Source organism: Halorubrum sp. SD690R (genome assembly GCF_005435035.1).
GTDB lineage: Archaea > Halobacteriota > Halobacteria > Halobacteriales > Haloferacaceae > Halorubrum > Halorubrum ezzemoulense.
In genome coordinates this window covers 109,877-222,413 of sequence record NZ_SGTV01000001.1, presented here as the reverse complement: position 1 = coordinate 222,413, position 112,537 = coordinate 109,877, and the positions used below count along the sequence as shown (strand labels likewise).

Below are 112,537 nucleotides of genomic sequence, written 5' to 3'. Positions count from 1 at the left end.
ATGGAGAAGTCGTCGGTGAAATGTGCCCTCCTCGCGACGATGATAGCGAAACACAAGTGGGGTACACCGATCACGGAGGAGACGCTCCTCAATCTCTCAGCAATTGATGACGACTACCCGACCGCGCGAGATGTCGACGCCGATCTTCGCCGCGAACCCTACATCACCTACCGCGGAAACCGCGGTATCGAACCTAACAAGAGTCGCTTCGACAAACTCGCCGATGTCCTCTACCACGAATGTGGCTGGGAGGCTTGGGAGATCGACAGTCGCCTAAAGCACTACGAGGGTATCGAAGAGCACGATTGGAAGTGACTTCATATACTGAAAACGGACCGTGGTCCCGTCGCGTTCATCGCCACCCCACCCCACCGTGTCAAGTGTTCTTTTCGAGACAGGGTGGGACACTTCCCCCTGAGATCCCACTATGTCGAGTGTTCGAGCAGAACCACCTGGGACCATCCGAATAACGCTGACCGACCTCACCGCCTCACGTGATCCGCGTCGCCACGCCTGTCGGGAGCGCAATGGAATCGAAATCCCCGAACGACATCGCCGACGACAGCGACGTTGAACTCGTACTGACAACGTCGGGTTCTCCGGGCGAGCAGTACGAGGGACACACCGTACACCAAGTGAAATCGAGAGATGAAACCCCGTCAAACCGCCGTCACACACGTCGAAGTCGTGTTCGTGCTGTGGTCGCAAGCGTGACGCGAACCGTGTTGAACGCGGACTGTATGTCTGCGATGAGTGCGGGACTGTGGCGAACGCGGACGTGAACGGTGCTGAGAACATTCGGCAGAAAGTATCTCCAAGTCCCGCCACGGATGGCGGTGATAGGAGTAACGGCTGGTTGGCACAGCCATCGACGTTCCTGTTTGACAAGGAAACTGGTGCGTTTGCACCTCAAGAACGGGCTACGTCGTAAACCACAATATCCCAACCCAGCGGTGCGGTGCCGTGGGAATCCTCGCGCTTCAGCGCGGGGAGGATGTCAAGCAACCGGATTTGCGACCAGACCCAGCACGCCCAACTGCTGCTCGAAACGTTCGCGTACCTCGAAGAACGAGGCGCGACGCCGGCCCGTTCGAAGACGATCAAGACGCGGTACGAGCGCGCGGCGGACTCACACACCGTGAAACTCGGAAGCTTCCGGCATACCCCGATGCGGCGACTACGCTCGCAGATACGCGTCGAGACCTCCTGCTCGAACGCGAGCGCCACCCGTCTCGAACAGTTGACGCAGTGGGGTGTGATGAGAGACCTGTGGTTGGTCGTCTCCGAGAACACTCGACACGGTGGGGTGTAGGGGTCGACTACTGCCCAGTGAAAAAAGCACTCGACATGGTGGAGTATCAGGAACCCGTCCCGCTCTCCTCACGCACCAACTCGCTCGCCCGCTCCACGTCGTCCGGCGTGTTCACGTTCACGCGCTCGCCGAGCCGCACGGTCGAAACCTCGTACCCCGCGCGCACCAACAGGCTCACGGCCTCGCTCAACTGGTACTCACCCTCGGCTGACGGCCGGAGCAGCGCACACGCGTGAAAGATATCAACACGTAAGTAGTGTCCAACAGATTTAACACTCGACTCAAGCGTAACAGAAGGTATGTCAAATCAGTCGCAGACCGAACAAACGGAGATGGCAACGGTGCGTGATGAGTATCCATCGGGGCTACGTGTGCTCATGCAAAACGAGAGTGTCGGATACATGATTGATGCGCTGATGGATATGCCCGGCACTACGTTCAGTAAATCCCGGTTAGCGGAGAACGCTGGCGTCAGTCGACAATCTGTTCATACGCACATCACGCTGCTCGTCAATCTTGGAATCGTGAAGGAAGTGGATAACTCCGATCCAGTTGAGTACACGCTCAACGATGGCGACGAAATTATTCGACTGCTTCATCGTCTTGAAGGAGTAGTAAACAGGCGGCTCAACCCGAAAGTCGACGATTAAGATGGAGGAGTTGGATCCGACAGCTCGGATCGTCTGGAAGTTGGCCCGGAACCATACGTGGGGACAGCCTATCCCCGAAGAAGACGTGATCGCTCTCGCAACGAAAGACGAAGACGGTGACGAGATGAGAGCCGCTCTAGACGCGGCACTGGAGCTGTCGTTCCTTAGTGTCGGCCCACATGGCGTATACATTCCAAACGGCCAAACAAAACACGAGGAAGCCGCAGACTGGCTCCGAGAGAACACGGGGCTGCGGTTTGTAGACGTCTTAATGACGGCTACTGGCTGTGCCAACCAGCCTTTACTCACATTTTTCAATTGACATTCTTCTCACGTGAACGCAGAGGAGGCTGTCAATTGGGTGGAAGAGAGTCATCATATTCGTCATCAAGGATTTCGGAACAATCAACGGGAATGCTGGTCCACGCGTTCTTCACTACCTCGTACCCAGTCCATCCTTCCGTCCGAATCATCTCCACAGTTGCTTCGCAGAATTCAGGCTTTGAGATGAGATCGTTGTCAAGCAAGATATAGAGGAGATACGGTGGTCCCACAACGTCAATGTCGTACCCGTTGTCCTCGATGAGACGCCGAAGTGAACGTCTCGCCGCTGAGTCAAGAATTGAGACAATCTGATACGGAGATGCATGTTCAGAGAGTTCTTGCTTGAGCGATTGCTCGCCTGCGTCTGGCCCATGCGGGCGAGGAACGATAGTTACGCACGACCACGGCGACGAGTCTTCGTCTAGATGCGCAAGAACACGTTGGCTTCCGTGCTTCACGCAGTATTCACGGCTGCCTTCTTCAGGGTACTTGTTTGAGTTGACGTGGTTCTGAAGTTCGTGCTTACAGACATTTGTCGTTGTGAGGTGGATGGTGTCTTTCAGGAGTTCCCACTGAGTCGTGTTCGCAACCGCGATCAAGGAACTCGTATCTGCCAGTATCGGATAGCGAGCCTCACTTGCCATTGCGTCCCGTCAGAAATTCAGATGTGTCTCGTTCCATAGCTGCCTCGAACGACTTGTTTTCTTCTTCCATTCTATCGAGTTTTTCACCAAGAAGAACACGAGCCACATCCTCACCAATCTCGTCACGACTATATCGTTCGTAGACCGCGATCTTGTCCTGTTCATCTAATGACTGCCGGAGCATTTCGGCCAAGCCGACGCGAGCGAGTTCGCTCACGTTGACGCCACCGATGTGAATCTCATCAAGGAGTTCCGCGGCCTCTTTTTCGGCTCCGGCACGGAACTGGATCACCTTATCATAGCTTGATCCGCTCATACACTACCGTTCGATGTAGAGGGAGATATATGTTATGACGTGTAACTATTTGTTACTACAAAATGCGAAAAATGTAAATTCAAGTATATATTTCTCAAAGAAAGAATGTGTATCTGGAATTTTGTCGAAGTGTTATCTCACTAAATTACTCTCCGTCGAAGCCACTCCCACCCATACGCTCCACCTCAGCGACCGGTTCGCGACCAACCGGCCACCACCGACAGCCGGTCCACTCGTCGTCAATCCGCCACCAGCCGGGTCCATCGTCGCGTTCGACGAACCGAATCCGACGACGTGGCGACCTCGCAGGAACGAACGTGATTCCGATCGATCCTGTACCAGGAGTGGACTCCGGACCACCGTCTGTCTCAGTCGCAGTGCTCGGCTCGTCGTCACGAGGTGACGAGTTTGGAATTTCTCCCTGATCGCTCGCAGCATCCGACGTAGCCTCCACAGGATCGTCGCCGTCGGCAGCGGGTGAGGGCTCATAGAGGGTCAAGGCGGAAACCCACCTCTTTAGAGCTGTCTTTTACCCACAAGTTCACTGAGTCCCAAACAGACGTTTCAGACGCTGTCGAACCCAATCTATTCTCGGAAGATCGAGGTGAGGAGTGAACCGGGCGATGATATCGGCAGTGGGGGGGTTGCTGAATGTGGTAAGCGAGATGAGCAAAATCGTCTCATAGGAGTGTTAGCTCTGTAGATATCGGGGCTTCGGTCGGATTTATCGACCGCAACAACAACTCGATCTGTGGGTAAGAGACAGCCCTTTAGGGGTGGGTTAGCTTACCCCACATACTACCTCACAAAACAGACGAAACGAGGGGTGTGTCCGTCCCGTTTCGAGTATATAAATGGTGGTGCCGCGAAGAATCTCATCGATCACAGCAAGCAGTAAAATCACATTACAGCAGCTACAACAATCTTTCAGGAGGTTTAATCGATGTCAAACACGGAATTTGGCGTGTCCATCACGGATGAACTCGTTGAGGAGCTGGATGAACTGACCGAGCAGTGCGTCGATCTCCAAGCAAGCCGTTCAGAGGTTGTTGAGGCGATTCTGACTGCGTACTTCCAAGGCGACATCGACCACGAAGCACGAGTCCGTGAGCTGATCATCCGTCGTCGGAAAGGAACACTCTAACTAGCTGAATACTTGTTACAGCCGCTGCAACCATTCTTGAGTTCGTATTTTAGCATTGAGTGCGAGAGGCTACCCCTGGGTTTAAATACTCGAAACGGGACAGGGTGTGTCTTCACCAACCTTGGTACCAGAGACTCGATGAACAGACGAAATGAGGGGTGTGTCTCTACCAGTTCGATATACTGGCGGAACGTTTCGCTCAAATACCGAGGCTATCTTTGATTGCCGAGTCGATTTTCACCATGTCTGATGACGGGACAGATCCAATGTTCTTTTTTATACGTTCGTCAATGTCGATGACCCTGATTTGACTCAGATCTGCTACCGAATCGTGATCGAGGGCAGTATCCGAAGCTAGTACTTCCACCTCGAACGGGTACGTGTCTCCAGACGTGTACTGCGTTGTGAATGGAGCAATGATGGTTGTCGGTGAATATTGATTCCCAACATCGTTCTGGATGACAACACAGGGCCGGCTCTTTCCGTGCTGCTCACTCCCTTTCGTGGGATTCAGTTCAACGATGACAATGTCGCCGCGGCGTACCTGCACACGTGACTCCAGAATTCACTCGCTCCAGCCGGGTGCGTCACCGAGATGTCCGGTTGCTTCTGCGGATGCTTCTTCCATTTCTTTAGCCAACTCACGAGACCGCTCGGCTCTCTTTCGATATCCTTCAGCAAGCCGTTCTTCATCTGTCGGCGGTTTGAGTATAATCTTGTCATTCACTTCGACGAATTCAATTTCGTCACCGCCTTCGATGCCACGACGGTCCCGCAATTCTTTCGGAATTGTCACCTGACCTCGGTCTCCGACTTTCCGTTTGTGTTCTGGCATATCTATTCATACTTTTTTCATACCTATATGGGTGTCGGTGCTGTAATCAAGACTGCTCAGACGTCGGCACCGGATCTGTAAGATCAACACATAAGACACCGTGATCAGACCACCACTCCGCAACGTACTGCGTCGTAGCCGTATGGTGGTAGTTATGATGCTGGAGAAACCGTCGACACGTCACTTCACCGGTGTAGCCAGTATGATCTATCTTGTAGGCAGACGCAATATCCTCCTCTGACGGGTCCGCAGTATCGACGGCAACCGGGCGCACGAAAATCAGATCCACGGTCGGATGTGTTCCGAGCCGGACGTACTTTCTATTGGTAAAATGAGGGTGATACACGTCTGTGTTTAAGCGGAGCTCATCGTCCTGAGAGATGGCAACCGTCTCACCTGCCGAGCCGGTAGGCGTAGTGTGGTTGTTCATTGGAAGGAGCAGTACAATAGCTCGTTTATTATCAGCGCTAGCTATCCGTCTCTTGATTGTCTTTCGCTTTCGCTTCAACGTCGCTCCGATCAGCAAGCCCGTGAATCAACGGCTCCCGGAGCACGTCTTCAGCAGCAATGTTCCAGCGACCAGGGAAGTGTGGCGTCGTGTCGAGCCCGGGTAGGTCTGGGGAGACGAGCCCGCGGGGATAGCGGAACGAGACACCGAGATAGGCCGGCTCTGTGCCAAACTCCGTTGCGATCCGCTTGCGCGTGTAGTAGTCTTTTAAGTACTTTCCGTAAATATTTTTCCCCGGATGGTCGTGAGTGCTGAGCCGTCCGATCCAGTCTCTGATAAACGGCCGGCAGTCCCGTTCGAGAATCGCGTCGTCGGTTTCGTGTTCGACGAGGAACGTCTCAAACGCCTGTTGATGGCTCCGTTCGTTTCGGCTTGAGGCTTGCTCGACGTCCCACTCGGCCGTCATCTCTTGGTGGACGAGCTCTTCGGTGTCCGGATCATAACAGTAGAGTGCCTCCACGAATCGGACATAGCTCAGATCAACTGGCCGATGGCATTGACGGACTTTGGTATGTTCGATGTCTCTCTCATCGTCGTATGTCTGGACGGGCTTGCCGTACTTGTTTTCGACAACCCACTGGCCGTCGTCCTTGTAGTATCGCGGCAGATTGAACTCAAACGCCTCAAAGGGCGCTGTTGCGTCCCCGCGTGCGAGTATTTCACCGTCATGAACGAGTAGATATTCACCGTCCCAGGTCAACCACCACTGAGACTCAGAGACCCCTTCCGGCAACAGCATTGTTTTGCCGTCGACAGTAATCGTCTCCGAGCAGTTGTGAAGCTGTGTTTTCGTTGGATCACGCTGTTTCATCGGAGCCATGAGCTTGTCCAGCGCCCATGAGCCGAGTGTGTCGAGTGACTCGGTACGCCCGTCGTCGTCCGTCTGTGGTATCATTACGGTGATTGTTTTATATCCCCAGACTGCCTGCCGGATGAGATTCGTATAGAAGCTTCCCGGCTTCGACCGTGTTCGGTACTCGACTTCGACGGCGAAGATTTCGCCATCGTCACGCCGGATCCAGATATCTGGACGCGATCCTGTGTCTTGGGTGACGATTTCCACGTCGTACCCGTTGTTGTCGAAGGCGACAGCGACGCGTTTAATCCGCTCCCAGTGCTCATCAGTGCCGTCGTTGGCCGTTGTCCGGTCAGGGTCGAACTCGCCATCTTCGATCGGCTCTGTAACGCCAATTGTGACCTCATCCGGGAGCAGTTTCTCGGGGTCAACACCGACAGCATCAATATCAAGCCCCGTCGCCTGTGGGGCGTTCTGCCAGGGATCACCGCCGGGATCGACCGTGCCCAGCCCGACGTAGTGTTCAAGATCGATCTCTCGAGCAAGAAGACTCGTATACGCACAGCGATCCTCAAGGATATCAGACGCTCCGTACTGCCCCCGCCGCATCAGTGTGAACTCTCTTTCGCCGGTGATACGCGCTTGTCCCGAACTAAAATCCGGAAGCTCAGTCTCTCGGCCGGGCACCACCGATCCATCGTACAGCGAGACATTGTACCCGTCGTCAATGACGGCGAGACTCGACGAGACCCCAAGGTCCGCAAACGAATCCGCAGGATCACATTTTCGACCGTACCGAAGACAGTCGGCGTACTCACTTTCGGTGCTGATCTTATATGCTGGATTAAACAGGAAGATCCGGACCGTGACCTGATATTCGTAGCTTTCGGGGAGCCCGCTGGACCGACGGTACAGCGCGTAATAGAGGAACGGTTCGCCGGCGAGGTCCTCGAAGAGGGCGTTCGCGTCCGCCCCGGACACGCTCCCACGACGCGCAGGCTTCAGATTTTCCTCCTCCATCACGAGTCGCGTTCCAAGCGCCGGCGACGGTCCGAACAGTTCCAAAGGGAGTGTCCCGATACGGATATCAAGTGACTCCGGGAGTTCGCTGGTCAGTTTCTGATACGTTGTATGGAGCGGTTCCGGGAGCGCATCAGCGCTCTCTGGCTGGTTTGTAACTATTACTTGGGTCGTTGACTCTCGAGACGGGGTATCTGCCCGAAACGCGTACATCATCCCATCGGTGACGGGCCAGGCGAACTGTTCGGCTTGGTCGATTGTAATATTATCATCCCTTCTGTCATCAAACAGATCAGCAATCACTGTCGCCCCCCGTTCCGGTCCAGTCTCGAACGTCTCGGCCATTGAGGCGTCAACTTTCACGAATACAACACTTGTCCGGTCTTTGTCGGAGCCTTCAGTGAGTGTTGGTCGAACGCCGATGCTGTGGTGATAGTCGGACGAGTCGTGCTCTGAGTCCGACTCAGCCGACGCTGATTCGCTTTCCTCGTTTAGTGTCGATTGGGTTGTTGCCATTGGATACTGTGATCTCGTTTTGCGGTGTCTTCGCGTCCGAGAGAGCCGACCGTCGGCAGCGTTACTCGCCTACTGTCGACGGGGGGACAGCCCACGCGCGTCCACAGATCTGGCGGTGGGACCCGCCAGCCTCAAGCACGCGTTTGACTGTAATGTTCGGTTCAGCACTCAGTACGGAATCGAGCTGATTCTTATACGATGGAGGGCAGCCTTCTGCCTCAAGGTGGCGCGTAACCACGGTATAAAACTCCTCGTAGCCGATTCCCGCGCCCGGCGAGTCGACCGTGTACTGCGTGAATATCCGGTTAACGAGCGCAGCTATCTCCTGATTCGCTTCGGTGTCAGCACCGTCGCCGCGTTCGGACGGCCCCGCGACCGTCGTGACGCCGTCATCAGATCCGTCCGAGAGCGCATACACCGTACTCTCCGTGAGCGGTGCTGTCGGCTCGACGATAAGCGGCCGTTTCACTGGCGTCCACGTCGTCGTCTCCGAGGCCGCCTGGTAGTCTGTCGTCGGTGTCACGGCGGGTCGATCCGTTGGACTCCGCTCCTGGTCGACGTCGGTCCAGCTCCCATCCTTGAGGGTGAGACTCTCATTTTCGAGGACGGCGGTTGCGAGAACGTCCCCAGCAGACCGCAGCTCGTAGCGACGATCGTGGTCCGCGTCGGGGAAAGTCCCGCAGACCCACCACGCTGGCGCAGCAGTTTCGCTTGCGGTGACGACCACTGCGCCGTCGTGTTCGAGTACTGCCGTTCCAGTATAGAACTGAAGACTGTCGCCAGTCGCTTCGGCAGCGGGATCTCGGAGCCAGTGGGTGACGAGAGCACCGAGCCGCTTATTTCGGGCCACGATCACGTGACGAGCATCACGCTGGGTAGCCGCAGACGCCGCGCGAACTGCTCGTTGAGGCGTCTGTGAAGACGTGACAATCGTTACATCCGTCGGTTCGCCGTTAATCCGGCAGCGTAGTTGTACGCCCGAGCGGCCGCTCTCGCGCGCGTGCGTGACATCGTCGACGGCTGGGGTTTCCGCCAGCACATCGGCGGCCATCGTCGACATCGGTTGGTGTTTGCTCATCGTTGTCTCGGGGGTCGACCCCCTACGACCACCATCAATAGGGAATGTAAAAATCGCTGTTAGAGTCAGGGGTGGTTACTGACACTTATAAATAGCCCACGTAGGCAGCCACCAATCTCTGTAGAAAACACCGGGAAGTTGTGGATGTCTCTTTTTGTTGTAGCGGTTTGGTCGTCGAGGTGTGAGTTTGTTGTAGCGGTTTGGTCGTCGAGGTGTGAGTTTGTTGTAGCGGTTTGGTCGTCGAGGTGTGAGTTTGTTGTAGCGGTTTAATCGTTGTAGTGTCGGGGGGTCATCAGTGAGGTTTCGTTGGAGTGTCGGGGGGTCATCAGTGAGGTTTCGTTGTAGTGTCGGGGGGTCATCAGTGAGGTTTCGTTGGAGTGTCGGGAGGTCATCAGTGAGGTTTCGTTGGAGTGTCGGGGGGTCATCGGTGAGGTTTTGTTGAGGCGTCGTTGGGGGAGCGTGGTGTCTCACTTGGACTGGAGAACGCACTGCGCATGGTTTCGAAACGTGCGGGGTACCTTGCGGTGGACTACTCGTGGTGTTCGCTGGACGATCTTCTGATACGGAGTCGTGAATTCATTGACGCTGATCTGGGGCCCAAGCGCATCCGTCGCTGATCCTCAGAGTGGCTGGAACCGGATGCTGGCAGCAGCCGTTCGGATCGCTTGCGTGTGTGTCGCGTTCTTTCTCCGTGCTGGTTGGGTGTTTCAAGATGCGATAGTCGCTACGATCTGTTGAGAGAGTGCGTTGACAGTCGCCAGTTCATACGGACGCACTGGGCTGTCCGTGAGTTACCTTTGGAGCTGTCCAGACCGATCGTTCAGCTGGGCTCGCTCCTGGCTTGCTCTTGGATCGCGTCTGGCCGCAGCATGGGACTGGTCATGTCTCCGCGTGGGCTCTCGTTGTGCGCTGTTGTCTGTGAGGGTAGTGTATGAACGGTCCAGCGTTAGTCTGTGAGCGATTCAAACTGTGGTCTCTGGTAGTTGGGGAGCCTCCGGTGCGTGCTGCTAGCGTGGTGACGTGAGCTGTACTGGACTCGTCAATAGCGAACGCGTGATCTCTGTCAGGTTGCTGCTAGTGTGCCAGAAGTTTGCGTCGAGAGTACGGGTGGTTTGCGTGAAGATCGCTGGAGAATCGTTGGAGGATCGCTGGAGGATCGACGAAGAATCGTTGGAGGATCGCTGGAGGATCGTTGGAGGATCGCCGGAGGATCGTTGGAGGATCGACGGAGGATCGACAGAGGATCGACGGAGGATCGACAGAGGATCGACGGAGGATCAACAGAGGATCGACGGAGGATCGACAGAGGATCGACGGAGGATCGATGAAGAATCCGTTGAGGATCGCTGGGATATTGGGAGAGCAGTCGTGGGAATGTATTGGTTCGACGACGCCGATGAGTTCGGATCGATACTGGTTGCCAGGATGCTCTCGATACCAATACAACGCATACTGAAACAGCTGCGCCCGATTCTTGACCTGAGACCTCGTCGACAACAGCCTGTGATACGACCCAGCCCCCGGACTGAGACACCACCGATCCCAGCTGGAGGGCACGCTGGAGGGCACCGACTGAGCTGCAAGGAAGGAACCACCAAAATCGCATGACGAGAGCAACTTCAGGGCACCAAACACCGACTGATATAATACTAATATGAACCCATCACTGCGGGGTGACCAAGAGCCGACGGCAGCCATCTCAGGAGGGACCCAAGACAGCAACCAACCCAACCGCTCGCAACACACCCCAAGCCACGTCGGTGCCAACCCACCAACCAAATTCGAGTTGGGTACGCTCTGTTGTAGCAGCCCCAACAGATCCCGACTACTGAATCGCTGTCAGTAGCCGACTCCAGTCGAAACGATCCCTGTAGCAAGAATCGGTAATACGGTCGCAGTCGATCGACGACGCACCAACCGGGCCGGGATGTGTCCCGGGCCAACCAGCCCAGTCGCGACGACGCACTGTCGACCGTCAGTTGCGATGTCCCGGGCCAACGCCAACCGAGTCGCGATCGGAACCCCCACGATGACGAATCACGCCTGCCACGACAGCCAGCACTGATCCCAGACTGAGAGCACTCCCGCCGAAACGCACCCCACCACTCGACGCCGAATCAGCTCCACCGCCGAACCGATCACGCTCTCCACAAACCGACCCCAACAGCGAGTCGGAAAATTGGAATCGGATCTCCGGATCTTGTATGCCACTACATGACACGCCCAACGGAGTGCAACTGACCCACCCGACTCGTCGCCGGAGTGGTCGCGAAGAACTCTCGACCCAAGGGTTTGTGACTCCGCCTCATGGTTCAGCAGCTGACTGCGACTGATACACCGACGAGTCACAGTGGAACCCGATCCAAAATCGATCTGCGAAACTGACCAGCAATGGAAATCCCTACCCAAACGGATCGCGGTTCGAGTCGTTGCGTGACTACTCGCTGCTTGGGTGGAATCGATTCGGATCGGCCGGCCCCGATCGTGAGAGAAGATACCGTCCGATTGGCTCTCGCGTCAGCATCGCAGATCGAAGCGTCCCCGTCGCAGATCAACGCGGCCGTGAGCAAGACACCGTACCAGTACTGGACACCAATCTCTGTTGGCGGACATACCGGTGGTGGATCCACCACCCAATGCGAACCAGTAACAGGATCTGTAAGTACCCTCCCAATGTCGACGCACCAAACGGAGAGTCTGATAGATCAGTACAAGTATATCAGAATAATTATATTCCAATCGATTGAAGTGGATTTGAAAGAAAACTATTGGGAACAACAGACCGTATTCGTGGATCTTGCTGTGCTCCTTCGAACGATCCATCCCAACACTGGAATGAGCCATGAGACGCCTCCAAACGCCGATTACTCCGCGATGGCCCAGCCTGCTTCGGTCCGGCTTGACTGCTCGTTGTAAGGATGTCGACCGGTATTTTCAACTGGGGCTTTGTCATCCCATTCAACCATCTCAAGAACCGCCTGTCGATCAACATGCTCGCGGGCCGGTGGTTGATACGTGAGCCCGATGGATTCGAGTTTCCGGGGTAGATAGTCGGCCGCGTACTCGACGTCAAACTCGGTTTTGAGGATGGCTTCGACTGTGGTTGTCGAGACTGGTTGTCGCTGGGCAATCTCGTCAAGAAACGCTGTCTCTGCTGCCGGTGATAGTTTTGGTGGTCGTCCGCCGCCATAGTCCGGGAGTAAGCCGTCAACGCCGCCCTCGTTCCACTTTTGGCGCCACCGATACCCCGTTGATGTTGTGTGTCCCTCTCGAGCAATTGCGTCCGACACGGAGTCTCCCTGATACAGACTCTTAATAAATCCGAGTCGCCGAGCGCGTTCCCCGCTCTCGGCCGCCTTCAGCTCCTGATCCAGTGCTGTCTCGGAGAGGTGTCGTTGGACGGGTCCTGAGTCGCTCATTACCAGAGATATTCCCAGTTGTTTTCTAAAAGCTGTTGCGTTAGGACTGTCCTGTGCCTGACCAGTCTACTGGGTCAGCGGTGGTTTCCAAGTGGTCGTCGAAAGGTCGTGTCGCCCCGTGCGAGCGCTATTGAGCGGTGGGGCCCTAGCGGTGGTCGCCACCTGTCGGTTTGCCCAGAGTGGTCGGGAAACTACTCTGCCCCTCTTGGGTCCCTCCTGAATCAGTACTCACGTTCTCTCGGCAGGGGTGATACGTATGGTTATTAGTATTATATCAGTCGGTCTCTTATGCCCTAAAGTCGCCGCCTTCTTGCGGTTTTCAGCATCGTTGCTCTACAGTCATATCGATGCCCCACACCGTGCCTCACAGTGGTCCGACATGGAGATCGCACCGGCCTCCACCAGAGGCGGTCTGTGAGTTCCCGCCGGGGGCGGTCTGTGAGTTCCCGCCGGGGGCGGTCTGTGAGTTCCCGCCGGGGGCGGTCTGTGAGTTCCCGCCGGGGGCGGTCTGTGAGTTCTCGCGCGCTCGGTTCGTGAGTGAGACTCGAAACCGTCGCGAGATCATCAATCGAGTTACGGAGAAAGCTCCGGAAGCACGTAACACTTGGTCGTCACGAGCGTCGACGACGGCTCGGCCGGCTTCTCGACGAGTCCCGTCACGCGCCCCGCCTCGTCCGTCTCGACCACGCCGGCCGTCGTCGCGACCGCGGGCGACACCTCCTCGACCGCGAGCGCGGCATCTGCCTCTCCGATAGCCTCCACCGCCGGCGCGACGCTCCCCGCGAAGACGTTGTCGCCGTTCACGAGCAGGAACGTTCCGTCGACGTGCGGCTCGGCCTGAAGCACGGTATGCCCAAGTCCCAGCCGTTCGCGCTGGTGGACGTACGTAATCGGAACGCCCGCGAAGTCATCACCGAACCGGTCGACGATCTGGGCCGCCTCGTACCCGACGATCACGACCAGTGCGTCGGCCCCGGCGTCGACCGCCGTCTCGAAGGCGTGCGCGAGGAGGGGCCGCCCCGCTACCTCGACGAGTCCCTTCGGTCGGTCCGCCGTCAGCTCGCCGATTCGACTCCCACGGCCCGCGGCGGGTATCACGGCGTCCATACGCAAGACGCCACACGCCGATCACCTAACCGCATCGACGGAACTACCCGGTCCAGAAGCCACGTTGGCGGGCTTCGATCTCCGAAAGCACCGTCGAGAGGACGTCACGCCAGTCGGTCGGGTGTGTCGTATCGTCGCCGGATATTGGGGCCTCTGGTCCCGCATGGACGTGGTCACGGGCGTTGTGACAGTTGTTGCGGCGATAGTCTGAAGTACATAGACTTCGAACAAAAAACTATGACCGCTGATCACGATCGTGTTCGTTCGGACGGCGGGATCGACGCGCTGGATCCGCCACCGAGAGATGTGATGGATGAAGAGGCGCTCAAGCCAGAGACGCTGGCCCGAAACGCTCCGCGACTTGAGACAGTCGTTCAGCTGCTCAACAACCCAGCACTGGCCCGCGTCTACGTCTACGTGTGTTACTGGGGGCCGGTTGCCCCGCCGGAGATCACGGAGGCACTCGATATCTCGAAATCAACGACCTACGAGTATGTCGATCAACTGGTCGATCTCGGACTCGTCGACCGTGATGACTCAACACGCCCCCAGCAACTGACTGCTGATCCGATCGTCATCGTCGAGCAGTACGCCCCGATCGTCATCACACCGACCGTCCTCCACGCCCTCGCGCTCCAAGAAGTCGACGAGGATATTGAGTATTTCATCGACCGCTACGGTATCGGGAAACTTATCGCTGCGCTACGGGGGGCTGGACTCCATTTCGCGGGTAAGACGACCCAACGGATGGTCGCCACTGATATCGACGTTCGCGAAACGGAAGCAATGATGATCGTCTACGCACTCAAACCGGCACTGGCCGTTGGCCGAGACCATGATCCATTCTTTGAATATCTGTTCCCGGATGTGGCTGACGAAATGGATCTCCCCGACCCTGACGGAGTATCTGATTGATACAGGACTTGAACTGCCTCGAACCCAATATTCGAAGTCTTTTAGTTGAGTCAGTGACTGTACCTAAGTGAGATGGTGGACCCCGACCACGTCGTGACTGCTGAAGACGTTGCCGACGCGACCGGCCAGTCCATCGAAACGGTGGCCCGGGGCTGGCACGAGCTGGCCGAAGAGCAGGTCGATACCGAAAAATCCGAGTCGGAGTCCACGGACCGTCGCCGGATGTTTTCTGACGATTAACCCTTTTTCGGTAGGTCGCAATGAGTGGCACCAACGGCGGGTCCACTAATTCCATCGATCAGCTACTGGGCCACACAGAGGGACCGACAGGAACGCCGTCGGAAGAGGTGATCAAGCGTCTTCGGTACTCAAAACAGATCGTTGACATCAACTTCACCCGCCTTAGCGGGCTCTGTGATGATATTGCCACGGACGGGTTCGTGTATTATGATCCCGTAGAGCAGTCGGATACGGAGGGGCTTCGAGCGAACATCTATGCGGATATCCATAACTACCTCTCGTCGATCTATTCGTTGGTCGAAGAGATCCACCCGTTTCTGAACTCGTGTGTCGATCAAACGATCGACAAGGACACGTTCGTCAGAGGCTCGGAGCGCGCAGACCCCACCCTTCCCCCGTTTGTGAGGAAGGTAGTGTTCGCTTGGGGGGTTCGAAATCAGTTCACACATGGAAATTATCGCTGTCTCAGTATCAGAGAACGGACTGAGTCTGACTCAACATACATGAGGGTTTACTTTCACAAAACACGTTTTGATCCCCGCGGAAATGGAGAGCTTGCTGATGTCGGTGATTATCTTTGGGGTATCGATGAGAATGAAGAAACACATCCGATGTGCTACTTCGCAAATTTATATACCTGTTTTAGTGATTTCTGGAATGATCTGATTCGTTGGAGCAACAATGCGTAATCTGAATGGTCCCCTGATTTCACTGCCTGTTCCGGCTAGACTGTCGATCCACTAACTCACTTGCCCGCTCTACGTCCTCCGACGTGTTCACGTTCACGCGCTCACCGAGCCGCACGGTCGCCAACTCGTACCCCGCCCGCACCAACGACCCACGGCCTCGCTCAGCTGGTACTCGTCCTCGGCAGACGGCCTGAGCAGCGCACAGGCGTGAAAGACATCCTTGGACAGGATGTCCCATCCGATCGTGACGAGCGTTGACGACGGCTCGCTCGGCTTCTCGACGATTCGCGTCACGCGCCCCTCATCGTCCGTCTCGATCATGCTGAAGACTCTCGGTCTGCTGCCGGTTCACGAGCGCTTCCGGGATGTACGTGAGGGTCTCGGGCCGACTTCCCCTTCGATCCATGAGCGGAGCAGGTCAAGTGTCTCAGGGCGTGGCCCAGAGGAGGTTCACGCGGAGTGACCCGCGTCGGGATACGCGGTGGAGTCGAGCGAGATCGCGTCGGGTTCGAACGCCCACGAGTCGACGAGCGGATGTGTCGCTGCCCGCCGGCCGAGCGTTCGCATCGTCGTCCGGTCGAGTCGACCACCGGCGGGCACGTCATCGGGCAGTGTTTCGTCCGGCATGCCCTTCCGAGTCAGACGGACGCACCGAGGTCGCCGCCGTCACGTTGCCGATCGGCTGCCCGTGAGACGGCCTGCTGGAGCAGGTCGATATCGTGTCGGGCCACTCGCCACCGAGACAGCGACTCGAGTTGATCGTTGACCGCTGCGTGCCCACCGTCGTCGATCCGAGCAACTTCAACCGAATCGGGAGAGGGCACACCGAACGACTGCTGGCGGTCAGCGTCCTCTTCGAGGAGGTGATCCAAGCACTCCCGGAGTTCCGCATGCGTGTGTTCGTCGGCTAGCCGTTCGACGCGCTTCCACTACTGCGCGAGCATGCCGAAACACTCGGCCATCGAAATCCCGTACCCGCCGGCGACGACGTGTGGATCCCCCTCGGCATCGATCACGCGCCGCTTGATATCGCGGACAGTGACCCGCGTCCCCTCTACACACGGCTCACCGGAGCGAGTCGCCTCGTCTCGCACGATCGAGGGGATACCACAATAGACGACCGATATCCGTTCACTCCTTCGGGAGGGGTCGCATGGTGCCGGCCGCCACCGGATCCTCCCGCTGCGGTGGGTGTCTTGGATTGACGTAGACAGTTCACCGGGGCGTCCGTTCCGTGAACGTCTCGTAGGCTTCGGCGATCGTCTCGACAATTTCGGCTTTGTCTTCGTCTGCGAGGCTATCGCCCCGAAATTCGATGAGCGAATCGAGGACGACTTCAAATTTTGATGGATCAGTAGCCTTTGCCACGACTGTCCAGCCGTCCGGGTCGGTGTATGTAAGAGACGCCACGACGTTCGCCGTGAACACGAGGATGTCCCGAATACCGCCAAGCGTTCCGTCGTCTCCGACAAGACTGTCCGGAGTCGCCGGCATCACGAGTAAGTCGTCACGCTCGTGGGACACTGTGAGTGTCTCGCTAGCTAAGAGCGGCCGGTTGGGGAGTCCGCTGATCATTCTACTCTCGACCGGGTGTGATACTTTCGTCCGGTCTTAAACTGTGTCAACTCTTCGATCCGGCTCTCCAGTTCTTCGATCTCCTCGCGAAGTTCCGTGGCCTCGGGGTCGTCGCTCGTGGCGAGCCGATCTTTCAGGCGACCCTAAAGCGTGAGGGTGGTTCGCTCAGATACCGAGATCGCGGAACGTCCAGTCGTTTGGCAGGTTTGCGTCGAAGCCGGCTTCTTCGACGAGATCACGGATGCGCTGTTCGACTGTTTCGTCCAGCTCGAACGTGTAGTCGAATTCCTCGTCCCAGTCGTAGTACCGCGGCATCCCTGGCCAGTGGTTGTCCGTCTTCAGGCCGTAGGCGCAATCGAACAAGTAGCGACGATACGGCATATCGTCACAGCTGATGCGAGGGAGCGTTCCGTTGATCGACTCGTCTCTCACCAACGTTTCGAGCAGATCGACTGCCGCGTACTGGTCAGCGTAGAACGCGTGTTCGAGCGTCGGGTTGACGGAGAAAATGTCTTCTGAGGCGCGGGCGCGGAGATGGTCGGCCACCGGGTGGTCGGGATGGCCGATTCCCCACCCGTACGCATGGACTTCCTCCCGCGCAGTATCGGCCGTATCGTCGGCAGTGACTGCGATGGCATCGAGGTATTCGAGTGCCGCAACTGGAATCGCCGACACACCGTCGGTCAACCGCGTGCGGATCAGATTCCGTCCTACGGCATTCGCGATCGTGGGCGTCACAAGCGGAATCTTGTCATCCGCAGTCGGATCGTGTGCATCGATCACATCCTCGAGGAATTTCCAGCCCGCTGATCGCGCCGCCTCGTCAAGGGCGTCACTAACCCGCTCGTGGTACGGCCAGAACACGTCCCGGTATGTATCGCCACTGTTGGCTTCCTCGAGTGCAGCCGAGAGCGCCGACTCGAACTCGACGACTGCGCAGTGGAGGGCGTCTCTGTCACCATCCGAGAACCGGTCGAGTAGGGTCTCAAGTTCGGTCACGGACCTGTTTCGTTCGTCGGCTGGCGATGAACCTGTGGATTGTGACTGCTTGAGATCAACCGAGCCAACGGTTGTCTCTGGTTGGACATCGCCACAGTCGTGGAGGCGAAGACGAGTGAGTGTCTCGAACGACTCTCCGCAATCGTCGCACTCGTGAGCCATAGTCCTACTACAGGTATGTGGGCAAAATGTGTTCCTTCTTTGATTAGTGAAATACCCCACCCTCAACGAAGCCACGCCAGTGGCTGAGTAGGGTGGGGTAGTTCACCCAGCCGAGCCGTCGTCACCTCGTACCCTGCCCGCACCAACAACCCTACGGCCTCGCTCTCGAGACCATCGAGACCAAACCCCGAAGCACAGATATCTGTGCCAGCAAAATATATGTGTGCTTAGGGCGTAGCGTAGCGTATGCCTGACAAGCCACTGCCTCCTGACGGCCCCGACGAGTTTCCCACCGAAGCGGAACTACCGAACGATCCGGTAACCGTGGCTGATATTGACCCGTTCGCCGTTGCTGACGATGGCTTCGAGGATATCGATGAGTTCGCGGCCGCAGAGTGGAAACACGAAACCACCGCGAACGAGCGAATTCGCACGGTGATCGATAGAACGACGACTCCGAGATCGGCGGGCGACATCGCAGAGACAGCGCTCGTCTCAGAAACAAAAGCCAGAACCACACTCGACAAGCTTGCTGCCGAAGGGATTGTCAAACGTCAGCAGACTGACTCCGGAAAACTGTACAGTCGAGACCCGGAGTGGCACCTTCTCAAGCAGATCAGGCGACTCGCCGGGAGCGAAACGCTCGTCGATCAAATCCACCGAGTGAAACAGGAGCTCGCAGCGTACAAAGCAAAATATGACGCAGCCGATCCAGAGGAACTCCTGATTTCAGACACGGAACTCACCCAGAACGAACTCGACGACGTCTCTCACTGGCGGACAGCAGAACGAGAACTCAGCCACCTCAGAGCGGCATACCGCCTCAAAGAAGCAAAAGAACAGGCAACCACCGTAACTGAACCAAGAGACAGACAGACGGGAAGTCAGACAACGAGCCCCGCTGGCGATCAGCCCCAACTCCAGTAATGGGGATGGGGAACGGCTCTCCAATTGATTCAGAAGCAATTGATGAGAGCGTAGCGCAGATACGCCACCAACTCGGTAACGGAGTCGTCACAGTCCGATACCGGTATCAGAAAGGTCACCCGTTCAAACAGCGGGAAGGAGAAGATATCAGAGCGGCACGGGTCACTGTCACCCCTGGAATCCACGAGCGAGGTGGGTACTTCGATATCCAGTGGTGGGAGAATGGAGACTACAAATACCATTATCGGGAGGACGGACTGGAATTCAGGTTCGGGTGCGAAGGGGCGAATGAAACCACCAGTAAGCCGGTACGGCACTTTCATCCGCCAAGCGATCTCGACGCACACAGGCAATCCTGTATCGGGATCGAACGACCACCGACACTTGTCACAATTGCTGTCCTGAAGACGTGGTGGGCAGCAGTCAGGCGCGGTGATGAGAGTTTGGTGAACGCGCAAAACGGCTTGCCGTAATCGGAATCCCCTCGAAGGCGTGACCGAACCGGTCGATGATCTGACCCGCCTCGTACCCGACGATCACGACCAGCTCGTCGGCACCGGCCTCGACCGCCGTCTCGAAGACGTGCGCGAGGAGGGGCCGCCCCGCGACCTCGACGAGTCCCTTCGGTCGGTCCGCCGTCAGCTCACCGAGCCGACTCCCACGGCCCACGGCGGGTATCACGGCGTCCATACGGGAGACGCCACACGCCGGTCACCTAACCCCATCGACGGGGCTATCGCTTCCCGTGACCTCCCACGACTCTCGCTCGACGGCCGATCGAGCCGAGCCGGCGAACGACCGTGATAGTCACAAACGGTTTTGTCGCCCGGCACGTAGGAACGCGACATGGTGGAGTCGAATCACGGCGGGTCGGCAATCGACGGCGTGGACGTGGCGGCGCTCCGCCGATATCTCGCGGCGACGGATGTCCGCTTCGCGGTCCTGTTCGGCTCCCGAGTCCGAGGAGAGACACACGACTCGTCCGACGTCGATGTCGCCCTTCGATTCTCTGAGGAGCTATCCCCGAAAGAACGCTTCCGTCGACGGAACCGTATCGACACGGATCTCCAAGGGTATGCGGACGGCTTCGTCGACGTTAGCGACATTCAGGACCTTCCTCTTCCGATCGCACGCGCAGCCCTCCAGGAAGGAGTTCGGCTGGTCGGTGACGAACGAGAGATCGCCGCCTACCGTGAGCAGATAGACGCCGAATACGATCGAACTGCCGCCGATCGGGAACGGGACCGGCGCGAGTTCATCGATCGGCTTGCGAGAGGAGACATCTAGATGGTGGACGAGGAGGTCGTCGCGACGAAACTGGAGCGGGCGCACGAGTACACGAACGATCTCGCGGAGATGCGAGGGATCCCGAAAGAGGAGTACGTTTCGGACGTCGTACTACAGCGAGCAGTCGAACGAACGCTGATGAATCTAATCCAGTCCTGTATCGATCTCGCACAACACGTCCGCGCAGCGAACGGTATCTCGTCGGGTGGAACGGCGAAAGAAGAGATACGGGCACTCGGTGAGTTGGAGATCATCTCTCGTGACACACAGCAGAAAATCGAGGAAGCCGTTGGGTTTCGAAATGTCCTCGCACATCGGTACGGAGAGATCGACCACGACGTGGTGTATGAGGTGTTACACGAGGACCTCCATTGGTTCAAGCGATTCCAGCAGGAGGTCGCACAGTGGCTTCAGGATCGACGGTCGTGAAACGTGGTCTGTTCTCGCTCGACCGGATCAGATGTATTCTCGCGCGTACTCGACGTCGAGCGCGAGATCCTCCTCGGTGTAGTGTCGCTCCACCCCGCGTTCTCCGAGGAGCCGATGGAACTCCGCCTTCGAAAGGCCGGCTAGCTCTCGTGCCTTTCCGAAGGACAGGTACTCCTCCCGGTACAGCGACACCGCGAGTTCCTGCCGGACAATCGGTTCGCGATCCTCCGGTGGTGCCGCGATCGCGTCCAACACGTCCGCCGGGAGATCGATGCTGCTCATGTCGTTGGATCCAGCGTCGTGCTACTTAGTAACGCCGTTCGTTCACTCGCTTCAGTCACGACGTTTGTTGTCTTGACGCCGTCTCGAAGACGTGCGCGAGGAGGGGCCGTCCCGCGACCTCGACGAGTCCCTTCGGTCGGTCCGCCGTCAGCTCGCCGAGTCGACTGCCGCGCCCGGCGGCGGGAATGACCGCGTCCATACGGGAGACGCCACATGCCGGTCACCTAACCGCATCGACGGAACTATCGGATCCAGAAGCCACGTTGGCGGTCATCGATCTCCGAGAGTGCCATCGAGAGGACGTCACGCCAGTCGGTCGGGTGTGTCGTATCGTCACCCGGTGTCGGGGCCTCTGGCCCCGGATGGATGTGGTCACGAGTGTTGTGCCCGGACGGATGTCTGTCCCACCGGTGATTGAACGCCCCCGTCTCGTGGGTTTCGTGATAGTGGAGCGAGAAATCTCCGCTTTCGAACCAGACAATCTCTAGACGGGCACTCTGAACCCGGTCGGGGTAGAGTCGCCGATCGTACTGACACACCAGTCGTTCGGGCGCGAAGCTAGGCTGGTCATTGACTTCGGTGAACCGATCGTCTGTCGCGAAACGCTCTCGAATGACCGCTAGCCGGTCGAAATCGATCGGTCCACCAGAAATCGGACCCCCTGTTTCGTCCTCGCGGCCGGCAGTCATGCCGCGGATTCGAGATCCGTGGCGTCGCCGGACGTGGGAGTGAGTGCTCGTTCGAGGAGAGACACACGACGGCGAGCGGTTTGCCACGACGAGAGTTGCTCCCAGACCGCCTCGATAGACTGGTCGGTGTCCGCAGCGTACTGTGTGATCGAGACGCCCGTCGGGGACTCGGCGTCGAATTCAGCTGCGAGTGCGTCCACTCGCTCCGATTCCGACCGCAACAGGTCGAGTAACTCCTCGGTAGCGTATTCACGTCGGAGTGCTTGGACACGTCGCCAGTTCAAGTACTCTTGATTCCGTTCGTAGGTGGCTGGCGAATCCGTGACCTTTGTGACGATGCCCATCCGTTCGAACCAGTCCAAGTATTCACGTGCGGCGTCGACCCCGTGTCCCGCACGCTCGGCAACCTCGCTTGCTGTCGCCGGATCGTCGAGTCCGAGCACGGCATCGAAAAAGTCGTCCCGTGTTCGATCACCACGAACGACCTCCTCCGGCGGAGTCAGCGCGTCGAAGTCCGGCGCGCGTTTATCGGTGTCGGCTCGCACGTCCGAACGCGGATCTTTCATATCTCACCATGCGATTCAAAACGTAATAAAACTTTCTTGGACGGATTATCCCGATTTGAATACGGGAAACGACGACCACTCGTCGGCCCCGGCGACCGCCGTCTCGAAGGCGTGTGCGAGGAGGGGCCACCCCGCCACATCGACGAGTCCTTTCGGTCGGCCGTCGGTCAGCTCGCCGAGCCGACTCCCCCGGCCAGCGGCGGGTATCACGGTATCCATACCGACACTAGCATACACCAGCTATCTCAATCCGTTGGCGGACCCTACTCGTATACTCTCAGATATAGTAGTCCCGACTACAATAGTCTAAACTACGATAGTCTAAACTACGTTACCTGCGCGCTTTATATACCGGGGAGCCGACGGTGAGCACATGCCCACGTTCGTCAACCGAGAACGGGAACTCGACAGGCTCCACGAGCTATACGAAAGTGATTCCGCGGAGTTGAGCGTCGTCTACGGACGTCGACGGATGGGGAAGACAGCACTCGTCGTCAAATCCATCGAAGATCGCGATGACGCGGTGTACCATCAGGCTGTACACGGGACGACGGAGCAGCAGCTCGACTCCTTCATCGCTGATGCTGCAACGGTGTTTCCGGGGATCAACCGGATTCGGAAAGACTGGGAGAACGTTCTCACGCATCTTGCCGAACAGGATGCGATCGTGATTCTCGACGAGTTCCCGTATCTCGTCGACGAAAACGACGCGCTCCCCTCTCTCACTCAGCGGCTCTGGGATCACAACGTTGCCGATACGGGCACGACCTTCGTGCTGACTGGCTCGGCTATCGGGATGATACACGAGATCGCGATCGACGGGAGCTCACCACTGTATGACCGGATCTCGAAACGACCGAACGGGAAACTCGAGATCGGCCCGTTACCGTTCGGTGCCGCGATGAGCTTTTTCCTGAACTACGCGCCGGCTGAACAGGTGATCGCATACGGTGTCTTCGGAGGGACGCCGGAATACCTCCGGGCTGTAGACGACACACAGTCACTCAAAGGGAACATTACGGAAACCTTGCTGCTCCGTGATGGTGGCCTCCACGAGGAGCCCGAGGATGTCCTGTACCGGGAATTGGACGAGGTGGATCGGTACTTTGCCGTACTGAAAGCGATGGCGGAGGGGAACCACAAGCGAAACGAGATCATTCAGGCTGCCGGCATCAACGCCAACAGTGCGAGTTACTACCTCTCCCGCCTGCGAGAGCTCCAGATAATCGAGCAGGAGTACCCAGTCACCGTTGACCCCTCTCGGAGTCGGAACAGCCGATATCGGATCCGGGACCAACTGTTCGCGTTCTGGTTCCGGTTCGTCCACGGTCGTTCGTCCCGGTACGAAGTGTTCGGGGCGGATGCGTACGACGAACTCGTCGAACCACACCTCCCGGACTTCGTCAGTTCGTCGTTCGAACGTCTCTGTCAGCGGGCAGTCATCTACGAGTACGGGGATATGTACACGTTCACGGAATCTCCGGGTCACTGGTGGGACACCGACGGACGCGAGATCGATATCGTGGCCCCGACGAACGGCGACACGTTACTGGTCGGGGAAGCGAAGTTCCAGCAGCAACCGATGGGGTACGATGTTCTCGCACAGCTTGAACAGGAGGCACCCGAGATTGAGTGGGCGCCGACCGACGGCGACGTGAACTACGAGTACGCACTGTTCAGCCGAAGCGGGTTCGCGTCGTCACTGGAGGAAGCAGCCGAGGAGAGGGACGACCTCGGTTTGTTCACTGTTGATGACGTCGTTGAGGTGCTATCCGAATAGATGTCCCCAGCGATGAGAACCCCCGCGAAGGCGTCGCCGAACCGGTCGACGATCTGCGCCGCCTCGTAGCCGACGACTACGAAAAGGTCGTCGGCCCCGCCGCAACCGCCGTCTCGAAGGCGCGCGCGAGGAGGGGTCGGCCCGCGACATCGACGAGTCCCCTCGGTCGCCCCGTCGTCAGCTCGCCGAGTCGACTGCCTCGCCCGGCGGCGGGAATGATCGCGCCCGTGGCGCGTCGACTGGCCACTCGCCACCTCAATCCATCGGTCACTCCCGGTCTAGGCGTGCGCGATAGCTCTCCTTCACGGAATTTGCTCGACCGCGCTCTCGAGCTCGTCGAGCGTCGCCCACTCCACGACCCGGTCGCCCACCACCGCTTCGAGGGCGGCCAGGTGGGAGGCGGCCATCCCGTTTTCGTACTGCGCCCGCTGTGTCTCCGGGTCGTCGTACACGCGCTTCAGCAGCCACAACACGTCTCGCACGCCCGTCTGCTGGCGGTATAGGTAGCCGAGTTCCCAGACGTGTCCGCCGTTGAAATCCTCGATCACGCCGACGATCCACGTCGCCTGTGCCGACAACACCTCGAAGGCCGGCGCCCACTGGTCGAGGTCGTCGGCGTCGAACCCGAACTCCTCCAACCGGAACGCGACGGCGTCCCGCCGATCGTCCAGTTGCGCACAAACGCGCTGGCGACGCCTCCCGGACTCACCCGATCCGCTCCCGACCACGAGATACCGGCGGCTCGCACGCCGGATGTCGTCGAAGCGAGCCCCGTGGAGCCCGTCCTTGAGCCGCTGGTGTTGCTCGGGCGTGAGCGACAGCGTCGCGTCGTCGTGAAGGTTGTTGGCCGCGACATCACCGATCAGCCCGGCTTCTGTGTCCGCCGTGTCCTGACTAGCAGCCTCGTCGGCCGCACGCCCCCCGCCGTTGGCGTCGCCGCGATCGTCGTCGACGTCGTCAGCGTCACCGTCTCCCATTTCATGTCACGATCCAGTTTGCCGTTGTATAGTGGTACTGGTTGTCGAACTATCTGATCAACTGTTTGTACTCAGCGACCAAGTGTTTATGCGCCCCCGGTCCGTAATCACGAACATGAACCCCCGACTCGCGGAGACGAACCCGGCCGACGCTCGTGGGGAGTCTAACGGGTTCGAGACGTGGACGGCGCTCCAGAAGGCGACGGACCAGACCCGCGCGAACCTGATCGCAGACATCGTCGGCCACCCACAGGGGGCTCCGAGCGTCCGGGAGCTCGAGTACATGAACCCTGCGCTCGGCGAGGACGCGATCCGTCGCCACCTCGGGGTGTTACAAGATGTCGGCGTCGTTGCGGAACTGGTCGTTGCGCCGGGGAATCGGGTGCGCGGGTACCCGTACAAGTTCTACCAGCTCACCTCGCAGGCTCGAGCGCTGTTCGACCGAAACGACCTGTTCCCGGTGGACGCGTGGCAGCGGCAGTACGCTCGCGTCGAGAAGACCGGTGAGATCGCCGAACTCGAAGCGATGCCGCGGCCTGAGTGACTCCTTCTGGAATCGTCTCTCTGAGGAAACTCGGATCGCAGAGTACCGTCCGCTCACCGATGGGATTCGAACAGCGTCGCAAGTTCTGAGATCCCATACAACGACGCGTCGGAACGATCGTCGACCACGGCCTGTAACTCGTCCGTGAAGCCGCCCCGGGAAAAGAGCGCGTACCGCACCTCTCGGTCGGTTCCTTGCCACCGGACCTCCGATTCGAGCGCCGTGAGTTTGTCAAATACCCCGGGACCCACTGGTTCCGTGGTCCACTTACACTCCCCGAGAAGCAAGGTCTCTGTCTCTCGATTGACTCCAGCAATGTCGATCTCCTCGCCGCCGTACCACCAGCGGCCGACGCGTGAACAAGAGACGGGAAACCCCGGCGTCCGGACCGCCTGCTGGCACACCGTTTCGAAGGTCCGACTCGTGTGCGTTGGGAGCGTCTCGGCGATCGCCGATCGAACCGGTGCCGTCCGCCCCTGTTCGAGCGTTCCCCGATTAGGTGCCACGTACCGAAACCAGAACCGGAGAAAATCGTCCGTCAACCGATACAGTCCCCGGCCATCGGGGTCTGTGACTGGATGCTCCCGCTCGAGGATCGCCAACTGCGTGAGATTCTGGAGATACCGGGAGAGGCTGCTCGCGTCGCGGCCGATCTCGTTGGCGATCTCGGTGACGCGTGTCGCACCGGCGGCGATAGCTTCGAGGATCGCCATGTACGTCGTGGGCTCACGGAGCTCTTGGCGTAACAGAAATTCCGGCTCCTCGTACAGGAACTCACCTTTCGAGAGGACAGATTGCTCGACGTTCTCGAGGAGGTTACGATCCGGATCGAACTGTTCGAGATACGCGGGGATCCCCCCGAGCACACTATACAGTTGGATCTGTGTCTCCAGATCGTCGTCCGGGAAAAACGCGCGAACGTCCGCAAACGAGAGCGGAGCGAGCTCCCACTGTCCGGTTCGTCGCCCGTATAGTGGGCTCTCGTAGCTTAACACGCCCTCCTCCATCATCGAAATCGATGACCCCAACAACACGAGCGAGACGTCCGTTCCTGCGAGTACGTCGTCGAGAACGGTCTGAAACACCGACGGGATCGTGTCGTCCTCGTCGACGAGATACGAGAACTCGTCTAACGCTACCACGCACGGCTCGTCGACGCGCGCCGTGAGATACTGAAACGCCTCGACGAACCCGTCGACATCCGGAGTGATATCGTCGAACGCAGCAGCGCACTGTGCTGCGAACCGGCGGGCGTTGTGCGTTGCGCCCCGCTCGTCACAGAGGTAGTAAACCGACGTGTCTTCGAGTGCGTCGAGCGCCGTCGTCACCAGCGTTGTCTTCCCTACCCGCCGTCGCCCGTATACGACGAGGAGCTGTCGCTCGGCTCGTGAGAGATGCGACGTGAGCCATTCGAGTTCAGTTTCTCTGTTTATCATTATGCGTGCGATAATATTATCGTGTTCATAATAGTTGTTCGGGTCCGTTGCGGCGATCGTTCTCCGGGTTTCAGTACAAGAAGGCCGCCCACAGTTTCAGCGCCGGCGTTGTTCGAACTCCTGACGTTCACCACGTTGCTGTTGGCCGCGTCCGACTCTAACGGTGTCCGGTTCGTATTCACCACAGTGCCCACAGGCGTGATGTCACACGTCTACAGGCGGAGCAGGCCGAGTGCCTCGGGGCTTGACCCCGAGGGTGAAAGCCGTACGCTCGGCTAGATGTGCTCCGTTCGCTCGATGTACTGTTCAATCGTATCGGTCGAAACGTCACCAGCTGTCCCCACGTAGTATGATTCTTCCCAGAACCCACCACCCCACAGGTATTCTTGTAACAGGAGTTCGTGTTGCTGCGACATCTCTCGTGCTGTAATACTCTTGACTGTCCGTACAATCTTGCTCGGAGCGTGTTTGGGATGTGCCGACAAGAACAGGTGTACGTGGTCGGGTGAGATGTGTAACGACAGAATCTCGTAGTTGTACTTGTCGCACACCTCTCGAAAACTCGACTCTAGTGAGTCTTCTATCACACCCAGTATCGGGTGTCGATACTTTGGACACCACACAAAGTGGTAGTTGACGTTGTATACCGTGTGGTTTGAACGTGTCTCACCCATACAGACCAGTTCGTGGACAATTTTTAAGTATTTCAGCAAATAAGCAGTATGTGTGAGATGACTACACGACTTACTGTGGACTTGGAGGACGAGTTATACAAGGAGTTCTCGAAACAATGTATAGACGCTGAGAAAAGCAAGTCCGAAGTCGTGCGTGGACTCGTCCGAGACTGGGTGAACGATCAAGAATGACGCACACACAGGCTCTCACCAAGACACTCGTCTTCCCACTAGACGTACAGAGTGGCAACGAGAGCCTGCTTCACGATGCTCGCTTGGAGTGTCGCCGTGTCTTCAACGAAGTGCTACGGCTCAACTACGACGGGTGGGACTGGAACGAGATTGAAGATGTCGTTGAGCAGAACGCTGACCTCGTCCAAAACACGGCACAGCGTATCATTGATAAAGCCTTCGACGCACTTAATAACTACTACGACTACGACGACTGGGGCCGACCGTGGTACAAACACGAGACGTTCCCGTTGCGGATGAACTACGGCGAAGGCTACAATCTCTTTCTCGAAGCCGAAACGGTACGGTTCCGTATTTCAGCGAAACCGTACAACCATGTCAAAGGCGAGCTTCGTGGTACGCAAGACCAGTTCGACCTGCTTAGACAAGCAATCGAAGATGATGACTGGCACGTTGGCACTGCTGAGGCGCTTGTCCGAAACGGACGCGAAGAGCTACACGTCACCGTCACAAACGAAACTGCCGAAGTCGGTGCGAAAACAACGGCAAAAACAGTCATCGGTGTCGATATTAACGAAGACTGTGTTGCGCTAGCGGCACTGATCGAGAGTGGTATCGAAGATTCAATCGTTATCGAGTACCCAGAAATTAAGGAAGAACGACATCGGTACTTCACGATGCGGAAACGGATGCAGGAAGCCGGACAGACTTCGTTCAACGACGTGTTCCGTGACAAGGAACAACGGTTCGTTCATGACCAGCTACACACTGTGTCACGGCGCGTGGTTGAGTGGATTCAGCGGTTCGACAGTCCTGTGATTGTCTTCGAAGACCTCGAAGACATTCGAGACGACATTGAATACGGGACTCGAATGAACCGCCGTCTACACTCGCTACCGTTCGCCAAACTTCGAGATTTCATCAGCTACAAAGCCGCGTGGCAAGGGATTCCCTCAGACGATGTTGACCCAGAATACACCAGCCAGCAATGCCCTATTTGTGGACACACAGAACGGGCGAACCGCCATAAGAAACGGTTCAAGTGCTGTAGGTGCGAGCATCAAGACCACGCCGACCGTGGCGCTGGCGTGAATGTCGCACAGAAGTGGCTGAGAACACAAGACAATAGAGATGTGCCTGCTCTCAACACACTCCCGCAGGTGCGGAAGTGGGAGTTGCGACGGCAAGCATCGGGGCCTGTGGACGGCCCGACCGTGGCCTCTGATACCGTTCGAGGCGACCAGACCAATGGTATCCGAGGCGTGTCCGACTAATCCACGGGAAGAAGCCTCGGGGCTTGACCCCGAGGCAGTTCACCTCCTAGTAGAGAGCAAAGATGCCTACTCGCCGACGACGTTCAGGCGGGCATCAGCCTTCGAGACCGCTATTGAGGATCATGACGACGTAAACGCTGCGATGAGTTCAGTCACTGCTGTCGAGATGGCCACTGGGGGGGACATCCCAGAGCGCCGGACACGGCTTATCGATACGGTTGACCGGCAGGCGGCGTCCGACCTCATGCCGGTCGGGAGTCGTGAAGACACTCCGGACCGGTTCGTCATTCAGCTGTTCGTCGACGATATTGAAGGCGAGGAAGTGAGACACTTGATCGACGACACGGAGGCGACCGCCGATAGACACCTTGTCACCGAGCGGACCGCCGTCACCGGCAAACCGGTCGTCAACCGGAACGTGATCGAGAATGTGACCTCTGGCCGCGATCCGATGACCGTATTGAGCTTCGGGTTGGCAACAGTGTTTCTCGCATTAGCGTTGCGATCAGTCCGCGAGTCTGTGTTGCTCGTTGTTAGCGTCGCTATCAGCGCCGTGATGCTGATTTCGATAGCGATGTACCTACTAGGTATCCCGTGGAATCCCCTCACCGTCGCGACCGGCTCGATTGCGCTCGGTGCGGGGATCACATATGGGATACACGTCCATGAACGGTTCAAAGAAGAGCTATTTGAGCGCGGATCGACCCCCGTAGTAGCGATGCGTGAGGCCATGGTGCGTAAGTCGCGGCCGGTCATTGGCTCTGGCGCGACGACGCTATTTGGATTCGGTGCGCTCGGGATCTCACAGTTCCCCGTACTCGCAAACTTCGGCATCGCCGTCGCGCTTGCGATGACGTTCGCGCTGGTGACCGCCTTCGTCTTTCTACCGGCGTCTGCGTTGCTGCTGGCCAGATGGACGAACACCTACGATATCGTGGTCGACTCGACGTGATTGCCGTGTCTCCTTCAGTTTGTGCTTATCAAATGTCGCTTCTCGGATGTTTTTCTCCCGTCTTTGATGGCAATACGCATTCATACGGAGGTCGTCACCTATATTAATTCTAATTTAATTGTCATGGATTAATCACACGGGGAATTGATTCGGCAACTACGGTTTCAGGTGAGGAAAATGTCACCACGGCCACACTGCTATTACCACATCCACACCGACCTTCCAGAGCTGTCGCGCGACAATTTTGAGGTCATATGCGAACGACTGTTCACGCACGTACTGAAGATCATACCGGAGCTTTGCGCGTGGGTCGACGCTGCTGGCATCGTTGATCTGCGCGAGTCCGGTCAGGCCGGGCTTGACGAACCACCGTTTCCGCCATGTCTTGGTTTCTTCTTCAAGGAGATGTTCTTCTTCGGTCCACACAGCACGCGGTCCGACGACGCTCATGTCTCCACGGAGGATCGACCACAGTTGAGGGATCTCGTCGAGATGCGTCTGGCGGAGCACTCGACCTACCCGCGTGATACGATCATTATCGTCGTCTTCGACTGGCGTTGCCGATTCGCCTTCAGGTGTCATTGATCGGAATTTAAAAACCGGAAACGTCTCTCCGAATACGGCTGTGCGCTCCTGTTGGTACAACACCGGACCGCGGTCTTCGAGTTTGATCGCGACTGCGATGCCTACGATGATGGGTGCGAGCGCGATGAGTCCGGTCAGTGAGAAGGCGATATCAAAGCCACGTTTGAACATGTAGTCTTGGATATCCCACGGTTCGATCTTAACATCGACGAGTGACGCATTCGGGTCCGATGTATCCGTCAACACCGTGTCCGCATGTGTTGGGTGAACTTTCGCTGCCACGCCGTGTTCATAACACGCATCGAGCGCGCCGAAGAACTCTGCGCGGTCGGGGTCGGCAAATGCGAGTACGACCGTGTCGATATCCTGTTCGACGAGGATGTCCTCGAGTCGAGAGAGGCCACCAAGCCGAGAGATATTGAGCGAACGCTGACCGCCGTCCGCGGCATGTGCGACACTGGGGGCCCCGGCGTCCCGGCTTTCCTGTTCCGACTCGGTACCCCGCAGCGAGCGAATCACTGTCGGACAGAGATAGCCCAGTAGCGGGAGTTCCGCGCCTCTTGCGATCTCGGCAATCTGACCCGGGTCGTCCCCAACGATGACCGCGCGTTCGCTGCGCGCCTCGGGGCGGCGTAGCCAGATGAACCACACCGGCAGGATGACCAACAGCAGCGGCGTGATCAACACGAGCGTCAGCCGTGGCACCTTGTACGTGTAATCGAAGTAGCCGATGGTCGCCAGCGCGAACACGGCCACGAACGTGCGTTTGTGTGCGAGCGCGACGATATCGAGAATCCGCCGCGGGCGCGGCTTGTAGAGGGGGACGAACGCACCCGCAACGATTACCACGGTCAGCGCCACCTCAATGACGAACTCCGCGCCCGCAGGTGGGTCGGGGGGCAGCCGACCGAGCACAGGAACCATCGCCGCGGCCGCCTGAACAGTCGCGTTGTTGGCGAGCATCACCGCGACCCCAACGAGGGCAGCGACGCCTCCCACGCTCGCGAGCCGGTACCGCCATCCGGTGTCCATTACTGATCCGTGATAAGTGTGTCAAGTTAAACACTATGTTTCCTCCGGTGGTCGGATCGAGGGGTCTCGCTCGCCCGCGACGCCTCCGAACCCGAGGGTGGGCCTGTCCACGACCGAAACCGCTAATCGGCGCGCCCGACAGGTGACAGCCAATGCCCTCGCCTGAGGAGACGACCGCGGCCGCGCGCGAGTTCCTCGCTGACCACCCCGAAGCGGAAGACGCCTTCGCGGCCCTCGTTGAGCGCGACGCCCGCGACGAGCCGTGGACGTTTGCCGACATCGACCTCGACTCCGGTCGGTTCGGCGAGCTTGTCGCCCGCGACCTCGCCCATGAGGTCGATACTGGCTACCGGCTCGAAAATCCGAACGCGATCCGCGCCGCGATTGAGTCGGGGCCGGCCGACGCTGCCGATACGACTGACACTGCCACTGACTCGTCCGCAGCCACCGAGGGAAGCGATGACGATGGCAGTGAGACAGCCGCCGGTGATATCGTGATGTCACGAGTCTCCTCGGTAGCTGACGTCGACGTTCTCACCTTCCTCGGGCTTCTTGGAGGGCTGCTTGTGGTCGCCGGTGCGCGCCTCGTGGCCGCGCCTGCGGTGTTCCAGCGGGGCTTCGTCGTCTCCCCAAGCAACGACACGTACTTTTTCCGCTACTGGCAGGAGCAGCTGGCCGCTCGCGCGGACGGAATCTTCGATCTGGGGCTGTTCGCAGACATGGGCGGCGCCGCGGGCACGCGTCCGCTTGCCCACGCGGTCAACTGGTGGCTGACGGTCCTGCTCGGTGGCGTCGACGCTGCGCCCGTGGTCGCCGCGTGGCTTCCGGTCGTGGCGTCCGTCTGTCTGGGATACTTCGTCTACCGGACCGCACGCCTGGTCACCAGCGATGTGCGTGTCGCGCTCGCCGCCGTGCTGTTCTACGGGCTCGCGCCCGTCAACGTCGTGTACACCTCTGTGGGCTTCCTTGATCATCAGGCCCACCAGTACCTGTGGCTCGGTCTGCTCGTTGCCACACTGACCGCGCTCGGTGTCGACCTTTCCCGCCGGGACGCCCAGTCCGGACCCGAACCAGACCGGCAGGCCATTGCGCGGACCCACGCACATAACACAACGATGTGGCCCGTTGCACTCGCGCTCGCTGTCGCCGTAGCGGCGTCCGCTCACGCCTACGGCGGCTCGCCGCTCACGTTCGTCCCAGTCGCGGCTGTCGTCGGGCTCCGCGTTGCGCTCGACGTTCGGCGGGACCTCTCCCCGACCTACGCAAACGCCCCCCTGCTTGCTGGGCTCGCGCTCGGCGCTGCGGGAGCGCTCGCCGCACACCTCGCGTTAGGCTGGCACGAGTCGATCGCCGCGGTCACGCCCGTCCTCGTCGCGGGCGGTGCGTTTGTCGTTGTCGGGCTAGGAGAGTTGTGGCGCCGCGTCTCGCTTCCGCCGCTTGCCCTTGTCGCGGCAGAGGCGGTCGTCGCCGTGGGGGGGCTCGTCGCCTATGCGCGCCTGCGTCCGGGCGATATCGAACGACTCCGGACGCGCGCCGACGATCTGTTCTTTCGGGAAGGTATCTCCGAGACAGTCTCGCTATTCAGCCCGGATTTTGCGGTAGTGTTCGGACCGCTCCTCCAGCTCGGCCTCGGTTTCTACTTCGCAATCGCCGTCCTCGCAGTCGCGACGTGGGTGGTCGCGCGCCGTTACAAGCCCGGCTGGCTCGTCTTAGTCTGCTTTGCGTGGTACTACACGCTGCTCGCAACGATTCAGGTCCGCTTTGCCGGGCAGTTGGCGATCATGATTGCGCCCTTCGCGGGGATCGGTCTCGTTTACCTCCTGTCGGCAATAGACATCGCACGTCCCGTAGCCGCCCTCGGTCGCGGCAACGGCACCGACTCCTCGTCGACTCGCGGTCAATCGCGCCGTGGTCGACCGAGTCGCGCCGGAGCGAACAGCAAACCGGACGGAGGGACAGCGATCACGTCGCTCGCGCTGCCTGAAGGAACCCGATTGCGGGGGTATCTGGCCGCGACGGTCGCGCTCGTGTTGTTGTTCAACCTTCTCCTCGTCCCGTCACTCGTCGGACAGACTACTTATGATCGCGCGCAGTTTGAGGCTACGCTTACAGTTGATTCTCACGCCGAGGACGCTGACCGTGAGTACCCACAGAACTTCGTGTTGAGCCAGTGGGGTGACAACCGAATGTACAACTACTTTGTGAACGGTGAAGCCCGCAGTTACGGCTATGCACGAAGCAACTACGATCAATTCCTTACCGCTGCGCACCCAGACGAATGGTACAACCGCTTTCAAGATCGTGTCGGGTACGTCGTCGTCACTGAACGCGAAAACGCACCTCCAACGGAGTCTACTTACACAGCCCTCTATGATGGACTCGGCGCCGGCGTCAACGACACCACCGCAACCGGCCATTACCAGCTACTCACTTCCACTGGGGGGATCCGGACCTTTGCGGTCGTCCCCGGCGCGACGATCTCTGTGCCAGAGCCCAGTTCCGTCGGTGTCGAAAACGGAACGGTGACCGCAACAACAACTGTGACTGTGCCCAATTCGTCCGGTGAAGTCACAGCAACTGGCACAACGTTCGAGTATGTACGCCACGCTGCTGTCTCGAACGGAACCGCAACAATCCGGGTCGCACACCCCGGGGAGTATCAGGTTGGAACCCAGTCTGTGACCGTAACCAATGAGGCTGTTCACAATGGCAATCAAACAGTCGTTCAGCCGAGATAGTCTGTCTCAGTATCGGCTTTTTTCTGTTAGTAGTCGTCTCGGCGGACAGGCGACAGTCAACTCGCCCTGAAGTCTGGAACGGTGACGTCGAGTGGCGGATTCACCGCTCACCCGGACGGGTCTGAGACTGAGTTCATGGACAAGCCCCACCCTCAAAACGTCGAAAACGTTCAGCGTGGGGTAGTCGACTTGTGGGTAACTGAGGCACTATTCCCGTGGCGACAGATATGCGAAGCCAAGAATTACTAATACGGTTACGACGATCCCGAATCCAGGAACCTCTGACTCTGTCCCCCCATCAGTTGTATTGGATGGTCCACCGTCTTGCTCGGTCTCTTGATTGACAACATCATTCGATGTCTCGGTTTCATTACCCTCTTGATTAGAGGTGCCATTGGGCTCTGCTGAGGTAGTGCTCTCCTTACTTGATGTATCGGTGGCTGTTTGATTCCCCTTCACAACCGTTTCATTCTCATCTACAGCCGTTTCGTTTGTATCCACAGCTGTTTCGTTTGTATCCACGGCCGTTTCGTTCGTGTCCACAGCTGTTTCGTTTGTATCCACAGCCGTTTCGTTCGTGTCCACAGCTGTTTCGTTTGTATCCACAGCTGTTTCGTTCGCATCTACTACTTCGTCTTGCTCATCTTCTTCACTCCTATCATCATCGTCACTACTTGAGCTACTGGACTCATCTGTTCTACTTCTATCGTCTTTGGCATCCTCTGATTGAAGCTCCTCAACACCGTTTGCGAGCGTTTTCGTTGACTCGATAACGCTGCGAGGCGCAGGTTGATTGAGATAATTATTATTTAATACGACGTAATTACTGTTCTCACCTGCGTTTGTGCTAGCATACGGCTGTCGCTCAAGAATCGACGCCTCAGAGTCTGTCACAACTATCAATTCAGGATTTGTTTGGAGGATTACCTCATCTGAGAGCTGTGGATACCCGTCTGCCTCTGACGCAGCAACGTTAGCAGTCCCACCAATCTGCATAATTTCGTTGATGAAGGTATTGTCAGCAGCGACATACCCGCCTCCAAGTGGATACAGTGCATCAGAACGATCAAGCTCAGCGGTCTGGTTTTCTACATTTTCCACCGTTTGGTTCATCTCAGTATTTACTTCCGCTGCTGTCTCGCAGTTTCCAACAAGACGGCCTGTGCGCTCTGTTTTTGCCGCAATGTCATCGACATCGGTAGCAGCGGGGAAATGGTAAACAGTGAGATTCTGTGCACGAAGATCTGCGACTTGTCCAGCTGAGGCGTTCGGTGCCAACACAAGATCGGGATTAGTCGCAACAACCTTTTCGACGCTAACACCAAATTCTGCGGAGACATTTGTTTTGCTGGCAGTCCCGTTCAAATACCCCGCAAACTCGGTTACACCGACAACCCGGTTTTGCGCACCTAACTCCCAGAGCGTTTGGGCGGCTGATGGGTTTGTTGTCGTGATCCGATCTGGCTGTTCATCAACCGTGATTTCTGTCCCTGTTGTGTCTGTTACAGTAAGCGGGAACCCACACGTATCACTACTATTGACTGTCTCCTCTGTTTTGTTGGCTTGAAGATCTTCAACAGCAGCAGCGAGAGTTTTGGTCGATTCAATCACACTCCGGGGCGCCGGCTGGTTTAGATAATTTGTATTCATAACTACATAGTTATCTTCTGCCCCAGCAGTTGTGCTCGCGTAGGGTTCCCTATCAAGAATTGCGCCCTCTGTATCGGTCACGAGCATGATCTCAGGATCTGTTTTGAGGATGACTTCATCCGAGAGTTGTGGATACCCATCTGCCTCTGACGCGGCGACGTTGGTTGTCCCAGCAATCTTCATGATTTCGTTGATGAAGGTACTGTCAGCCGCGACGAAGCCTCCCCCAAGTGGGTACAGTGCATCGAGACGATCAAGCTCAGCAGTCTGGCTTTCTACATCCTCTACAGTCTGATTCATCTCGGTGTTTACCTCCGCTGCTGTCTCACAGTTTCCAACAAGACGGCCTGTGCGCTCTGTTTTTGCCGCAATGTCATCAATATCGGTCGCGGCCGGGAAATGGTAGACCGTGAGATTCTGTGTGCGAAGATCTGCGACTTGATCAGCTGAGGCGTTCGGTGCTAACACAAGATCGGGATCGGTTGCGACGACCTTTTCTACGCTGACACCCACTCCTGCGGAGACATTCGTTTTGCTGTCAGTTCCGTCTAGGTACCCCGCAAATTCGGTTACACCAACAACCCGGTCTTGCGCACCGATCTCCCAGAGCGTTTGGGCTGCTGACGGGTTTGTTGTCGTGATCCGATCCGGCTGTTCATCAAGCGTGATTTCTGTCCCTGTCGCATCAGTTATGTTGAGCGGAAAGCCACAGGTATTATTTCCTGCTGTCTGCATCGGTTCCTGACCGCTGTAATCGGCAGACAGACTTTCACTCTCTGAGTGTTTGAACTCTGCTACTACCGACTGTGCGCCAGCGGCGGTTCCTGAGGCTCCAACGACTGCTGTCACCACAACCACCGCCAGTAGAATCACTCGTAAGTTCTTCACAGTTGGCAGCCGGGTTTGTGAAATATAATTTTTATTATTCCAACCTTGCTTGCGTTGGAATGTGTAACGTGTCTGACTAAACTATTGATAGTCACGTCTGACGCAGAGTGAACTACCCCGACCTACTCACTCACCGCTGGGGCGGCTCGTTCCTTGAGGTCGGGGCTTCCTGTTTCCACGACGCGCTTTGTAGGGACCGAATCGGTCCCCGTAGGGAGCGCAGTCTCCGCAGGCGTTGTTTCGGAGCGTCCCGTTCCTAACTGCTTGATTCCGCGAGAAAGAATATTCCATGCCGCGTTCCAGTCCCTATCGGCGGTGAAGCCACACGAGGGACAGGAGTGTTCGCGGACCCACAACGGCTTGTCCGTCTTGACACCGCAAGCAGCGCACTCTTTGGTCGTTCCTGCCGGTTCAACCGCTACGAAGTACGTTCCTTCGCGTTCACATTTGTACTCCAGCATCCGCAGGAACGTACCCCATGCCGCCCCCGCACGGTTGCGTGAGTTACCCGAGAGTTCGACTAACCCTTTCACCTCGAGGTCTTCCACAGCCACGAGATCATACGTACTCGCGTAGTAGTTCGACAACTTGTGGAGAAAATCGCGACGTTTCCGTTTCAGATCGGCATGACACCCAGCGACGGTCTTGCGCTGTTCTTCCCAGTTGTTTGACCCGTGTTCCTTCCGGGAGAGATCACGCTGGGCGCGTTCCAGCCGTTCGCGTTCGTCTGAAACGTTGAGCGATCCGACAGCCGTGCCGTCGGTGTCGCTTGCGTAGTTGAGTATGCCGACGTCGATTCCGACCGGCTTTGTCAACTCGTCGGGTTTCTCAGGTGGGTTGTCGGGTGTTTCCAGCTGGAGCGAGGCGTACCAGTTGCCGGTCGGCTCACGTTTGACGACGACACCTTTCACCTCAGCGTCGGTTGGAAGATCGCGATGGGCAACAATAGGCACATCGCCAATCTTGTTGAGGTACAACCTATCTTGACCACTCGTTTTCTTGAGTTCGAAGCCAGATTGGTTGTACTCGAAAGAGTGGTAGTACCCTTTGCCCTTCCATTTTAGCTGCCCGACTGTGTGCCCCTTCTCTTTATTTTTCTTGAGATTAGAGCGGTCGGTGTAGAGCCGTCGGACGACCATCTGAAGGACTTTCGAGTTGACATCCTGAAGCTCGGTCCACCATTCTTTGAGGTCGGGGAGACGGTTCTGTTCAGGGGTGTACGTCGGGTTCTCCACACGGTTCATGCGGTGGAGAAAGTGATTACGGACTTGCCGACAGGTATCTAACGTCCACGCTAGCCGCTCCTGCTGGCTTGGTGTGGGTTTGAGCCGGAACCTGTAGGCGAAGTCCATGTTGCGTTACTCCTCGGGTTCGGTAGGATCAGAGGTGCGGACTACTTTTACGTCTGCCCCGAGCCACCGCTTCGGGATGGTAACATGAGCACCACCGCTTCCGAAGGGCTTCACCTCCCGGTCGAGAGCTTCTTGACCCTCAACTGTGAATGATGCCATGCCAATCTATATGCGAAACATATAGGTAAGCGTTTCGACGCGTTAGCCTGCGGACCGGCTGTATCGGAGGAATGAACAGGTGATGACGGCGCTGTATCCCCTCCCTACTCGCTCCCTTTGGCCGCTCCTTGAGGAAGGGGACTTAGCGCCTACAAACTGTTAATTAATACGTCCCGAACCACACGTACCAGTATTCAATGGCTTGTTCCACAGCCACGTACTCTGAGCTCGGTCAGGTCAACCCACAACCAACACACTTTCATACGGCTCAACAGAGAAACAACCAATGAAACTTGCAACGATCGGGGTCGGTAACGCAGGCAGCAAGCTAATTGACCAGATGATTGAGTTTGAATTTGAGACTGGTCGTAATCTGTGCCGTCACGCACTGGTCATCAATACGGCTCGGACAGACCTCGCCAAACCACAACATCTCGATGAAGATCGCCGGGTGTTAATCGGCGATACCCATCAGAAGGCGCGTGGACACGGGGTTGGAGGTGATGCTAAAATTGGTGCTGAGGTTGCGCAAACCGACATTGATGAAATCAGGCGCGTTTTCGACGATGTTGAAATTCACGAGGTTGATGCTGTCTTAGTTGCAGCCGGCCTTGGTGGAGGCACGGGCAGTGGCGCTGCTCCCGTCGTTATTGACGAACTACAGAAGATGTACGATGAGCCAGTGTACGGACTTGGAGTATTACCTGGCACGTACGAGGGCGGCCGGCCGGCACTCAACGCTGCCCGCTCGCTTCAGTCATTCGTCAACAAGGTTGACAACTTCATCGCGTTCGACAACGATGCGTGGCGTTCTCGTGGGCAAACCATTGAGCAGGGCTACGAAGAGATGAACGAAGAGCTTGCAACACGCATTGTCACTCTGCTCGCAGCCGGTGAAGTCGATGAGTCGGAGGTTGGTGAGAACGCGATGGATTCGAGTGACATTATGCGAACCCTCGATACCGGTGGTGTCTCCTCAATCGGGTACGCTTCAACTGACGTTACCCCCGCAAAAGAAGGACTGTTAGCCAATTTCAAAGAAGTTGATGACTCACAGAGTGAATCAACAGATGCTGCAAAAATCAAAGGCCTGGTGCGCCGAGCAACGAATTCTCGGCTCACTGTTCCATGTGATGTCTCGAGTGCTGACCGTGCGCTGATTGTCTTTGCCGGGCCGCCTGATGTGATCTCACGAAAAGGGGTTGAATCTGCTCGTGAATGGCTTGAACAAGAAGCTGATACCGTTGATGTCCTTGCCGGCGATGATCCTCGTCCCGACTCGTCAACCCTTGCGGCTGTGGTGTTGCTCTCAAATGTGACTGATACACCGCGGATTAACGAAATCCAAGATCAAGCTGTTGACGCACAAAACAAAATTCAAGAACAGGATGCGGTTCGCGAAGAGGAAATTCAGTCGCTAATTACCGATGACGACAATGATCTGGACCCTATTGTTTGAGCGAACACGTCGTCAAACGCTTGTCCGACAGACGCATCACCACTCTGTTGGCCGCCACCATCGCTCGCAGCCGTTGGTGTGTAAATGAAGGTAGCACTTCTCGGCGTTGGCGGGTGTGGCACCCGACTCGTTGATCAGTTTGTTCGAACTGAACACCGCACAGGCCGGTCGGTGACTAATGGAAACGTTCTCGCGTTTCACACTGAGTCACAACCACTCTCTCAGACAACCGCCCTCAGTACTGACCAGCATATCCTCCTTGGCGATACACACCCGGCAGTACTTCGACGAGACACAAACTCTCCTGCTACTGACTCCTCAAATTCGTCTCACGATCCCCAACTACAATCAGAGACATCCACAACCACAAGTCAACAAGGTACCTCCAACAACCCGCGCACGCGTGGGTATGATATCAACGAGTATGGTGTTGGTGGTGATCCAGATGTTGGTGCACAAGTCGCTAAAGCGGATCGGCCTGAAATTCGACGTGCACTCGATAAAATCGATGAAACAGAAGTCGCAGCCACGATGATTGTTGTTGGACTTGGCGGCGGCACTGGTGCTGGTGTTGGGAGTGTGTTGTTGGAAGAACTCACCGATATTTATGAAACTGAAGTGTACACACTGGGTGTTCTCCCCGCTGACACGGAGTCAGACCAACGAGCACTGACCGCTGCCCGTGGTCTTCGAACACTTGTCCCACGTGCTGCGTCAACGCTTCTTGTCGACAACGATTCATGGTCCCGGGATAGAGACGCTGTTGCTGATTGCTATCAGTCGATTAATCAGATGACCGTCGACCGACTGTTGAGCGTTTTTGGTGCCGGTGAAGCCAACACGACGTTTGAATCTGAACTTCGGATTGACCCTGCTGATATCTCACGGACACTCGCTGTTGGTGGGGTAACAACTGTTGGTCGCGCTACAGTTGAAATTGACAGTAACGCTCATGGACTTCTTGCTCGGATTCTTCGCCTGCTTGGTCGATCACAGCCCTCTGGGTCTACTCCGGTCGATGCGTCGAAAATAAAGACACTGATCAGTCGCGCAGTCCAATCGAAACTCACGCTACCCTGTGAAATCACTTCTGCAGACCGGGTTTTGCTCATCCTCAGTGGACCCCCAGATACAATCTCTCGGAAAGGATTTGAGACCGGCCGATATCTGCTTGAAGAAGAAACGCAGACCGTTGAAGTGCTTGCTGGCGATGAGCCAATTCAAAACACAACAGAACTCACGGCAACTGTCGTTCTCGCAAATGTGACGTCTGTTCCACAGATTGATGAACTTCAACGTCGCGCGGTTCCTACAGAAGACGCTGTCACGACAACCTCGGGACCCTCAACTACTACAGAACAGACGGCGACAACTGATGAGATGAACTCACAGACTGTTGAGCCATCAGCAGATGAGGACTCAACTCCCGCCGAATTTGATTTCACCAACGCTGAAACGGCCTCTGAAACAACGGACTCAACCGAGCAATGACAAGCGATCAGTCGGAACACACTTTGAGCGCCACGGAAGAGAACATTATGAAGGCAACACACACAGCGTTGCTCAAACACGGCTATGCTGATCTCTCAATTGCCCGTATTGGTGACGAGCTTGATGGATCAAAATCTTCTATCTACCACTACTACGATTCAAAAGACGATTTGCTTATTACACTGCTTGAGTTCACTGTCAACAAATTCGAATCGACTCTTGATACCGAACCAAGCCAGAATCCAGCTGAAACCCTCAAACAGCTCATTGCCAAACTTCTCGCACCGGACCCGGTTGAAGACGATTATCAGTTTCAAACAGTGCTTGTCGGCTTTCGATCACAAGCAGTCACGAACAGTCGTATCCGCGCTCAATTTACGCACGTTGATGAACGGTTAGCAGATACGATCCGGGAGATTCTTGAACGTGGTATTGCTGAAAATGTGTTTGAAGCGGTCAATGCCTCTGAAGTCACAGAATACATTCTCGCAACGATTAAGGGTGGCATATATACTCGTGTTACAACAGATCGAGTAGACGCTGTCACGGCGACACATTCTATGCTTGTTTCGTATATCGACTCAGAACTCATCCAAGATACGGTCTGATTTGCTCTTTGTCGGTTCGGATTGCTTCTCCGAGTTCCCCAATTACTGATAAGACCGGATACTGTGGCGTGTCGCTATCTGAATACAGGTACTCACAGAACTCGATCTGTTCATCAGATGTCTCCTCACTTGGGGGCTCAGCAACCGGTGGTGAGTGAAGGTCTCTCTGTCGCTGTTCAGCGACTCTATCCAGTTTTGTCTCGAGATCCTGAAGCGCACACCAAATATCAAACGCGGCCTCCCTGCGCCGCATTTGTACGGACCCGAAGTGCGCGCAGAGATTATCCTGTCGGGTCTCGATGTTAGTAAGTTTCGTTTGATAGTTTGCGAGCCGATCCATCTCCTCTGTCACTACCTCTATAAGCTCCGCACGTACATCGATTGCCTGCTGGCTCCGGTCAACGATTGCTTGTTGGACCGCTGGAGTGAGAACCCGATTTGTTGCCAACGACGTCACTATATCTTCTCCAAGCTCAGCAGCGAGATTTTCAGCAAGGCTCTCTTCATCGCCAATGCTATAGTGCGGAACTGATCGCACTGTTTCTTCATACGCAGAAAGTACATACTTGAGTGTCGCATCTCCAGGACTTGTGGGTACGTCCATTACTTCTGTCCGGTCACCTACATCTGTTAGCGCGGTATCTGGCGATTCAAACTGTACTGGCTCGACCTGCCGTATCTGCGTCTGAAACCGACGAAATGCGTCTTGTTCCGCAATAATACACTCCCGTTCATCCTGGCATGTTTCAATCGCTGTCTGGAGTTTACCTACTACAAGTAACAACATTGCTCCAAGACTAGCAATGACTCCCACCACAAGCGGCGACGTAAGCAACTCAGCACCGCCACACCACATATCTACACATGCTACAGGCTGATCAGCAATAGGTATGCGAAATCTCATAACTCCACAATCATTTTATACAGTCTATCTATTGTTGACCTTTTCGCATGGCTGATAATGTAATCTACGACATTTAAGTTTTGGCCCCACCGACATAGGGGCATGGAACAACCGCGCCGTAACGTGCTTGCCGGGCTCGGCGCTGCCGCAAGTCTTGCTGGCTGTTTGAGTGTTGATGGTGTGAGATATCCAGACGAAATAGAATCCTCAGACGAGTCAAATACTACGCTGGAGGCTGGCACCGATGAGCCACCTACAGATAACTCAACGGATGCCGACGGTCACGCCTCCGACCTGATACAACTCATTGCTGAGAGGACGCAAGCGATTGTTGCTGATGTGGTGTGGTTTGCCATCTCTTATCCACGCGCGGTTGAGTCATATAACCAGGCTATTGACAGTGTGATTGAGACTATCGACACAGTCCGTACCACAATCCATCAACCAACGATGCCAACAGCCGAGATGGTTGACCGACTCGAGACTGTAGGATACAACGCTGCGGACCGCGCGGAAACAGCGTTTGAACCCCACTTTTCTCCTGCTGACCTTCTTCAGTCACGGACTGATATGCATATCCCGTCTTTGGCTCGCGCAGCACGTCGTAACGATGCTGACCGATTTGTCGAGGAACTCGATCGGATGCGACTTTCGTTTTTCCAAATCCAGACTCCAGTGTACGTCAGCAGGCGTTTTTCACGCAACCCGATCCATAACCGGTTGCTTGACCGGGTTGTGCCACACGCTACCGGTGATGTGCTAGTCGAAGTTGCGGCCCCCACTCGTCGCAATTTTACGACGCTCGCACACGAGCCATATGTCGATGAGGACGGGAGCTATCCGCCTACGTTCACCGCAGACCCGCTCCCGGTCGCTCGCCGAAATAAACTTCGGAGACGGCTTGGACCAGTTGTCAAACCGTCAGGCCGTACTGAAGAAGTGTTTTTGACGTTTGCGACCCGTCCAGATTCTGTTACTCGCCAGCGGAACGTCTTTCGTGGGCCACCTGGCGATTTGGACGGTACTCCACTGTATATACAACAATATGGTGACCATGCGACCGCACGTGAACAATTTACAACAACTCTTGCGGCCGGCGATACAGAAGGAATGACCTCGATCAGTTCAGGCGTCACCTCAGCGACTGACTCGATCAAATGGCACCGTTATTACCATCGTGAAGCTGGGAGTGACCGAACAAATCTGGACGATTTTCCGGGTGTTCAATATGGATACCTCCTCCAAGCTGGTCCGTTCATTTTTGCCACCGGCTTTTCTGGTGATGCGTGGGAAGAACGCACCCGCTGGCAGGGCGAGCTGACCGAAAGCTGGTTGTTCCAGCGCGTTGATTGACATTTCTCCGCGCTGAATCGAGAGGAATCTCGCGATGGAAGTTTGACGCTCGCAACCCCGGTCCTGTCACTTTACTTAATAGCGTGGATGAGCGTGGAATGTCTGACCTGCCGTCCATGATGGATCGTATCAGCATTGTTGGATCCACTCCCGGCGTAACGCCGGCATTCTCTCCCTGCAGAAAGATAGTGGTTTCAGCCGCGAGAGATAGTAAATTTGGATACCCCACGTGATCAGGATTTAACTCAGGTGCGACCAAACATCATCTATGACACTTCCTCATCACCGGCGGCAGTTCCTCGCTGCTGTTACTTCTCTCTCCCTTGCTGGCTGTCTTGTTGAGAGTGATACAGGGACGGCTGATGAGTCTGGAGAACCATCTCGCTCACACACAACCGAGTCACCACGCCCTCAGACGAGTACAGGTAATCAGACTCAACCACCCGATTCTGCTCGCCCGGATGGCGAACCAATTCCGCTTGATACTGCGGGGATCGCTGTCGAAACTGTTCGTATTGACCGCATTATTGAGTCGCCATATCAATCACAGATTGTTGCTGACATTGTTATTTCGAACGTTGGACCAGCACGGTATGGAACTCTCGAGTTTCGGGCTGACGCCTACTACGAGCCACCAGCTGATGACCGAACGTATCATCCACCACGCGTCTCTGAGCGAACCGCTGTTGGACGAACATATATCGAGCGACAGTACGATTCGTTTGGTACAGGAACACGGACTCTCAGTGAGATCGTGATCCAGTATGATGCTGATGACGCAAACGGGTCCACAGACCCCGCTACGTTCGACATTGAACTTGTTGTCCGTCGAGTGAACCCGTTACCGGACCCCTCTCAAAACTGACGCCGTAGTCTTTCTCTATGTCCTCACCAAAGATATCTGTCATTGGACTGTGTTCTCCGACTGGACATGCTTGCGCTCTCGATCTGCTAATGTTGAGTTTGACTACAAACAAATTTCATATTGGTTAATTATCATGTGATCGCTGTCTCAGGACGCTATCAGATGCTAATTAAGACGACCAGATCGATCGCCGTGACAATCGATCAGATTCTTGTCCTCTCTAGCACCCACATATTCATCCTACTACTATCCCCTCGATACAGTAGATTAACTGTAGGTGTGCTACACGCCAAGCTAGACCCGCCAATCACAGAACGGCTGTCTCACGTCTTCATACGGGGCTTGATAGCGTTTGTCATGGATGTGAGTACACACAAAGTATTTATAATAACCGGTGTTTGTTCAAAATGCCCCTACCTCCGAACACGGCAGGCGCGAGTAATCCAACACACGGTAACCGTCTCACAACGAGACCAAAACTGAGACGGTGTGTCGCGGACAAAACGACTGGCGTACTCGGATGCTGACAAAAACCAAACAATGACAAACGACAATACACGCTCGAAGGCCAACGCGGTCTTCTTCAGTGCCATCATGGTAATCTCTATGGTGGCAGTTGGCTTTGCTGCAGCGCCGGCCGCTGCGGCAGTCAACGATGGGTCGGTCACGTTTGAGGACCAGACCCTCGACGATGGTACAGTAGAGGTTGACTATAGCGACTTTAGCAGTGACAGCGGTAGCAGTGCCGTTATTGCTGTCACCTATGAAAACAGTGACGGAGACGCGGTTCTCGCCGGTGTTTCCGACACTGGATCCACTGATAGCAGTGGTACCGCTACCGTCACAATTAGTGACGCAGGCGGGTTCCCGGGTCAGCACACTGCGCACCTGTTCGACTCGGATGACGTGCCTGATGTGAGTGCTGGCGACGTGGTTTCGGCTTCCGCATTCACTGACACCGCGGAGGTGACTGCACCAGAAGATCGTTCCTCTGGTAGCAACCTTGTTACAGACGGGAACACCGTCTTCCAGGGTGAAGACGACGTTGTCTTCGTCGGGAATGCTTCTCGAGGAATAATCTCGCACAGCGAACTCTCCGGCACGTCCGGCAACCGTGAGGGCACGCCGCTTCAGGATCCGATTCCGGAAGACGAGGAAACGGGTACTTATGACCTGAATGGTCCCGACGATGGTGACGGTGGCTTCAGTACCACGGTCATCTCGCCCGACATCACGACCGCAGAGGTCCAGTTGAGTGGCGGAAGCGACATCAGCCAAGTCGGTCCCGACTCTGCGGCCAGTCTCAAGGTCTTTGCTGAGTGGAACTTCGGCGACGCTGAAGGCCTTGCCCTCACCGTGGAGGACCCGAGTGGCGCTGATATTACCGATGAAGTCTTGACAGACGATGATGTCCTCCAGTACGGTGAAGGCAGCGAAACCGGTGATGCTGCCAGCGTCGGCCTGAATCTTCAAAACGAAGATGCCGGTGAGTACACCGTCATCTTCGAAGGTAACGACGAGATTGACCAGGATAGCGTAATTGAGCAGTACACGATCGAGCTCACCACCGAGGACGAGCTCTCGATTGATGTCGCAGAAGACTCTGTCACGCAGGGTTCCAACGTTGATTACACGGTAAGCGGTGGGACCGACGGTCAGGAACGGCTCGTCGCTATTGACGAAAGCGACTTCGCGGATGGTGTCAGCGACGACCAGGCTGCTGACATCTTCCGGAACGTCGACGACGTCAGCGACACTGGTTACAACTCGGGTAGCGACAACTACGCATACGCCATCGTCGAGATTGATGGCACGACGGCTGTCGGGTCGATAGAAACCCAGTTCCTCGATACTGGTGATGCTACTGTCGAGGTCTACTCTAGCCAGACGAACACGTCGGCGCTAGACAGCGACGACCTCGAAGACGATGTCGACCTCGAAGTCACCGAGGGTGAACTCACACTTGACAGTCCGACGGATGAGTACACCATCGGTTCGGAAGTTGACGTGAACGGCACCGCCGAGGCGGCTGACGAGGTGCGTCTCTACGCGCTTAACAACGACAACTGGGAGCTTGTCGAGGTCAACGATCAAGACAACATTGACGTTGACTCTGACGACACCTTCGAAGTCGAGGATGTCACTCTCTCGAACGGTAACGGTGGCGGTAATGACATCCTGGCGTTCGAGGGTCAGTACCAGATTGGCGTAATCGACGCGGACGACGCACGCAACATCGAACTGGGCTCCGATGACGACAGCGAAATTAACACCTCGTCATGGACCAGCAACGATGGTACCCGTGCCACGATCTCCGTTGAGTCGGGCGGTCTTACGGCTCAGTTCGGGACCATTGACGGCCAGTTCGCCACTGAAGACAGCACGATGACTGTCAACGGGACTGCAGAGGGGCAGTCGAATGTTGTTGTTGCCTTCGTTGGCGAGCGTGGCGACGTTGATGTCACGGAAGTGTCCGTTGACAACGACGGTACGTTCGACGAAGAAGACGTCAGCGTCGACCTTTCACAGGGCGCTGCGTCCGGGCACGTCATCTCGCTCGGTCGCGACGAGACCGTCGGTGACGGCGATCTTCCGAACGCAAATTCGAGTGATACAGTCGGCATCGATGAGCTGTCGAGCTTCATCACCGATCTTGAGGACCAGTCGCTTACCGGCAATCAGGTCCGTGACCGGATTGTCTCTCAGACCACTGAGGCAGACGCTACGGACGACCTGATGATTTCGACGACCTTCCGTGTCACCGAGGCTTCGGTCTCGCTTGACTCGGTTTACCCGGAAGGCGCTCAGGCAGACGGAATCAACCCCGTCGCTGCTGGTGAGACGATGGTCGTGGAGGGTACGACGAACCTCCAGCCTGACGACAACTCCATCGTGCTCAACGTGCTCAACCAGAACGATAACTCGGTTGAGTCTGCGTCTGTCGACGAGTGGAGCAACGATGGCCAGTTCACCCTGACCGTCGATACCTCCGACCTCGAGACGGGGACGTACACGCTCGAGGCCGACAGTGGTGATACCACTGACTCCACCGACGTTGAAATCGTCGAAGAGCGGCAGACTGACGACACCGGCGACGACACTGGTGACGACACCGGCGACGACACCGGCGACGACACCGGCGACGACACTGGTGACGACACCGGCGACGACACTGGTGACGACACCGGCGACGACACTGGTGACGACGCTGGTGACGACACCGGCGACGACACTGGTGACGACACCGGCGACGACACTGCCGATAACGGCAGCTCCGATGGTGGCAGCACTGACGGCAGCACGCCCGGCTTCGGCGCGCTTGTCGCCCTTGTTGCGCTCATCGCGGCTGCGCTGCTCGCGACCCGTCGCAACAACTAACGCCAGCTAATAACCGAACGGATCACTCCGTTCGGTCCTCGCGGTGCGTATTTTCATTTTTTGCGGATGCCTAAGGCTCGTCAGTTGCTAGCGTAGCGGATATTCCACAGACAACTGACACGATTACTACAAAACCTGATGGCCAAAAGAATCCCACACCCAAGCGTCTCTCCTCGTTGATACACGCTAGTGTAAACTACCCTATCCTACCGATCGCCTTTCGGCTTGCGCTTGAAGATTGGGCCTCTTGTTTCTACGATCAACTCCGCACCGAGACGAAGTTGACCGCAAACTTCGTTCAGAAAGCGATTCGGCGCACCATCGGGAGCACAAAAAGCGGTGTCACCCACCCCAAGAAAGGTGAAACCACCAGTCAGCCGCACTTCGATGCGTGGGACCTTGTCTGCGACAAGCACAACGCGACGTTCCACCGCGACCACGTTTCGCTCTCTATGTGTTCATGTTTTTCGCGAAGCAGACACGCTGGGATTGACAGAAAGTATTTACAACCGAGAACGGTAGGAGGAATTGATCATGAATACACGTGTCTCGCTTGGCGTAGTGATCCTCTTTCTTGGGGTTATTTGCCTTGCTATGCCGCTCAGCATCTCAACTGCGGCACAATCACAGTCATCCCCTGCAGTTGGGTTTGATACTGCAAAGACAACAGTGACGCAGGGCGATGTGGCTACGCTTGGGATCCAGATGCGTGACACTGATGAGGTGACGCTCACCATCCAGGCACCGAATCAACAGTACCAGACAACACTCCGTGCGTACGATAACAATGGAGATGGTTCGGTCACTGTCCGGGCTAATACATTCTATCCAACTGGTGTAGACAAGAGCAACCGGTTCACAGCTACTGGCGGTGACTCAGTCCGACTCATTTCTGAATCTGGACTCTCTGAAGGGGCCGTACTCGATACTGGCCGATATAACCTAATTGTCTCAACTGATGAGACAAGCGTTGCAGCAGTGCTTATGATTACTGAACCATCCCAACCGAATGGAACGAGTGTGATTGTTCCCCCTGATACATCGTACAAAAATATTGAAACGGGGTTAAAAAAGGAGTCGGAGTTGTCAGAAATAGCTGCTACGGACACCACGGATGTGGATTCCGCTAATGTTGCCCGTGGTGATGAGTTTTGGACACGGCTTCCAATTACCGGGATTGGTGGTCTCCTTACGTCACCAGCTCCAGCGTCAAACCTTGTGTTCCCTGTTGATAGCACCCCTGGTGCTGAAACTACCCACATAGCCGACATAAGTAGTAATGAGACAGTCTCTTTCACATCAGTCTCGATCAACTATCAGAGCAATCACGGCGGATCTCACGCAGCTACTCAACAGGTTACTCAGCCCGATATCGAGGTATTTGGGATTGATACAAACAAGAACGGATATATCGATCGCTCACTGAAAGGATCGATACAGAGCATCCAGACGGGTACAGACGGGCGCTTAGCAATCTCACTTGACCATCCAGTTGAGATTTCTACCCACAGTACACTTCGTGTCGCGTACGACATTGAGAATCCTGAAGTAACAGGCTCACAAGACGTCTCCGTTACTCTTCAAAACGGTGATGTATCTCATCAGCACACTGGTATCGTCACATACGGGCTTGCGGGTCAAGGTACTCTCGGTCATGGAATTAACCTCCAGTTAACCTCGGAAGAGGGCGAGTCACCTACTGATCCACTTGCGAGCGTCCACACAGTGTACAATGACAGCGTATCTGGACTTGCCGTGGGGGTTGACACAACAACATTGGAACCGGGTGAGTACACGGTTACGCTTGAAATTGATGAGTCAGCACCGAACTCTGTACCGAGGGTCTCACTTCGGCAGTCATTCACCGTGTCTGAACCCACTGCTGAACTAACAAATCACACCATCAGCAACTCTACTCGGCTATCTGTGACAGCTAGCACCAACCTTGCGCCGAACAGCTCCGCGATTATTCGTATCACTGCGGATGAGAAGGATGGCGGAATCAGTCAAGTTCTTAATTGTGTAGCCACGGTCGATAGCGACAGTGAAATTGGTTGTAATTTTGACTTTTCTTATCCCGCCGATGAGTTCAACATTGATGTCACTATTAAACGAGACGGTGTCGTGATCGCTGGACCAACCAAGATTAACTGAACCGAATTCACTCGGCACAGACGGAAATCGCAAGACGGCAAACCACCAACAATGTATTACACAAGTATGTCAACTTGACTGGATATGATTCTCACTGCCTTATACCCAGTGTCCAAGTATGTATGCTCCCCCCACGACAACGATTCCACCAAAGGCATCGCGTGTCCGAACAGGAAGTAACGTCGGCGAGTTTGGTGTCGTGTCTGGTTGGCTTTCAGTTTCACTAGACAAATTAGTTTCAACAGACGTTTGATTATCTGGCTTTGTTTCGCTTGTGTTTTGGACTGTTCTATTTGTTGTCTCGGATTGTACTGAAGTCGTATTATCAGTCGTCTCTGTGCCGTTGTTTGTTTCTTTTTGTGAATCTGGAATCTCTGGTGTAATACTTGTTGAGTACTGTCCCGACCGATAACTCACCAGTATGGCCACTATTGTACCCTTGGCAGACGCTCTAAACTCTTTATCAAAGCTAACAGTATTCGTGAATGTTTCTGTATCATACACTCGATCAAGATCAAGTCGCTCTCCAGTTGATGTATTGAATGTCTCGATCGTGACTCGACTAATCTCTGCCTGTGAGACTGTGCCAGCAAGGTGGACTGTTTTTGCCTCTAGATTGATCGTCGCGTTTGTAATGTTCACCTCTGGTTCTGGTTCATACTTGATTACAAACGTTTGATTCCGTATGTTTCCTGCCGCATCTTCTGCTGTTATTTTGAATTCATTGTCGTCGTTGTCGCCATATAATTCAACCGTCGTATCGAAACTGTATTTGAGTTTGTCTGGATTCGGCTTTGCGTTTGGGCTTAACATCAGAACCTGTGAGCCATTGTTCGATGTCCGATTTATTTCGACACGCTTGAGTTTCGTTTCATCCTGAACCGTACCGCTGATGCTCGCCGTATCCGTGTAACTATCATCCGCGACGGTGATATTGATGGTAGGATCCGACTCATCATTAACGTCAATTACAAACCGGTCAGTGTTTGTGCGGCCGAGCGTATCTGTGTACTCTGCGGTGAGATTGTTTGTTCCGTCGACAAGCAGTAACTCTTGAGAAAAAGACTCTCCGGGGTTCGAAATTCGATGAATCTTCCGGTCTACATCTGAGCTACTCTCATCAGGCCCGTAGTTGCTCGTTCGCTCAATTCGGATGCTCTTAACATCTACTACCGTGTGAAGATTGCCAGCTAGAGTAACTTGCCCACTAGTAACATTTACTGTATTGTTTGGCCCACCTTTGACCGTCGTTGAAAATGGCGAGGTGTATTCTACCCTTGGCGCGGCTGTATGCTTCGTTATTGATGATTTGAATGTTGTTACTGTGTCAGATTTTGCAATCACTTCTACCGTATTTTCATTTGGGTCAAGGTCAAGTGTAACTGATCGGTCAAATGTCATCGAATTAGGTCGATATGAACGGTATACGTCCCCATTGACTCGCAGTTCTATCAACTCAATCGGCGCATCTGCTGTGACAGTGATGTTTGCGTTTGGGTCGTTTAATACGACAACATTGTCTTCAGACTTGAGCTGCTCTCCATCAATGGTTATATTGGTTGTTGTCTCTTGTGCAGTTACAGCCCCAACCCCGGTATACATGAGCAGGCCCAAAATACACATCCCACACAGAACACTCGCCCAGCGCCTGTAAGTCGGACCTTTCACTGGATTAATAGAACTTGCTATCATGTTGTTTCGGTGAACACCGCTTGTATACCATCATCCTCCCAGCAATTCATATGACTGTGCTGGCCTAAATATCATCCGCGATACTCATCAACTTCCCTAAGATCAAGTTCGGTCGACAACGCTACTTCAGTCGGGTTCCGCTAGGCTGTATTCCACATCAGTGGCCGGACAGTTTAGTAGAAATCTGGAACGCAGCGTGTCTGAGAGCCAGTTGGTGACGTGGGCTGTACGTCCGACTGGCTCTCATCAGGGACTTGTGGTCCCATTTATACTGGTGTGAACAGACGAATAAATATCCACTGGTTCACTCACGTTAGCGGTGTTTCACATAAGTGATGCTGCTGGATGTGTTTAGGTTAGAATCGGTCGCAGCGAGCCTGTTGTAACAGATTTGCTTCAATCGTGGATCGACTTTTCTCTCGGCCGTGTTGAATCGCTGTAAGGCGTTGGAATTCACTGTTTGACGAAGCGTTTGATGTTATAGACGACACATATCAGCGCGATTTCGCGGAACTCACGGAATCATGACCGCGCTCGCACGGGGAAGCCGAGCAAGCGTTTCACAGCCGAATTCACGGTTTCGGCCATAGAGTATTGATTGTAGCGAGTATCGTCGATTCTAGCGTTGTGCGCCTGGTCGTCCGGGCCGAAGATGCGATGCTCAGTCGATCACATCGACAGCCGCGTGATCTTGTCTAATGGCGGTGAACCAGATTGGACTGATCGTGGAGTGCCTTCGAAGTGCTGGTGAGCTTAGTCTTCGGGGTGGACCGTCGCTGTCGGCGGCAGACTGCCGCCGACGCGACAGCGTCGCCATTCACAACTGCTGTCCGGACCGGTGGACAGCTACCGGAAGAACCGGTCGTCGAGTGGTTGGTTCGCTGGAACAGTCCTACGCACACAAAGCGCTGTCCAAGCGGCTCGCAACACCGTCTCACAGAACTCCGTGAACGACCACTGTCAGAGGCGGCGCCCCCCGCGGCGGGGCGCCGCCACGTACCGCCAGTGTAGATACCGCCAGCTATTCTAGAGCAGTAGGCTCACCACAAACATCACCAGCCGTAGCCCAGCGTCCTGAGAACTGGTGAATGCGAGACTCTGCTTGGCTAATCGGTAGTTCGACTCGATGCCGAAGCGCTTGCTGTAGTGCTCTCGGGCATCCCGTGGCGTGTCGATAAACGGCGCGTCAGCGGCGTAGCCGTGACGCGCCACCCCGTGTTCGTCGTATCGTCCCTGTTGGTAGACGCAGTCGATGAACACAGGGAACGTTACCTTGCCGGCGAGTTCGTGTTCGATCTCGCGGCTCCAGCCTCTGCTGAGTTCGTCTTGGATCGTTTCACAACCGGTGCGAGGCGAATGCCATGGGGCTTGACCCCATGGATGAAGCCGACAACTCGTGAACCAAGCCATTAACTCGAAATATCTCAAACAGAGTGGTGTGACGGCATACTTCGCGTCTGGCTTAGTCGGCGAAAACAATCCGGGTCAGACGCTCTGCCGTGACCACCAAGTAGGAGTGGGAGACTCCGAATCCACGCCCGCGGAGACTGCGCTCCCTGTGGATTCCCTTGCGGAATCTGTAAAGCGCGTCGTTGAAACGGGAAGCCTCGGGGCCTGACCTCGAGGCGGTTCACCCCACTTGACGATCGGCATCACGTAGGCGTAGTTGTGCGTGGACAACAGCCCAAGACAGGTGCTGTTGTAGAATCCGCGATCGAGATAGACGGCCTTGACGCCGAGGTCAAGGCCGTCGAGGAGCTCGAGAAACGCAGCAAGGACGTCGCTGGTGGTGTCGCCAGCGACCAGCTGGCGCACCGCCAGCGTGTACCGCTTGTTGCGTACCCGCGCGTACAGCGTCGCGTACGCGTGAAACGTCGTGGTTCCCCGTTTCGCCTGTGAGAAGTACAGCGCTTCCGTTTCGTCTTCATCGCCGTAGTAGGGGTCGAGGTGGAGGTCTACACAGACCTCCACCGGTCGATCTGGAAGCGTCTCAAGCGTATCTCGTTGACGTAGCGTGTCCCCAACCGCCTCAACGGAATCAAGTTCGAACTGCTCGGTGAGATGTCCTCGGACGGTGTTGGCGTGTGGCGAGTCTTCGGTCGTTTCGCAGACGTGATTGATCGAGGTCCCGCCGGCGCTGGCGCCGGCGAGGACCTCGTACAACGTCTCTGTCGTGACCTTGACGTTCTCGTCGATGTCTATCTCAAGCTCTTCATCGAGGCTGTTGACGACAAAATTAAGAAGATGCTCTTCCTCTATCTTGTTGTCTGCTTCGGTAGGTTCCACACTCTTCCCAAGCAGACACTTTCACTCAAACCCAATGTGATCGACTGAGCCTTGAATCTTCCATAACTTGCTTGAACATTATCAAGGAGCGAACGGCGTCAGCCGTGAGCGAGTAGGGTGGGGTAGTTCACCCGCTGTGATCGTCACAAGAAGTCATCGATTCATCTGCGAACAATCCCGTGATAACCGTGTCGATCAGTGCCTCCTCAACCTCATCATAGGTCTCGTTCAGGACGATCGGTGTGTTCTGTGCTTGCGTGACGAACAGCAGCGACCGTAGGAGTCCTCGTACGATATCCGGATCGTCTATCCGGACATCATCGCGCGCAACCCATGCTTCCGGCTGCGGTAACACGCGGAAATCTGCTTCGGCACCTGTGTCGGGTTTGTTGTCGCTATCGCCTTTACTAATCGTGCCCGTGTTATTGTTGTCCCCTGTACTGGTAGCATCATCATAGTTTGTTCCATTCAACTGCTCATCGATCCGCCGTATCTCACCCTCCACAAACAGCCTCCGAATAAGAGGGTTCGATCGGACTTGTTTAAGTGTTGTCCGCAGGATCATTTCAGCTTCCGCCTGTGGTGTCTCCACCTCACCGATGACTGCTTCGAGTTGTTCAAATAACTGATCGCGCTCAGAGACCAGCACAACAAGATACAGTTGCTCTTTCGAGTCAAAAAACTGGTAGAACGTACTAGTACCGATTCCCACCTCTTCGGTAATATCATTCACACGCGTTCGATCGAAACCGAACTGCGCGAAAAGTTTGTGGCCCGCCTCGATCAACTCTTCGCGGATACGCTCGCGATCTTCATCGGTAAAGCGCGCCATTATTGCTTCCTCGCGTCAGCTGCGATAGCTTCGTTTTTTTGCTCCATACCGAGATACGAGAGTCCACGAACAAAATGTTTATTGGTTCCCGGGTGAAGTAGTGAATGTGCAACGAGCTCGCCACTTCTCGCCGAATAGTCCCGCAACGGAATTCCCCCGACCCCGGAGTACAAACACCACGACTATCGAGGTGCGGTAGCGCATGCGGACTCGCCTCCTATCCGTTGTGCTTGTGAGTGTGCTTCTCCTCACTAGTGGTCTCGGCATCGGTGCTGTCGGCGCTGAGCTAACCGGCTCCGACGCCGCACCTAGCATCGGCGTTAGCGCGCCCGCACAGGCCTCGAACATCGGTGGGTCTCCTGACCTTGACGTGTTCGCGCCGAACCCGAACCTCGTCCCCGGCCGGACCAACCAGATCTCCCTCCAGATCGCCAACGACGGAGACCTCCGGTTCGGGAACGCTGCGAACAGCGATCTTGTCACTACGGCACGCAACGTCCGCGCCGAGGTTGAGGCGAGTGGTCCACTATCTGTCGAGTCGGGCGAGACATCGATCGGCAGCGTGACGACAAGCGCCCCCGGTGAACTACCGGTGAGTCTGAACGTGCCGCAGGGCGTCGAGCCCGGCACATACTCGCTAGATCTAGATCTCACCTACGGCTACATATCCTCCGGCGAGAGCCGAACCGTAACGATCTCCCGGGACGTCGAAGTCCGCGTGCGCGACGACGCCCGGTTCCAAGTCGTTGACATCGACAGCGACGCGCAGATCGGTGACAGCGGCACCGTTGAGGCGACGATCGAGAATGTCGGCGCGGAGACGGCGCATAATGCTGACGTGACTTTTGGGACGCAAAGTAATAGTGTCACAGTGAGTGATGGTCAGTCCAACACTGTTCGGATCGAGGAGATCGAACCCGGCGAGACGACATCTGTCGCATACGATGTGGGCGTCGCGTCCGATCTACCAGTCCAGCAGTACACGCTCTCCGGTTCCGTACAATTCGAGGACCCAGACGGGATCACCCGCACCGATGATGGGCTCTCACTCGGGATCCTCCCGCTTGCCGAACAGGAGTTCGCATTCACTAACGTGGAGTCACAGCTTCGCGTCGCCGAGGACGGCGAACTGGTCGGCACCGTTCGCAACGACGGTCCTGTTCCGGCCCGTAGCGTTGTTGTTCAGTACGCCGGCAATTCCCAGAGCGTGATCCCGGCAGAGCGGTCAACCGCTGTAGGGACGCTTGACTCCGGCGAATCCGCGAACTTCACACTGCCAATCTCGATTAGTGGCGAGGCCGAGTCCGGCCTGCGCTCGCTCGATATGGTAGTTCAGTACCGGAATGGTGAAGATGAGTTGCGGGCCTTCGAAGACCTCGTCGTCGACGCTGAGGTTGCCCCCGAGCGTGACCGCTTTGACGTTGCAGTCGAGAACCGCACCATTCAGTCAGGTGGGACCCGTACCGTCGATGTCACTGTAACGAACAACCTCAACGAGACTGCCAGCGACGTCGAGGCACGGTTGTTCGCCGACGATCCGCTCGATACAGGTGATACCGACACAGGATACGTCCAATCACTCGACTCCGGGGAAACCACCACGATGACTTTCGAGTTGACTACTACAGGCTCTGCAACGCCGGGTAGCACGTACCCAATCTCGCTTGACTTTCGGTACGATGACGTGGACGGAGACAGCCAACTGACAGACACCTACCGTGTCCCGATAGACGTGACTGAGAGTGAGGGCGGTGGACTACCGCTGCCGGTTATCATCGTCGCACTCCTTGTCGTCGGGACGGGGGCGCTTGTTGTCTACCGGAGGCGGCAGTAACCGATGTCTCTCGGCGAGCGGATCGAGGCGTGGACACGGCGACTTAACGACGCCATCGTCGACAGCCCGCGCCGAGTCATCATCATATTCCTTGTTTTTACGCTGGTGTTCACTGGCGGAATGGGGCTCGTTAGTACGGATACTGAGGCGACCGACTCGTTTACCGAAGGCCTTGACGAACAGGAGGCGCTCGACGCCGTCAACCAGGAGTTTGAGGATCCGTTCGAACCGGAGAGCGAGTCCACACAACTCATCCACTCGGGAGGCAACGTCCTGACAAAGGAGGCCCTGCTCAGAGACCTCCGGGTTTTAGAAGAGGTCGAGTCACGAGACGACCTGCGGGTGGCCTCGGCAAACGGCCCAGCCACAGTCGTCGCACAGACAATCGACCCCTCGGCGACCACCGCAGCCGAACAGCGGCGCGTCTTAGAGTCGACGAGCGCAACCCGCGTCCGGCAGGTCATTCGAAGTCTCTCCGAAAATCCACGGTTTACGGGGACGCTCGCGACAGATTTCAACCCGACGAGCGTGAGCGCAAGCGCGTCCATCACTGTCGTCTCACACGATGTTCCCGGAGGATTCTCCGACGCTAACCTCCAAGAGGTTCAAACGACGATCCGATCGATTGCGGCTGATCAGCCCGGAGATCTCACCGCGTTCGGCAGCGGCGTGACGAATGCTGAGACGGCGAACGTCATTGGCGACTCGCTCACCATCGTAATGCCTGTCGTTGTGCTATTACTGCTTTTATTCTTGGTCGTCGCCTACCGTGACCCAATCGACCTCGGGCTCGGGCTGCTGTCGCTTCTGATGACCATCATCTGGACGTTTGGGTTCCTCGGATTCTCTGGAATCCCATTTAACCAACAGATGATTACCGTTCCTGTGCTGTTGCTTGCGGTCGGGGTCGACTTCGGAATCCACATTATCAACCGCTATCGCGAGGAGACCGTCAAGGGGTACGAGGCGACAGAGGCGATGCGTGAGGCGAATAACCAACTGATGATCGCGTTCATAATTGTCACTGTGACCACTGTGTTCGGATTTGGGGCAAACGTAATCTCTGACCTCACGCCGATCCGAAACTTGGGAATCGCCTCGGCGGTCGGGATTACCTTCACTTTCCTGATCTTCGGGTTGTTTCTGCCGGCAGCAAAACTGGTCGTCGACAGACTGCGAGAGCAGTACGGAGTCCCAGAATTCAACTCGGCTCCGATCTCTTCGGAGGACTCAACACTTGGAAAATTCTTGACGTTCCCGGCACAGGTCAGTCGGTACGCGCCAATCGCGTTCGTGGTCGTGCTACTCGTGACAGGGGGGATGGCCGCGGCGTACGGCAGCGGCGTCGACACCTCCTTCGAGACGGAGGACTTCCTTCCCCCGGAAGAGCAACCGGACTATGTGACCAGCCTCCCTGAGCCGTTCGCACCGAGTGAGTACACTGTCACTGAGACGTTGAACCTGCTTGAAGATCGCTTCTCGACCAACCAGGACCAAACAGTGAAGTTGTACGTCGAAGGGAACTTCGAAGAGGGCCATGCGCTTGAGGCTCTCGCGGACCCAAACGACGATGCATCAGGCTCACTCGCAGTCGGTGACGGCGGGAGCGCCCAGCCAACAAGTATTGTGACGGTGATCCAATCGCATGCCGAACAAAATCCGGAATTTGCCAAACTGGTCGCCCGCAACGATATCGACGGAAACGGAATTCCGGATCAAAATCTTGACCGTATCTACGATGTGCTGTTTGCCTCGTCGTCCGGCGATCGGGCTGCGCAGTACCTCACACCGGATCGACGGAGTGCGCAGGTCGACTATGCGATCGACTCCGGGGCCTCGCAGGCCGAGGCCGCGGCCGACACTCGAGAATTCGCTGAAGAATTCCGGTACGAGACGACCGCCACCGGTCAGATCGTCGTATTTGATGCCGTGACAGACATTATCTTTAATTCTTCAATTCAGGGACTAATCATCGCAATTGGGTTAACAGGATTGTTCCTCGTTATTGCCTACGCCGTATTGGAGAGCAAACCGCTCCTCGGAATAGCGAATCTCTTCCCGATTTTAATCGCAATCGCATTCTTACTTGGGACAATGCGATATCTCGGGATATCACTGAACGCGCTGACCGGCACAATTCTATCGATTTCAATTGGGCTCGGAATTGCGTACTCAGTACACGCCACTCATCGGTTCATCGATGAGTATAACGCTGGTGCCGACGCTTACGAGTCGATGATTATCACGCTCTCGGGGACAGGTGGTGCCCTGCTTGGAAGTATGCTCACTACTTCGCTCGGGACGGGTGCGCTCGCGCTCGCCATCACACCCGTACTTGGGGACTTCGGCCTCTTGATGGCGCTGAGCGTGGTGTACTCTTTCGTATTCACAGTGATAGCACTCCCCCCAGCAGTGTTGTTGTGGGAGCACTATCACGGGGTATGGGAAGGAATTAACCTGTCTGTCTCTGGGTGAGATTCAATATTTGCCAGTATTATAATTTTACAAAGTAAGCTACAGAAACAAATCCTTCTCCCTCAAGAGGAGAACCGTGTCAGCGGTGATTGAGTAGGGTTGGGAAGAAGTCAGTATATTTTCGACATGTAATTCTAGTCGAATTGTTGCTTGGACAGGTAGCTATCTATCCAGCAAGAGTCACCGGTTGTTGTCGGCGATGCTACTCTGGGATCTGTACTAGTGTGTACGGTTACCTGACTTGGCATCGGTCCGGGTGCGTCGTCGACACCTTTCGTTTTGATCGAGTAGTGAAATAATGCGGTGAAGGATATCGGGCTGAAGTACCTCTGCGACCAGCAAAAGTCTAGGCATAGAGGCGCATCCGTAGGCGTGTGATTGGACAGCGAGGCGTTAAATGTGAATGGCGGATCCTCGCCTACTACCTTGGGCAGTTAAAACGGGAGTCCACGCTGAATGCCACGCTCTTGCGTCTCGTCCGCACACAAGAGCTGCTCCTGTGAACACTGTATCCTCTCTCTACTCACTCGCTTCGCTCGTTCGTTGAGGAAGGGGCCTCAGCGCCTCAATTCAGGTAAACTACAATATCCCAACCCAGTGGTGCGGTGCCGTGGGAATCTTTGCGCTTCAGCGCGGGGAGGGTGTCAAACAGCCTGACTTCTGCGCTTCCCATGAGACGGCAGAAAAATTAGTTTGGATTAAATACAAACCTAATCGGAAAATCCCTACGCCTCGTCGCGCTCGACAACGACCCTCCGTCCGGTCAGTTCTTGGGGCGCAAAGCGGTAGAGTTCGATGTCGAGGTCCGGCTTGTCGTCGGCCCAGATCTCGAAGAGGGGACGCTGCGTCTCACCGTACTGGGCGATAGTTTCGGGGGTGAGCTCGTCGAGGTCGACGCGTTCGAGGGTGCCGACGCCGACGACGCTGGCATATTCGTCGTCTTCGTCCTCGTAGACGACCACGCGGGCCCGCGGCGTCGACGCGAGGAACCCGCGCTTTTCGCTGTCGGGCGTCGACACCAGCCGGAGGTACAACGCGCGCTCGTCCGCGTCGTACCCGTAGGAGATCGGGATCGCGTACGGCGCGTCGTCGCGCGCGAGCGCGAGAACGCCCGTCTCGTGGCGAGACAGGTGTGCGTCCACCTCGGTCGACGACATCTCGACCTCGCTGTTCGTCGGCATATCGAACCTTCTTCCCACGAGTTGATAAAGGGAACGAGACGGCGCGCAGCGCGGGGACAGCGGGGAGGCGTCTCTGCGGTGCGGACGACGGCGGAGGCTCTGCGGCGGTCGCCGGCCGACTCCGTTCAGCTGATCGTCGGCGCCTCGCCGATGTCCTCCTCGGTGACCGGCGCCCCGCAGACGACACAGCCCGTCTCGAGTAGCGTCGCCCGCATCGCGTCGTCCACCTCGATCGAGCGCCGACACTCCGGGCAGACGAAGGTGTGGGTGGATCGCCCCGTCATACCCGTGCGTACGCTCCCCATGCCCATCAAACGGACCTCGGATTCTCGCGGCGTCGGAATGTGATAATCGATCCTTAGTCAAGCAGCGACCGGAACAGCTTCCGCTGGGCGGCGGCGACGTGCTCGGTGAACGTCGACCGACCGATGCCCAGCGACGCCGCGACCTCGCCGGCGTTGGCGCCCTTCGGGTGGTCGAAGTACCCCGCCTCGTAGGCGGCTTCGAGCACCTCGCGTTGGCGCTCCGTCAGTTCGCTCCGGTCGACGGTCACCAAGTCCGACTCCGTCGGCGTCGTCGACGACTGGAGCAGGCGTAGCACCTCCATCTCCGGACACGCCTCGCGGAACGCCTCCAACACCGACCGCAGTGTCGGCAAGTCGCTCGCGTGGAAGGTGACGCGCAGCCGCCCGTCGCGGACCACCGCCTCCGAGACGGGCGTCTCGTGGCGGTCGAGGACGGCGAACGGCGAGTCCGGGTCGACCGCCGCCTCGAACCGGTAGGCCGCTCGGCCGCCGTAGTCGAAGACCACTTCGACTCCCTCGGCGACCGAGAGGTCCGCGTCCGCGATGAACTCCACGACCACTCGCTCGCGGTCGTCGGCGGGCGTACACCGCGTGACGCCCGTGACGGGCGTCGTTCCGTCGACGACGCCGTCGAACGGCGAGGCCGCCGCGGTCGGCAGCGAGACCTCCGCCCGGATTCCCGATCCCATCTCGTTCGTCCGTGCCCGCGCCGGGCAAAAACGTTGGCGGGCGCGCGGTCGGGTATAAAACTCCCCGCATATGAGGGGCCACAGTTCGGGAGGCTGTAGCCGTAACGTACAGGTATGAAACGCCCCCCGCGCACGACCGACGCCACGACGACGACCGAGGGAGACGCGGCGCTCGACGCGACGTTCGAGGCGCTCGCCGACGCCGACTGTCGGGCGATCCTCGCCGCCGCGGCGACGCCGAAGACGACGAGCGAACTCGCCGACGACTGCGACATCGCCCTCTCGACCGCCTACCGGAAGGTTGAGCTGCTGAGCGAGACGCCGCTGCTCGCCGAGGGGGTTCGGCTCGACCCGGACGGCGACCACGCCGCCGAGTACGTCCGCGATGCCGCCGAGGCCGCGATCGAGTTCGGCGACGACGGCGTCTCGCTCGCGGTCGACGACGAGGGGGCCGACCCGCTTGCCGCCGCGCTCAACGCCCCCGGCGTCTCGGCCGACTGATCTGCCACGGCGCGACGGATCGGCCTCCCGGAGGTGCGATCAGGGCGCGTTCGCCCGGCGGTTCGTCGGCGACCGTTTTCGCACCTGATAATCACGCGGCCACGCTTATACGCCAGTTCTCGAAGGTGTTCCGTATGTCCCGCTCACCGGAACCCGAAACCCTCGTCGACCTTGCGCAGGACAAGGTCGCGGTGATCGACGAGAAGGGCCGGTTCCGATACCTCAACGCGGCCACCCGCGAGTTGCTCGGGTTCGACCCCGACACGCTCGTCGGGACCGACGCCTTCGACTTGATTCACCCCGACGACGCCGACCGCGTTCGGACGGCGTTCGAGGCCCTCGTCGCCGGCGGAACCGCCCCGGAATCGCCGTTGGAGTACCGCTACGCGACTGCCGACGGCGACTGGGTGTGGTTTCGCACCCGCGTGTTTCCGCCGTCGGAGACCGGCCTCGACGGCTACGCGCTGAGTTCTCGCGACGTCACCCTTGAGGTCGAGTCACGCCGGCGCTTGGAGACGATCGCGTCGACGTCGCCGGACGTGCTCTGGATGTTCAGCGCCGACTTGGAGGACCTGTTATTCGTCAACGGCGCGCTCGAATCCGTGTTCGGGATCGAGCCGGACGCGCTCGAACGGCGCCCGCAGATGTTCCTCGCCGCGGTTCACCCCGACGACCGTCCGGCCGTCGAGGACGCGATGGAGCGGCTCTCCGACGGCGAGCCGACGAACCTCGACTACCGGATCGGGCCGGCCGATGGGCGGACCACCTGGGTCAGGGTGCCCTCGCGCCCCGTGTGGGAGGACGGCGAGGTCGTCGCCGTCACCGGTTTCGCCCGCGATGTCACGGACGAGTACCGCCGCGAGCGTCAGCTCACGGTGATGGACAACCTTCTCCGACACACGATCCGCAACGACATGAATATCGTCGACGGCACCGCGGAGCGCATCGCCGACCGCGTCGAAGACGCCGTCAGCGCGACGGCGACCGAGGAACGCGGTGTCGTTCCCGACGAGTTCGACCTGGCCGAACTCGCCGCCGACCTGATCGACCACGCGGAGACGGTTCGCCGGGTCGCCGACGACCTGTTGACGACCGCCGAGAAACAGCGCGGCGTGATCGACCTCCTCCGCCACCACGAACACCCGCAACCCCTCCGGGTCGCGCCGCTCGTCGAGAGCGCGGTGGCGGACGCCGTCGACGACCGGTCGAGTCCGACCGCGGAGATATCGGTCTCCTGCCCCGGCGACGTGCGGGCGTTCACGCACCCCGAGCTCGACTACGCGATCGCCGAACTGATCGAGAACGCGATCGAACACGCCGAGGCGGCGCCGAGCGTCGAGATCGAGGTCACCGCGCCCGCCGACCGGGTCAAGATCGCGGTCCGCGACAACGCGCCGCCGATCCCCCCGGCCGAGCGGGACCCGATCACCGACCGGTGGAAGATGGACGACCTCAGACACACCGGCGGGATGGGGCTGTGGCTCGTCTACTGGATCGCCGATCGGTCCGGCGGCGACTTGGCGTTCGACGCCGGCGCCGACGGCAACGAGGTGACGATCTGTGTCCCCGACGCCGACTGTGACCCCGGCGACTCGACGGTGGATCGGACCCATCCGGTCGCGCCGGACGCCCGCCCGAGGCCAGCCGGACCGGACGCGGGGGAGATGACGCCGGTCGTCAGTTCGCCACCGTCCGATGTTGAGGTCGCCGAGTCGCCCTCGGCTGACGCCGAGACCGCCGAGTCGCCCCCCTCCGACGCCGGGACCACCCAGCCCGAATCCGAAGCCGGCGGCGCGGAGTCGGCCGATCCGGAGCCCACCGGCTCGGAGCCGATTGACTCCGGCCTCTCCGCGTCCGAGACTGCCGCGGATCTCGACGGCCCCCCCGACTCACCGCCGGGATCCACGAACGGTTAACCGAAACCCGATCGATCGTTCACCGTTGACTCCGATTCCGAAGAACGTCCCACCGATCTTAAGCCGTCGCTTCGCGTACTCTCGGGTTGATGGGTACGCTCAACGAGCTGTTCGACCCGGACCGGGTCGCCGTCGTCGGCGCGACCGCCCGCGAAGGGGCCGTCGGCCGCGCCGTCACGTCGAATCTCCTCGACGACTTCGACGGCGACACGGTCCCCGTCAACCCGAACTACGACGCGGTGCTCGACACGCCCTGTGTCGACGACGTCGCCGACGCTGACGCCGATGTCGCGGTCGTCGTCGTCCCCCCCTCGATCGTGTTGGACGCCATCGAGGCGTGCGGGGAGGCGGGGGTCCGCAACGTCGTCGTGATCACCGCCGGGTTCGGGGAGACTGGAGAGGACGGAGCGGCGAGGGAGCGTCGCCTCGCGGAGCTAGCCGACGAGTACGACCTCAACCTCGTCGGCCCAAACAGCCTGGGGATCATGTCGACGCCCTCGGGCATGAACGCCACGTTCGGCCCGGAGAACGCGCTCCCCGGCGGGCTCTCCTTCATGAGCCAGTCCGGCGCGTTCGTCACCGCGGTCCTCGACTGGGCCAACGACAACGGGATCGGATTCAAGGATGTCGTCTCGCTCGGTAACAAGGCCGTCTTAGACGAGACGGACTTCGTCGACCACTGGGGTGACGACGAGGAGACCGACGTGATCATCGGCTACCTCGAGGGGATCGAGGACGGCCGCGAGTTCATCGAGACCGCCCGCGAGACCTCACAGGACACCCCGATCGTCGCGGTGAAGTCGGGGCGCACGAGCGCCGGCGCGCAGGCCGCCTCCTCGCACACCGGCACGCTCGCCGGTTCCGACAAGGCGTACGAGGCGGGGCTCGATCAGGCGGGCGTGATCCGCGCGGAGTCGGTCGACGAGCTGTTCGACGCCGCGGGGATCTTGGGCAGCCAGCCCCTCCCCGACACCGACAGCGTCGCCATCGTCACGAACGCCGGCGGCCCCGGCGTGATGGCGACCGACGCGGTCGGCGACGCCGACCTCGACATGGCGTCGTTCACGAGCGAGACGAGCGACGCGCTCGCCGAGTCGATGCCCGACGAGGCGAACATCCACAACCCGGTCGACGTGATCGGCGACGCCGACGTCGACCGGTTCCGAGAGGCGTTGGAGATCACGGTCACCGACGACAACGTCGGCGCCGCCCTCGTGTTGGCCGCGCCGACCGCGACGATCGACTTCGACGAGCTCGCGGACGCGATCACCGACGTGAGCGACGAGATGGACGCGCCCGTTGCCGCCTGCCTGATGGGCGGCGACCGCACCCGCGAGCCGAAACAGCAGCTTCAGGCGCGGGGGATCCCCTGCTACTTCGATCCCGCGCGCGCTATCGACAGTCTCGCGACGCTCGCCACCTACCGCGACATCAAGGCGCGCGAGTACGCCGACCCGATGTCGTTCGACGTCGACCGCGAGCGCGCCCGCGAGATCCTCGGAGCGGTGCGCGACCGCGATGACAACCGCTTGGGCGTCGAGGCGATGGAGCTGCTCGACGCGTACGGCATCCCCACGCCCGACGGCGCCATCGTCGACTCGCCCGAGCGCGCCCGCGAGGTCGCCGAGGGCGTCGACGGCGACGTGGTGATGAAGATCGTCTCGCCGGACATCCTCCACAAGTCCGACATCGGCGGCGTCGCCGTCGGCGTCGCGGACGACGACGTGGCCGACACCTACGAGGACCTGATCACCCGCGCCCGCAACTACCAGCCGGACGCGACCGTCCTCGGCGTCCAGGTTCAGGAGATGGTCGACCTCGACGACGGCGTCGAGACCATCGTCGGGATGAACCGCGACCCGCAGTTCGGCCCGCTGCTGATGTTCGGGCTGGGCGGCATCTTCGTGGAAGTGATGGAGGACACCACCTTCCGCGTCGCGCCCGTCTCCGAGCCCGAAGCGCGGGAGATGACCGAGGAGATCCAGTCGGCGCCCCTGCTCCGGGGCGCCCGCGGCCGCGACCCGGTCGACGTCGACGCCGTGATCGAGACGATCGGCCGGCTCTCGCAGCTGGTCACCGACTTCCCGGCCATCCTCGAACTCGATATCAACCCCCTCGTCGCACTGCCCGACGGCGACGGCGGCACGAACGCCGCCGCCGTCGACGTGAGACTCACCGTCGACCCGCAGGAGCTCGATCCGGCGGAGACCGAACAACAGCCGCTCGACGCGGAGGAACCCACCAATGACTGACACACCCACCACACTCGTCACCGCGACCGGAGACAGCGCCGGAAAGACAGCGATCACCGTCGCCTTAGCGCGGCTCGCCGCCGACCAGGACAGCAGCGTCGGCTACATGAAACCGAAGGGGACCCGGCTCCAGTCGAACGTCGGGAAGACGCTCGACCAAGACCCGATGCTCGCCCGCGAGGTGCTCGGCTTGGACGCCGAGATGCACCAGATGGAGCCCGTCGTCTACTCGCCGACGTTCGTCGAGGGCGCCATCCGCGGCACCGAGGACTCCGAGGCCCTGCGCGACCGCATTCGCGAGGAGTACGACGACATCGCGGCCGACCACGACCAGGTGTTCGTCGAGGGCGGCGGCAGCTGGACCACCGGCGGCGTCGTGGACCTCACCGACGTCGACGTGGCGGAGCTGCTCGACGCGAACGTCGTGCTCGTCGCCGAGTACGGCTCGCCGAACGACTTAGACGACGTGCTGGCGGCCGCCGACGCGTTCGGCGACCGCCTCGCCGGCGTCGTGTTCAACAAGGTGTCCGACGACGCCTTCGAGTCGCTCGATCAGGACGGCATCCCGTTCCTCGAATCGAAGGGGGTCACCGTGTTCGGCGCGCTCCCGTACGAGAAGGAGCTCGCGGGCGTCACGGTCGGTGAGCTCGCGGACGAGCTCGGCGCCGAGCTCCTCACCGACGCGTCGACCGACGCCTTCGTCGAGCGCTTCCTCGTCGGCGCGATGGGCGGCGACGAGGCGCTCCGCTACTTCCGGCGCGCCCGCGACGCCGCCGTCATCACCGGCGGCGACCGCGCGGACGTCCAGACCGCGGCGCTCGACGCCTCCGGCGTGGCCTGCCTCGTCCTCACCGGCGGGCACCGCCCCTCCGGCGCGGTGCTGGGCAAGGCCGCCGACGCCGGCACGCCCGTCCTCGCCGTGAACACGGACACGGTCACCGCCATCGACCGCGCCGAGGAGGTCGTCCGCGGCGGCCGCACCCGCGACGTTCGCACGGTCGACCGGATGGCCGAACTGCTCGCCGACAACGTCGACGTCGACGCGCTCGTCTGAGCGGCGCGCGACGGGGCCGGTCGGGCTAGGTCAGCCGTCGACGCACGCTCCGCGTTACGACGCGTCTCCGGCTCTCGGACGCCCGCCCGGGCGCCCGCGACGCCGGGTCTACGTGTCGAACTGGACCCCGGTGATCTCGAACCGCGCGCCGCCGGACGCGCTTTCGGTGACGGTCACGTCCCACCCGTGCGCGTCCGCGATTTCGTCGACGATCGCCAGCCCGAACCCGGTGTTGTCCGGCACCGTCGAATACCCCGACTCGAACACTGTTTCCTGGTCGTTTGCGACGATTCCGGGACCGTCGTCCGCGACGTAGAACCCGTCCGCGAGGCGCCCGACCTCGACCGTCACCTCCGGACCGACGTGGTCGACCGCGTTCCGGATCAGGTTCTCGAGGAGCTGCTTCAGCCGGCTCCGGTCGGCCATCACCGCTTGGTCAGCGTCGACGTTCAGCGTCGCGTCGGCGGTTTCGACGCTCGCCCAGCACTGCTCGACTATCGGCTTCAGGAGAACGGGCTCGGCCTCGGTGACGACCTTTCCCTCGCGCGCCAACGACAACAGGTCGTCGACGAGCGCCTGACCGCGTTCGAGCGCACTCTCGGCCTCGACGAGCTGGTCGCTGTCGCACTCGGCTCGGGCCAGTTCGAGCCGCCCTTCGACCACGTTCAGCGGGTTCCGGAGGTCGTGGCTGACGACCTTCGCAAACTTCTCTAAGCGCTCGTTCTGTCGCTGTAGCTCTTCCTCGCGTTCCCGCCGCTCGGTGATGTCCCGCGCGATGTGTAACCCGGCGACGACGTCGCCGTCCTCGCGCACCGGCGCCGTGCGTACCTCGAAGACCCGATCCTCGTACGGCACCTCGACGCGCTCGGACCGTCCGGCCAGCGTCGCCTCGTGGATCGCCTCGATCGTCTCAACGAGCTCCTCGGAGAACCGTTCGACCTCGGAGACGCTGTGACCCACGATGTCGTCGGGGACGGTGTCGAGCGGGTCGAAGCCACCTCCGGAGACGATCTCATACCGAAACTCGCCGTCGACGTAGAAGACGGCGCCGTTCGGAAAGTTCTCCGCGAGCGTTCGGTACCGAGACTCGCTCTTCGCGAGTTCCTGTTCACGCTGTTTCCGCTCGGTGATGTCGGTGATGAACCCCTCCAAGGCGTCCAGTTCGCCGTCGTCCGTGTACACGCCCCGTCCGCGCTCCCACATCCACTTCGTCTCGCCGCCCTCGGTGATGATACGGTAGGTGACCTCGAAGGTGTCGCCCGCGGAGAGTTCCGCTTGGACGGTTGCCCACATCTCCTCTCTGTCGTCCGGGTGGAGGATGTCGTCGCCCCAGACGACCCCGCCGTCGCCTTCGATCGCGCCGGCGCTGTACCCGGTGAGGGCCTCGACTTCGCCCCTGACGGTCTCCATCGGCCACTCCGGTTCGTTCCGACATCGGTAGACCATCCCCGGAAGGTTGCCGATGAGCGTCTCTAACCGCCGCGTTCGCTCCGCCGCGATACGCCGCGATCGGTGCGCCTCGACGGCGTTCAGGATCCGGTTGGCGAGGAGCGCGTACTGATCGGCGTTCCCCTTCTTCTGAATGTAATCGGTGACGCCGGCCGAGATCGCGTCGCTGGCGACCTCCTCGCTTCCCTTGCCGGTGTGGAGAATGAACGGGAGGTCGGGGTGATCGTCGCGGACGGCCTGGAGGAACTCGATCCCGTTCCGGCCCGGCATCTCGTAATCGGATATCACACAGTCGAACGCCTCGTTTGCGAGCCTCGCTGATCCCTCGGTCCCGCTCGGTACGATCTCGACGTCGAACCGGTCGTCTTCGCGTTCGAGAAAGGTCGCAGCCATCTCTGCGAACTCCGGCTCGTCGTCGACGTACAGGACGCGGATCGGTTCGGTTATCGGCTCCATCTGTGCTACCAATTGACGAATGATCGCGTCTGGAGGTGATAAATCCGGTGGCAACACTCGCATTTCACACGTTCAGTCGCCGATACCCCGCCTATCCGGCGGTCGCGTATCGATCCACGCTCGACGCCCGACCGCGCGCTCTACACGGGGGCCGGATCCGCGAGCGGTCGCCGCCGTCGGTCGCCCGCATGTGCGCCCCGCGCCCTCGCCCGCTTCCGCGGGTGATCGTCTGACGTACTGTTTTCAGGGTGGACGACGTACCCCGCCCATGACCAGTCTCTCGGAGGCGTACGGCGGACGGGGGCGCTCCGGGGTCGACCCGCGACGGCTGTACCTCGGCGTGGGGGCGTTCGCCGCGGGCGCGCTGCTCGTCGTCGCGGGCATCCTCGTGGCGGCGGAGGTGGCGGTGCCGGCGGGCTACAGCTCCGGCGCGGCCCGGCAGCTCGGCGGAATCCTCGGCGGCGTCGGCGTTCCCCTCGTGTTGCTCGGCGTGATGGCGGTCCTCCCGGCCGACCGCAACACCTACGCCGCGGCCGTCGTCGGTGCGGCCGTCATGTGCCTCGGCGTGGCGCTGTTCGCGCACGCGTACCCCCAGCAGTGGGTTGGCGGCCCGCGCCCGGAGCTGACCGACCTCACCCTCCCCACCGCCGGCGTCTACTTCCTCGGCGCCGCGACGACGCTGTGGAGCGTTTTCGTCGGCGTCGCCAACTTCAAGACCCGCAACGACCCCGGCGGCACCGTCACGATGGAGGTGACCCACAAGGGCGAGACGAAGGTCGTCGAGGTCTCCCGCGACCAGCTCGGGAGCCGCGGCGGCGTCGGCCTCCTCGGCGGGACCCCCGACGGCGAGATCGAGACGCAGACGAACCGCCCCGACGACGCCGAGAGTGACTCCCCGGGCGCCGCGCCGTCGCGTTCGAGCCCGCCTTCTGGAGGGAACTCGTCTGGAACGCCGCGCGGCACCGACCGGTCGGGCGGAGCGGGAACGCCGAACAGCGACGGAGCGGGAGCGCCGAGCGGCGCCGAGCGGTCGGACCGTCCGGGACGAACGAGTAGCGGGGGGCGCTCCGGGGCGAGCGGTCGCTCCGTCCCCGGGTCGCCGGGCGTGAGCGACGGCGGCAGCGCCGACAGCGACATCACCTCGCCGTTGGACGACGCGGGGCCGACGGACGGGCCGGAGTCCCCGACCACGCCGGAGTCCGCGCCCGCGCCCGGCTCTCCCGCCGCGCGTGAGGGGCCCGGAGACGCCTACTGCGGCAACTGCGCGGAGTTCGACTACGTCCGGACCGACGACGGGATGCGCCCCTACTGCGGCCGCTACGACGAGCTGATGGACGACATGGAAGCCTGCGACGATTGGACGCCGCGATAGTCTGCCACGTCGTCGCGAGCGCGCTGGCGACACCGAGAGACGGTCGGGTCGGGGCGGTTTCCCGACAGAAGGGTAACCTGCGGAGCGTCGAGCGGACCCCATGGACGACCGCCGTACCCTCCTCGTCGCCGGATTCGTCAGAGCGTCGCTCTCGTACGTCTTCAACGTCCTCGCGTTCACCGGCGCGTTCGACGTGTTTTGCCGGGTCGTGTTCGCCGCGCTGTCCCTCGGGTTCACGTACGGATTCGACCGATTCATCGGCTGGCAGACCGGCCCGGCCCGACCCGTCCGACGGCGGGCGCCGCGGATCGCCCTCGGCGCCGCCGTGGCGGCGTCACACCGGTTCGGCCGACGGGAGCTGTGACTCGGCGACCGCGAACGCGAGCGTGCTCAACACGCCGATGAGCGTCCCCGCCGCGAGCGCCATCGCCAGCTCCGAGAGCCCGAGCGCCCTCACGCCCGGCGCGTCCGGGAGGAAGAACCCCGACACCGCGAACAGCACGACGGCGATGGAGACCACGTAGAAGGGGGCGTTGAGGTAGCGCCACCGGAACCGGCCGGCGAGGTACTCGTCGGTGATCTGCCCGAGGCTGGAGGTGACGCCCGCGACGCCGAGCCACTGGACGAAGCCGTGGACGAACGCGGCGAGGGTGGTGCCGGCGGCGAGCGAGCTCCCCTGAACCCCGCCGACGGCGTCGACGGTCTCGACTCCCTGTACGCCGCCGACGACGACCAGCGCGAGCGCGACGACGTAGGTGACGAGGGTCACGCGGCCGGTGTAGAGGACGTTCCGGACGCTCTCCGCGGCGCCGTCGACGCTGTCTTCGAGCCCCAGCCCGCGGAACAGCGAGTAGAGCCCCACCGCGCCGGAGAGGATCCCCAGCACGGCCGCCCCCGCCACGTCGAAGAGGTTCGCGACCACGACGAGCGGGTAGATCAACAGCAGGACGCCGAGTGGAATGAGGATCGTGCCGCGGGTCTCCGGGTCGGCGAGGACCTGCTTGATCGTGTAGTACAGCGACTCGAGGTCCTGCGCCTGTCTGACGACGACGCGCCGCATCCCGTCGATCGGCATCCGCGACCGGATCACGGGGAGGACCGACTCGTCTTGGGCGCCGTCGGTGATCACGACCGCGGAGACCTCCTCGCCGGTCGACAGCTCGGCGAGCACGCGGTCGACCTCCTGGCCGACCGCGCGGTTCGCCTTCACGTCGGGACCGTCGACGCCGGTGACGGCGGCGACCTCGACGGCCTCGCCGTCGGCGGCCAGCTCGTCGTGGACGTTGACGCCCTGGAAGAGGACGTTGACGTCGGAGTCCTCGGGGTCGGCGGTCGCGAGCGCGACCGCGGCCTCGGTGACGTCCTCGTCGCCGATGACGGGCGTGGGGATCCCCGTCTTGCGGCCGAGGTCGTCGTCGAGGTCGACGCAGAGGACGAGCAGCATCGAACGGGGCTACGCGAGGGGACGACATATGTTTTCGGCTCGCGTCGCCCCTCCGCGTCGCACGCGATCCGCCGACTGCGTCGCCTCGCCGTCAGCTCTCGTCGGTCGGCTCGTGTTCGACCCCGTTCATCATCCGGCGGACGTTCTCGCCGTCGCTGAACGCGGCCGGGTACGCCGCCAGCGGGAGGACGAAGTCGTCCTCGACGCCGACCGGTTCGCCGATGTGGAGCTCCAGCTCGGTGGTCACGCCCGTCCCCTCGATCTCCGCGTCGACCGTGTACACGACGACCGCCGCGTCGGTGTCGAGGACGCTCGTCGAGTACTCCGAGCCGCGCTCCAAGCCGCCGACGTTCTCGAAGCGGCTCAGGATGAGCTCGGCGCGCTCGCGGGTTCCCATCTCCGCGATCGGGTTGAGCGCCCGGCCGAGGACCTCTATCTGCGGCGTCGTCACCGCGGCGAACACGGCGGCCTGGTAGCGCTCGCCGAGCAGTTCGACCGCCTTGTCGTACTCCGCGACGGTGTTCGTCACCCGGACCTCTCGGGTCTGTCCGGCCGCCTCGACCTCTCGGGAGATCGTCTCGTCGGACACCTCGTTGAGCTCGTACCCGCTCTCCGAGAGCGTCGCGTCGGCCACCGTCGCGGTGCCGGCGGCGAACTCCGCGGGCCCGTCGCCGGTCGCGACATCGAGCGCGGTACAGCCGAGGCTCACGAGGCCGACCGCACCGCCGGCCGCGAGCGCCCGGCGACGGGTGACCGCGTCGCTCGCGTTACTGTTCTCCGCGCCGTTCTCGGCGTTCGGGTTCCGGTTCATGGCCGCTACTGACACCATGCGGGGGTACATACTTTGTGTTCGGTGCCGCTCCGCCGTGCCAACGGCTCTCTCGGGAGCGCGCGGTTCGGACGCTTTTTGAGGCCGCGGCCGGTAGGACGGGGTAGATGATCTCCAAGGGCTGCGAACAGTGCGCCAAGGGCGGGAAGATGGTGCTTTTCGTCTACGGCTACTGCGACCAGCGGGACTGCTTCTACTGCCCCCTCGGAGAGAACCGGAAGAACGTCACCGACGTGTACGCCAACGAGCGGAAGGTCGAGTCCGACTCCGACGTGATCGAGGAGGCCAAGCGTATGAGCGCGCTCGGCACCTCGATCACCGGCGGCGAACCGCAGGAGGCGATGGCGAAGACGACCCGGTACCTCGAACTGCTGAAAGACGAGTTCGGTGAGGACCACCACACCCACCTCTACACGGGCATCACGGGCGGCCGCGAGAACATGCGCCGCCTCTCGGAGGCCGGCCTCGACGAGATCCGCTTCCACCCGCCGCTGGAGATGTGGGGCGACATGCACGGCACCGAGTGGGAGGAGATCCTCCACATCGCCCGCGAGGAGGGGCTCACCCCCGCCTTCGAGATCCCCGGCATCCGCGCGGAGCCGGAGTTCTTGGAGTTCTTAGACGAGGGCGCCGCCGAGTTCTGTAACATCAACGAGTTCGAGATGTCCGACGGGAACTATCGCCGGATGCAAGAGGAGGGCTTCGAACTACAGGAGGGCCACATGTCCGCCGTCGAGGGGTCGAAGGACGACGCCATCCTCGAAGAGATGGCGAGCCACGAGAAGGTGTACTTCTGTACGTCGGTGTTCAAAGACGCCGCCCAACACCGCAACCGCCTCAAGCGGATGGCGAAGAACATCCGCCGCGAGTTCGACGAGGTGACCGACGACGGGACGCTCGTCTACGGGAAGGCGTTCGCCGACCCCGAGCGGTTCGAGGCGCTCGGCGTGCCCGAGGAGTTCTACACCGTCAAGTCGAACCACGTCGAGGTCGCGTGGTGGCTCCTCGAGGAGATGATCGAGGACGGCGACCTCGACGAAGGCGAGATCGTCGAACAGTACCCGACCGTCGACGGGACTGTCGTCGAGCGCACGCCGGTCGCCTGACCGGTTCCGCCGACTCCCCACCCCCGTCGCACCTCCTGTTCCGGTCGAATCGCTTGTCCCGCCGGTCCCGACTCCGAGGCCACGCTCCGGCCCCCTCGCCGCCACTTTCCTCGCTACGCTTCGTGACATTTGGTACCACACTTATGTACTACCGGCACTTATTGCCGCGTATGGCCTCGGAAGAACCCGTATTCGCCGACGTGAGCATCGGACAGGCGGTGTACAACGAGGACGGCGAGCGGCTCGGGTCGATCCGCGGCGTCGACGACGACGGCTTCTACGTCGCGTCGCCGTCGAGCACCGACACGCTGGCGCTCACCGACGCCAGGGACGTGTTCGGCACCGCGTACGTGATGTGGCGCTGTTGGGAGTGCGGCGAGATGGGCGAGATCGGCGACCAGCTCCCGGCGAACTGCCCGAACTGCGACGCGCCGCGCGAGCAACTGTACTACTGGGCAGAGGACTGATCGACGCGCCGCGAGTGCGTCGACGCGGCGGCGCCGCTCAGGCCCGCTCGCCCTCCTCCTCGTGCGCCCCGTCATCCACCTTCTCTCGGAGCCGCTCGACCTCCGCTTCCAGCTCCGCGATCCGCTCGGCGTCGGGCCCTCCCGCTCCGGACGCACCGTCCTCGGACCCGTCGTCAGACCGAGTCGTGAGGTAGAGCACCGCTCCCCCGACGAGAACGAGGGGGACCCCGAACAGGAGGACGGCGATTATCAGGACGATCACCAGCTCCGGACCGCCGGGGACGCCGCCGAACGCGAGGGCGAGAGGGACCATACGCCGCCCACTCGGGCCCGTGACTAAAACGGATCGGCGGCGAGGGCCCTTCGCCCGCCGGTTCACTCCGCGTCGACGAAGTCCGCGAGGTTCGCCTGTAGCCCCGCCGCCAGCGTCGACTTCCGGCGGAGCCGGCCGAGCGAGACGGGCAGGTGGTCGGCGACGCCGCGGACCGCCTCGCCGAACGTCTCCGCCGTCCCCCGCTCCCCCTCGAAGGCGTCGCGGACGGCCTCGCGCACCTGCCACACGCCGACCGGACCCCAGTAGTCGTCGGAGACGTGGCGCACGACGAGCGCCTTCGCCTGCCGGCCGCGGTCGTCGAGGTGTTCCAAGACGCCCAGCCGCGCCGCGTAGTATGCGCCCGCCGTCTCCTCGACGTAGCCGGTCCGTCCCTCGCGGCCCTCGCTCGCGGCCGCGAGGTACACCCCCGCTTCGGGGTCCGGGTTCCAGATCGACCCGGGCGACTTCATCTCGACGAGCTCGTACTCCCACCGCCCCGGCACCAAGATCACCCAGAAGGCGTTGCCGAGGTACTCGTTGCGGTGGACCTCGATCCGGTCGACCGTCGGGTTGTCGCGGATCGACCCGCGGAGGAACTGGCCGACCGTGTCGTCGACGGCCGTGATCGACCAGCGCGTCGGGACGAGCCGACGGTTCTCGCCGCGCCCGAGCGCCCCCGCCGAGAGGATCGTGTTGATCTCGTACACGTCGAACCCGCGGCGGTAGAGGTACGTCATCGCCCCCTCCGCGCGCCAGTCGTCGTCTTCGAGCGTCTTCTTCACCGGCCGCGGGACGTGCGGGTTCTCGCCGAGGTCGGCCGTGCGCGCCGCCGCGCGCGGCCCGGTCGGCGTCTTGATGTCTTCCGTGCCGACCTCGAAGTCGAGGTCCGGCCGGCCGTCGAGCCCGATTTCCACGTCGACCGGCCGGTCCGCGATGGCGATCTCGCGCTGGACGCCCAGCCAGCCGTCCCACGCGTCGTGAACGCTCTCGGCCGGTCCGCCCTCGCCGACCGACTTCACCCCGCCGCTCGCCCCCGCGTCCGCCACGTCGACCCCCCGCGTCGAGTTGAGCAGGCTCGTCCGACGGTCGAACACGTCAGAGATGGAGACGCCCTCCTCGTACCACGCGGCGGAGGTCTCGAACGCCTCGGCCCGCTCCTCGCGGCCGACCGGCGAGAGCAGGCCGGTCGAGACGTTCGGGTAGTCGGCGCGGCCGACGAAGATTGACGGCGAGACGCTCCCGACGACGGCGTCGTCGGAGACGTGCTCGTCGAAGCGCCGCTCGAAGGAGTCGAGGTGATCGAGGATGCCGTAGTCCTTCTCGCTCGCGAGGCGCCGCCGCTCGGCCCGCTCGTTCGCCTCGTACTCGATGAACTCGTCGAGCCGCATTCGCCGACCGTAGGGGCGAGTCGGACTTGACGGTGTCGCCGCCGCGGCCCCGCGGCGCGGGACGGTCAGGTCGAGAGCGACGTGACGCCGGCCGGGAGTTCGGCCCCGAGGGTCCACTTGTCGCCCTCGCGGCGGATCAGCGGGGCCGACGCCTCGGGCGCGAACCCGTCCTCGTCGACCCGCATCGTCCCGCCGACGAGCGCCCCGTCGACGACCGCCCAGGAGATCGCGAACGCCGGATCGGCGGCGGGCAACGGATCGGCGACGGCGTCGAACGCGGGGTCGCCCGCGGCCGCCGAGAGGGTCACGCCCGCGGGCGCCTCCGGTCCCCAGCGGTTCGCACTGGCGTAGAGGCGGCCGTCGTGGACGACCGACTCCCGGAAGTAGTTCGCCCAGAAGTCGCGGAAATCGGTATCGAGCCGGTACCACCGGTCGCCGTCGTCCGTCCGATAGAGCCCGTTCCCGGTGGCGGCGACCACGCTCCCGTCACCGAGCACGCGCAGGTCGTGGACGTCGTCGTGGACGCCCTCCCCGTACCGCCGCCAGAAGTCGCCGCCGAACGCGTAGACGCCGCCGGGCTCTAACCCCGCGAGGACGCCGTCGTCCGGGTGGACGGCCAGCGTCCTGACGCTCGACGCCCCGCTCGGCGCGCGGTCCCGCCAGCGGTCGCTGTGCGGGTGCGCGCCGAGGTCGCCGACCGGGTCGAAGCGCCACCCGTCGGTCGCCGGTCGCGCGCGCAGCACGTCGGCGTCGCCGGTCCCGACCAACACGGTCTCGGGGCCGGCGAGCACGGAGACGGGGTCGTCCGGGCCGTCGAGCGGTCGCCAGTCCTCGCCGTCCGGCGACCGGAACAGCCCGTCGGCGGTCGCGGCGAGCCGCGCGTCGCCGCTCGGTGCGACCTCGTGGACGCGGCCGCACTCGGCCGTCCGCGTCGGGTCGTCGTGCGGTCCGTCGAGCCGATACAGTCCGCGGTGGGTTCCGCAGACCAGCATGTCTCGCGATTGAACGTCGAGGAGAAAAACCGTGCCGCTTCCGCGGGGCCGTTAGCTGTGGATCCCCATCGCCTCGATCTGCTCTTGGTACCGATTCCGGATGGTGACCTCGGTGACCTGCGCCACGTCGGCGACCTCGCGCTGGGTCTTCTTCTCGTTACAGAGCAGCGACGCGGCGTAGATGGCGGCGGCGGCGTAGCCGGTGGGGGACTTCCCGGAGAGCAGCCCCTGCTCGGCGGTCGTCTCGATGATCTCGTTCGCCTTCGACTGGACCTCCTCGCTCAGCTCCAGCTCCGAGGAGAATCGCGGGACGTACTTCTTCGGGTCGACCGGCCGCATCTCCAGCCCGAGCTCCTGGGAGATGTAGCGGTACGTCCGGCCGATCTCCTTTCGGTCGACACGAGACACCTCAGAAATCTCCTCCAAGCTCCGGGGGATGCCCTCCTTGCGGCAGGCGGCGTAGAGGGCGGCGGTGGAGACGCCCTCGATGGAGCGGCCGCGGATCAGGTCCTCGTTGAGCGCGCGTCGATAGATGACCGAGGCGACCTCCCGCACCGAGCGCGGGACGCCGAGCGCGCTCGCCATGCGGTCGATCTCCGAGAGCGCGAACTGGAGGTTGCGCTCGCCCGCGTCCTTGGTTCGAATTCGCTCCTGCCACTTTCGCAGTCGGTGCATCTGCGAGCGCTTCTTCGACGAGATAGAGCGCCCGTACGCGTCCTTGTCCTTCCAGTCGATCGTCGTCGTCAGCCCCTTGTCGTGCATCGTCTTCGTCGTCGGGGCGCCGACGCGCGACTTCTCCTGCCGCTCCGAGTGGTTGAACGCGCGCCACTCCGGGCCGGGATCGATCTGCTCGTCTTCGATGATCATCCCCGTCTCCTCGTGTATCAGCTCCCCGTCGGCCGTCCGGGTGAGATCCTCCGGATCGAAGTCCTCGGGGTCCAGTTCGTCGACGTCTTCGATCGCCTCGACGTCGATCTCGTCTTCCTCGGCGTCCTCGTCCCCCACGCGCTGCCGGTCGTGATCCCGTTGCCGGGTGGGCCGTGTCATCGCATTTATATGCTATCCAATCCGTTTAACTTAAAAGTTCGTTACCGTGTGGGTCGTTGGCACACCTTCGTGCGACGTCCAGTCGGACGCGGATTCGTCGGAACACCCCCCGGACGCCGCGGGTTCGCCCCCCGGCCCGTCCAGTCGGTCAAGCGACTCCGGCGGATCGACCGCGTCGACCGCCTCGCGGACCGCGGCGAACGCGTCGACGAGTCGCTCGATCAGCGACGTCTTCCCCGACCCGCGCGGGCCCGCGACGCCGACGACGGTCGGGAGGGTGCGGTCGGTTCCCCGCGCGTCGTCGGCCGCCCGCGACTCTCCGGCCGCGGACCCGTCCGTCGCGCCAGCGTCTCGCGTCGCGGGACTCATGCGTTGGTACCCGGTCTCTCCCGGTTTATGCCCTCGCGTTTCACTCGCCGCCCGGCTCCGACCCGTCTCAGCCCACGGTCCCCGGCACGGGGTCGGCGTCTGGCGGGAGCGCGACCGGCGCGAGCGCCGCGAGGTCCCTGACGGCCTGCGAACTGTCGAATCCCGGGCCGACGAGCCGCGGGAGGCCGTCCGCCGGGCCGTCGAGGCGCTCCGTCGCGACGACGGCGTCGAGCGCCTCTCGCACCGCGACGTGCGCGCGGTACCCGTCCGCGGACTCGACGCGGAGGTGGGTCGTGTCCGGCGGCGCCCCGTCGAGGAGCGGCCCGACCGGCACGCCGCGCCACTCGCCGCCGAACTCGGACCCGGTCGCGCACCGGTAGCGACAGGTGACGACGACCGTGCCGGACCGCTCTCGGACGGCGTCGAGCGACGCCAGCAGGTTCGACTCGACGTTCGACGCGGCCATTGCGTCGTGATCGAGGGACGCACCGCCCGTGTCGGCTGCGCCTCATCCGTTCGGGCTTTTTTCCGGCGGCGGACGGACAGCCCTTTGTCCGGCGAGCGCGGAGTCCGGCCGAATGCCGACGATCGACTGCGACCCGGCCGCCGCGCGCGAGCGCCTCGCCGACGCGGGCGTTCGGATCGACGAGGGCAACACGCCACACGAGCGGTGGCGCGCCGACCGCGACGGGGCCGTCGCGGTCGCGTACGACGACAAGGTCGTCGTCCAGGGGAGCGACCCCACCCGCCTGACCGTCCTGCTGCGCGACGGCGGCGGGCGCGCGCACGTCTACTTCGACGGCGCCTCCCGCGGCAACCCCGGTCCGGCCGCGGTCGGCTGGTGTCTGGTCACGTCCGACGGGGTCGTCGCCGAGGGCGGCGAGCCGATCGGCCGCGCGACGAACAACCAGGCTGAGTACGCCGCGCTGGTCCGTGCGCTGGAGGCGGCCGACGAGTACGGCTTCGACGCGATCGACGTCCGCGGCGACTCGGAGCTGATCGTCAGGCAGGTCCGCGGCGAGTGGAACACCAACGACCCGGAACTCCGCGAGCGTCGCGTCCGGGCCCGGGAGCTGCTGGAGCGGTTCGACCGGTGGTCGATCGCGCACGTACCGCGGGAGATAAACGAACGCGCCGACGATCTGGCGAACGAGGCACTCGATGACGCGAACTGACGACGAACCGCCGGAGTGGGCGAAGGAGCGCGCGCGGGAGATGATGGACGCGGCGGCGGGCGAGGGGGCGGACGACTCCGCGACCGCGGAAACGCCCGAACCCGACGACGAGCGCGTCCCGGACGTCCCGGTCGAGGCGGTCGACGAGGCGGAGCGGCTCACGCGGCTCGCCCGCGAGGCCGAGTCCGCGGAGCCGACGCCGGAGATCGAGCAGGCGGCCGACCAGTACCGGGAGCGGCGCGACGCCCTCGCTGCCGAGTACGGCTACACCGCGCGCGTCCGCGACGAGGACGACGCGCTCGTGTTGTACCCCGACGAGTGGATGGACGACGGGACCGTCCAGCTCGACCGCGTCGAGGACACCGAGCGCGCCGTCGAAGTGTCGCTGTCCGGCCCCGGCGACGCCGACCGCTACCGCGAGGTGGCCGCGTACAACGAGGCGGTCGCCGAGGCCGTCGCCGAGCGGGAGGCGGACGTCCACGCCCGGACCGCCGAGACGTTCGCGGCGTTCATGAGCAACCACTACGTCCGGCCCGTCGACGACGCCACGCCGGCGATGCGTACCGAGTTCCGAGAGGAGTATCTGGTCCGCAACGGCTGGCCGACCGACGAGCAGCTCGCCGCGGTCGACGAGTCGCTGTCGGTGATCGAGTCGGTCGCGGCCGGGGTCGACGGTCCCGCCGCGGACGCGGGCGCCGCCGATCCCGACGGCGCTGACGGCGGCGACGAGGCCGGCGGTCGCGGAGACGACCATTCGACGTAGCGGCGACTCAGCGGAAAGAGAACGCGGCTTTCGCCGCGCCGTGTGCCAAAATGTTCGTTCGGTGTTCGGTGCCGCTCGCCGCGCCGGCGTCGCGTCCGAATCTCGTTACTCGAGCAGCGCCCGGACCTCGTCTGCGCGTTCCTCGTCGGTGACGAAGCGGTCGAGGACCCACTCGATCTGGTCGAGGACGACGTCGTGGCCCGCGTCGGTGAGCTCGTACTGGTTCGTCCGCTTGTCGAGTTCGCTCTTCTCGACGAGCCCGTGGTCGACGAGGTCGTCGAGGTTGGGGTACAGGCGACCGTGGTTCACTTCGGAGCCGTAGTACGCCTCGAGTTCCCGCTTGATGGCGAGACCGTACATTGGCTCCTCGGCCAGGATGCTGAGGATGTTCTGCTGGAACGCGGTGAGATCGCTCGCGGCTGTCGACTCATCAGGGACTGATTGTGCCTCTGACATGGTAGTAGGGAGGGCGCTCGAACTTATAATCCTTCTCAACAGTCACTATCATTGCGATGCGTCACTTCCCGGATTTATCCGAGTGCGTCGGTAGGCGTGCTCTCTCGGCGGATGCGCGTTCGATCCGGCGGCTCGGGGCGTTCGACCGATCGATTCCGCGTCCGCTGGTACGCCGACGATCCGTCAGCCAGAATTGGTGTTCGGCGTCCGATCGAAACCCCCAAATCCGGCTCTCGGCCCGCTCCGGGCCGGTGATGCCCGATCCGCCGATGACGACTCCGGACGGCTTCGGACGGCGTGCGCCCGTGCGATCCCGAAAGGACTTTGCCCGACATCCACCCATCATCGGGCACATGGCCAACCTCTGGGAAGATCTCGAGACGGGACCGAACGCGCCGGACGAGATCTACGCCGTCGTCGAGTGCCTCAAAGGCGAGCGGAACAAGTACGAGTACGACAAGGACATTCCCGGCGTCGTCTTAGACCGGGTGCTCCACTCGAACGTCCACTACCCGTACGACTACGGCTTCATCCCGCAGTCGTACTACGACGACGAGGACCCCTTCGACGTGATGGTGCTCGTCGAGGACCAGACGTTCCCCGGCTGCGTCGTTGAGGCCCGCCCCGTCGCGCTGATGAAAATGGACGACGACGGCGAGCAGGACGACAAGGTGATCGCGGTGCCGACCGAGGACCCCCGATTCGACCACATCGAGGACCTCGACGACATCCCCCAGCAGACCCTCGACGAGATAGACGAGTTCTTCGCGACCTACAAGAACCTCGAGGCCGGCAAGGAGGTCGAAACGCTCGGCTGGGAGGACAAACAGGGCGCGAAGGACGCCATCGAGCACGCGCAGGACCTGTACGACGAACAGATCGCGTAACGCTGTATAACCGTAACGCATCCGACGTCCGCACACGGATGCGTTATGCCTATGGGTAATTTTTAGCGTGTCGTTCGCCTAGCATCTAATAGAGCCATGAGCGCCACCACGCCCTCCGTCGGCATCGACCACCCGACGGTCGTTCCCGCGAACTTCGACCCGGACGACGACGCCGACGACGCGGCCGAGGACGGCGGCGACGCGTAGCCACCTCCGCGTCTCTTCTCAGGCGCGCTCGACGACCGTCGAGAGCCGCGTCGCGTCGGCTCGCAGCGACGCGAACGCGTCGTCGACCCAGTCCACGACTGCGTCGTCGGTCGACTCGATGACGCATCGCGGGTTGTTCTGCTCGTCGTACGCGGCCACGCAGGCCACGTCACTGCAGCGGAAGAGCCCGTACTCGATCGGCTCGGCGCTGACGTACACCTCCGCGGCGTCGTCGTCCAGCGCGCGGTCGGTCGCGGGTTCGAACTCCGCGACCGACGTGTCGGCCGCGTCGCGGTCGATGATCAGCTCCACGTTCGCGCCGTCGTCGAGCGCCGCGGCCGCCGCGTCGTTGAACTGACGGATGACGACCGGGGAGACGGCCCGGATCTCGCCGCCGTGGTTCTCGTGGAGGAGCTCCGTCAGCCGGTCGACGACCGCGAGAGGGTTCTTCTCGGACGCGACGGTGATGTCGCTGTCGGGGATCCCTTCCGGCGGGAAGTCGACGCCGGCCCGTTCGAGGGTCTCGGCGAACCCGCCGTACCGCTCGCCGCGTTCGACCTCTGTAAGGAGCGTCTCGTAGGCGTCGTGGACGCGCTCGCCAGTCGGCGTCACCCGGTAGGCGGCGTCGCGTTTCACCACCCAGTCCCGCTCGCGGAATCCGCCGAGGATCCGTTGGACCGTCGTTCGGGTCGCGTCGACCGCGTCGGTCAACTCCGCCGGGCGCCGCGGGTCGTCGCGCAGCGCCCGGAGTATCGCGACCCGAACGGGCGAGCCGGCGAGGTACTGTGCGCCGTCGTGTCCGTCCTCGGCCCTCATCGTGTGATCCGTGTGTACGGGTACCGCCCTGTTAACCGTACCGCGTCGCGGTCGGAAGTGTCCGAGCCGAATCCCCCGTTTGGCCCTTGAATCGCCCCTCAGTCGGCTCAGTCCCGATGGCGGAACGAGACGACGGTGCCGACGGTGTCCTCGCCGGCGATACGTTCCGTCGTGACGGTCACGGTCGCGAGCGCGTCCGCCCCGAGCGCCTCCTCGATCACCGCCCGGAGCGCGTCGGGATCGGCGCCCTCCTGAATCACCGGTACGCGGACCTGTCGGCGGTTGACCGCGACGTTTCCGAGGTCGTACTCCGTGTGCTCGAACGCCTCCCGGATCGCCGCTTCGATGTCGGTCATGGCACCGTCCCTTCCGCGCCGCGCGGTGAAAAAACGCGGTCCTCGGTGGATCCCGCGACCGCGCCGGTTCTCAGCCGCTGTCGATCGGAGCAGAACGAGCGATTTCTCGGCGTTCAGCGGCCATGCCAATTTAATACAAATCATTAATACTTCAAATATCTCTATAATACAACCGCAGAACAATCTTAATATTTATTTATCCTGATACTTTTCGAATATGCACGAAAGTGTGGCGGAATACGTGGCAGAGCACCCGAAAATGGCCGGCGTCCTGTTCACCGCGCTGCTGCTGCTGTCGCAGGCGGCGCCCGCTGCGGCGAATATGGCAAAAGTTACTCCTGGACCCTAAAATCCCGAAATTCGTCGCTCCAAGTTAGTTCGTCGCTTAAAAACATCGGTACTGTCTCAAGCTGTAAGAAGTCCCGTAGCTGTTGGTCCGGAACAGATTTGGAAGTTACCTTTGCTGGGATGTAATGATCTTGGCCCATCTCTTTGAGGTTCAACGAACCCATTGACCCAGCTCCGTACGGCCCGTTCGGAAACATCTCCGTTTCAACGATCCAGCGTTCTGTTTCCTCAGACAGGTCTAACACAATCGCTACACCGCTCCGGCTCTGACAAATTGTCGTTCCCCCGTCGCCCACCACGATGTACTGGTGACCCGTGATCAGTTCACGTTTCGCCACGTGGAGCGCGGTCCGGAGGTTGAACCCGCCGTTCATCAGGCGGGCGATGATCCGGCCGAGCTTCGTCGCGGGCGAGTTCGCAACGTCCGAGAGCGTGACGATCCCCCCGCGAGAGCCCCGATGTACGAGAGCCTCGCCCTGCTCGTAGGACTGGCAGGCGTTGAGTAGGAAGGCGCTCACGCCGATTTCGAGCTCTTCGTCCGTCAGATCGAGGTACCCCTCGGCGCACTGCATCCCGCGGTCGTCGACGTGGCCGATGTAATGGAGGAAGTCGACGTCGGACGCGAGCGCGTCGCGCATCTCCTCGCGCGTGAGGTCGTGGCGCACCGCGATGTCGAACTGGACCATGTCGCGCAGCCCGTACAGGTCGGCGACGTTCCCCTCCTCGCGCATCTGCTCGTCGTTACAGACGACGAGCACGGAGATCCGCGACTGTTCGACTTGGCCCGCTTCGAGGCGCCGGTAGTACGCGTCGAGCGTCGCCTTGTTCGCGCCGAGCGGGACCCCTTCCCCGATCCACGCGTGTTCGACGGTGTCAACCGGCTCCGGCCGGACGAACTCGGTCCGGGCCGAGACGGTTCCCCGCTCCGCCGACGCGTCCGCGCCGCGGGTGGCGGCCGGGCTCGCGCCGCCGCGCACGAACTCGCCGCCGTCGAGGTCGACGCCGTCCGTCGCGGCCGCCTTCGCCGACGGCGAACTCCGTCCCTCTCCTCGGAAGAACCCCCCGCCGACGCCCTCGTCGTCGTCCACACGCGTGACCGTCTCCGGCGAGCGAACGACCGACAGCTCCCCCGCGACGAACGGGAGCATCTCCACGTTCTCCGGGTCGGGGCGGATGTCCGTCGTCAGCGTCCACTGCGGCAGCTCCGGTTCGACCGCCTCGAAGGGTACGTCGAGGTACTCGCCGAGCCGCGCTGCGAGCGGGAGGTCGTACAGCCGCCCCCAGTCGAGGTCGAGGCTCGTCGCCTCGCGCTCGTGGAGGTCGACCGGGTAGAACCCCTCCGTGCGGGCGAGACAGTCCATGTGGAACGACTGTCGGAGCACCCGCGCGGTCCGTTCCTCGAACCCCGGTTCGAGCGGGTAGGTCCAGCCGTCGCCCTCGATCCGCGGGGCGTCGCCGGGAACCACGTCGGCCGCGAAGTAGTACGCCAGCGAGACGACCGGGTAGAGGTACCGGTACTCGGGCGGGACGACGATCCGAACGCCGCTTTCGACGGGTTCGACACGTTCCGGGACGCGGAACTCCTCGGCGGGCTCGATCAGCGGTGGGTGACCCCGAAGAGTGGGGAACGACCGCTCCGGGCTCGTCGTCTGAAGCGCGGAGCCGAGCAGGGAGACGGCGTCCATCAGCGACTCCGGGTCCGTGGGGGTGGTGATCGTCCCCGCCGGCGTCTGGTGGAGTGACCGGAAGCCGAGCCCGACGGTGCCCGGCGTGTCGAGGTCGATCCGGGTCGTCCGGTCGGTCGTCGAGACGGAGAACCCGGCGTCGAAGGCGAGGTACAGCTTCGTCGGCGCGGGGTCGATCCCGACGTGATACGTTCCGTCGGGCATCTGATAGCCGTCTCCGCGCGACAGCAGCGACCCCGCTCTGTCACGCGTTTCGACGACCGCGACCCGCGGGATCTCGATCGCCCCGGTCTCGACTGCGACGCTGGCGTCGACCGGGAAGTAGTGGTCCGACTCCGGACGCCGGCGCGGGTCGACCGGCCGGTCGGTGTACACCTCGAACTGGGTGTTCTCGATGTGGTCGGTGACGGTTATCCCGTCGGCCTCGCGCAGCGGGTCGATGTCGATGCTCATTAGCGGGCTCACCGCGGCCGTCGGTCGGGGAGACGGCGACCGACGCCGCGGGAGTGGTACCAGTCCGTTGAGCGAAAGCGGCGATAAAGGTTGTGTCGGTCGGATCGCCGCGGACCGAACGGATAAAGTCCCGGCCGCCCCACCTTCGCGTAATGATAACGCTGGGAACGGCCCGCGCCTCTCCGGGCGAGACGGACACGGGCCGTCTCGAGGTGGGGGAGATGCGAGACGGGAGCCCCGTCCGGCTGCCGGTCGCCGCGATCAACGGCGCGGCCGACGGGCCGACGCTGTACGTCCAGGCGGTGAGCGACGGCGACGAGCTGAACGGGTTGGGCGTCGTCAACCGCGTCGTTCCGCGGCTCGACCCGGCGGAGCTGTCCGGCTCGGTCCTCGTCGTCGGCATCGTGAACCACTTCGCGTTCCAGGCCGCCGAACACCGGAACCCGGTCGACGACCGCAAGATGAACCGCGGGTACCCGGGCGACGCCGACGGGACGACGAGCGAGCGGATCGCCCACGAGACGTTCCAGGTCGCCAAGCGCGCGGACTACATCCTCGACCTCCACCAGGGGTCGACGAGCCGGATGATAAACGAGACGCGCGTGCGCTGCGGCGTCCGCCACCGGCTCCACGGCGACTGCCTGGAGCTCGCGAAGGCGTTCGGCTGCGGGCACGTCCTCGACATCAAGGGCCCGGACGGCCAGCTCGCGCGGGCCGGCCCGGAGCACGGCATCCCGACCGTCGACCCGGAGCTCGGCGGGTGCGTCGGCTGGGACGAGGAGTCGATCCGATACGGCGTCGAGGGCGTGTTCAACGTGCTCCGCCACTACGGCTTCCTCGACGGCGACGCCGCGCTCGAATCGCAGACTCGGGCGCGCGGCTTCGATCAGTACGGCTCGCCCGCCGGCGGCCTGGTCCGTTTCGAGTGCGAGCTCGGCGAGCGCGTCTCCGCGGGCGACGTCCTCTTCGAGGTGACCGACACCTTCGGCGCGCTGGAGGGGCGCGTGACGGCCGACACCGACGGGATCTTCTGGCGGACGCGCCGGCTCCCGCAGGTGGCCGCGGGGGAGTACGTCTGCTCGATCGGGACGAACGTCGACACGTACTGATGGGCGCTCCCGACGCTCCGTCGCCGAGGGGGCGAGACCCCCGGCGACTCCGCTGTTCCGCGTGCGGCGAGACGTACCGCGACCGCTGGCGCTGCCGGTGCGGCGAACCCCTCGATTTCGCCGATCCCCCGGTTCCGGACGGTCCCGCGCCCGACCCCCAATCGTTCGACGCGCGCGACGGCCTGTGGGCGTTCGACGACCTGCTCGCCGCCGGGGACGACCCCAGCGACCGGGTGACGCTCGGCGAGGGGATGACCCCGCTCGTCGACGCGGACGCGGGCCGCGAGCTCTCGGGAGACGCGGGGAGCGAAGCCGCACCGTGGAACGCGTCGTTCAAGCTGGAGTACGTCTTTCCGACCGGCTCGTTCAAGGACCGCGGCGCGACCGCGACGCTGACGCGGGCCCGCGAGCTGGGCGTCGAGCGCGTCGTCGAGGACTCCTCCGGCAACGCGGGCGCCGCGATCGCGACATACGCCGCCCGGGCCGGAATGGCGGCCGAGATCTACGTCCCGGCCGACGCCAAGGAGTCGAAGCTCCGCGCGATCCGCCGCGCCGGCGCCGAGCCGGTCCGGGTCGAGGGGAGCCGAGGCGACGTGACGGACGCGTGCGTCGCGACGCTCGACGACCGCGAACGCGCCTGGTACGCCAGCCACGCCTGGAACCCGGCGTTCTTCGAGGGCACCGCCACGGTCGCGTACGAGATCGCGCTCCGTCGCGACTGGAACGCCCCGGACGCCGTCGTGACGCCGCTCGGCCACGGGACGCTCTTCCTCGGCGCCTATCGCGGATTCCGTCGGCTCGAACGGGCCGACTGGATCGACGAGGTCCCCCGCCTCTACGGCGCGCAGGCGGCCGGCGTCGCGCCGATCGTCAGAGCGCTCCGCGGCCCCGACGCCGCCGACCCGGACGGGACGGTCAACGCCGCGGCCGACGGGATCCAGATCGCCGAGCCGGTCCGCGACCGCCAGATCCGGGCGGCGATCGACGCCACCGGCGGCGACGCGCTCGCGGTCACCGAGGCGGCCGCGACGCGCGAACTCGACCGCCTCCACGCCGCCGGCTTCTACACGGAGCCGACCTGCGCGGTCGCGCCCGCGGCGCTGCGGACCCTCCGCGAGCGCGGCGAGATCCGCCCGGACGAGGACGTGGTCGTCCCGCTGACCGGGAGCGGGTTGAAGGGCTGAGGCGAGCGGGGTCGTCGGCTCTCGGGCGAGGCGGACCGACCTCACCGTTACCACTATTCTACCGGCGCCCCTCCCTTTGCGCATGGAGGTGCTCGTCTACGGCGCCGGCGCGCTCGGAAGCCTCGTGGGCGGGCTGCTGGCGCGTACACACGACGTGACGCTCGTCGGGCGCGACCCGCACATGCGGGAGATTCGGGAGGACGGGCTCCGGATCGACGGCGAGGTCGACGCCCGGGTCGCGCCGCGCGCGCTCACTGACGCGACGCACCGGCGGGCCGACCTCGCCTTGGTCACGACGAAGGCGTACGACACCGACGCGGCCGCTCGCGCGCTCGCGACCGGCGAGTACGACGCGGTCTGCTCGCTCCAGAACGGCCTCACCGAGGAGCGTCTGGTCGCCGCGCTCGACGCGACGGTCCTCGCGGGCACCGCGAGCTACGGTGCCCGGTTCGCCGAGCCGGGCCGCGTCACCTGTACCGGCGTCGGCGAGGTCGTCGTCGGGGCGCTCTCCGGCGGCGCGAGCCCCGAGGCCGCGCGGGTCGGCGCCGCCTTCGACGCGGCGGGCGTCGAGGCGGTCGTGGCAGAGGACATGCCGGCCCGGCGCTTCGAGAAGCTCGCCGTCAACGCCGGGATCAACGGACCGTCGGCGCTCGCGCGGACGGAGAACGGCCCGACGCTCGACGGCCCCGCCGGCGAGGTCGCCCGCGAGGCCGCCCGCGAGACGGCCCGCGTCGCCCGTGCGGTCGGGGTGGACCTGTCCGACGAACGGGCGGCCGACGCCGTCGAGCGCGTCGCCACCGACACCGCGGCGAACCGGTCGTCCATGTACGAGGACGTGGCGAACGGACGCCGCACAGAGGTCGACGCTATCTACGGCGCGGTCGTCGACCGGGGCGACCGGCGCGGCGTGTCGGCGCCGACCTGCCGGACGGTCGGGTCACTGATCCGCGGCTGGGAAGCGGCCCGCGGGCTCCGGTAATGCGGGACCGATTCGGGAAAACGAGACGGCGGCTCTGCTCGGCGACGGCTACGCGCTCAACACCACTCCTCGAGGACGGTCGCGTCGGTCTCGTCGACCGACACCCACGCGTCCTCTCGCGAGACGTCCGCGATGACGAACTCCGGCCGCGACGCCGACGAGTCGACGGACGCCATCACGTCCGGCGCGTCGGCGGCGTCGAGCGCCGGGTCCGTCGGGAGCGCAGTCCGGCGGCGGTCGGGGTCCGGGTCGTCCCATGGAGTGGAACTCCGTGACATGGTTGTGAATAGTTCACAGTACGTATAAGAGTTGCGAACGCGATCGAATTCGGCCGTCGGATCGGAGATTCCGGGGACGCTCTGCCGACGGTTCTTTCCGCGGAGCGCCCGCCGAACGACGATCCGCCGAAACGTGTCGGTTTCTACATCGGCTCGCGGGATCCTGTAGGGCCCCACCTGACCGGGTCCGATCGCCGCTGACCCGGCCCCGCGCGCTGGCGGTCCAGCTCCGCGTGTCGCTGACCAGACCCTGCGTGCCGCTGACCGCTCCCGCGTGTCGCCGCCCGGCCTCGCGTGCCGGTGGTCCGGCTCCGCACACCTTCGCAGTATACAAGAGGTGTCACGCTGAAAGACGGGCATGAACGTCGCAGACGCCATGACGCCCCGCTCGGAGCTCGTCGTCGTCGAGATACCCGGGAGCCGCAACGACGTGTTAGAGTACATCCAAGAGCACGGCTTCTCGTCCGTGCCCGTCGTGAAGGACGTCGACGGCGACGAGGTGTACCGCGGGCTCGTCACGCGCGACGACCTGATCGAACAGCCGGACGAGGACCAGCTCGCGCTGCTGATGCGCGAGGTCCCCACCGTCGGGGCCGCCGCCGACATCGTCGACGCCGCCCGGACGATGGCCGCCGAGGGCTCGCGCCGGCTCCCCGTGGTCGACGGCGACGAGCTCGTCGGTATCGTCACCGTCACCGACGTGGTGCGGGCGATCGCCCGCGGCGAGGTCGACGGCGAGACGCGCGTGGGCGAGCTCGCGACCCGGGCGGTCAACGCGACCCACACCGACACGCCGCTGCCGGTCGCCGAGCGCGAGATCGCGCTCTCGGGGGTACCGTACGCGGTCGTCCTCGACGACGACGCCGCGACCGCGGGGATGCTCACCGAGGTCGACATCTTGGAGGTCGCCCGCGTCGTCGAGGGCGAGGCGAGCACCGGCGACTCGATCGCCGACCAGGACTCCGACTGGTCGTGGGAGGGGATCAAGGCGACGGGCGCGCGCTACCTCCCGACCCGGAACGTCGAGATCCCCGCGGAGGCGGTCCGCCACTTCATGACCGAGGACCTCATCACCGTCAACGCCACGCGGACGGCCAAGGAGGTCGCTCAAGAGCTCATCAGCAACGACATCGAGCAGGTCCCGCTCGTCTCCGGCACCGATCTGGACGGGATCGTCCGAGACGTCGACCTGCTGGAGGGGTTATAATGGCCGCGGACGTGCTCGCCGAGCTCGCGAAGCGCCGGGGCTTCTTCTTCGGATCGAACGGCGCCTACGGCGGCACCGCCGGCTTCTACACGTTCGGCCCGCAGGGCGCGGCGCTCAAGCGGAACGTCGAGGACGCGTGGCGCGACCGGTTTACCATCCGCGAGGGGAACCGCGAAATCGAGGCGCCGACGGTGATGCCAGAGGCCGTGTTCGAGGCCTCCGGCCACCTGGAGGGGTTCGACGACATGCTCGTCGAGTGCCCCGAGTGCGGCGCGTCCCACCGCGCCGACCACCTCGTCGAGGACGTCACGGAGATCGAGGACGCCGAGGCGCTGCCCGGCGAAGAGGTCGCCGAGCTCATCGCCGACAACGACATCGCCTGTCCCGCCTGCGGCACCGAACTCGCCGGCCAGCCGGTCGAGGCGTTCAACCTCATGTTCGCGACCGACATCGGCCCCGGCGACGCCCAACCCGGCTACCTCCGGCCGGAGACGGCCCAGGGGATCTTCGTGGAGTTCCCGCGGCTGAAGGAGTACGCCCGCGGGAACCTCCCGTTCGGGATCACCCAGATCGGCCCGGCCTACCGCAACGAGATCTCGCCGCGCGGCGGGCTCCTCCGCCTCCGCGAGTTCACGCAGGCCGAGTTGGAGCAGTTCATCGACCCCGAGGCGGACGAGCCGCCGCTCGACCGCGTGCGCGACGTGGAGGTCCGCCTCTACCCCGCGACGGAGCAGGAGGCCGACGACGGCGACTACCTCGACACGACGGTCGGCGAGGCGGTCGACGAGGGCGTCATCGGCTCCCCGTGGGTCGGCTACTACCTCGGCGTCGCGCAGGAGTGGTACGAGCGCGTCGGCGTCGACCTCGACCGGTTCCGCTTCCGCCAGCACCTCGCCGGCGAGCGCGCCCACTACGCCGCCGACTGCTGGGACGCCGAGAGCGAGGTCGACGGTGACTGGATCGAGATCGCCGGCTTCGCGTACCGCGGCGACTACGACCTCTCGAAGCACGACGAGTACGGCGACGACTCGTTTACAGTGTTCAAACGGTACGACGAGCCGAAGACGGTCGAGCGCGCGACCGTCGACCCCGACATGTCCGTCCTCGGCCCGGAGTTCGGCGGCGACGCCGCCGCGGTCGCCGAGGCGCTCGAAGCCCTCGCGGAGCGCGACCCCGACGCGTTCGACGGCGAGACGGTCGAGGTGACGGTCGGCGAGGGCGACGACGCCGAGACGCACGCGGTCGACGTCGACGTCGCGGACTTCTCGGTCGAGGCGGTGACCGAGAGCGGCGAGCACATCACGCCCCACGTCGTCGAGCCGTCGTTCGGCGTCGGCCGGACCGTCCAGACGCTGCTCGCGCACGCCTACAGCGAGGACGAGGTTGACGGCGAGGAGCGCACCTACCTCTCGCTCGAACCCGAGGTCGCGCCGCAGGACGCCGCCGTCTTCCCGCTCGTCACCAACGACGACCGCCTGACCGGGCTCGCCGACGAGGTGGCGGCCGACCTGCGGGCCGCCGGGCTCGCGGTCGCGTACGACGACTCCGGCTCGATCGGCCGCCGCTACCGCCGGCAGGACGAGGTCGGCACCCCGTTCTGCGTCACCGTCGACCGCGACGGGATCGAGGGCGACGGGCCCGACACCGTCACGCTCCGCGAGCGCGACTCCGCGGCGCAGGTCCGGATCCCGGTCGCGCACCTCGCCGACGAGCTGACGGCGCTCCGGGAGGGCGAGCCGTTCGCGTCCGTCGCCGACCGGTACGACGCGGTCGACACCGACGTCGAGACGGCGGGGAACTGAGGGCGTGCGTCTCCCGGCCGCCGCGTGGCGCGAGCGCGTGGAGTTCGAGCGGCGGCTGGTCCACGCCAGCGGCACGCTGTACCCGGTCCCGTTCTTACTTGGCTGGATCTCCTGGGAGACCACCGGGCGACTGCTGATCCTCAGCGTCGCGATCGCCGGGGCTCTCGAAGCGCTGCGGCTCGCCGACTCCGTCGGTCCGCTCGCCCCGCTGTACGACGCGCTCGTCCGCGACTACGAGGCCGACGGGATCGCTGGGTACGCGCTGTATCAGGCCGGGATGGCGGCGACCGCGCTCGTCTTCGCGCCCGTCTTCGCCGTACCCGCGATGTGGATGCTCTCCGTCGGCGACCCGATAAGCGGCGGGCTCGGCGAGAACGCGGCGACGGAGCCGAAGCGCCTCCCGGTGGTGGCGGCGATGGTGTTCGTCTGCTTCGGGATCGCCGTCCCGTACGCGATCCCCGAGTTCGGCCCCGATCCGGGCGTGATCGTCGCGCTCGCGGGGGCGATCCCCGCGGCGATCGCCGACGGGCTCCCGCCGCTCATCCGCGGCGTGGCGGTCGACGACAACCTCACCATCCCGCCGGCGGCCGCCGGCGGCATGTTCCTCGCGGCCGCGCTGATCGGGTAGGCGCATCGCCCGGAGCGCAACGGCGGCGCTGTCGCTCGCCGGGCGAAACTGAGAGAAGCGCCGAGGCGGAGATTTGAACTCCGGTGTCCGAATGGACAGTAGATTTCGAATCTACCGCCTTGGCCAGGCTAGGCTACCTCGGCTCGACTCGACGTTGGCCGGTTCCGCTGTTATGCGTTTCGATCGCGGTCGCGGCGCGGTCTCGGACCGCCGGTCCGTCACCCCACCGTTCCGCCGACAACGCTTTTCGGCCCGGCTCCCGTGCGGTGGATATGGACGTCCCCGAAGCGGCCGACGCCTGCGCCCGCGTCGTGAGCGAGGTCGGCGGTGCGGTCGTCGCCGACCGCGAGTTCCTCGACCGCGTCACCCTCGGCATCCTCGCCCGCGGCCACGTCCTCCTGGAGGACGTGCCGGGCACCGGAAAGACCCTCTCAGCGCGCTCGTTCGCGACCGCGCTCGGTCTGGAGTTCTCGCGGATTCAGTTCACCCCGGACCTCCTGCCGGCCGACGTCACCGGCACAAACGTGTTCGACGAGCGCGACGGCTCCTTCAGCTTCTCGCCGGGGCCGATCTTCGCGAACGTCGTGCTCGCCGACGAGATCAACCGCGCCCCGCCGAAGACGCAGGCCGCTCTCCTGGAAGCGATGGAGGAGGGGCAGGTGACCGTCGACGGCGAGACGCACGCCCTGCCGAGCCCCTTCTACGTGATCGCGACGCAGAACCCGGTCGAGAGCGAGGGCGCGTTCCCGCTGCCGGAGGCCCAGCTCGACCGGTTCACGATCAAGACCTCGATCGGCTACCCGGACGAGGACGGCGAGTTAGAGCTCCTCCGGCGGCGCGCCGGCCGCGTCGAGCAGTCGCCGACGGTCGAGCGCGTCCTCGATCCCGACTCCGTGGCGGCGCTGCGGGAGGTGCCGGAGTCCGTCCGCGTCGAGGACGATCTGCTCCGCTACGCGGCGGCGCTCGCGCGGGCGACCCGGGAGGACCGCCGCGTCGAGGCCGGCGTCTCCCCGCGGGGGACACAGCGCCTCTTCGAGACCGCCCGCGCGGCGGCGGTGATCGCCGGCCGTGAGTTCGTCACGCCCGACGACGTGAAGCGGGTCGCGCAGCCGACGCTCGCCCACCGGCTCGTGTTGACGCCGGACGCGGCCGTCAACGACGTCGACGAGCGCGACGTGATCGCCGACGTGCTCGACCGCGTCGCGGTGCCGACGGTGGACGCGGCCGAGGCGTAGCTCCCGCGACGACCGCCGCTATCGCCGCTACTCCGCGTTCTCGTCCCGTTCCGCCAGCAGTTCGGTCGCCGTGAGCAGCGACTCCAGCTCGATGTCGTGCTCGGCGAGCAGCGCTTCCGCGCCCTCCTCGCGGTCGACGACGACCAGCACGCGGTCCACCGTCGCGCCCGCCTCCCGCAGCGCCTCGACCGCGTCGACAGCGGACTGCCCCGTGGTGGCGATGTCCTCGATCACGACGACCTCCTCGCCGTCGCCGAGGCGCCCCTCGATCCGGTTGCCCGTGCCGTACTCCTTCGCCTGTTTGCGCGCGATGACGTACGGACGACCGAGCTCGGCGGCCGTCACCGCCACCAGCGGGACCGCGCCCAGCGCGACTCCCGCCAGCTTCGCGTCGGCGTCGGCCAGCCGGTCGGCGAACGCCTCGGCGACGAGCGTCAGCGCGTCCGGGTCGGTCTCGAAGAGGTACTTGTCGACGTAGTAGTCGCTCGTCCCGCCGTGGGACAGCTCGAACTCGCCGAACCGGACGGCGTCGGCGGCGGTGAGCGCCGCGATCAGCTCGCGTCGTCGGTCGTCGTCGGTCATACGCCGAGAAGGGCCGCGGCCGACAATAAACTGGTCGGAACGCGGAGGGGGTTCGTCTCCTTCCCGCCCCGCTCACTCCGCCGCCGGCAGGACGAGCGTCACGGTCGTTCCCCCGCCGCCGAGGCCGTCGTCGAACCGGATCTCGCCGCCGTACGCCTCCACGACCCACGCGGCGATCCACAGCCCCACGCCGGTGTTGTGCTGTAGCTGGGTCACCTCGCGGGCGCCGGTGATCACCTCCCGTACCGCGGTCGGTACTCCCGGCCCGTCGTCCGCGACGCTCACACGCACGACCCCGCCGTCCGGGTCGCGCTCGGCGCTCACCGCGACGCGCGGCGCGTCGCCGCCGTGTTCGACCGCGTTCTCGACGAGGTGATCGATCGCGACCGAGAGGCGGTCGTCGCCGCGCACCGCGATCCCCGCCGGCACGTCGGCGGTGATCCGCGTGTCCGGCCGATCGGCCGCGTGTCGCGCGGTGACCGCCTCGACGATCGGTCCCACGTCGACCGGCTCGGGGTCGGTCGCGTACCCCTCCTCGACGATCCCCCGGAGGGTCCCGGCCCCCTCGGCGACGTCGGTCAGCCGCTTGCCCGTGGTCTCGATCCGCCGGGCGTAGTCGCGGATCCGGTCGTCGTCGGTCCGATCGGCGATTTCGCCGGCGAAGCCGAACACGACGTTCAGCTCGTTCCGCAGGTTGTGCCTGAGGATCCGGTTGACGATCCGCACGTAGCGTTCGCGGCGCTTCCGGTCGGTGATGTCGGTGTAGATGCCGAAGGCGCGCCGGTCGCCCTCGGTCTCGTAGCTGAAGCCGCGGAAGAGGAACTCCCGCGGCCCCTCGACGGTCTGTCGTCTGATCTCCTCCGCGGCGAAGCCGTGTTCGCGGACCAGCGCGTCGAGGTCCGCCGCCTCGACGACGCTCGCCTCGACGCTGTCTCCCAGCCGGTAGTCGTGGATGTCCAACGCCTCGATCGTCCGGCCGCGCAGCGCCGCCTCGTCCACGCCGAACTGCGTCTCGAACGCCGGGTTGGCGCCGTCGATCACCGTCTCGTCGTCCTCGAAGACGACCTCTATCACCGGGTCGGGAATGCGGTCGAACAGCCGCCGGAAGCGGTCGCGCTCGGCCGACAGCTCGGTCCGCGTCCGGAAGAGGTCGGTCGTGTCCGACAGCGATCCGACGACGCCGCCCCCGCGGTCGGACAGCGACGACAGCCGGAGTCGGCCGTGCCGCGGTCCGCGATCGCCGTCGCGCTCGACGCTCAGGTCGACCGTCCTCGTCGGCTCTCGACCGCCCGCGACCTCGGCCGGTGTGCCGGTGAGCGCGCCGACCGCGTCTACCACGCGCTCCGCGTCGTCCGGGGCGACGAGCGCGTCGAGCCGCCGACCGACGATGTCCCCGGTGCCGCCGGCGCCGACCCACTCGGCGAACGGCCCGGTGGCGTAGGTGACGGCGCCGTCGCCGTCGAGGACGCACACCATGTCGTCGACGTTCTTCAGCGCGTCCTCGTAGGTCCGGAGCCGCCGGCGCCGGTCGTTGGCGTCCATCGTGGCGACGGCGTTCGTCGCCAGCAGTTCGAGCACGCTGACGTCGCTCTCGCCGAAGGCGTCCGGCTCCCTGGACCCGACGATGAACACGCCGTGGTCCCCGAGCGGAACCGCGACGAACGACCGCATCCCGTGGTACTCGGTCCGGTCGCCGTTCGACGGGCCGCCGCCGATCGACGCGAGCCGCTCGTCGGTCGCGAGGTCGTCGCACACCCACGTCTCGCCGTCTCGGAACACCGCACCGGTGATCCCCTCGCTCGGCGGTCGCGGGTCCCGGCTGGCGGCGAACGCGTCGCCGATCCCCTCGCTCGTGGCGGCGAGGCGGAGCAGGTCCGCGTCCTCGTCGAAGAGCCGCACGCCGCTTATCTGGTAGCCGAGGATCTGGTCCGCGGCCTCGACCAGCCGCTCGGCGACCCCGTCCGCATCGCTCTCCCGCTGGACGCGTTCGACGGTCCCGAGCAGCCGTTCGAGCGTCTGCTCGCGGCGCTTCCGCTCGGAGACGTCGGCGAAGAACACGGAGAGCCCGTTGGGCGAGGGGTAGGCGGTCACGTCGGTCCACAGGTCGAGCGGCTCGTACCGGTCCTCGAAGGAGACGACCTCCTGGGTCTCCATCGCCCGTCGGTAGTTCCGCTCGTACTTCCGCCCGAGCGCCGCCGGGAACTCCGCCCAGATGTCGGCGCCGATCAGCTCGTCGGCGTCGCGGTCGAGCAGGGTCGCGGCGGCCTCGTTCACGTAGGTGAACCGGAACTCGTCGTCGAGCGCGAAGAACCCGTCCTCGATCCGGTCGAGCGTCTCCTCGAACCGGTCGACGGCCGCCGCCCGCTCCTCGCGGACCACCTCGCGCTCGATCGCGCCGCCGAGCCACTCCGCGAGCAGTTCGACGAACAGCCGCTCCGACGCGTCGAACGGGCGGTCGCGGGGCTCGACGTCGAGGAAACAGAGCGTCCCGTACACCTCGCCGTCGACGACGACCCGACCGCCGACGTAGCTGCCGACGCCGGACCGCTCGTACGCCGGATCGCCGGCCAGCCCCGCCGCCTCCGGGTCGGTGATCGTGACCACGCCCGAGTCGCCCTCGGCCGCGCCGTCGCCTCCGGTCTCCGACCCGCCTTCGGTCGCTCCGTCGCCTCCGCTCTCCTCGCCGCTTCCGGGCGCCCCGTCGCTTTCCGGTCCCGCGCCGGCACCGCCGCGAACCGTTCGCCGGCAGTAGGTCAGCTCCAGCGGGAGCGTCCCGTCGCCGTCGAGCTCGTCCGCCGCGATCGACTCCACGAGCCCGGTCGAGTCCCGGTACCGCTGGATCTCGATCCGGTCGCCCTCGACCCGCGACGAGTAGCCGATCGACAGGTCGAGGTAGTCTCGCCCGAGGTCGAGCAGGGCGTCGACCTGCTCGTCGAGGTCGGCGCACCGGTCCGAGACGATCCGCACGAACGGTTCGAGGAACTCCCGCCCGCCCGCGGTCGTCGGTTCCGGTCCGGGTCCGTCGTGTGCCGGCCCTGTCCCCGCTCCGTCGCGGTCGTCGCGTCCGCCATCGATCGCCTCCACGCGGTCGGCGAGCGTCTCGCCATCGGCCGCGAGCCGTCGCCCGGACACGTACTCGATCCCGAGCCGGCTCGCGTCGATGGCTGCGTCCGCGTCGTCGCCCGCCGAGTAGGCGAGCACGGCCGCGTCCGGGTAGCGGTTGCGGACCGATTCGAGGCGGTCGAGCGCGGCCGCGTCGCGCTCGACCGAGAGCCCCCGGCCCGCGGCCCCGTCGCCGTTCAGTTCCGGCGCGTCGCGGTCACCTCGGGTCTCGTCGTCGAACAGCCTGACGACGACCCTCGCCGGATCGACGCTCCGGTCCGGGTCCCGGTCCGCGTCGCTCGCGACCTCGCTCGCTCGGCGGACGCGCGTCTCCGCGGGGAGCTCTCCCCACGCCGCGTCCACCGGCTCGCCGAGGTGGAGCGTCGGCTCACCAGACATCCGTTACGGGACGGCACCGCGGCGGTCGCCCACGGTCGGCGGGTCCCTCAGCGGCCATCCACCCTGTTGGCCGCTCGTCTCGCGCGACCGAGCGGCGGCCGCTGGCGCGTCGTCGCACTGGCCCGGCCGGGGCCCGCGAAGGTCGTCGGTTCACTCATCGCGCAAGGTACGAGCGGCCTCCTAATAATCGTTCCCACCGGGTTTTCGGATCTGAGAGCGTCGTCGGGCGTTCGCCCCGGCGGCCGTTGTCCCGACACGATTTAGGCGACCCGCTCACAACGGGCGGGTAATGAGTACGCAGGCCGCGACGACGGACCGGACGGTCGTGATCGGGTTGGAGGTCCACGTCCAGCTCGAGACCGACACGAAGATCTTCTGCGGCTGTTCGACGGAGCCCGAGGACGACGAGGCGCCGAACACGCGCACCTGTCCGACCTGCCTCGGGCTACCGGGCGCGCTCCCCGTCCTCAACGAGGCCGCCGTCGAGGCCGCGGTGAAGGTCGGGAAGGCGATCGACGCCGACATCCCCGAGACGACCACGTTCCACCGGAAGAACTACTACTACCCCGATCTCCCGAAGAACTTCCAGCTCACCCAGTACGACGCGCCGATCTGCGCCGACGGCGAGCTGGAGGTCCGCGTCGACGGCGACCCGCGGACGATCGGGATCACCCGCGCGCACCTCGAAGAGGACCCCGGCAGCCTCCAGCACGCCGGCGGCTCCATCGAGTCGGCGACCCACACGCTGGTGAACTACAACCGCGCCGGCACGCCGCTGATGGAGATCGTCACGGAGCCGGACTTCCGCTCGCCGGCCGAGACGCGCGCGTTCCTCGCGAAGCTGGAGGAGGTCCTGGAGTACCTCGGCGTGTTCGACCCCGGCCGCGACGGGAGCCTGCGCGTCGACGCTAACGTCTCGCTCGTCCCCGCCGAGTACGTTGCCGACGACGGGTCGATCACGGGCGACGCGCTCGACGACGTGAACCGCGCCGAGGTGAAGAACATCTCCAGCCACAAGGGCGCGGAGCAGGCGCTCGCCTACGAGGTCACCAGACAGGAGAACGTCCTCCGGCGCGGCCGCGAGATCGAACAGGAGACGCGTCACTGGGACGAGGACCGCGGCGTCACCGTCGGCATGCGGTCGAAGGAGGCCGAGAAGGACTACCGCTACTTCCGCGAGGGCGACCTGCCCGCGCTTGAGGTGGCCGACTGGAAGGAACAGATCGCGATCCCGGAGCTCCCCGACGCCCGCCGCGAGCGCTTCCGCGAGGAGTACGGGTTAGACCGCGAGGCCGCCTCCAAGCTCACCTCCACGAAGGCGGTCGCGGACTTCTTCGAGGACGTGGCGAGCGAGTTCGACCCCGACCTCGCCGCGACGTGGGTCGCCGACAACCTGCTCGGCGAGCTCAACTACCGCGAGATGGCGATCACGGACGTGGAGGGGCGGCTCGACGAGTTCACCCGCCTGATCGAGCTCGTCGCCGCCGACGAGCTGACCGTGAAGAACGCCGAGGAGGTCGTGCTCCGCGAGATGCTCGACGAGGGCGACGACCCCGAGACGGTCATCGACCGCGAGGACCTCGGCAAGGCCGAGAGCGGCGAGGTCGAGGCCGCCGTCGCGGCCGCCATCGACGAGAACCCCGACGCCGTGAGCGACTACCACGACGGCGACGAGGGCGCGATCAACTTCCTCGTCGGCCAGGTGATGCAGGCGACCGGCGGCAGCGCCGACCCCGGTCAGGTGAACGGGCTGCTCCGCGAAGAGTTGGACGGCTGAGCCGGCCGGACCGCTCGAATCGCTCCCGCCGGATCAACTCCCCCGCCACGCCGCAGCATTTCCCTCCGCCATGGCAATCGTCGAAACCGTCGTCGTCGGCCACGTCACCGGCTTCTGTCTCCTCCTCGCGTGGGCGATCTGTCGCCGCGGCGCCGTGGACCTGATCGCCGGTTACGACGGCGACCTCCCGCCGGAGCGCGAGGCGGACCTCGCCCGCGACGCGGCCGCGGTCCTCAGCGTCTCGGCGGCCGCGAGCGGCCTGATCGTCGTTAACGCGTGGACCGGCGCGGTCCCCCGCCCCGGCGCGCTGGCGACGGTCGCGATCGCCGCCGCAGTCGGGTGGTTCCTCTGGAAGTGGAACGGCCGCGCCCCCGACGCCGGCTGAGCCGTTCGACGCGCCCCGCCGAAACCGTGCGATTGACGCCCGCCCGCCCGCTACCGCGCTCATGGACGTGACCGTCGAGGTCGTCGGCGAGGGGGTCGACGAGTACAGCCTCGCCGCCGACGCGACGTACGACGACCTGATCCGCGCCGCGGGCTACCACCCGCAGGAGGCGTCGGCGCTCGTCGACGGCTCGCCGGTCCCGGGCGACCGCGTCGTCGACGCCGAGGAGGTCCGAGTGCTCCGGCTGATCAAGGGCGGCGCGACGGGCGACGCGTGACCGAAGACCGAGACCTTCCGACCGCGCCGGAGGACGTGACCGTGAAGCCGGCGACCGCGGCCGACCGGCTCGACGTCCTCCGGATCCTCGACGCCGCGGTGCTGGAGACCGACGCCGCCACCGTCGACGACCGCATCGCGGCCGGAGACGTCATCGTCGCGCGCTCGACGCGCACCGGCGGAGTCGTCGGCGCGCTGGTCGCCGTGCGGCCCGATCCCGACCGGCTCCACGTCGACGCCGTCGCGGTCAGGCAGGTGCGCCGAGGAGAGGGGATCGGCTCCCGGCTCGTCGCGGCCGCGGTCGATCGGGCCGAGTCGGACCCCGCGGTCGAGACCGTCACCGCCCGGTTCGACGCCGACCTAGCTGAGTTCTACGCGGCGTTGGGGTTCGCGGTCGACGGCGCAGGCGCGGACGAGGGGCGGCGAGTCGGCCGGACCCGGGTCGACGGTGGCTGATCGGCGTTCAGTCGGCGACCCGGTACAGGTCGAACCGGACCCGCGTTCGGTCGTCGTCGTTGGCGAACTCGACCGTCCCGTGAGCCGACTCGACGATCCATCGAACGAGCCAGAGCCCCAGCCCGCTCCCGTGGGCCAGCGGCGTCTCACCCCTCTCGCGGAAACACCGGAGCTCGTGGTCGGGTATCGACCCGGGGTTCCGAACCTCGACGCGAACCCGCTCGCTCGCTGGGGTCGACACCGCGACGGAGACCGTCGGCGCCGGATCGTCCTGATGGACGATTCCGTTCCGGATCGCCTCTTCGAGGGCGATGTCGAGGTTCACGTCCGCGAGGACGACCTGATCCGAGGAGTCGGGGGTCCGGATCCGTGCGTTCGGGTGCTCCGACCGCACCTCTTCGACCGCCCGCTCGATCACCGGCCCGAGAGGGGTTGGCTCGACCTCCGAACTCCCGATGGTCTGCTGGATGTACCGGGCCTTCTCGGCCGTTTCGATGACGGCGTCCGCGTGTCTCGCGGCGGCGGCGACGAGGTCGGCCTCCGCGGCGGTCAGCGACTCGCTTCCCGTCAAGTCTTCGAGTGCCCCACGAACGACGTTGAGGTCGTTCCGGATGTTGTGGCGTAACACTCTGCTGAGCACACTGAGCCGCTGCTCGCGCCGACGAAGCTCTCGGTTGCTTTCCGCGATCCCGCGAGCCTGCTTCAGCATGATCCGGGCGTCGGCCCCCCCCTTCCTCGGAGCGGTACTCCTCGGGGGAGACGTGGAACGGGTTCTCACACAGCGTGCGGTCGTAAACGATCTGCTGGTGGGTTCGAAGCGCCTTCGCGGCCGCCGCCTCGTCGAACCGACGGAGGTCGTACTGGCACAGCGCAGTCACCGCGAAGTCGGGACACGCGGCGTCGAACGCGACCTCGAAGTCGACGACCTCGTCGAACGATGTCTCGCCGTCGAACGCCCACGTGTTCTCGCCGGCGACCCACATCCCCTCGTACCCCTCGGCGGCGCTCCGCTCCGCCTCCGACCGCAGCTCGGCGACGGTTCCGTCGCGTTCGAAGCCCTCGTCGAGATACACCTCCGACGCGTCGCGGATCGCGAGGTCCCCGGCGTCGAGCTTTGCCGCCACGTCCACGCCCTCCGCGCGCAGCGCGTTCTCGATCCGCGATCGGGGGTTCGCGTCGACGAGGTACACGCACCGATGCCCGGTCTCGAGCCCGTACGAGAGGAACGCGGCCACGGTGTCGAGCTGGGTCGCCGTCGACTCGTAAAACAGCGCGAGGTGGCGGTCGAGGTCGCAGTCGGCGAACTCGGCGCGCAGGTCCGCCCGCGGCCGGGCCGTGGAGCCGGTCGACTCGCCTGCGGTGGTCATCTGAACAGCCATCGTAAAGGCCGGATGCTGAAAAAACAATTGACGCCCGCAACCGATGTGTCTCCGCTCATCACGGCGAAATTCCGGGTGAGACGCCGCGGCGGATCTCGGTCGAGTCGCACTGTGCCGCCGTCGCCCGCATCCGACGTTCATTTCCCGGTCGCCCCCGTCGTTACGGGTATGAGCGCTACCTCCACCCCGATCTCGGTGGCCCCGCGTCCGCCTGCGGTGATGACGCCATGAGCGGGAAAGACGACTACTACAACCGATCCAAACAGCAGGGGTACCGCGCCCGGTCCGCCTACAAGCTGAAACAGCTCGACGAGGAGGCGGACCTCCTCGCCCCCGGCGACACCGTGGTCGACCTCGGGGCCGCGCCCGGCGGGTGGCTCCAGGTCGCCGCCGAGGAGGTCGGGGAGGGCGGCACCGTCGTCGGCGTCGACCTCCAGCGCATCGAGGACCTCGACGAGGGCGACGTCGAGACGATCCGCGGTGACATGACCGAGGAGCGCACCCGGCACTACCTGCGCGAGGCGGTCGGCGAGCGCGGCGCGGACGTCGTCGCGAGCGACATGGCGCCGAACATGACCGGCGAGTACTCCCTCGACCACGCCCGGTCGGTCCACCTCGCGCGGCAGGCGCTCGACACCGCCGACGAACTGCTCGCGACCGGCGGCGACTTCGTCGTGAAGGTGTTCCAGGGCGAGGACCTCGACGCCTTCCGCGACGACGTGAGCGAGTCGTTCCAGTACGTCCGGACCGTCTCGCCGCCCGCCTCGCGGGACGCCTCCTCGGAGGTGTACCTCGTCGCGAAGGGGTACACCACCTCGCCGGTCGCCGAGGGCGACCGGATCGAGGTGACCGTCGAGGAGGAGGGCGACGAGGGCGACGGCATCGCCTACGTCGACGGCTACACCCTGTTCGTCGACGCCGACGTCGGCGAGACGCTCGCGGTCGAGGTCACCGATGTCAAGCCGCGGTTCGGCTTCGCGGAGCCCGTCGACGACGCGGAGCCGTCGGCCTGAGCAGGCATCGCCGGTCGCGCTCGCTCCCGCCCGCCCCTCCCGTCCGCGCGGTCGCTATCAGTCGGAATAATCTGACTCTCGATCTTATGTACCCCGGCCGGAGAGTGACGACAAATGAACAGTGACGACGCACGCACAGGCTCCGATCGCGGCACGTCCGATCGCGGTGCCGCCGACGGAGACCGCTCGACGACAGACCCCGACGCGACCACCGACGGCGGCGTCTCGTCGGAGGCGGCGCACCCGTCGGGAACGTCCGACGGCGACGTGCCGGCCGAGGCGTTCCGGGAGGTCGCGGAGCGGCTCGCCGACGGCGACCTCGGGGCCCGGTTCCCGGCCGCGGAGACCGACGGCGAGGCGGCGGCGCTCGCGGCGACGCTCAACGAGTTCGTCGAGGGGGTCGCGGAGACGGTGTCCGACGCCGACGGCTTCGGCGACGAGGTCGCTGGCGCGACCGAGCACGTCCGGTCGAACGTCGACCGGGCGAAAGACCAGAGCGAAGAGGTGTACGCCGCGGTCGACGAGATCGAGTCGGCCGCGACCCGCCAGCGCGACGACATCGCGGCCGCGACGAGCGAGCTCCAGACCGTCTCGGCCGCCACCGAGGAGGTCGCCGCCTCCGCGGATCAGGTGGCCGAGACCGCGGCCGACGTCGCCGAGCGGGCCGACGAGGGGACCGACGCCGCGACGGCCGCGATCGAGGACCTCCGCGTCGTCGACGAGCGGACCGAGGAGGCCCTCGAACGGGTCGAAACGCTGGAGTCGGAGGTCGCGGCGATCGAGGACGTCACCGACCTGATCCAGGACATCGCCGACGAGACGAACATCCTCGCGCTCAACGCCTCGATCGAGGCCGCCCGCGCCGGCGAGGCCGGGGCCGGCTTCGAGGTGGTCGCCGAGGAGGTCAAGGGCCTCGCGGAGGAGGCGCGAGAGGCGACCGGCGAGATCGAGTCGTCGATACGGTCGGTTCGCGCGGAGACGGACGCGACCGTCGACGAGATGGCCGAGATGCGCGAGCGCGCCGACGAGGGGATCCGCACGGCCGAGGCGGCGCTGGAGGCGTTCACCGACCTCGCCGACGACGTCTCGGAGACGACGAGCGGCGTCGCGGAGATCCGCGACGCGACCGACGACCAGGCGACCTCGATCGAGGCGGTGGTCGACGCCGTCGAGTCGGTCGGCGACCTCGCCGAGGAGACGGCCGCGGACGCGGGCGACGCCACCGCGGTCGCGCACGCGCAGAAGACGTCGCTGGCGGAGGTGGCCGCCGGCGCGTCGACGCTCGCCGACCGGACCGGGACCTTAGACGACGCGCTCGACGCGTACGACGCCGACGGGACCGCCGACGACGACGCGGTCGTCCTCGACTTCTGGCACGCGTTCGGCGGCCGCAAGGCGCGGCTCCTCGACGAGTTCGCCGCCGAGTTCGCCGCTCAGACCGACGGGGTCGCGGTCCGCCCCGCCTCGAAGGGAAGCTACCGCGGCGCGTTCCAGGCGACGCTCGCGGCGGCGGACCGGGGCGAGCCGCCGGCGATCGCCCACCTCTACGAGATCGGCACCCAGCGCGCGCTCGACAGCGGGGCGTTCACGCCCGTCGAGCGCCTCCTCGACGCCGAATCCGGGCGCGTCGCCCGAGGCGGGCCCGCCGCCGCGAGCGGTTCCGGCGTCGCCCTCGACGCCGCCGACCTGCTCGACCCCGTCGCGAACTACTACCGGACGGACGGGGTGCTCCACTCGATGCCGTTCAACGCGTCGACGCCCGTGCTGTACTACGACCGGGCGGCGTTCGAGCGGGCCGGACTGGACCCCGACGACCCGCCCGAGACGTTCGACGAGGTCCGGCGCTGTGCCGAGCGGCTCGTCGAGCGCGGCGCGACCGAGACGGGGATCACGTTCGCGACGTACTCGTGGTTTATCGAGCAGTGGTTCGCCGAGGCCGGCGAACCCCTCGTCGACGCCGACAACGGTCGGGGCGGCACGCCGGCGGAGAGCCGGTTCGACGGACCCGTCGGCGAGCGGATCTACCGTTGGATCGCCGAGATGGCCGCCGACGGCCTGTACCACGACCCCGGCATCGAGGCCCGCGGGCAGGCCCGCGAGGCGTTCCAGGAGGGGCGCGCCGGGATGCTCATCGGCTCCACCTCCGCGATGGTCGACGTGCGGGAGGGCGCCTCCTTCTCGGTCGGCGTCGGCTACTTCCCGGTCGCCGACGAGCGGCACGGCGTCGTCGTCGGCGGGGGATCGCTGTGGGTCGCGGACGGCGCGTCGCCGGCGGAGCAGCGCGCCGCCGCGGCGTTCCTCGCCTGGCTCGCGGCCCCGGAACGGCAGGCGCGCTGGCACCGCGAGACCGGCTACTTCCCGGTCCACGAGGGCGCGATCGACCGGCTCGACCGCCAGGGGTGGTTCGACGAGAACCCCGGCTACCGCACCGCGATAGACCAGCTGCTCGACGCCGAGGACGCGGCGGCCACGACGGGCGCGCGGATCGGTCCGTTCGACACGGTCCGGACGCTCGCCGCCGAGGCGTCGGTTGACGCCCGCGAGCACGGGGTCGAGTCCGCGGTCGAGCGCCTCGCCGACAGCACCGCCGTCCAGCTCGAACGCTACGCGGCCGAGCGCGACGGCGGGGCGTAGTCGCTGTCGCGGGCGATCGAAACGGCCGAGAGAAACCCGCTCAGCGCGCCCGACGGACCCACTCGCGCAGCGTGAACCGGTCGTACGCCGTCTCTTCGGCCACGTCCCACTCCGCCTCGTCCCACGCCGGGTAGTACGTGTCCCCGTCGAACGCGCCCTCGACGTGGCTGAGGGCCATCCCGTCGAGGTGCGGCTGGAACAGCTCGTAGATGCCGCCGCCGCCGAGGACGTAGACCGTCTCGTCCCCCTCGTCCGACGCCTCGACCGGCCCCGACGCCGGACTGGTCTCGGCGGGCACGCGCTCCCGCTCGGCGGGGGCGTCCCCGACGACGTCGCGGGCCGCCGCGAGCGCCTCCTCGACGCCGCTCGCGACGAGCGCCGTCGGCGCGTCGACCGCGTCGACGCTCCGGCTCACGACGATCTGGCGGCGTCCGGGCAGGTCGCCGCGCATCGAGTCGAACGTGCGTCGGCCGAGAATCACCGGTGACTCCGCGACGCGCTCGCGGTACTGCCGCACGTCCGCCTCGATGTGCGGCCACGGCACCTCGCCGTCTCTCCCGATCACCCGGTTCTCCGCGAGCGCCGCGACGCTGACGAGTCTCACGGCCGGCGTACGCGGCGAGGAGACAAAAGCGGCCCGTCGTTCAGCCGTCAAGGCCCAGCAGGTCGAACGGGTACCCGTTGTCCAGCTCGTCGGCGCGCTTGTAGACGACGCGCGCGGCCGCCACGTCCTGAATCGCGAGCCCCGTCGAGTCGAAGACGCTGACGCCGCTCACGCCGTCGGCGTCGGCGGGGGTCCCCGGCGTCCCGGGACGGCCCGCCCGACGGCCGACGACTATCTCGCCGATCTCGCCGTAGATGTCGTCGTCGGTGAGCGTCCCAGCGGCGTAGGGGACGTTGATCTCGCCCGAGTGGGTGCACTGCTCGTGGTCGTCGATGACGACCGTGGCGTCGACGAGGAGGTCGTCCGCGAGCTCGTGTTTCCCCTCCGCGTCCGCGCCCATCGCGTTGACGTGCGTGTGGTCGCCCACGTCCTCGGGACCGACGATCGGACTCTCGACCGGCGTCACCGTCGAGAGGATATCGCAGTGGCCCGCCTCCGAGACCGAGCCCGCGCGCACGTCGAACCGGTCCCCGAAGGCGTCGAGGAAGTCGGCGACGCGTTCCTCGTCGAGGTCGCTCACGACGACCTCCTCGATGTCCCGCACCGTCGAGATCGCTTCGAGTTGGGTGTACGACTGGACGCCGGCGCCGACGATCCCGAGCGAACTCGCGTCGGGGACGGCGAGGTGGTCGGTCGCGACCGCGGCGGCCGCGCCGGTGCGTTTCATCGTCAGCGTCGTCCCGTCGAGGACCGCCAGCGGGAACGCCGTCTCGGGGTCGGAGTAGATCATCGTCCCCATCACGGTCGGGAGGTCGTGGTCGGCGGGGTTGTCGGTGTGGACGTTCACCCACTTGATCCCGGCTGCGTCCCACCCGTCGCCGGTCGCCGTCTCCTCGGCGACGTCCTCCTCGCGGACGTCGAGGAAGGCGGGCATCGACCGGAAGTCGCCGTTGTACTCGGGCAGGTCGATGTACGACTTCGCCGGCATCTTGGCGTCGCCGCGCTCGTAGGCGGTAAACGCGCCGCGGACCGCGTCGATTACCCGGTCCATCTCGGCGTTCTCGTCTACGTCGTCCGCGTTGAGGAGCAGCGTCTGCATGCCGCAAAATTCGCCGGCCGTCACTTAGTCCCTTCCGAACGCGATCCGCTCGCCTCAGACCCCGCAACGCGTCCGCCGACCACCACCGCGCGCAGGTCGTTGACGTTCGTCCCGGTCGGTCCCGTGCGGACCAGCGCGTCCGCCCCGTCGAGCAGCGGGTACGCGTCGTGCTCGTCGAGCGCGGCCGCGGCCGCATCGCGGCCCAGGGTGGCCTCGGGGCCGTCGCCGACGAGGCGGTCGTCGATCAGCGCGCCGGCCGCGTCCGTCGCGCCGTCGATACCGTCGGTGTCGACGCTCGCGACGGCGATCCCCTCGCCGTCGCGCCCCGACGCGTCGAGCTCGGCCGCCGCCGACAGCGCGAACTCCCCGTTCGGCCCGCCCTCGCCGGGGTCCGCCCCGAGCGTCACCGTCACCTCGCCGGCCGAGAGGAGGACCGCGGGCGGAGCGACCGGGTCGCCCGCCGCCCGGCACTCCTCGGCGACCGCCGCGTGGGTCTTCGCCGCCTCCCGCGCCTCGCCGCGCACCCGCGAGGAGAGCACGAGCGGGTCGTACCCCCGCGCCGCGGCGACCTCCCGGGCCGCGTTCAGGGCCGTCCGCGCGCTCGCGACGATCCGGACCCCGACGCCGTCGAACGCCGGGTCGCCCGTCTCGGGGGTCTCCGCGACCTCGCCTGCGGCGCCGCGATCGAGCCGCGCGGTCACGGCGTCCGGGGTGTCGACCCCGTACCGGTCGAGGACCGCGTTCGCGTCCGCGTAGGTCGTCGGGTCGGGCGAGAGCGGGCCGCTCGCGATCACCGCCGGGTCGTCGCCGGTCACGTCGCTGATCGCGAGACCGAGGACGTCGGCGGGGGCGGCCGCCCGGGCCAGCCGTCCCCCCTTCACCGCCGAGAGGTGTTTGCGGACCGCGTTGATCTCGTCGATAGTCGCGCCGCTGGCCAGCAGCGCCTCGGTCGTCTCGCGCAGGTCGTCGAGCCCGATCCCGTCGGCGGGCGCGGCCAGCAGCGCGCTCCCGCCGCCCGTGAGCAGGCCAATCACGAGGTCGTCGGCGCCGGCGTCGGCCGTGAGCGCCCGCACCCGACGGGCGCTCTCGACGCCCGTCTCGCTCGGCGTCGGGTGGTCGCCGGGGAGGACGGCGACCCGCTCGGTCTCGACGGGGTCGTCCGTGACTACCGCGCCCTCAGCTATCCGGCCGCCGAGGAGCCGCTCGACCGCGGCCGCGAAGTGGCCCGCCGCGTTGCCCGCCCCGACGACCAGCACGCGGTCGTACGCGGCGAGGTCGTAGGCGGCCGTCGCGTCGTCGTGGGCCGTGCTCGCGTCCTCGACGCCCGCGACCGTCAGCCGGTCGCCGTCCAGCGCGAGGGCGTCGTCGACCACTCCGGCCGGGTGCGCCGCCTCGATGCCGGCCACGACGCAGTCGAGCGCGAGTTCGCGGACCGGATCGCCCGCGTGTCCCTCGCGGTCCGCGACGGTCACGGAACGGTCGGCGTCGTCGGGTGCGTCAGACATGGGTCGGATCGCTCATTCCCGTCTGCGTTCCGACGCTTCAAGAGGACTCCGCCGGGGCGCCCGGAGGAGCCCCGCCCGGCCCCGCTCAGAGGATGAGATCGGCGGTCGAGAGGACGTAGTAGACCGCCAGCAGCGCGGCGATGGCGTACTGCCCGAGCGCGACCTCGTCGCCCTCGCCGACCGCGAGCTTGATGATCGGGTACGCGACGATACCGGCCGCCAGCCCGTCGGCGATGGAGTAGGCGAACGGCATCACGGTGACCGTGAGCCCGGCGGAGACGGCCCACGCGGGATCGTCCCAGTCGACCTCGACGAGCCCCTGAAGCATCATCACGCCGACGACGATCAGCGCGATGAAGGAGGCGTACTCGGGGATCGCGGCGACGACGGGGATCACGGCGAGCGACGCGAGGAACAGCGCGGCGACGACCAGAGCGGTGAGCCCGGTGCGACCGCCCTCCTCGACGCCCGCGGACGACTCGATGAACGTCGTCACCGTCGAGGTGCCGACCATCGCGCCGAAGGTGGTCCCGACGGCGTCGGCCATCAGCGGCTTGTCCATGTCGGGGAGGTCGCCGTCATCGTCGAGGAAGTCGCCGAACTGCGAGACGCCGATGAGCGTCCCCGCGGTGTCGAAGAAGTCCACGAAGAAGAACGTGAACACGACCAGCACGAACGTGAGCGGGTCGATGTTCGCCAGCCCGTCGACGAACGCGCCCGCGAGCGGCGTGATGTCGTACTGTGCCGACGGCAGCGTCTCCGGCGTGACCGTCCCGCGGGCGAAGACGCCGCCGAGAGTGAGCGCCCAGCCGGCAATCGAGGTGGTCGCGATGCCGATGACGATGGCGCCCGTGACGTTCCGCGCCCACAGCACGAACGTCAGCACCAGCCCCAAGACCCCGAGGATCGCCCACGGGTTCGCGAAGACGCCGCCGAGCGTGACCAGCGTCGCCTCGTCCGGCACGACGATCTGGAGCTCCTGAAGCCCGATGAAAAGCAGGAACAGGCCGATGCCGGCCCCGACCGAGCGCTTCACCGGCTCCGGGAACAGCCGGATGACGTACTCGCGCGCGCCGACGAGGGTCAGGAGTATGAACAGGACCCCCTCGACGAAGACGGCGGCCAGCGCCGTCTGCCACGGCACGCCGAGCCCCAGCACGACGGTGTACGCGAAGAAGGCGTTGAGCCCGAGCCCGGGCGCGAGCCCGAACGGCCGGTTCGCGTACAGCGCCATCACGGCCGTCCCCACCGCCGCCGAGAGGACGGTCGCGATGGCGATCATCTGGACCACCTCGAAGAACTCGTACCCGGGGATCTGGATCGCGTCGGCCAGGATGAACGGGTTCACGACGATGATGTACGACATCGCGAGGAACGTCGTGAGCCCGGCGACCAGTTCGGTGCGGACGTCCGACCCGTGCGACTCCACGTCGAACCGCTCGGCGAGCGTGTCTGAAAGGCCCATTGAACGGGTAGATGTTCCCCGGGATCGAGTGATAAGCTTTGCTGAACGAAGCGCTCAGATATACACAAACGCGCATTAAAACGCGGAAAAGTCCTGTTTATTCTCGAAGAGTATGCGCGAACGTGGCTACTCGAACGTGGTCAGCGCGCCGACCGGCGCGTCGGTGATCGCTCGCGCGCGGTCCATCCCCTCGTCGCCAACGGCGATGAGCGCGAACACGCCGGTAACGTCAGCGTCGCCTTGGAGCGCGATGTCCAAGAGGAGCTCTTGGGTCTCGCCCGACCGGATCAGGTCGTCGACGACCAACACCGTGTCGCCGGCGTCGATGGCGCTCGCGGGGAGGTAGTAGGTGAGCTCGATGCCCGAAGCGAGCCGCTGGCGCGACTCGATGAACTCCTCGACGGCGGTCTCCTTCGACTTCTTCGCGTACGCCAGGCGTGCGTCGAAGAAGGAGGCCATCGCCGCACCGAGCGTGATCCCGTCCGTCGCGGCCGTCAACACCACGTCCGGCGACTCGAACTCGAACGTCTCCGCCGCCACAGGCGCCACGAGGTCGAGGAACGACTGGTCGAAGACGACGCCGGAGTTGTCGACGTAGCCCTCGTCGTCGAACTCGACGCGCGCGACCAGCTCGTCGGCGAGCGCCTCGCGCCCGACCGACTCGACCACCTCGCTCGCGCGGTCGGTGCCGGGCAGGACGTGCCCGTTCACGTACCGGTTCAGGTCGCCAGCGGGCAGCCCGGTCACCGCGGACAGCTCCTCGTACGTTCGCGTCTCCTTCAGCATCCGCAACACGGCGACCGCCTGTAGCTGGAGGGCCGCCTTCTCTGCGCGGTTCATACTAATGATCGCGATCGCACAAGTATGAACATGTCGAAGTCGCACGCGGGGAGAACACCCCACGAGTGTGGTTCTCACGACTCGGGCGCGTCGAAGAACACCGCGGGGTCGTCGATCGCGATCGCGACGTGGTCGCGGTCGTCGAGCGGGCGCAGCCGGACCGTGAGCGCGCCGTTCGCCGCCGCGGCCGCGCGCAGCGAGGCGAGGTCTTCGTCGCCGATGTACGTCGGAATACAGAGCGCCACCGCCGCCGCCTCGTCGGTCGCGACCACCAGCCGGTACGCGACGCCGTCCGCGGCGCCCGCGTACACGTCGACGCCGTCGATCGCG

Annotated in this window: 105 protein-coding genes, 1 tRNA gene and 12 pseudogenes (1 of these 118 only partly in view); 56 read left to right on the top strand and 62 right to left on the bottom strand. The window is 62.9% G+C overall.

The window, feature by feature from the left end; translation table 11 throughout:
• The 3 genes and pseudogenes from EXE41_RS01150 (at position 1) to EXE41_RS19555 (ending at position 1,312) form a co-directional block, all read left to right on the top strand.
• Positions 1-315 (top strand): hypothetical protein, encoded by a 315-nt coding sequence (locus EXE41_RS01150; protein WP_137690072.1) that lies wholly within the window; start codon positions 1-3, stop codon positions 313-315.
• A 361-nt stretch (positions 316-676) separates the two neighbouring features.
• Positions 677-931: pseudogene (locus EXE41_RS01145) on the top strand (zinc ribbon domain-containing protein); the annotation flags it as partial.
• A 63-nt stretch (positions 932-994) separates the two neighbouring features.
• Positions 995-1,312, top strand: coding sequence for a hypothetical protein (locus EXE41_RS19555; RefSeq protein ID WP_241987172.1), 318 nt, complete (start codon positions 995-997; stop codon positions 1,310-1,312).
• 46 nt (positions 1,313-1,358) lie between these two features.
• On the opposite strand, the gene EXE41_RS01135 is transcribed toward EXE41_RS19555, so the two are convergent.
• Complete coding sequence (locus EXE41_RS01135) at positions 1,359-1,502, bottom strand: hypothetical protein (RefSeq protein ID WP_241987171.1); 144 nt, start codon at positions 1,500-1,502, stop codon at positions 1,359-1,361.
• 109 nt (positions 1,503-1,611) lie between these two features.
• On the opposite strand from EXE41_RS01135, the gene EXE41_RS01130 reads away from it, so the two are divergent.
• Together EXE41_RS01130 and EXE41_RS01125 are read left to right on the top strand one after the other, a co-directional pair.
• A complete protein-coding gene (locus EXE41_RS01130) occupies positions 1,612-1,962 on the top strand; it encodes a winged helix-turn-helix domain-containing protein (protein ID WP_199240842.1) in 351 nt (116 codons plus the stop codon).
• A gap of 1 nt (position 1,963) precedes the next feature.
• The gene (locus tag EXE41_RS01125) at positions 1,964-2,284 is read left to right on the top strand and encodes a hypothetical protein (protein WP_137690071.1); all 321 of its coding nucleotides are present in this window, start codon (positions 1,964-1,966) and stop codon (positions 2,282-2,284) included.
• Positions 2,285-2,315: 31 nt separating this feature from the next.
• Here EXE41_RS01125 and EXE41_RS01120 read toward each other — a convergent pair whose 3' ends face one another.
• Positions 2,316-2,930 carry a hypothetical protein gene (locus tag EXE41_RS01120; protein WP_137690070.1) on the bottom strand — a complete coding sequence of 205 codons (615 nt, stop codon included), beginning with the start codon at positions 2,928-2,930 and terminating at the stop codon, positions 2,316-2,318.
• Positions 2,920-3,246, bottom strand: coding sequence for a hypothetical protein (locus EXE41_RS01115; RefSeq protein WP_094521382.1), 327 nt, complete (start codon positions 3,244-3,246; stop codon positions 2,920-2,922). The genes EXE41_RS01120 and EXE41_RS01115 overlap by 11 nt, the downstream gene beginning before the upstream one ends.
• 964 nt (positions 3,247-4,210) lie before the next feature.
• On the opposite strand from EXE41_RS01115, the gene EXE41_RS01105 reads away from it, so the two are divergent.
• A complete protein-coding gene (locus EXE41_RS01105; protein WP_004598870.1) occupies positions 4,211-4,390 on the top strand; it encodes a hypothetical protein in 180 nt (59 codons plus the stop codon).
• A gap of 199 nt (positions 4,391-4,589) precedes the next feature.
• Here the strand turns inward: EXE41_RS01105 and EXE41_RS01100 are convergent, their stop codons facing one another.
• The 4 genes from EXE41_RS01100 to EXE41_RS01080 all read right to left on the bottom strand — a co-directional run bounded on the left by EXE41_RS01100 (position 4,590) and on the right by EXE41_RS01080 (position 9,143).
• On the bottom strand, positions 4,590-4,940 hold the full coding sequence (locus EXE41_RS01100; protein WP_137690069.1) for a type II toxin-antitoxin system PemK/MazF family toxin: 351 nt from the start codon (positions 4,938-4,940) through the stop codon (positions 4,590-4,592).
• Between the two features lie 15 nt (positions 4,941-4,955).
• Positions 4,956-5,225: an AbrB/MazE/SpoVT family DNA-binding domain-containing protein gene (locus EXE41_RS01095; protein ID WP_004598872.1), complete on the bottom strand. Its 270-nt coding sequence runs from the start codon at positions 5,223-5,225 to the stop codon at positions 4,956-4,958.
• Between the two features lie 467 nt (positions 5,226-5,692).
• Entirely contained in the window at positions 5,693-8,065 is a 2,373-nt protein-coding gene (locus tag EXE41_RS01085) for a hypothetical protein (RefSeq protein ID WP_241987170.1), read from the bottom strand.
• Between the two features lie 61 nt (positions 8,066-8,126).
• Positions 8,127-9,143, bottom strand: a complete 1,017-nt coding sequence (locus tag EXE41_RS01080) for a hypothetical protein (protein ID WP_137690066.1) — start codon at positions 9,141-9,143, stop codon at positions 8,127-8,129.
• Between the two features lie 1,116 nt (positions 9,144-10,259).
• On the opposite strand from EXE41_RS01080, the gene EXE41_RS19455 reads away from it, so the two are divergent.
• On the top strand, positions 10,260-10,751 hold the full coding sequence (locus EXE41_RS19455) for a hypothetical protein (RefSeq protein WP_137690065.1): 492 nt from the start codon (positions 10,260-10,262) through the stop codon (positions 10,749-10,751).
• 1,256 nt (positions 10,752-12,007) lie between these two features.
• On the opposite strand, the gene EXE41_RS01070 is transcribed toward EXE41_RS19455, so the two are convergent.
• Together EXE41_RS01070 and EXE41_RS01065 are read right to left on the bottom strand one after the other, a co-directional pair.
• Positions 12,008-12,562: a helix-turn-helix domain-containing protein gene (locus EXE41_RS01070; protein ID WP_137690064.1), complete on the bottom strand. Its 555-nt coding sequence runs from the start codon at positions 12,560-12,562 to the stop codon at positions 12,008-12,010.
• 573 nt (positions 12,563-13,135) lie between these two features.
• Entirely contained in the window at positions 13,136-13,669 is a 534-nt protein-coding gene (locus EXE41_RS01065; RefSeq protein WP_137690063.1) for a nucleotidyltransferase family protein, read from the bottom strand.
• A gap of 237 nt (positions 13,670-13,906) precedes the next feature.
• Here EXE41_RS01065 and EXE41_RS01060 point away from each other — a divergent pair, with 237 nt between their 5' ends.
• The 3 genes from EXE41_RS01060 to EXE41_RS01055 all read left to right on the top strand — a co-directional run bounded on the left by EXE41_RS01060 (position 13,907) and on the right by EXE41_RS01055 (position 15,513).
• Complete coding sequence (locus EXE41_RS01060) at positions 13,907-14,584, top strand: helix-turn-helix domain-containing protein (protein WP_137690062.1); 678 nt, start codon at positions 13,907-13,909, stop codon at positions 14,582-14,584.
• 72 nt (positions 14,585-14,656) lie between these two features.
• Positions 14,657-14,824, top strand: coding sequence for a hypothetical protein (locus EXE41_RS18970; RefSeq protein ID WP_158294379.1), 168 nt, complete (start codon positions 14,657-14,659; stop codon positions 14,822-14,824).
• Positions 14,825-14,844: 20 nt separating this feature from the next.
• Positions 14,845-15,513, top strand: a complete 669-nt coding sequence (locus EXE41_RS01055; RefSeq protein ID WP_137690061.1) for a hypothetical protein — start codon at positions 14,845-14,847, stop codon at positions 15,511-15,513.
• Between the two features lie 93 nt (positions 15,514-15,606).
• On the opposite strand, the gene EXE41_RS01050 is transcribed toward EXE41_RS01055, so the two are convergent.
• A complete protein-coding gene (locus EXE41_RS01050; RefSeq protein ID WP_241987169.1) occupies positions 15,607-15,834 on the bottom strand; it encodes a sugar phosphate nucleotidyltransferase in 228 nt (75 codons plus the stop codon).
• 129 nt (positions 15,835-15,963) lie between these two features.
• Entirely contained in the window at positions 15,964-16,140 is a 177-nt protein-coding gene (locus EXE41_RS18965) for a hypothetical protein (protein ID WP_158294378.1), read from the bottom strand.
• Positions 16,141-16,268: 128 nt separating this feature from the next.
• On the opposite strand from EXE41_RS18965, the gene EXE41_RS19165 reads away from it, so the two are divergent.
• Positions 16,269-16,424 carry a hypothetical protein gene (locus EXE41_RS19165; protein ID WP_199240841.1) on the top strand — a complete coding sequence of 52 codons (156 nt, stop codon included), beginning with the start codon at positions 16,269-16,271 and terminating at the stop codon, positions 16,422-16,424.
• 18 nt (positions 16,425-16,442) lie between these two features.
• On the opposite strand, the gene EXE41_RS01040 is transcribed toward EXE41_RS19165, so the two are convergent.
• The 3 genes from EXE41_RS01040 to EXE41_RS01030 form a co-directional block, all read right to left on the bottom strand.
• Positions 16,443-16,607 carry a DUF433 domain-containing protein gene (locus tag EXE41_RS01040; RefSeq protein WP_241987168.1) on the bottom strand — a complete coding sequence of 55 codons (165 nt, stop codon included), beginning with the start codon at positions 16,605-16,607 and terminating at the stop codon, positions 16,443-16,445.
• A 121-nt stretch (positions 16,608-16,728) separates the two neighbouring features.
• Positions 16,729-17,088 carry a hypothetical protein gene (locus EXE41_RS01035; protein WP_137690060.1) on the bottom strand — a complete coding sequence of 120 codons (360 nt, stop codon included), beginning with the start codon at positions 17,086-17,088 and terminating at the stop codon, positions 16,729-16,731.
• Positions 17,089-17,253: 165 nt separating this feature from the next.
• Positions 17,254-18,249 carry a hypothetical protein gene (locus EXE41_RS01030; protein ID WP_137690059.1) on the bottom strand — a complete coding sequence of 332 codons (996 nt, stop codon included), beginning with the start codon at positions 18,247-18,249 and terminating at the stop codon, positions 17,254-17,256.
• 246 nt (positions 18,250-18,495) lie between these two features.
• Here EXE41_RS01030 and EXE41_RS01025 point away from each other — a divergent pair, with 246 nt between their 5' ends.
• Positions 18,496-19,176 (top strand): winged helix-turn-helix domain-containing protein, encoded by a 681-nt coding sequence (locus EXE41_RS01025; protein WP_241987167.1) that lies wholly within the window; start codon positions 18,496-18,498, stop codon positions 19,174-19,176.
• 423 nt (positions 19,177-19,599) lie between these two features.
• Here the strand turns inward: EXE41_RS01025 and EXE41_RS01015 are convergent, their stop codons facing one another.
• The gene (locus tag EXE41_RS01015; protein ID WP_137690057.1) at positions 19,600-19,866 is read right to left on the bottom strand and encodes an NTP transferase domain-containing protein; all 267 of its coding nucleotides are present in this window, start codon (positions 19,864-19,866) and stop codon (positions 19,600-19,602) included.
• Between the two features lie 156 nt (positions 19,867-20,022).
• Here EXE41_RS01015 and EXE41_RS01010 point away from each other — a divergent pair, with 156 nt between their 5' ends.
• Together EXE41_RS01010 and EXE41_RS01005 are read left to right on the top strand one after the other, a co-directional pair.
• A complete protein-coding gene (locus EXE41_RS01010) occupies positions 20,023-20,463 on the top strand; it encodes a nucleotidyltransferase family protein (protein ID WP_137690056.1) in 441 nt (146 codons plus the stop codon).
• Positions 20,464-20,892, top strand: a complete 429-nt coding sequence (locus EXE41_RS01005) for a DUF86 domain-containing protein (protein WP_137690055.1) — start codon at positions 20,464-20,466, stop codon at positions 20,890-20,892.
• A gap of 27 nt (positions 20,893-20,919) precedes the next feature.
• On the opposite strand, the gene EXE41_RS01000 is transcribed toward EXE41_RS01005, so the two are convergent.
• From EXE41_RS01000 to EXE41_RS00980, 5 genes and pseudogenes are all read right to left on the bottom strand, one after another.
• Positions 20,920-21,174 carry a UPF0175 family protein gene (locus EXE41_RS01000; protein WP_137690054.1) on the bottom strand — a complete coding sequence of 85 codons (255 nt, stop codon included), beginning with the start codon at positions 21,172-21,174 and terminating at the stop codon, positions 20,920-20,922.
• Positions 21,175-21,253: 79 nt separating this feature from the next.
• Positions 21,254-21,373: pseudogene (locus tag EXE41_RS00995) on the bottom strand (NTP transferase domain-containing protein); the annotation flags it as partial.
• Between the two features lie 43 nt (positions 21,374-21,416).
• Positions 21,417-21,863 (bottom strand): hypothetical protein, encoded by a 447-nt coding sequence (locus tag EXE41_RS19990; RefSeq protein ID WP_137690053.1) that lies wholly within the window; start codon positions 21,861-21,863, stop codon positions 21,417-21,419.
• A complete protein-coding gene (locus EXE41_RS00985) occupies positions 21,860-22,429 on the bottom strand; it encodes a hypothetical protein (protein ID WP_137690052.1) in 570 nt (189 codons plus the stop codon). The genes EXE41_RS19990 and EXE41_RS00985 overlap by 4 nt, the downstream gene beginning before the upstream one ends.
• Positions 22,430-22,474: 45 nt before the next feature.
• Positions 22,475-22,648: an NTP transferase domain-containing protein gene (locus EXE41_RS00980; RefSeq protein WP_137690051.1), complete on the bottom strand. Its 174-nt coding sequence runs from the start codon at positions 22,646-22,648 to the stop codon at positions 22,475-22,477.
• A 154-nt stretch (positions 22,649-22,802) separates the two neighbouring features.
• On the opposite strand from EXE41_RS00980, the gene EXE41_RS00975 reads away from it, so the two are divergent.
• Positions 22,803-24,209, top strand: coding sequence for an ATP-binding protein (locus EXE41_RS00975; protein WP_137690050.1), 1,407 nt, complete (start codon positions 22,803-22,805; stop codon positions 24,207-24,209).
• Positions 24,210-24,511: 302 nt separating this feature from the next.
• Here the strand turns inward: EXE41_RS00975 and EXE41_RS00965 are convergent, their stop codons facing one another.
• The gene (locus tag EXE41_RS00965) at positions 24,512-25,186 is read right to left on the bottom strand and encodes an aminopeptidase (protein ID WP_137690049.1); all 675 of its coding nucleotides are present in this window, start codon (positions 25,184-25,186) and stop codon (positions 24,512-24,514) included.
• Positions 25,187-25,301: 115 nt separating this feature from the next.
• Between EXE41_RS00965 and EXE41_RS00960 the strand changes: the two genes are divergently transcribed.
• Positions 25,302-25,730 carry an ArsR family transcriptional regulator gene (locus tag EXE41_RS00960; RefSeq protein ID WP_137690048.1) on the top strand — a complete coding sequence of 143 codons (429 nt, stop codon included), beginning with the start codon at positions 25,302-25,304 and terminating at the stop codon, positions 25,728-25,730.
• A gap of 53 nt (positions 25,731-25,783) precedes the next feature.
• Here EXE41_RS00960 and EXE41_RS00955 read toward each other — a convergent pair whose 3' ends face one another.
• A complete protein-coding gene (locus EXE41_RS00955) occupies positions 25,784-27,166 on the bottom strand; it encodes an ATP-binding protein (protein WP_137690047.1) in 1,383 nt (460 codons plus the stop codon).
• A gap of 275 nt (positions 27,167-27,441) precedes the next feature.
• Positions 27,442-27,840 carry an IS200/IS605 family transposase gene (tnpA, locus tag EXE41_RS00950; protein ID WP_137690046.1) on the bottom strand — a complete coding sequence of 133 codons (399 nt, stop codon included), beginning with the start codon at positions 27,838-27,840 and terminating at the stop codon, positions 27,442-27,444.
• Between the two features lie 48 nt (positions 27,841-27,888).
• On the opposite strand from tnpA, the gene EXE41_RS00945 reads away from it, so the two are divergent.
• The 3 genes from EXE41_RS00945 to EXE41_RS00935 are packed head-to-tail and all read left to right on the top strand — an operon-like array spanning position 27,889 to position 30,258.
• Entirely contained in the window at positions 27,889-28,032 is a 144-nt protein-coding gene (locus EXE41_RS00945; protein WP_321167057.1) for a ribbon-helix-helix domain-containing protein, read from the top strand.
• Positions 28,029-29,306 (top strand): RNA-guided endonuclease TnpB family protein, encoded by a 1,278-nt coding sequence (locus tag EXE41_RS00940; protein ID WP_137690044.1) that lies wholly within the window; start codon positions 28,029-28,031, stop codon positions 29,304-29,306. The genes EXE41_RS00945 and EXE41_RS00940 overlap by 4 nt, the downstream gene beginning before the upstream one ends.
• A complete protein-coding gene (locus tag EXE41_RS00935) occupies positions 29,281-30,258 on the top strand; it encodes an MMPL family transporter (protein ID WP_137690043.1) in 978 nt (325 codons plus the stop codon). Before EXE41_RS00940 ends, EXE41_RS00935 begins: the two co-directional genes overlap by 26 nt.
• A 180-nt stretch (positions 30,259-30,438) precedes the next feature.
• On the opposite strand, the gene EXE41_RS00930 is transcribed toward EXE41_RS00935, so the two are convergent.
• A complete protein-coding gene (locus tag EXE41_RS00930) occupies positions 30,439-31,875 on the bottom strand; it encodes a sugar transferase (protein WP_137690042.1) in 1,437 nt (478 codons plus the stop codon).
• Between the two features lie 152 nt (positions 31,876-32,027).
• On the opposite strand from EXE41_RS00930, the gene EXE41_RS00925 reads away from it, so the two are divergent.
• Positions 32,028-34,613, top strand: a complete 2,586-nt coding sequence (locus tag EXE41_RS00925) for a hypothetical protein (protein WP_137690041.1) — start codon at positions 32,028-32,030, stop codon at positions 34,611-34,613.
• 33 nt (positions 34,614-34,646) lie between these two features.
• Positions 34,647-34,862 (top strand): annotated as a pseudogene (locus tag EXE41_RS19550) (hypothetical protein); the annotation flags it as partial.
• Positions 34,863-35,168: 306 nt separating this feature from the next.
• On the opposite strand, the pseudogene EXE41_RS19545 reads toward EXE41_RS19550, so the two are convergent.
• From EXE41_RS19545 to EXE41_RS00905, 4 genes and pseudogenes are all read right to left on the bottom strand, one after another.
• Positions 35,169-36,143: pseudogene (locus EXE41_RS19545) on the bottom strand (PGF-CTERM-anchored ABC transporter substrate-binding protein); the annotation flags it as partial.
• A 60-nt stretch (positions 36,144-36,203) separates the two neighbouring features.
• Positions 36,204-36,998: pseudogene (locus EXE41_RS19540) on the bottom strand (PGF-CTERM-anchored ABC transporter substrate-binding protein); the annotation flags it as partial.
• Positions 36,999-37,273: 275 nt separating this feature from the next.
• Positions 37,274-38,503, bottom strand: coding sequence for an RNA-guided endonuclease TnpB family protein (locus tag EXE41_RS00910; RefSeq protein ID WP_137690040.1), 1,230 nt, complete (start codon positions 38,501-38,503; stop codon positions 37,274-37,276).
• A 6-nt stretch (positions 38,504-38,509) separates the two neighbouring features.
• Entirely contained in the window at positions 38,510-38,662 is a 153-nt protein-coding gene (locus tag EXE41_RS00905) for a DUF2080 family transposase-associated protein (protein WP_137690039.1), read from the bottom strand.
• A 286-nt stretch (positions 38,663-38,948) separates the two neighbouring features.
• On the opposite strand from EXE41_RS00905, the gene EXE41_RS00900 reads away from it, so the two are divergent.
• The 3 genes from EXE41_RS00900 to EXE41_RS00890 all read left to right on the top strand — a co-directional run bounded on the left by EXE41_RS00900 (position 38,949) and on the right by EXE41_RS00890 (position 42,220).
• Positions 38,949-40,121 (top strand): tubulin/FtsZ family protein, encoded by a 1,173-nt coding sequence (locus EXE41_RS00900; protein WP_080508737.1) that lies wholly within the window; start codon positions 38,949-38,951, stop codon positions 40,119-40,121.
• Between the two features lie 84 nt (positions 40,122-40,205).
• Positions 40,206-41,612, top strand: coding sequence for a tubulin/FtsZ family protein (locus tag EXE41_RS00895; RefSeq protein WP_137690038.1), 1,407 nt, complete (start codon positions 40,206-40,208; stop codon positions 41,610-41,612).
• Positions 41,609-42,220: a TetR/AcrR family transcriptional regulator gene (locus EXE41_RS00890; protein ID WP_094521145.1), complete on the top strand. Its 612-nt coding sequence runs from the start codon at positions 41,609-41,611 to the stop codon at positions 42,218-42,220. Before EXE41_RS00895 ends, EXE41_RS00890 begins: the two co-directional genes overlap by 4 nt.
• On the opposite strand, the gene EXE41_RS00885 is transcribed toward EXE41_RS00890, so the two are convergent.
• Positions 42,201-42,824 (bottom strand): hypothetical protein, encoded by a 624-nt coding sequence (locus EXE41_RS00885; RefSeq protein ID WP_137690037.1) that lies wholly within the window; start codon positions 42,822-42,824, stop codon positions 42,201-42,203. The genes EXE41_RS00890 and EXE41_RS00885 overlap by 20 nt on opposite strands.
• 402 nt (positions 42,825-43,226) lie before the next feature.
• Here EXE41_RS00885 and EXE41_RS00880 point away from each other — a divergent pair, with 402 nt between their 5' ends.
• The 4 genes and pseudogenes from EXE41_RS00880 (at position 43,227) to EXE41_RS00865 (ending at position 50,874) form a co-directional block, all read left to right on the top strand.
• Positions 43,227-44,477 carry a hypothetical protein gene (locus tag EXE41_RS00880; RefSeq protein WP_137690036.1) on the top strand — a complete coding sequence of 417 codons (1,251 nt, stop codon included), beginning with the start codon at positions 43,227-43,229 and terminating at the stop codon, positions 44,475-44,477.
• A 1,405-nt stretch (positions 44,478-45,882) separates the two neighbouring features.
• The gene (gene csg, locus EXE41_RS00875) at positions 45,883-48,720 is read left to right on the top strand and encodes an HVO_2072 family ArtA-dependent S-layer glycoprotein (RefSeq protein ID WP_241987166.1); all 2,838 of its coding nucleotides are present in this window, start codon (positions 45,883-45,885) and stop codon (positions 48,718-48,720) included.
• A 254-nt stretch (positions 48,721-48,974) separates the two neighbouring features.
• A pseudogene (locus tag EXE41_RS19535) lies at positions 48,975-49,172 on the top strand (RNA-guided endonuclease TnpB family protein); the annotation flags it as partial.
• Between the two features lie 82 nt (positions 49,173-49,254).
• Complete coding sequence (locus EXE41_RS00865) at positions 49,255-50,874, top strand: hypothetical protein (RefSeq protein ID WP_199240839.1); 1,620 nt, start codon at positions 49,255-49,257, stop codon at positions 50,872-50,874.
• A 99-nt stretch (positions 50,875-50,973) separates the two neighbouring features.
• On the opposite strand, the gene EXE41_RS00860 is transcribed toward EXE41_RS00865, so the two are convergent.
• From EXE41_RS00860 to EXE41_RS00845, 3 genes and pseudogenes are all read right to left on the bottom strand, one after another.
• Positions 50,974-52,566, bottom strand: coding sequence for a hypothetical protein (locus tag EXE41_RS00860; protein WP_137690034.1), 1,593 nt, complete (start codon positions 52,564-52,566; stop codon positions 50,974-50,976).
• A gap of 453 nt (positions 52,567-53,019) precedes the next feature.
• Positions 53,020-53,229: pseudogene (locus tag EXE41_RS00855) on the bottom strand (IS5/IS1182 family transposase); the annotation flags it as partial.
• 183 nt (positions 53,230-53,412) lie between these two features.
• A pseudogene (locus EXE41_RS00845) lies at positions 53,413-53,904 on the bottom strand (ISH3 family transposase); the annotation flags it as partial.
• Between the two features lie 172 nt (positions 53,905-54,076).
• Between EXE41_RS00845 and EXE41_RS19530 the strand changes: the two are divergent.
• Positions 54,077-54,184, top strand: a pseudogene (locus tag EXE41_RS19530) (RNA-guided endonuclease TnpB family protein); the annotation flags it as partial.
• 14 nt (positions 54,185-54,198) lie between these two features.
• On the opposite strand, the pseudogene EXE41_RS00835 reads toward EXE41_RS19530, so the two are convergent.
• Together EXE41_RS00835 and EXE41_RS00830 are read right to left on the bottom strand one after the other, a co-directional pair.
• Positions 54,199-54,852, bottom strand: a pseudogene (locus tag EXE41_RS00835) (ISH3 family transposase); the annotation flags it as partial.
• A gap of 127 nt (positions 54,853-54,979) precedes the next feature.
• The gene (locus EXE41_RS00830; RefSeq protein WP_137690032.1) at positions 54,980-55,684 is read right to left on the bottom strand and encodes a TetR/AcrR family transcriptional regulator; all 705 of its coding nucleotides are present in this window, start codon (positions 55,682-55,684) and stop codon (positions 54,980-54,982) included.
• A gap of 202 nt (positions 55,685-55,886) precedes the next feature.
• Between EXE41_RS00830 and EXE41_RS00825 the strand changes: the two genes are divergently transcribed.
• The 3 genes and pseudogenes from EXE41_RS00825 to EXE41_RS19985 form a co-directional block, all read left to right on the top strand.
• Positions 55,887-57,518 (top strand): COG1361 S-layer family protein, encoded by a 1,632-nt coding sequence (locus EXE41_RS00825; RefSeq protein WP_394348102.1) that lies wholly within the window; start codon positions 55,887-55,889, stop codon positions 57,516-57,518.
• A 3-nt stretch (positions 57,519-57,521) separates the two neighbouring features.
• Complete coding sequence (locus EXE41_RS00820; RefSeq protein WP_137690031.1) at positions 57,522-59,993, top strand: RND family transporter; 2,472 nt, start codon at positions 57,522-57,524, stop codon at positions 59,991-59,993.
• Between the two features lie 297 nt (positions 59,994-60,290).
• A pseudogene (locus EXE41_RS19985) lies at positions 60,291-60,371 on the top strand (transposase); the annotation flags it as partial.
• Between the two features lie 347 nt (positions 60,372-60,718).
• Here EXE41_RS19985 and EXE41_RS00810 read toward each other — a convergent pair.
• From EXE41_RS00810 to EXE41_RS00805, 3 genes are all read right to left on the bottom strand, one after another.
• Positions 60,719-61,174, bottom strand: coding sequence for a pyridoxamine 5'-phosphate oxidase family protein (locus EXE41_RS00810; RefSeq protein ID WP_137690030.1), 456 nt, complete (start codon positions 61,172-61,174; stop codon positions 60,719-60,721).
• Positions 61,175-61,299: 125 nt separating this feature from the next.
• On the bottom strand, positions 61,300-61,458 hold the full coding sequence (locus EXE41_RS19160; protein ID WP_007345024.1) for a hypothetical protein: 159 nt from the start codon (positions 61,456-61,458) through the stop codon (positions 61,300-61,302).
• Between the two features lie 74 nt (positions 61,459-61,532).
• Positions 61,533-62,168, bottom strand: a complete 636-nt coding sequence (locus EXE41_RS00805; RefSeq protein ID WP_137690029.1) for a helix-turn-helix domain-containing protein — start codon at positions 62,166-62,168, stop codon at positions 61,533-61,535.
• A 114-nt stretch (positions 62,169-62,282) separates the two neighbouring features.
• On the opposite strand from EXE41_RS00805, the gene EXE41_RS00800 reads away from it, so the two are divergent.
• The 4 genes from EXE41_RS00800 (at position 62,283) to EXE41_RS00785 (ending at position 67,891) form a co-directional block, all read left to right on the top strand.
• The gene (locus EXE41_RS00800) at positions 62,283-62,669 is read left to right on the top strand and encodes a helix-turn-helix domain-containing protein (RefSeq protein ID WP_049931354.1); all 387 of its coding nucleotides are present in this window, start codon (positions 62,283-62,285) and stop codon (positions 62,667-62,669) included.
• A gap of 134 nt (positions 62,670-62,803) precedes the next feature.
• On the top strand, positions 62,804-64,585 hold the full coding sequence (locus EXE41_RS00795; protein WP_137690028.1) for a PAS domain-containing sensor histidine kinase: 1,782 nt from the start codon (positions 62,804-62,806) through the stop codon (positions 64,583-64,585).
• An 89-nt stretch (positions 64,586-64,674) separates the two neighbouring features.
• The gene (locus EXE41_RS00790) at positions 64,675-66,837 is read left to right on the top strand and encodes an acetate--CoA ligase family protein (protein WP_094583577.1); all 2,163 of its coding nucleotides are present in this window, start codon (positions 64,675-64,677) and stop codon (positions 66,835-66,837) included.
• Positions 66,830-67,891: a phosphotransacetylase family protein gene (locus EXE41_RS00785; RefSeq protein ID WP_089308071.1), complete on the top strand. Its 1,062-nt coding sequence runs from the start codon at positions 66,830-66,832 to the stop codon at positions 67,889-67,891. Before EXE41_RS00790 ends, EXE41_RS00785 begins: the two co-directional genes overlap by 8 nt.
• 108 nt (positions 67,892-67,999) lie before the next feature.
• Here EXE41_RS00785 and EXE41_RS00780 read toward each other — a convergent pair whose 3' ends face one another.
• Positions 68,000-69,796 (bottom strand): response regulator, encoded by a 1,797-nt coding sequence (locus EXE41_RS00780; protein WP_158294377.1) that lies wholly within the window; start codon positions 69,794-69,796, stop codon positions 68,000-68,002.
• 268 nt (positions 69,797-70,064) lie between these two features.
• Between EXE41_RS00780 and EXE41_RS00775 the strand changes: the two genes are divergently transcribed.
• Both EXE41_RS00775 and EXE41_RS00770 read left to right on the top strand, forming a co-directional pair.
• Positions 70,065-71,168, top strand: coding sequence for a hypothetical protein (locus EXE41_RS00775; protein ID WP_137690026.1), 1,104 nt, complete (start codon positions 70,065-70,067; stop codon positions 71,166-71,168).
• A gap of 100 nt (positions 71,169-71,268) precedes the next feature.
• On the top strand, positions 71,269-71,532 hold the full coding sequence (locus tag EXE41_RS00770) for a hypothetical protein (RefSeq protein WP_137690025.1): 264 nt from the start codon (positions 71,269-71,271) through the stop codon (positions 71,530-71,532).
• On the opposite strand, the gene EXE41_RS00765 is transcribed toward EXE41_RS00770, so the two are convergent.
• A complete protein-coding gene (locus EXE41_RS00765) occupies positions 71,503-72,612 on the bottom strand; it encodes a DUF373 family protein (RefSeq protein ID WP_137690024.1) in 1,110 nt (369 codons plus the stop codon). The two genes, EXE41_RS00770 and EXE41_RS00765, sit on opposite strands and share 30 nt — an antisense overlap.
• Positions 72,613-72,703: 91 nt before the next feature.
• On the bottom strand, positions 72,704-73,423 hold the full coding sequence (locus EXE41_RS00760; protein WP_137690023.1) for a DUF6517 family protein: 720 nt from the start codon (positions 73,421-73,423) through the stop codon (positions 72,704-72,706).
• A gap of 125 nt (positions 73,424-73,548) precedes the next feature.
• Between EXE41_RS00760 and EXE41_RS00755 the strand changes: the two genes are divergently transcribed.
• The gene (locus EXE41_RS00755; RefSeq protein WP_086220720.1) at positions 73,549-74,547 is read left to right on the top strand and encodes a radical SAM protein; all 999 of its coding nucleotides are present in this window, start codon (positions 73,549-73,551) and stop codon (positions 74,545-74,547) included.
• A gap of 170 nt (positions 74,548-74,717) precedes the next feature.
• Entirely contained in the window at positions 74,718-75,014 is a 297-nt protein-coding gene (locus EXE41_RS00750) for a rubredoxin-like domain-containing protein (protein ID WP_049931363.1), read from the top strand.
• Between the two features lie 37 nt (positions 75,015-75,051).
• Here EXE41_RS00750 and EXE41_RS00745 read toward each other — a convergent pair whose 3' ends face one another.
• From EXE41_RS00745 to EXE41_RS00720, 6 genes are all read right to left on the bottom strand, one after another.
• Complete coding sequence (locus EXE41_RS00745; RefSeq protein ID WP_049931364.1) at positions 75,052-75,327, bottom strand: preprotein translocase subunit TatA; 276 nt, start codon at positions 75,325-75,327, stop codon at positions 75,052-75,054.
• A gap of 62 nt (positions 75,328-75,389) precedes the next feature.
• On the bottom strand, positions 75,390-76,715 hold the full coding sequence (nreA, locus tag EXE41_RS00740; protein ID WP_086216069.1) for a DNA repair protein NreA: 1,326 nt from the start codon (positions 76,713-76,715) through the stop codon (positions 75,390-75,392).
• A gap of 65 nt (positions 76,716-76,780) precedes the next feature.
• Positions 76,781-77,707: a hypothetical protein gene (locus tag EXE41_RS00735; protein ID WP_137690022.1), complete on the bottom strand. Its 927-nt coding sequence runs from the start codon at positions 77,705-77,707 to the stop codon at positions 76,781-76,783.
• Positions 77,708-77,758: 51 nt separating this feature from the next.
• Positions 77,759-78,754 (bottom strand): transcription initiation factor IIB family protein, encoded by a 996-nt coding sequence (locus EXE41_RS00730; RefSeq protein WP_086216067.1) that lies wholly within the window; start codon positions 78,752-78,754, stop codon positions 77,759-77,761.
• A gap of 30 nt (positions 78,755-78,784) precedes the next feature.
• Complete coding sequence (locus tag EXE41_RS00725; RefSeq protein WP_137690021.1) at positions 78,785-79,123, bottom strand: hypothetical protein; 339 nt, start codon at positions 79,121-79,123, stop codon at positions 78,785-78,787.
• A gap of 67 nt (positions 79,124-79,190) precedes the next feature.
• A complete protein-coding gene (locus EXE41_RS00720; protein ID WP_086219498.1) occupies positions 79,191-79,589 on the bottom strand; it encodes a pterin operon protein in 399 nt (132 codons plus the stop codon).
• 112 nt (positions 79,590-79,701) lie between these two features.
• On the opposite strand from EXE41_RS00720, the gene rnhA reads away from it, so the two are divergent.
• Both rnhA and EXE41_RS00710 read left to right on the top strand, forming a co-directional pair.
• Positions 79,702-80,298, top strand: coding sequence for a ribonuclease HI (rnhA, locus tag EXE41_RS00715; RefSeq protein WP_137690020.1), 597 nt, complete (start codon positions 79,702-79,704; stop codon positions 80,296-80,298).
• Positions 80,285-81,061, top strand: coding sequence for a hypothetical protein (locus tag EXE41_RS00710; RefSeq protein WP_233125179.1), 777 nt, complete (start codon positions 80,285-80,287; stop codon positions 81,059-81,061). The genes rnhA and EXE41_RS00710 overlap by 14 nt, the downstream gene beginning before the upstream one ends.
• Positions 81,062-81,166: 105 nt before the next feature.
• Here the strand turns inward: EXE41_RS00710 and EXE41_RS00705 are convergent, their stop codons facing one another.
• Entirely contained in the window at positions 81,167-81,517 is a 351-nt protein-coding gene (locus EXE41_RS00705; protein ID WP_049931372.1) for a PadR family transcriptional regulator, read from the bottom strand.
• Between the two features lie 353 nt (positions 81,518-81,870).
• Here EXE41_RS00705 and EXE41_RS00700 point away from each other — a divergent pair, with 353 nt between their 5' ends.
• A complete protein-coding gene (locus EXE41_RS00700; RefSeq protein WP_137690019.1) occupies positions 81,871-82,404 on the top strand; it encodes an inorganic diphosphatase in 534 nt (177 codons plus the stop codon).
• A gap of 225 nt (positions 82,405-82,629) precedes the next feature.
• Here the strand turns inward: EXE41_RS00700 and EXE41_RS00695 are convergent, their stop codons facing one another.
• The 3 genes from EXE41_RS00695 to EXE41_RS00685 form a co-directional block, all read right to left on the bottom strand.
• Complete coding sequence (locus EXE41_RS00695; RefSeq protein WP_137690018.1) at positions 82,630-83,427, bottom strand: winged helix-turn-helix domain-containing protein; 798 nt, start codon at positions 83,425-83,427, stop codon at positions 82,630-82,632.
• A gap of 107 nt (positions 83,428-83,534) precedes the next feature.
• Positions 83,535-83,783: a hypothetical protein gene (locus EXE41_RS00690; protein WP_094553008.1), complete on the bottom strand. Its 249-nt coding sequence runs from the start codon at positions 83,781-83,783 to the stop codon at positions 83,535-83,537.
• A 332-nt stretch (positions 83,784-84,115) separates the two neighbouring features.
• Positions 84,116-86,269: a caspase family protein gene (locus EXE41_RS00685; protein ID WP_137690017.1), complete on the bottom strand. Its 2,154-nt coding sequence runs from the start codon at positions 86,267-86,269 to the stop codon at positions 84,116-84,118.
• 152 nt (positions 86,270-86,421) lie between these two features.
• Between EXE41_RS00685 and EXE41_RS00680 the strand changes: the two genes are divergently transcribed.
• From EXE41_RS00680 to EXE41_RS00670, 3 genes are all read left to right on the top strand, one after another.
• Entirely contained in the window at positions 86,422-87,378 is a 957-nt protein-coding gene (locus EXE41_RS00680; RefSeq protein WP_137690016.1) for a succinylglutamate desuccinylase/aspartoacylase family protein, read from the top strand.
• The gene (locus EXE41_RS00675; protein ID WP_086216500.1) at positions 87,378-88,562 is read left to right on the top strand and encodes a pyridoxal-phosphate dependent enzyme; all 1,185 of its coding nucleotides are present in this window, start codon (positions 87,378-87,380) and stop codon (positions 88,560-88,562) included. The genes EXE41_RS00680 and EXE41_RS00675 overlap by 1 nt, the downstream gene beginning before the upstream one ends.
• Before the next feature lie 82 nt (positions 88,563-88,644).
• On the top strand, positions 88,645-89,541 hold the full coding sequence (locus tag EXE41_RS00670) for a ketopantoate reductase family protein (RefSeq protein ID WP_086216501.1): 897 nt from the start codon (positions 88,645-88,647) through the stop codon (positions 89,539-89,541).
• Between the two features lie 56 nt (positions 89,542-89,597).
• Here EXE41_RS00670 and EXE41_RS00665 read toward each other — a convergent pair whose 3' ends face one another.
• The gene (locus EXE41_RS00665) at positions 89,598-89,819 is read right to left on the bottom strand and encodes a hypothetical protein (RefSeq protein WP_086216502.1); all 222 of its coding nucleotides are present in this window, start codon (positions 89,817-89,819) and stop codon (positions 89,598-89,600) included.
• Positions 89,820-90,177: 358 nt separating this feature from the next.
• On the opposite strand from EXE41_RS00665, the gene EXE41_RS00660 reads away from it, so the two are divergent.
• From EXE41_RS00660 to EXE41_RS00650, 3 genes are read left to right on the top strand one after another with little or no spacing between them, the layout of a single operon-like run.
• Positions 90,178-91,026, top strand: a complete 849-nt coding sequence (locus tag EXE41_RS00660; protein WP_049931381.1) for a CBS domain-containing protein — start codon at positions 90,178-90,180, stop codon at positions 91,024-91,026.
• Complete coding sequence (glyS, locus tag EXE41_RS00655; RefSeq protein WP_094553017.1) at positions 91,026-92,828, top strand: glycine--tRNA ligase; 1,803 nt, start codon at positions 91,026-91,028, stop codon at positions 92,826-92,828. Before EXE41_RS00660 ends, glyS begins: the two co-directional genes overlap by 1 nt.
• A gap of 4 nt (positions 92,829-92,832) precedes the next feature.
• Positions 92,833-93,456: a hypothetical protein gene (locus EXE41_RS00650; protein ID WP_049931383.1), complete on the top strand. Its 624-nt coding sequence runs from the start codon at positions 92,833-92,835 to the stop codon at positions 93,454-93,456.
• Between the two features lie 58 nt (positions 93,457-93,514).
• Here the strand turns inward: EXE41_RS00650 and EXE41_RS00645 are convergent.
• Positions 93,515-93,599, bottom strand: a tRNA-Ser gene (locus EXE41_RS00645).
• A gap of 129 nt (positions 93,600-93,728) precedes the next feature.
• On the opposite strand from EXE41_RS00645, the gene EXE41_RS00640 reads away from it, so the two are divergent.
• Complete coding sequence (locus tag EXE41_RS00640) at positions 93,729-94,691, top strand: MoxR family ATPase (RefSeq protein WP_049931384.1); 963 nt, start codon at positions 93,729-93,731, stop codon at positions 94,689-94,691.
• Positions 94,692-94,718: 27 nt separating this feature from the next.
• Here the strand turns inward: EXE41_RS00640 and pyrE are convergent, their stop codons facing one another.
• Together pyrE and EXE41_RS00630 are read right to left on the bottom strand one after the other, a co-directional pair.
• Positions 94,719-95,273 carry an orotate phosphoribosyltransferase gene (pyrE, locus tag EXE41_RS00635; RefSeq protein WP_049931385.1) on the bottom strand — a complete coding sequence of 185 codons (555 nt, stop codon included), beginning with the start codon at positions 95,271-95,273 and terminating at the stop codon, positions 94,719-94,721.
• Positions 95,274-95,345: 72 nt separating this feature from the next.
• Complete coding sequence (locus tag EXE41_RS00630) at positions 95,346-98,774, bottom strand: PAS domain-containing protein (RefSeq protein ID WP_137690015.1); 3,429 nt, start codon at positions 98,772-98,774, stop codon at positions 95,346-95,348.
• Between the two features lie 289 nt (positions 98,775-99,063).
• Between EXE41_RS00630 and gatB the strand changes: the two genes are divergently transcribed.
• The 4 genes from gatB (at position 99,064) to EXE41_RS00610 (ending at position 101,668) form a co-directional block, all read left to right on the top strand.
• On the top strand, positions 99,064-100,551 hold the full coding sequence (gene gatB, locus EXE41_RS00625) for an Asp-tRNA(Asn)/Glu-tRNA(Gln) amidotransferase subunit GatB (protein WP_137690014.1): 1,488 nt from the start codon (positions 99,064-99,066) through the stop codon (positions 100,549-100,551).
• Between the two features lie 70 nt (positions 100,552-100,621).
• The gene (locus tag EXE41_RS00620) at positions 100,622-100,936 is read left to right on the top strand and encodes a hypothetical protein (RefSeq protein WP_049931387.1); all 315 of its coding nucleotides are present in this window, start codon (positions 100,622-100,624) and stop codon (positions 100,934-100,936) included.
• A 61-nt stretch (positions 100,937-100,997) separates the two neighbouring features.
• Positions 100,998-101,213 carry a ubiquitin-like small modifier protein 2 gene (locus EXE41_RS00615; RefSeq protein ID WP_049931388.1) on the top strand — a complete coding sequence of 72 codons (216 nt, stop codon included), beginning with the start codon at positions 100,998-101,000 and terminating at the stop codon, positions 101,211-101,213.
• On the top strand, positions 101,210-101,668 hold the full coding sequence (locus tag EXE41_RS00610; protein ID WP_086216507.1) for a GNAT family N-acetyltransferase: 459 nt from the start codon (positions 101,210-101,212) through the stop codon (positions 101,666-101,668). Before EXE41_RS00615 ends, EXE41_RS00610 begins: the two co-directional genes overlap by 4 nt.
• Before the next feature lie 7 nt (positions 101,669-101,675).
• On the opposite strand, the gene EXE41_RS19520 is transcribed toward EXE41_RS00610, so the two are convergent.
• Together EXE41_RS19520 and EXE41_RS19980 are read right to left on the bottom strand one after the other, a co-directional pair.
• Positions 101,676-102,377, bottom strand: coding sequence for an ATP-binding protein (locus tag EXE41_RS19520; RefSeq protein WP_137690013.1), 702 nt, complete (start codon positions 102,375-102,377; stop codon positions 101,676-101,678).
• A gap of 154 nt (positions 102,378-102,531) precedes the next feature.
• Positions 102,532-103,035: pseudogene (locus tag EXE41_RS19980) on the bottom strand (MEDS domain-containing protein); the annotation flags it as partial.
• A 239-nt stretch (positions 103,036-103,274) separates the two neighbouring features.
• Between EXE41_RS19980 and EXE41_RS00595 the strand changes: the two are divergent.
• Both EXE41_RS00595 and EXE41_RS00590 read left to right on the top strand, forming a co-directional pair.
• On the top strand, positions 103,275-104,060 hold the full coding sequence (locus EXE41_RS00595) for a 23S rRNA (uridine(2552)-2'-O)-methyltransferase (RefSeq protein ID WP_086216509.1): 786 nt from the start codon (positions 103,275-103,277) through the stop codon (positions 104,058-104,060).
• A gap of 114 nt (positions 104,061-104,174) precedes the next feature.
• Positions 104,175-106,694, top strand: a complete 2,520-nt coding sequence (locus tag EXE41_RS00590) for an extracellular solute-binding protein (RefSeq protein ID WP_137690012.1) — start codon at positions 104,175-104,177, stop codon at positions 106,692-106,694.
• Positions 106,695-106,734: 40 nt separating this feature from the next.
• Here EXE41_RS00590 and EXE41_RS00585 read toward each other — a convergent pair whose 3' ends face one another.
• From EXE41_RS00585 to EXE41_RS00560, 6 genes are all read right to left on the bottom strand, one after another.
• Positions 106,735-107,298, bottom strand: a complete 564-nt coding sequence (locus tag EXE41_RS00585; protein ID WP_089308050.1) for a dihydrofolate reductase — start codon at positions 107,296-107,298, stop codon at positions 106,735-106,737.
• A 40-nt stretch (positions 107,299-107,338) separates the two neighbouring features.
• Positions 107,339-108,397: an ornithine cyclodeaminase family protein gene (locus tag EXE41_RS00580; RefSeq protein WP_137690011.1), complete on the bottom strand. Its 1,059-nt coding sequence runs from the start codon at positions 108,395-108,397 to the stop codon at positions 107,339-107,341.
• A gap of 20 nt (positions 108,398-108,417) precedes the next feature.
• Positions 108,418-109,902 (bottom strand): glycerate kinase, encoded by a 1,485-nt coding sequence (locus EXE41_RS00575; RefSeq protein ID WP_137690010.1) that lies wholly within the window; start codon positions 109,900-109,902, stop codon positions 108,418-108,420.
• Between the two features lie 85 nt (positions 109,903-109,987).
• A complete protein-coding gene (locus tag EXE41_RS00570; protein ID WP_049931397.1) occupies positions 109,988-111,367 on the bottom strand; it encodes an NCS2 family permease in 1,380 nt (459 codons plus the stop codon).
• A 126-nt stretch (positions 111,368-111,493) separates the two neighbouring features.
• A complete protein-coding gene (locus EXE41_RS00565; protein ID WP_004598137.1) occupies positions 111,494-112,207 on the bottom strand; it encodes a phosphoribosyltransferase family protein in 714 nt (237 codons plus the stop codon).
• Positions 112,208-112,281: 74 nt separating this feature from the next.
• On the bottom strand, positions 112,282-112,537 hold the 3' portion of the coding sequence (locus tag EXE41_RS00560) for a hypothetical protein (RefSeq protein ID WP_086216806.1). 200 nt of this gene lie beyond the right edge of the window; 256 of the gene's 456 nt are visible here — the last part of the coding sequence; its start codon lies off the right edge, out of view; it ends in the stop codon at positions 112,282-112,284.

Excerpts from the sequence above, each read along its gene's own strand:
- EXE41_RS00575 (WP_137690010.1), bottom strand. The coding sequence starts at position 109,902 with ATGTCTGACGCACCCGACGACGCCGACCGTTCCGTGACCGTCGCGGAC.
- EXE41_RS00765 (WP_137690024.1), bottom strand. The coding sequence starts at position 72,612 with ATGCTGCTCGTCCTCTGCGTCGACCTCGACGACGACCTCGGCCGCAAG.
- EXE41_RS00710 (WP_233125179.1), top strand. The coding sequence starts at position 80,285 with ATGACGCGAACTGACGACGAACCGCCGGAGTGGGCGAAGGAGCGCGCG.
- EXE41_RS00705 (WP_049931372.1), bottom strand. The coding sequence starts at position 81,517 with ATGTCAGAGGCACAATCAGTCCCTGATGAGTCGACAGCCGCGAGCGAT.
- EXE41_RS01120 (WP_137690070.1), bottom strand. The coding sequence starts at position 2,930 with ATGGCAAGTGAGGCTCGCTATCCGATACTGGCAGATACGAGTTCCTTG.
- EXE41_RS00700 (WP_137690019.1), top strand. The coding sequence starts at position 81,871 with ATGGCCAACCTCTGGGAAGATCTCGAGACGGGACCGAACGCGCCGGAC.
- EXE41_RS00690 (WP_094553008.1), bottom strand. The coding sequence starts at position 83,783 with ATGACCGACATCGAAGCGGCGATCCGGGAGGCGTTCGAGCACACGGAG.
- EXE41_RS00975 (WP_137690050.1), top strand. The coding sequence starts at position 22,803 with ATGCCCACGTTCGTCAACCGAGAACGGGAACTCGACAGGCTCCACGAG.
- EXE41_RS01005 (WP_137690055.1), top strand. The coding sequence starts at position 20,464 with ATGGTGGACGAGGAGGTCGTCGCGACGAAACTGGAGCGGGCGCACGAG.
- EXE41_RS01000 (WP_137690054.1), bottom strand. The coding sequence starts at position 21,174 with ATGAGCAGCATCGATCTCCCGGCGGACGTGTTGGACGCGATCGCGGCA.
- glyS (WP_094553017.1), top strand. The coding sequence starts at position 91,026 with ATGGCCGCGGACGTGCTCGCCGAGCTCGCGAAGCGCCGGGGCTTCTTC.
- EXE41_RS19520 (WP_137690013.1), bottom strand. The coding sequence starts at position 102,377 with ATGCTGAAGCAGGCTCGCGGGATCGCGGAAAGCAACCGAGAGCTTCGT.
- EXE41_RS01025 (WP_241987167.1), top strand. The coding sequence starts at position 18,496 with ATGCCTGACAAGCCACTGCCTCCTGACGGCCCCGACGAGTTTCCCACC.
- EXE41_RS00905 (WP_137690039.1), bottom strand. The coding sequence starts at position 38,662 with ATGGCATCATTCACAGTTGAGGGTCAAGAAGCTCTCGACCGGGAGGTG.
- EXE41_RS00895 (WP_137690038.1), top strand. The coding sequence starts at position 40,206 with ATGAAGGTAGCACTTCTCGGCGTTGGCGGGTGTGGCACCCGACTCGTT.
- EXE41_RS00750 (WP_049931363.1), top strand. The coding sequence starts at position 74,718 with ATGGCCTCGGAAGAACCCGTATTCGCCGACGTGAGCATCGGACAGGCG.
- gatB (WP_137690014.1), top strand. The coding sequence starts at position 99,064 with ATGAGTACGCAGGCCGCGACGACGGACCGGACGGTCGTGATCGGGTTG.
- EXE41_RS19555 (WP_241987172.1), top strand. The coding sequence starts at position 995 with ATGTCAAGCAACCGGATTTGCGACCAGACCCAGCACGCCCAACTGCTG.
- EXE41_RS18965 (WP_158294378.1), bottom strand. The coding sequence starts at position 16,140 with ATGCCGGACGAAACACTGCCCGATGACGTGCCCGCCGGTGGTCGACTC.
- EXE41_RS00935 (WP_137690043.1), top strand. The coding sequence starts at position 29,281 with ATGGTATCCGAGGCGTGTCCGACTAATCCACGGGAAGAAGCCTCGGGG.
- EXE41_RS00670 (WP_086216501.1), top strand. The coding sequence starts at position 88,645 with ATGGAGGTGCTCGTCTACGGCGCCGGCGCGCTCGGAAGCCTCGTGGGC.
- EXE41_RS01125 (WP_137690071.1), top strand. The coding sequence starts at position 1,964 with ATGGAGGAGTTGGATCCGACAGCTCGGATCGTCTGGAAGTTGGCCCGG.
- EXE41_RS01080 (WP_137690066.1), bottom strand. The coding sequence starts at position 9,143 with ATGAGCAAACACCAACCGATGTCGACGATGGCCGCCGATGTGCTGGCG.
- EXE41_RS00900 (WP_080508737.1), top strand. The coding sequence starts at position 38,949 with ATGAAACTTGCAACGATCGGGGTCGGTAACGCAGGCAGCAAGCTAATT.
- EXE41_RS00945 (WP_321167057.1), top strand. The coding sequence starts at position 27,889 with ATGTGTGAGATGACTACACGACTTACTGTGGACTTGGAGGACGAGTTA.
- csg (WP_241987166.1), top strand. The coding sequence starts at position 45,883 with ATGACAAACGACAATACACGCTCGAAGGCCAACGCGGTCTTCTTCAGT.
- EXE41_RS00790 (WP_094583577.1), top strand. The coding sequence starts at position 64,675 with ATGGGTACGCTCAACGAGCTGTTCGACCCGGACCGGGTCGCCGTCGTC.
- EXE41_RS01055 (WP_137690061.1), top strand. The coding sequence starts at position 14,845 with ATGAGTGGCACCAACGGCGGGTCCACTAATTCCATCGATCAGCTACTG.
- EXE41_RS00940 (WP_137690044.1), top strand. The coding sequence starts at position 28,029 with ATGACGCACACACAGGCTCTCACCAAGACACTCGTCTTCCCACTAGAC.
- EXE41_RS01030 (WP_137690059.1), bottom strand. The coding sequence starts at position 18,249 with ATGGCTCACGAGTGCGACGATTGCGGAGAGTCGTTCGAGACACTCACT.
- EXE41_RS00775 (WP_137690026.1), top strand. The coding sequence starts at position 70,065 with ATGACCAGTCTCTCGGAGGCGTACGGCGGACGGGGGCGCTCCGGGGTC.
- EXE41_RS01095 (WP_004598872.1), bottom strand. The coding sequence starts at position 5,225 with ATGCCAGAACACAAACGGAAAGTCGGAGACCGAGGTCAGGTGACAATT.
- EXE41_RS01060 (WP_137690062.1), top strand. The coding sequence starts at position 13,907 with ATGACCGCTGATCACGATCGTGTTCGTTCGGACGGCGGGATCGACGCG.
- nreA (WP_086216069.1), bottom strand. The coding sequence starts at position 76,715 with ATGCGGCTCGACGAGTTCATCGAGTACGAGGCGAACGAGCGGGCCGAG.
- EXE41_RS19160 (WP_007345024.1), bottom strand. The coding sequence starts at position 61,458 with ATGACGGGGCGATCCACCCACACCTTCGTCTGCCCGGAGTGTCGGCGC.
- EXE41_RS00830 (WP_137690032.1), bottom strand. The coding sequence starts at position 55,684 with ATGGCGCGCTTTACCGATGAAGATCGCGAGCGTATCCGCGAAGAGTTG.
- EXE41_RS00735 (WP_137690022.1), bottom strand. The coding sequence starts at position 77,707 with ATGCTGGTCTGCGGAACCCACCGCGGACTGTATCGGCTCGACGGACCG.
- EXE41_RS00780 (WP_158294377.1), bottom strand. The coding sequence starts at position 69,796 with ATGGAGCCGATAACCGAACCGATCCGCGTCCTGTACGTCGACGACGAG.
- EXE41_RS00825 (WP_394348102.1), top strand. The coding sequence starts at position 55,887 with ATGCGGACTCGCCTCCTATCCGTTGTGCTTGTGAGTGTGCTTCTCCTC.
- EXE41_RS00595 (WP_086216509.1), top strand. The coding sequence starts at position 103,275 with ATGAGCGGGAAAGACGACTACTACAACCGATCCAAACAGCAGGGGTAC.
- EXE41_RS00820 (WP_137690031.1), top strand. The coding sequence starts at position 57,522 with ATGTCTCTCGGCGAGCGGATCGAGGCGTGGACACGGCGACTTAACGAC.
- EXE41_RS00955 (WP_137690047.1), bottom strand. The coding sequence starts at position 27,166 with ATGATAAACAGAGAAACTGAACTCGAATGGCTCACGTCGCATCTCTCA.
- EXE41_RS00590 (WP_137690012.1), top strand. The coding sequence starts at position 104,175 with ATGAACAGTGACGACGCACGCACAGGCTCCGATCGCGGCACGTCCGAT.
- EXE41_RS00880 (WP_137690036.1), top strand. The coding sequence starts at position 43,227 with ATGGAACAACCGCGCCGTAACGTGCTTGCCGGGCTCGGCGCTGCCGCA.
- pyrE (WP_049931385.1), bottom strand. The coding sequence starts at position 95,273 with ATGACCGACGACGACCGACGACGCGAGCTGATCGCGGCGCTCACCGCC.
- EXE41_RS00730 (WP_086216067.1), bottom strand. The coding sequence starts at position 78,754 with ATGACACGGCCCACCCGGCAACGGGATCACGACCGGCAGCGCGTGGGG.
- EXE41_RS00980 (WP_137690051.1), bottom strand. The coding sequence starts at position 22,648 with ATGGATACCGTGATACCCGCCGCTGGCCGGGGGAGTCGGCTCGGCGAG.
- EXE41_RS00965 (WP_137690049.1), bottom strand. The coding sequence starts at position 25,186 with ATGGGAGACGGTGACGCTGACGACGTCGACGACGATCGCGGCGACGCC.
- EXE41_RS00795 (WP_137690028.1), top strand. The coding sequence starts at position 62,804 with ATGTCCCGCTCACCGGAACCCGAAACCCTCGTCGACCTTGCGCAGGAC.
- EXE41_RS01050 (WP_241987169.1), bottom strand. The coding sequence starts at position 15,834 with ATGATCGAGACGGACGATGAGGGGCGCGTGACGCGAATCGTCGAGAAG.
- EXE41_RS01065 (WP_137690063.1), bottom strand. The coding sequence starts at position 13,669 with ATGGACGCCGTGATACCCGCCGCGGGCCGTGGGAGTCGAATCGGCGAG.
- EXE41_RS01150 (WP_137690072.1), top strand. The coding sequence starts at position 1 with ATGGAGAAGTCGTCGGTGAAATGTGCCCTCCTCGCGACGATGATAGCG.
- EXE41_RS00695 (WP_137690018.1), bottom strand. The coding sequence starts at position 83,427 with ATGAGGGCCGAGGACGGACACGACGGCGCACAGTACCTCGCCGGCTCG.
- EXE41_RS01070 (WP_137690064.1), bottom strand. The coding sequence starts at position 12,562 with ATGAGCGACTCAGGACCCGTCCAACGACACCTCTCCGAGACAGCACTG.
- EXE41_RS00745 (WP_049931364.1), bottom strand. The coding sequence starts at position 75,327 with ATGGTCCCTCTCGCCCTCGCGTTCGGCGGCGTCCCCGGCGGTCCGGAG.
- EXE41_RS00930 (WP_137690042.1), bottom strand. The coding sequence starts at position 31,875 with ATGGACACCGGATGGCGGTACCGGCTCGCGAGCGTGGGAGGCGTCGCT.
- EXE41_RS19990 (WP_137690053.1), bottom strand. The coding sequence starts at position 21,863 with ATGACTGCCGGCCGCGAGGACGAAACAGGGGGTCCGATTTCTGGTGGA.
- EXE41_RS01035 (WP_137690060.1), bottom strand. The coding sequence starts at position 17,088 with ATGATCAGCGGACTCCCCAACCGGCCGCTCTTAGCTAGCGAGACACTC.
- EXE41_RS00925 (WP_137690041.1), top strand. The coding sequence starts at position 32,028 with ATGCCCTCGCCTGAGGAGACGACCGCGGCCGCGCGCGAGTTCCTCGCT.
- EXE41_RS00910 (WP_137690040.1), bottom strand. The coding sequence starts at position 38,503 with ATGGACTTCGCCTACAGGTTCCGGCTCAAACCCACACCAAGCCAGCAG.
- EXE41_RS00755 (WP_086220720.1), top strand. The coding sequence starts at position 73,549 with ATGATCTCCAAGGGCTGCGAACAGTGCGCCAAGGGCGGGAAGATGGTG.
- EXE41_RS01015 (WP_137690057.1), bottom strand. The coding sequence starts at position 19,866 with ATGGACGCCGTGATACCCGCCGTGGGCCGTGGGAGTCGGCTCGGTGAG.
- EXE41_RS00810 (WP_137690030.1), bottom strand. The coding sequence starts at position 61,174 with ATGCCGACGAACAGCGAGGTCGAGATGTCGTCGACCGAGGTGGACGCA.
- EXE41_RS00570 (WP_049931397.1), bottom strand. The coding sequence starts at position 111,367 with ATGGGCCTTTCAGACACGCTCGCCGAGCGGTTCGACGTGGAGTCGCAC.
- EXE41_RS00665 (WP_086216502.1), bottom strand. The coding sequence starts at position 89,819 with ATGTCACGGAGTTCCACTCCATGGGACGACCCGGACCCCGACCGCCGC.
- tnpA (WP_137690046.1), bottom strand. The coding sequence starts at position 27,840 with ATGGGTGAGACACGTTCAAACCACACGGTATACAACGTCAACTACCAC.
- EXE41_RS00720 (WP_086219498.1), bottom strand. The coding sequence starts at position 79,589 with ATGGCCGCGTCGAACGTCGAGTCGAACCTGCTGGCGTCGCTCGACGCC.
- EXE41_RS00860 (WP_137690034.1), bottom strand. The coding sequence starts at position 52,566 with ATGATAGCAAGTTCTATTAATCCAGTGAAAGGTCCGACTTACAGGCGC.
- EXE41_RS00580 (WP_137690011.1), bottom strand. The coding sequence starts at position 108,397 with ATGCAGACGCTGCTCCTCAACGCGGACGACGTAGACGAGAACGCCGAG.
- EXE41_RS00640 (WP_049931384.1), top strand. The coding sequence starts at position 93,729 with ATGGACGTCCCCGAAGCGGCCGACGCCTGCGCCCGCGTCGTGAGCGAG.
- EXE41_RS00565 (WP_004598137.1), bottom strand. The coding sequence starts at position 112,207 with ATGAACCGCGCAGAGAAGGCGGCCCTCCAGCTACAGGCGGTCGCCGTG.
- EXE41_RS00615 (WP_049931388.1), top strand. The coding sequence starts at position 100,998 with ATGGACGTGACCGTCGAGGTCGTCGGCGAGGGGGTCGACGAGTACAGC.
- EXE41_RS00960 (WP_137690048.1), top strand. The coding sequence starts at position 25,302 with ATGAACCCCCGACTCGCGGAGACGAACCCGGCCGACGCTCGTGGGGAG.
- EXE41_RS01010 (WP_137690056.1), top strand. The coding sequence starts at position 20,023 with ATGGTGGAGTCGAATCACGGCGGGTCGGCAATCGACGGCGTGGACGTG.
- EXE41_RS01085 (WP_241987170.1), bottom strand. The coding sequence starts at position 8,065 with ATGGCAACAACCCAATCGACACTAAACGAGGAAAGCGAATCAGCGTCG.
- EXE41_RS00620 (WP_049931387.1), top strand. The coding sequence starts at position 100,622 with ATGGCAATCGTCGAAACCGTCGTCGTCGGCCACGTCACCGGCTTCTGT.
- EXE41_RS00760 (WP_137690023.1), bottom strand. The coding sequence starts at position 73,423 with ATGAACCGGAACCCGAACGCCGAGAACGGCGCGGAGAACAGTAACGCG.
- EXE41_RS01130 (WP_199240842.1), top strand. The coding sequence starts at position 1,612 with ATGTCAAATCAGTCGCAGACCGAACAAACGGAGATGGCAACGGTGCGT.
- EXE41_RS00630 (WP_137690015.1), bottom strand. The coding sequence starts at position 98,774 with ATGTCTGGTGAGCCGACGCTCCACCTCGGCGAGCCGGTGGACGCGGCG.
- EXE41_RS00660 (WP_049931381.1), top strand. The coding sequence starts at position 90,178 with ATGAACGTCGCAGACGCCATGACGCCCCGCTCGGAGCTCGTCGTCGTC.
- EXE41_RS00800 (WP_049931354.1), top strand. The coding sequence starts at position 62,283 with ATGAAACGCCCCCCGCGCACGACCGACGCCACGACGACGACCGAGGGA.
- EXE41_RS00805 (WP_137690029.1), bottom strand. The coding sequence starts at position 62,168 with ATGGGATCGGGAATCCGGGCGGAGGTCTCGCTGCCGACCGCGGCGGCC.
- EXE41_RS00675 (WP_086216500.1), top strand. The coding sequence starts at position 87,378 with ATGGGCGCTCCCGACGCTCCGTCGCCGAGGGGGCGAGACCCCCGGCGA.
- EXE41_RS00685 (WP_137690017.1), bottom strand. The coding sequence starts at position 86,269 with ATGAGCATCGACATCGACCCGCTGCGCGAGGCCGACGGGATAACCGTC.
- EXE41_RS01115 (WP_094521382.1), bottom strand. The coding sequence starts at position 3,246 with ATGAGCGGATCAAGCTATGATAAGGTGATCCAGTTCCGTGCCGGAGCC.
- EXE41_RS00725 (WP_137690021.1), bottom strand. The coding sequence starts at position 79,123 with ATGAGTCCCGCGACGCGAGACGCTGGCGCGACGGACGGGTCCGCGGCC.
- EXE41_RS18970 (WP_158294379.1), top strand. The coding sequence starts at position 14,657 with ATGGTGGACCCCGACCACGTCGTGACTGCTGAAGACGTTGCCGACGCG.
- EXE41_RS00985 (WP_137690052.1), bottom strand. The coding sequence starts at position 22,429 with ATGAAAGATCCGCGTTCGGACGTGCGAGCCGACACCGATAAACGCGCG.
- EXE41_RS00680 (WP_137690016.1), top strand. The coding sequence starts at position 86,422 with ATGATAACGCTGGGAACGGCCCGCGCCTCTCCGGGCGAGACGGACACG.
- EXE41_RS00785 (WP_089308071.1), top strand. The coding sequence starts at position 66,830 with ATGACTGACACACCCACCACACTCGTCACCGCGACCGGAGACAGCGCC.
- rnhA (WP_137690020.1), top strand. The coding sequence starts at position 79,702 with ATGCCGACGATCGACTGCGACCCGGCCGCCGCGCGCGAGCGCCTCGCC.
- EXE41_RS00865 (WP_199240839.1), top strand. The coding sequence starts at position 49,255 with ATGAATACACGTGTCTCGCTTGGCGTAGTGATCCTCTTTCTTGGGGTT.
- EXE41_RS00890 (WP_094521145.1), top strand. The coding sequence starts at position 41,609 with ATGACAAGCGATCAGTCGGAACACACTTTGAGCGCCACGGAAGAGAAC.
- EXE41_RS00885 (WP_137690037.1), bottom strand. The coding sequence starts at position 42,824 with ATGGACGTACCCACAAGTCCTGGAGATGCGACACTCAAGTATGTACTT.
- EXE41_RS00770 (WP_137690025.1), top strand. The coding sequence starts at position 71,269 with ATGGACGACCGCCGTACCCTCCTCGTCGCCGGATTCGTCAGAGCGTCG.